At 66.0% G+C, this 110,398-nt stretch carries 102 protein-coding genes, 4 tRNA genes and 1 pseudogene (1 of these 107 cut by a window edge); 65 read left to right on the top strand and 42 right to left on the bottom strand.

Annotation, left to right across the window (positions count from 1 at the left end):
- From AC07VS_RS12340 to AC07VS_RS12310, 7 genes are all read left to right on the top strand, one after another.
- Positions 1-312: the final stretch of an amino acid ABC transporter permease gene (locus tag AC07VS_RS12340; protein WP_492348773.1), read on the top strand. Its footprint begins 360 nt before the window's first position; the window shows 312 of its 672 coding nt (coding positions 361-672); its start codon lies beyond the left edge, outside the window; the stop codon is at positions 310-312.
- 63 nt (positions 313-375) lie between these two features.
- Positions 376-1,029 carry an amino acid ABC transporter permease gene (locus AC07VS_RS12335; protein ID WP_492348774.1) on the top strand — a complete coding sequence of 218 codons (654 nt, stop codon included), beginning with the start codon at positions 376-378 and terminating at the stop codon, positions 1,027-1,029.
- A gap of 63 nt (positions 1,030-1,092) precedes the next feature.
- On the top strand, positions 1,093-1,911 hold the full coding sequence (locus AC07VS_RS12330; RefSeq protein WP_492348775.1) for a transporter substrate-binding domain-containing protein: 819 nt from the start codon (positions 1,093-1,095) through the stop codon (positions 1,909-1,911).
- Positions 1,912-1,943: 32 nt separating this feature from the next.
- Complete coding sequence (locus tag AC07VS_RS12325; RefSeq protein ID WP_494655449.1) at positions 1,944-2,726, top strand: amino acid ABC transporter ATP-binding protein; 783 nt, start codon at positions 1,944-1,946, stop codon at positions 2,724-2,726.
- Positions 2,726-3,571 (top strand): sugar phosphate isomerase/epimerase family protein, encoded by an 846-nt coding sequence (locus AC07VS_RS12320; protein WP_494751065.1) that lies wholly within the window; start codon positions 2,726-2,728, stop codon positions 3,569-3,571. Before AC07VS_RS12325 ends, AC07VS_RS12320 begins: the two co-directional genes overlap by 1 nt.
- A gap of 32 nt (positions 3,572-3,603) precedes the next feature.
- Positions 3,604-4,584 (top strand): sugar kinase, encoded by a 981-nt coding sequence (locus tag AC07VS_RS12315; RefSeq protein ID WP_492348778.1) that lies wholly within the window; start codon positions 3,604-3,606, stop codon positions 4,582-4,584.
- On the top strand, positions 4,581-5,600 hold the full coding sequence (locus AC07VS_RS12310) for a 2-hydroxyacid dehydrogenase (RefSeq protein WP_492348779.1): 1,020 nt from the start codon (positions 4,581-4,583) through the stop codon (positions 5,598-5,600). The genes AC07VS_RS12315 and AC07VS_RS12310 overlap by 4 nt, the downstream gene beginning before the upstream one ends.
- Before the next feature lie 8 nt (positions 5,601-5,608).
- Here the strand turns inward: AC07VS_RS12310 and AC07VS_RS12305 are convergent, their stop codons facing one another.
- Complete coding sequence (locus AC07VS_RS12305) at positions 5,609-6,781, bottom strand: GGDEF domain-containing protein (RefSeq protein WP_492348780.1); 1,173 nt, start codon at positions 6,779-6,781, stop codon at positions 5,609-5,611.
- 222 nt (positions 6,782-7,003) lie between these two features.
- Positions 7,004-7,276 carry a hypothetical protein gene (locus tag AC07VS_RS12300; protein WP_492348781.1) on the bottom strand — a complete coding sequence of 91 codons (273 nt, stop codon included), beginning with the start codon at positions 7,274-7,276 and terminating at the stop codon, positions 7,004-7,006.
- A 153-nt stretch (positions 7,277-7,429) separates the two neighbouring features.
- On the opposite strand from AC07VS_RS12300, the gene AC07VS_RS12295 reads away from it, so the two are divergent.
- Complete coding sequence (locus AC07VS_RS12295) at positions 7,430-8,341, top strand: SDR family NAD(P)-dependent oxidoreductase (protein WP_494655453.1); 912 nt, start codon at positions 7,430-7,432, stop codon at positions 8,339-8,341.
- A 279-nt stretch (positions 8,342-8,620) separates the two neighbouring features.
- On the opposite strand, the gene AC07VS_RS12290 is transcribed toward AC07VS_RS12295, so the two are convergent.
- Positions 8,621-9,436 carry a TIGR00266 family protein gene (locus AC07VS_RS12290; protein WP_494751064.1) on the bottom strand — a complete coding sequence of 272 codons (816 nt, stop codon included), beginning with the start codon at positions 9,434-9,436 and terminating at the stop codon, positions 8,621-8,623.
- A 250-nt stretch (positions 9,437-9,686) separates the two neighbouring features.
- On the opposite strand from AC07VS_RS12290, the gene gshA reads away from it, so the two are divergent.
- Both gshA and ylqF read left to right on the top strand, forming a co-directional pair.
- Positions 9,687-11,237, top strand: coding sequence for a glutamate--cysteine ligase (gene gshA, locus AC07VS_RS12285; protein WP_494751063.1), 1,551 nt, complete (start codon positions 9,687-9,689; stop codon positions 11,235-11,237).
- A 70-nt stretch (positions 11,238-11,307) separates the two neighbouring features.
- Positions 11,308-12,270: a ribosome biogenesis GTPase YlqF gene (gene ylqF / locus AC07VS_RS12280; protein ID WP_492348785.1), complete on the top strand. Its 963-nt coding sequence runs from the start codon at positions 11,308-11,310 to the stop codon at positions 12,268-12,270.
- A 12-nt stretch (positions 12,271-12,282) separates the two neighbouring features.
- Here ylqF and AC07VS_RS12275 read toward each other — a convergent pair whose 3' ends face one another.
- From AC07VS_RS12275 to AC07VS_RS12265, 3 genes are all read right to left on the bottom strand, one after another.
- A complete protein-coding gene (locus AC07VS_RS12275; protein WP_494751062.1) occupies positions 12,283-13,476 on the bottom strand; it encodes an MFS transporter in 1,194 nt (397 codons plus the stop codon).
- A 67-nt stretch (positions 13,477-13,543) separates the two neighbouring features.
- A complete protein-coding gene (trhA, locus tag AC07VS_RS12270; RefSeq protein WP_494751061.1) occupies positions 13,544-14,161 on the bottom strand; it encodes a PAQR family membrane homeostasis protein TrhA in 618 nt (205 codons plus the stop codon).
- Positions 14,162-14,178: 17 nt separating this feature from the next.
- A complete protein-coding gene (locus tag AC07VS_RS12265; RefSeq protein ID WP_492348788.1) occupies positions 14,179-14,322 on the bottom strand; it encodes a hypothetical protein in 144 nt (47 codons plus the stop codon).
- A 194-nt stretch (positions 14,323-14,516) separates the two neighbouring features.
- On the opposite strand from AC07VS_RS12265, the gene AC07VS_RS12260 reads away from it, so the two are divergent.
- Positions 14,517-15,215 carry a DUF1345 domain-containing protein gene (locus AC07VS_RS12260; RefSeq protein WP_492348789.1) on the top strand — a complete coding sequence of 233 codons (699 nt, stop codon included), beginning with the start codon at positions 14,517-14,519 and terminating at the stop codon, positions 15,213-15,215.
- Positions 15,216-15,245: 30 nt separating this feature from the next.
- On the opposite strand, the gene AC07VS_RS12255 is transcribed toward AC07VS_RS12260, so the two are convergent.
- Complete coding sequence (locus AC07VS_RS12255) at positions 15,246-15,620, bottom strand: hypothetical protein (protein WP_494751060.1); 375 nt, start codon at positions 15,618-15,620, stop codon at positions 15,246-15,248.
- 109 nt (positions 15,621-15,729) lie between these two features.
- Positions 15,730-17,535 (bottom strand): glutamine--tRNA ligase/YqeY domain fusion protein, encoded by a 1,806-nt coding sequence (locus AC07VS_RS12250; protein WP_492348791.1) that lies wholly within the window; start codon positions 17,533-17,535, stop codon positions 15,730-15,732.
- A gap of 159 nt (positions 17,536-17,694) precedes the next feature.
- Here AC07VS_RS12250 and AC07VS_RS12245 point away from each other — a divergent pair, with 159 nt between their 5' ends.
- A complete protein-coding gene (locus AC07VS_RS12245; protein ID WP_492348792.1) occupies positions 17,695-18,123 on the top strand; it encodes a hypothetical protein in 429 nt (142 codons plus the stop codon).
- Positions 18,124-18,266: 143 nt separating this feature from the next.
- A complete protein-coding gene (locus tag AC07VS_RS12240) occupies positions 18,267-19,160 on the top strand; it encodes an alpha/beta fold hydrolase (protein WP_494751059.1) in 894 nt (297 codons plus the stop codon).
- Between the two features lie 18 nt (positions 19,161-19,178).
- Here the strand turns inward: AC07VS_RS12240 and AC07VS_RS12235 are convergent, their stop codons facing one another.
- Positions 19,179-20,078, bottom strand: a complete 900-nt coding sequence (locus tag AC07VS_RS12235; protein ID WP_492348794.1) for a LysR family transcriptional regulator — start codon at positions 20,076-20,078, stop codon at positions 19,179-19,181.
- A gap of 117 nt (positions 20,079-20,195) precedes the next feature.
- Between AC07VS_RS12235 and AC07VS_RS12230 the strand changes: the two genes are divergently transcribed.
- Complete coding sequence (locus AC07VS_RS12230; RefSeq protein ID WP_492348795.1) at positions 20,196-21,047, top strand: DODA-type extradiol aromatic ring-opening family dioxygenase; 852 nt, start codon at positions 20,196-20,198, stop codon at positions 21,045-21,047.
- Positions 21,040-21,732 carry an alpha/beta hydrolase gene (locus AC07VS_RS12225; protein WP_492348796.1) on the top strand — a complete coding sequence of 231 codons (693 nt, stop codon included), beginning with the start codon at positions 21,040-21,042 and terminating at the stop codon, positions 21,730-21,732. Before AC07VS_RS12230 ends, AC07VS_RS12225 begins: the two co-directional genes overlap by 8 nt.
- Here AC07VS_RS12225 and AC07VS_RS12220 read toward each other — a convergent pair.
- From AC07VS_RS12220 to AC07VS_RS12195, 6 genes are all read right to left on the bottom strand, one after another.
- Entirely contained in the window at positions 21,716-22,579 is an 864-nt protein-coding gene (locus tag AC07VS_RS12220) for a M90 family metallopeptidase (RefSeq protein ID WP_492348797.1), read from the bottom strand. The genes AC07VS_RS12225 and AC07VS_RS12220 overlap by 17 nt on opposite strands.
- Positions 22,576-23,352, bottom strand: coding sequence for a UDP-2,3-diacylglucosamine diphosphatase (locus AC07VS_RS12215; RefSeq protein WP_492348798.1), 777 nt, complete (start codon positions 23,350-23,352; stop codon positions 22,576-22,578). Before AC07VS_RS12215 ends, AC07VS_RS12220 begins: the two co-directional genes overlap by 4 nt.
- A gap of 23 nt (positions 23,353-23,375) precedes the next feature.
- The gene (locus AC07VS_RS12210) at positions 23,376-23,882 is read right to left on the bottom strand and encodes a peptidylprolyl isomerase (RefSeq protein ID WP_492348799.1); all 507 of its coding nucleotides are present in this window, start codon (positions 23,880-23,882) and stop codon (positions 23,376-23,378) included.
- A gap of 34 nt (positions 23,883-23,916) precedes the next feature.
- Positions 23,917-24,444 (bottom strand): peptidylprolyl isomerase, encoded by a 528-nt coding sequence (locus tag AC07VS_RS12205; protein WP_492348841.1) that lies wholly within the window; start codon positions 24,442-24,444, stop codon positions 23,917-23,919.
- Between the two features lie 62 nt (positions 24,445-24,506).
- Entirely contained in the window at positions 24,507-25,772 is a 1,266-nt protein-coding gene (locus AC07VS_RS12200; protein WP_494655461.1) for a L,D-transpeptidase family protein, read from the bottom strand.
- An 85-nt stretch (positions 25,773-25,857) separates the two neighbouring features.
- On the bottom strand, positions 25,858-26,952 hold the full coding sequence (locus AC07VS_RS12195; RefSeq protein WP_494751058.1) for a tetratricopeptide repeat protein: 1,095 nt from the start codon (positions 26,950-26,952) through the stop codon (positions 25,858-25,860).
- Between the two features lie 186 nt (positions 26,953-27,138).
- Between AC07VS_RS12195 and cysS the strand changes: the two genes are divergently transcribed.
- The 7 genes from cysS (at position 27,139) to AC07VS_RS12160 (ending at position 34,632) form a co-directional block, all read left to right on the top strand.
- On the top strand, positions 27,139-28,521 hold the full coding sequence (gene cysS, locus AC07VS_RS12190) for a cysteine--tRNA ligase (protein ID WP_494751057.1): 1,383 nt from the start codon (positions 27,139-27,141) through the stop codon (positions 28,519-28,521).
- A gap of 61 nt (positions 28,522-28,582) precedes the next feature.
- A complete protein-coding gene (locus AC07VS_RS12185) occupies positions 28,583-29,296 on the top strand; it encodes a DNA-3-methyladenine glycosylase family protein (protein ID WP_494751056.1) in 714 nt (237 codons plus the stop codon).
- A gap of 96 nt (positions 29,297-29,392) precedes the next feature.
- The gene (locus tag AC07VS_RS12180) at positions 29,393-30,370 is read left to right on the top strand and encodes an acetyl-CoA carboxylase carboxyltransferase subunit alpha (protein ID WP_019574432.1); all 978 of its coding nucleotides are present in this window, start codon (positions 29,393-29,395) and stop codon (positions 30,368-30,370) included.
- Positions 30,371-30,442: 72 nt separating this feature from the next.
- The gene (tilS, locus tag AC07VS_RS12175) at positions 30,443-31,390 is read left to right on the top strand and encodes a tRNA lysidine(34) synthetase TilS (RefSeq protein ID WP_494655464.1); all 948 of its coding nucleotides are present in this window, start codon (positions 30,443-30,445) and stop codon (positions 31,388-31,390) included.
- A 100-nt stretch (positions 31,391-31,490) separates the two neighbouring features.
- Positions 31,491-32,759 (top strand): aspartate kinase, encoded by a 1,269-nt coding sequence (locus AC07VS_RS12170; protein ID WP_031254750.1) that lies wholly within the window; start codon positions 31,491-31,493, stop codon positions 32,757-32,759.
- 37 nt (positions 32,760-32,796) lie between these two features.
- Positions 32,797-32,889, top strand: a tRNA-Ser gene (locus AC07VS_RS12165).
- Positions 32,890-33,480: 591 nt separating this feature from the next.
- Positions 33,481-34,632: a porin gene (locus AC07VS_RS12160; protein ID WP_492348805.1), complete on the top strand. Its 1,152-nt coding sequence runs from the start codon at positions 33,481-33,483 to the stop codon at positions 34,630-34,632.
- A gap of 111 nt (positions 34,633-34,743) precedes the next feature.
- On the opposite strand, the gene AC07VS_RS12155 is transcribed toward AC07VS_RS12160, so the two are convergent.
- On the bottom strand, positions 34,744-35,688 hold the full coding sequence (locus AC07VS_RS12155) for a LysR family transcriptional regulator (protein WP_494751055.1): 945 nt from the start codon (positions 35,686-35,688) through the stop codon (positions 34,744-34,746).
- Positions 35,689-35,801: 113 nt separating this feature from the next.
- Between AC07VS_RS12155 and AC07VS_RS12150 the strand changes: the two genes are divergently transcribed.
- From AC07VS_RS12150 to AC07VS_RS12130, 5 genes are read left to right on the top strand one after another with little or no spacing between them, the layout of a single operon-like run.
- Positions 35,802-36,638 (top strand): intradiol ring-cleavage dioxygenase, encoded by an 837-nt coding sequence (locus AC07VS_RS12150; protein ID WP_492348807.1) that lies wholly within the window; start codon positions 35,802-35,804, stop codon positions 36,636-36,638.
- Between the two features lie 4 nt (positions 36,639-36,642).
- Complete coding sequence (locus tag AC07VS_RS12145; RefSeq protein WP_494751054.1) at positions 36,643-36,942, top strand: YciI family protein; 300 nt, start codon at positions 36,643-36,645, stop codon at positions 36,940-36,942.
- Positions 36,939-37,301: a Dabb family protein gene (locus AC07VS_RS12140; protein WP_494751053.1), complete on the top strand. Its 363-nt coding sequence runs from the start codon at positions 36,939-36,941 to the stop codon at positions 37,299-37,301. The genes AC07VS_RS12145 and AC07VS_RS12140 overlap by 4 nt, the downstream gene beginning before the upstream one ends.
- Positions 37,298-38,413 carry a maleylacetate reductase gene (locus tag AC07VS_RS12135; protein ID WP_494751052.1) on the top strand — a complete coding sequence of 372 codons (1,116 nt, stop codon included), beginning with the start codon at positions 37,298-37,300 and terminating at the stop codon, positions 38,411-38,413. The genes AC07VS_RS12140 and AC07VS_RS12135 overlap by 4 nt, the downstream gene beginning before the upstream one ends.
- Before the next feature lie 24 nt (positions 38,414-38,437).
- Complete coding sequence (locus AC07VS_RS12130) at positions 38,438-39,475, top strand: Bug family tripartite tricarboxylate transporter substrate binding protein (RefSeq protein ID WP_492348811.1); 1,038 nt, start codon at positions 38,438-38,440, stop codon at positions 39,473-39,475.
- 51 nt (positions 39,476-39,526) lie between these two features.
- Here the strand turns inward: AC07VS_RS12130 and AC07VS_RS12125 are convergent, their stop codons facing one another.
- A complete protein-coding gene (locus AC07VS_RS12125; protein WP_494751051.1) occupies positions 39,527-41,443 on the bottom strand; it encodes an AI-2E family transporter in 1,917 nt (638 codons plus the stop codon).
- 273 nt (positions 41,444-41,716) lie between these two features.
- Between AC07VS_RS12125 and AC07VS_RS12120 the strand changes: the two genes are divergently transcribed.
- Positions 41,717-42,412: a substrate-binding domain-containing protein gene (locus tag AC07VS_RS12120; protein WP_494751050.1), complete on the top strand. Its 696-nt coding sequence runs from the start codon at positions 41,717-41,719 to the stop codon at positions 42,410-42,412.
- A gap of 52 nt (positions 42,413-42,464) precedes the next feature.
- On the opposite strand, the gene AC07VS_RS12115 is transcribed toward AC07VS_RS12120, so the two are convergent.
- The 3 genes from AC07VS_RS12115 to pdxR form a co-directional block, all read right to left on the bottom strand.
- Positions 42,465-43,157, bottom strand: coding sequence for a carbonic anhydrase (locus AC07VS_RS12115; protein WP_492348814.1), 693 nt, complete (start codon positions 43,155-43,157; stop codon positions 42,465-42,467).
- A 170-nt stretch (positions 43,158-43,327) separates the two neighbouring features.
- On the bottom strand, positions 43,328-44,302 hold the full coding sequence (locus AC07VS_RS12110; protein WP_494751049.1) for a Bug family tripartite tricarboxylate transporter substrate binding protein: 975 nt from the start codon (positions 44,300-44,302) through the stop codon (positions 43,328-43,330).
- A 130-nt stretch (positions 44,303-44,432) separates the two neighbouring features.
- A complete protein-coding gene (pdxR, locus tag AC07VS_RS12105) occupies positions 44,433-45,992 on the bottom strand; it encodes a MocR-like pyridoxine biosynthesis transcription factor PdxR (protein WP_494751048.1) in 1,560 nt (519 codons plus the stop codon).
- A 180-nt stretch (positions 45,993-46,172) separates the two neighbouring features.
- Here pdxR and AC07VS_RS12100 point away from each other — a divergent pair, with 180 nt between their 5' ends.
- Positions 46,173-46,769, top strand: a complete 597-nt coding sequence (locus tag AC07VS_RS12100) for a GNAT family N-acetyltransferase (RefSeq protein ID WP_494751047.1) — start codon at positions 46,173-46,175, stop codon at positions 46,767-46,769.
- Positions 46,770-46,808: 39 nt separating this feature from the next.
- Here AC07VS_RS12100 and AC07VS_RS12095 read toward each other — a convergent pair whose 3' ends face one another.
- A complete protein-coding gene (locus AC07VS_RS12095) occupies positions 46,809-47,465 on the bottom strand; it encodes a YitT family protein (RefSeq protein WP_492348817.1) in 657 nt (218 codons plus the stop codon).
- 217 nt (positions 47,466-47,682) lie between these two features.
- On the opposite strand from AC07VS_RS12095, the gene AC07VS_RS12090 reads away from it, so the two are divergent.
- The 4 genes from AC07VS_RS12090 (at position 47,683) to AC07VS_RS12075 (ending at position 52,554) form a co-directional block, all read left to right on the top strand.
- A complete protein-coding gene (locus AC07VS_RS12090) occupies positions 47,683-48,267 on the top strand; it encodes a nucleotidyltransferase family protein (RefSeq protein WP_494751046.1) in 585 nt (194 codons plus the stop codon).
- A 123-nt stretch (positions 48,268-48,390) separates the two neighbouring features.
- Positions 48,391-50,349 (top strand): DUF47 domain-containing protein, encoded by a 1,959-nt coding sequence (locus tag AC07VS_RS12085; protein ID WP_494751045.1) that lies wholly within the window; start codon positions 48,391-48,393, stop codon positions 50,347-50,349.
- Positions 50,346-51,974, top strand: a complete 1,629-nt coding sequence (locus AC07VS_RS12080) for a PEP/pyruvate-binding domain-containing protein (protein ID WP_494751044.1) — start codon at positions 50,346-50,348, stop codon at positions 51,972-51,974. Before AC07VS_RS12085 ends, AC07VS_RS12080 begins: the two co-directional genes overlap by 4 nt.
- A 61-nt stretch (positions 51,975-52,035) precedes the next feature.
- Complete coding sequence (locus tag AC07VS_RS12075; protein WP_492348821.1) at positions 52,036-52,554, top strand: C40 family peptidase; 519 nt, start codon at positions 52,036-52,038, stop codon at positions 52,552-52,554.
- Between the two features lie 23 nt (positions 52,555-52,577).
- Here the strand turns inward: AC07VS_RS12075 and AC07VS_RS12070 are convergent, their stop codons facing one another.
- The 3 genes from AC07VS_RS12070 to AC07VS_RS12060 are packed head-to-tail and all read right to left on the bottom strand — an operon-like array spanning position 52,578 to position 55,152.
- Entirely contained in the window at positions 52,578-52,991 is a 414-nt protein-coding gene (locus tag AC07VS_RS12070) for an RNA-binding S4 domain-containing protein (RefSeq protein WP_492348822.1), read from the bottom strand.
- Positions 52,988-54,475 carry a sensor histidine kinase gene (locus AC07VS_RS12065; RefSeq protein ID WP_494751043.1) on the bottom strand — a complete coding sequence of 496 codons (1,488 nt, stop codon included), beginning with the start codon at positions 54,473-54,475 and terminating at the stop codon, positions 52,988-52,990. The genes AC07VS_RS12070 and AC07VS_RS12065 overlap by 4 nt, the downstream gene beginning before the upstream one ends.
- Complete coding sequence (locus tag AC07VS_RS12060) at positions 54,472-55,152, bottom strand: response regulator (protein ID WP_494655479.1); 681 nt, start codon at positions 55,150-55,152, stop codon at positions 54,472-54,474. The genes AC07VS_RS12065 and AC07VS_RS12060 overlap by 4 nt, the downstream gene beginning before the upstream one ends.
- Before the next feature lie 154 nt (positions 55,153-55,306).
- Between AC07VS_RS12060 and AC07VS_RS12055 the strand changes: the two genes are divergently transcribed.
- The 3 genes from AC07VS_RS12055 to AC07VS_RS12045 all read left to right on the top strand — a co-directional run bounded on the left by AC07VS_RS12055 (position 55,307) and on the right by AC07VS_RS12045 (position 59,117).
- Positions 55,307-56,368, top strand: coding sequence for a porin (locus AC07VS_RS12055; RefSeq protein ID WP_494655480.1), 1,062 nt, complete (start codon positions 55,307-55,309; stop codon positions 56,366-56,368).
- 115 nt (positions 56,369-56,483) lie between these two features.
- A complete protein-coding gene (locus AC07VS_RS12050; protein WP_494751095.1) occupies positions 56,484-57,446 on the top strand; it encodes a tripartite tricarboxylate transporter substrate binding protein in 963 nt (320 codons plus the stop codon).
- 108 nt (positions 57,447-57,554) lie between these two features.
- Positions 57,555-59,117: a sigma-54 interaction domain-containing protein gene (locus AC07VS_RS12045; RefSeq protein WP_494751094.1), complete on the top strand. Its 1,563-nt coding sequence runs from the start codon at positions 57,555-57,557 to the stop codon at positions 59,115-59,117.
- A 33-nt stretch (positions 59,118-59,150) separates the two neighbouring features.
- Here AC07VS_RS12045 and AC07VS_RS12040 read toward each other — a convergent pair whose 3' ends face one another.
- From AC07VS_RS12040 to AC07VS_RS12015, 6 genes are all read right to left on the bottom strand, one after another.
- Positions 59,151-59,429 (bottom strand): DUF2164 domain-containing protein, encoded by a 279-nt coding sequence (locus AC07VS_RS12040; protein ID WP_492348826.1) that lies wholly within the window; start codon positions 59,427-59,429, stop codon positions 59,151-59,153.
- Between the two features lie 94 nt (positions 59,430-59,523).
- Positions 59,524-60,666: an XRE family transcriptional regulator gene (locus AC07VS_RS12035; protein WP_494751042.1), complete on the bottom strand. Its 1,143-nt coding sequence runs from the start codon at positions 60,664-60,666 to the stop codon at positions 59,524-59,526.
- Positions 60,667-60,755: 89 nt separating this feature from the next.
- Positions 60,756-61,169, bottom strand: a complete 414-nt coding sequence (locus tag AC07VS_RS12030) for a VOC family protein (RefSeq protein ID WP_494751041.1) — start codon at positions 61,167-61,169, stop codon at positions 60,756-60,758.
- Between the two features lie 165 nt (positions 61,170-61,334).
- Positions 61,335-62,048, bottom strand: a complete 714-nt coding sequence (locus AC07VS_RS12025; RefSeq protein ID WP_494751040.1) for an ArsR/SmtB family transcription factor — start codon at positions 62,046-62,048, stop codon at positions 61,335-61,337.
- Between the two features lie 8 nt (positions 62,049-62,056).
- Positions 62,057-62,416 carry an antibiotic biosynthesis monooxygenase family protein gene (locus AC07VS_RS12020; RefSeq protein ID WP_494751039.1) on the bottom strand — a complete coding sequence of 120 codons (360 nt, stop codon included), beginning with the start codon at positions 62,414-62,416 and terminating at the stop codon, positions 62,057-62,059.
- On the bottom strand, positions 62,413-62,763 hold the full coding sequence (locus AC07VS_RS12015; RefSeq protein ID WP_494751038.1) for an NIPSNAP family protein: 351 nt from the start codon (positions 62,761-62,763) through the stop codon (positions 62,413-62,415). The genes AC07VS_RS12020 and AC07VS_RS12015 overlap by 4 nt, the downstream gene beginning before the upstream one ends.
- 631 nt (positions 62,764-63,394) lie before the next feature.
- Here AC07VS_RS12015 and AC07VS_RS12010 point away from each other — a divergent pair.
- The 3 genes and pseudogenes from AC07VS_RS12010 to AC07VS_RS12000 all read left to right on the top strand — a co-directional run bounded on the left by AC07VS_RS12010 (position 63,395) and on the right by AC07VS_RS12000 (position 66,560).
- On the top strand, positions 63,395-65,797 hold the full coding sequence (locus AC07VS_RS12010) for a hypothetical protein (RefSeq protein WP_494751037.1): 2,403 nt from the start codon (positions 63,395-63,397) through the stop codon (positions 65,795-65,797).
- Between the two features lie 58 nt (positions 65,798-65,855).
- Positions 65,856-66,128 (top strand): annotated as a pseudogene (locus AC07VS_RS12005) (integrase core domain-containing protein); the annotation flags it as partial.
- Positions 66,129-66,416: 288 nt separating this feature from the next.
- The gene (locus AC07VS_RS12000; RefSeq protein ID WP_494751036.1) at positions 66,417-66,560 is read left to right on the top strand and encodes a hypothetical protein; all 144 of its coding nucleotides are present in this window, start codon (positions 66,417-66,419) and stop codon (positions 66,558-66,560) included.
- Between the two features lie 42 nt (positions 66,561-66,602).
- Here AC07VS_RS12000 and argC read toward each other — a convergent pair whose 3' ends face one another.
- Entirely contained in the window at positions 66,603-67,544 is a 942-nt protein-coding gene (gene argC, locus AC07VS_RS11995; protein ID WP_494751035.1) for an N-acetyl-gamma-glutamyl-phosphate reductase, read from the bottom strand.
- 97 nt (positions 67,545-67,641) lie between these two features.
- Between argC and AC07VS_RS11990 the strand changes: the two genes are divergently transcribed.
- Positions 67,642-68,529 (top strand): LysR family transcriptional regulator, encoded by an 888-nt coding sequence (locus AC07VS_RS11990; RefSeq protein ID WP_494751034.1) that lies wholly within the window; start codon positions 67,642-67,644, stop codon positions 68,527-68,529.
- Between the two features lie 16 nt (positions 68,530-68,545).
- On the opposite strand, the gene AC07VS_RS11985 is transcribed toward AC07VS_RS11990, so the two are convergent.
- Positions 68,546-70,054 carry a sensor domain-containing diguanylate cyclase gene (locus tag AC07VS_RS11985; RefSeq protein ID WP_494751033.1) on the bottom strand — a complete coding sequence of 503 codons (1,509 nt, stop codon included), beginning with the start codon at positions 70,052-70,054 and terminating at the stop codon, positions 68,546-68,548.
- Between the two features lie 429 nt (positions 70,055-70,483).
- On the opposite strand from AC07VS_RS11985, the gene AC07VS_RS11980 reads away from it, so the two are divergent.
- The 7 genes from AC07VS_RS11980 to AC07VS_RS11950 all read left to right on the top strand — a co-directional run bounded on the left by AC07VS_RS11980 (position 70,484) and on the right by AC07VS_RS11950 (position 78,534).
- On the top strand, positions 70,484-71,683 hold the full coding sequence (locus AC07VS_RS11980) for a substrate-binding domain-containing protein (protein WP_494655493.1): 1,200 nt from the start codon (positions 70,484-70,486) through the stop codon (positions 71,681-71,683).
- Positions 71,684-71,775: 92 nt separating this feature from the next.
- Entirely contained in the window at positions 71,776-72,540 is a 765-nt protein-coding gene (locus tag AC07VS_RS11975; protein ID WP_492345034.1) for an ABC transporter ATP-binding protein, read from the top strand.
- The gene (locus AC07VS_RS11970) at positions 72,537-73,268 is read left to right on the top strand and encodes an ABC transporter ATP-binding protein (protein ID WP_494751032.1); all 732 of its coding nucleotides are present in this window, start codon (positions 72,537-72,539) and stop codon (positions 73,266-73,268) included. The genes AC07VS_RS11975 and AC07VS_RS11970 overlap by 4 nt, the downstream gene beginning before the upstream one ends.
- Positions 73,265-74,260, top strand: a complete 996-nt coding sequence (locus AC07VS_RS11965; RefSeq protein WP_494751031.1) for a branched-chain amino acid ABC transporter permease — start codon at positions 73,265-73,267, stop codon at positions 74,258-74,260. Before AC07VS_RS11970 ends, AC07VS_RS11965 begins: the two co-directional genes overlap by 4 nt.
- A gap of 16 nt (positions 74,261-74,276) precedes the next feature.
- On the top strand, positions 74,277-75,356 hold the full coding sequence (locus AC07VS_RS11960; protein ID WP_494751093.1) for a branched-chain amino acid ABC transporter permease: 1,080 nt from the start codon (positions 74,277-74,279) through the stop codon (positions 75,354-75,356).
- A 114-nt stretch (positions 75,357-75,470) separates the two neighbouring features.
- Positions 75,471-77,588, top strand: a complete 2,118-nt coding sequence (locus AC07VS_RS11955) for a D-(-)-3-hydroxybutyrate oligomer hydrolase (protein WP_494751030.1) — start codon at positions 75,471-75,473, stop codon at positions 77,586-77,588.
- Positions 77,589-77,661: 73 nt separating this feature from the next.
- Positions 77,662-78,534 (top strand): alpha/beta fold hydrolase, encoded by an 873-nt coding sequence (locus tag AC07VS_RS11950; RefSeq protein ID WP_492345038.1) that lies wholly within the window; start codon positions 77,662-77,664, stop codon positions 78,532-78,534.
- Positions 78,535-78,573: 39 nt separating this feature from the next.
- Here the strand turns inward: AC07VS_RS11950 and AC07VS_RS11945 are convergent, their stop codons facing one another.
- From AC07VS_RS11945 to hemH, 3 genes are all read right to left on the bottom strand, one after another.
- Complete coding sequence (locus tag AC07VS_RS11945; RefSeq protein ID WP_494751029.1) at positions 78,574-79,539, bottom strand: alpha/beta hydrolase; 966 nt, start codon at positions 79,537-79,539, stop codon at positions 78,574-78,576.
- 173 nt (positions 79,540-79,712) lie between these two features.
- Positions 79,713-82,154, bottom strand: coding sequence for a Lon protease family protein (locus AC07VS_RS11940; RefSeq protein ID WP_492345040.1), 2,442 nt, complete (start codon positions 82,152-82,154; stop codon positions 79,713-79,715).
- A 56-nt stretch (positions 82,155-82,210) separates the two neighbouring features.
- A complete protein-coding gene (gene hemH, locus AC07VS_RS11935) occupies positions 82,211-83,305 on the bottom strand; it encodes a ferrochelatase (RefSeq protein ID WP_494751028.1) in 1,095 nt (364 codons plus the stop codon).
- A gap of 55 nt (positions 83,306-83,360) precedes the next feature.
- Between hemH and AC07VS_RS11930 the strand changes: the two genes are divergently transcribed.
- Complete coding sequence (locus AC07VS_RS11930; RefSeq protein ID WP_492345042.1) at positions 83,361-84,056, top strand: HAD family hydrolase; 696 nt, start codon at positions 83,361-83,363, stop codon at positions 84,054-84,056.
- A 6-nt stretch (positions 84,057-84,062) separates the two neighbouring features.
- Here AC07VS_RS11930 and hpnE read toward each other — a convergent pair whose 3' ends face one another.
- The 3 genes from hpnE to hpnC form a co-directional block, all read right to left on the bottom strand.
- Entirely contained in the window at positions 84,063-85,412 is a 1,350-nt protein-coding gene (gene hpnE, locus AC07VS_RS11925) for a hydroxysqualene dehydroxylase HpnE (protein ID WP_494751027.1), read from the bottom strand.
- Positions 85,405-86,244, bottom strand: coding sequence for a presqualene diphosphate synthase HpnD (hpnD, locus tag AC07VS_RS11920; RefSeq protein WP_492345044.1), 840 nt, complete (start codon positions 86,242-86,244; stop codon positions 85,405-85,407). Before hpnD ends, hpnE begins: the two co-directional genes overlap by 8 nt.
- A gap of 74 nt (positions 86,245-86,318) precedes the next feature.
- A complete protein-coding gene (gene hpnC, locus AC07VS_RS11915; RefSeq protein ID WP_494751026.1) occupies positions 86,319-87,221 on the bottom strand; it encodes a squalene synthase HpnC in 903 nt (300 codons plus the stop codon).
- Between the two features lie 136 nt (positions 87,222-87,357).
- On the opposite strand from hpnC, the gene AC07VS_RS11910 reads away from it, so the two are divergent.
- From AC07VS_RS11910 to AC07VS_RS11870, 9 genes are all read left to right on the top strand, one after another.
- Positions 87,358-88,554, top strand: a complete 1,197-nt coding sequence (locus AC07VS_RS11910; RefSeq protein ID WP_494751025.1) for an efflux RND transporter periplasmic adaptor subunit — start codon at positions 87,358-87,360, stop codon at positions 88,552-88,554.
- Between the two features lie 8 nt (positions 88,555-88,562).
- Positions 88,563-91,730, top strand: a complete 3,168-nt coding sequence (locus tag AC07VS_RS11905; protein ID WP_492345047.1) for an efflux RND transporter permease subunit — start codon at positions 88,563-88,565, stop codon at positions 91,728-91,730.
- Between the two features lie 177 nt (positions 91,731-91,907).
- Positions 91,908-91,994 (top strand) — tRNA-Leu (locus tag AC07VS_RS11900).
- Positions 91,995-92,067: 73 nt separating this feature from the next.
- Positions 92,068-93,378 (top strand): trigger factor, encoded by a 1,311-nt coding sequence (gene tig / locus AC07VS_RS11895; protein WP_492345048.1) that lies wholly within the window; start codon positions 92,068-92,070, stop codon positions 93,376-93,378.
- Positions 93,379-93,482: 104 nt separating this feature from the next.
- Positions 93,483-94,091: an ATP-dependent Clp endopeptidase proteolytic subunit ClpP gene (clpP, locus tag AC07VS_RS11890; RefSeq protein ID WP_492345049.1), complete on the top strand. Its 609-nt coding sequence runs from the start codon at positions 93,483-93,485 to the stop codon at positions 94,089-94,091.
- A 99-nt stretch (positions 94,092-94,190) separates the two neighbouring features.
- Positions 94,191-95,456, top strand: coding sequence for an ATP-dependent Clp protease ATP-binding subunit ClpX (gene clpX, locus AC07VS_RS11885; protein ID WP_492345050.1), 1,266 nt, complete (start codon positions 94,191-94,193; stop codon positions 95,454-95,456).
- Positions 95,457-95,582: 126 nt separating this feature from the next.
- The gene (lon, locus tag AC07VS_RS11880) at positions 95,583-98,018 is read left to right on the top strand and encodes an endopeptidase La (protein WP_492345051.1); all 2,436 of its coding nucleotides are present in this window, start codon (positions 95,583-95,585) and stop codon (positions 98,016-98,018) included.
- 114 nt (positions 98,019-98,132) lie between these two features.
- A tRNA-Gly gene (locus AC07VS_RS11875) sits at positions 98,133-98,208 on the top strand.
- Between the two features lie 53 nt (positions 98,209-98,261).
- A tRNA-Cys gene (locus AC07VS_RS11870) sits at positions 98,262-98,335 on the top strand.
- Positions 98,336-98,402: 67 nt separating this feature from the next.
- On the opposite strand, the gene AC07VS_RS11865 is transcribed toward AC07VS_RS11870, so the two are convergent.
- Positions 98,403-98,804: a hypothetical protein gene (locus AC07VS_RS11865; RefSeq protein ID WP_494751024.1), complete on the bottom strand. Its 402-nt coding sequence runs from the start codon at positions 98,802-98,804 to the stop codon at positions 98,403-98,405.
- A gap of 47 nt (positions 98,805-98,851) precedes the next feature.
- Here AC07VS_RS11865 and AC07VS_RS11860 point away from each other — a divergent pair, with 47 nt between their 5' ends.
- From AC07VS_RS11860 to AC07VS_RS11850, 3 genes are read left to right on the top strand one after another with little or no spacing between them, the layout of a single operon-like run.
- Positions 98,852-99,940 (top strand): tetratricopeptide repeat protein, encoded by a 1,089-nt coding sequence (locus AC07VS_RS11860; RefSeq protein WP_494751023.1) that lies wholly within the window; start codon positions 98,852-98,854, stop codon positions 99,938-99,940.
- An 18-nt stretch (positions 99,941-99,958) separates the two neighbouring features.
- Positions 99,959-100,735, top strand: a complete 777-nt coding sequence (locus tag AC07VS_RS11855) for a WecB/TagA/CpsF family glycosyltransferase (RefSeq protein WP_492345054.1) — start codon at positions 99,959-99,961, stop codon at positions 100,733-100,735.
- 29 nt (positions 100,736-100,764) lie between these two features.
- Complete coding sequence (locus AC07VS_RS11850; RefSeq protein ID WP_492345055.1) at positions 100,765-101,841, top strand: GNAT family N-acetyltransferase; 1,077 nt, start codon at positions 100,765-100,767, stop codon at positions 101,839-101,841.
- Positions 101,842-101,892: 51 nt separating this feature from the next.
- Here the strand turns inward: AC07VS_RS11850 and AC07VS_RS11845 are convergent, their stop codons facing one another.
- Positions 101,893-102,291, bottom strand: coding sequence for a hypothetical protein (locus tag AC07VS_RS11845; protein WP_494751022.1), 399 nt, complete (start codon positions 102,289-102,291; stop codon positions 101,893-101,895).
- 46 nt (positions 102,292-102,337) lie between these two features.
- On the opposite strand from AC07VS_RS11845, the gene AC07VS_RS11840 reads away from it, so the two are divergent.
- From AC07VS_RS11840 to AC07VS_RS11820, 5 genes are read left to right on the top strand one after another with little or no spacing between them, the layout of a single operon-like run.
- Positions 102,338-103,009, top strand: coding sequence for an SLBB domain-containing protein (locus AC07VS_RS11840; protein ID WP_494751021.1), 672 nt, complete (start codon positions 102,338-102,340; stop codon positions 103,007-103,009).
- Positions 103,006-104,361, top strand: a complete 1,356-nt coding sequence (locus AC07VS_RS11835; protein ID WP_494751020.1) for a Wzz/FepE/Etk N-terminal domain-containing protein — start codon at positions 103,006-103,008, stop codon at positions 104,359-104,361. The genes AC07VS_RS11840 and AC07VS_RS11835 overlap by 4 nt, the downstream gene beginning before the upstream one ends.
- A 12-nt stretch (positions 104,362-104,373) precedes the next feature.
- Positions 104,374-105,354 (top strand): polysaccharide biosynthesis tyrosine autokinase, encoded by a 981-nt coding sequence (locus tag AC07VS_RS11830; RefSeq protein WP_494751019.1) that lies wholly within the window; start codon positions 104,374-104,376, stop codon positions 105,352-105,354.
- Positions 105,355-105,401: 47 nt separating this feature from the next.
- The gene (locus AC07VS_RS11825) at positions 105,402-106,640 is read left to right on the top strand and encodes an MATE family efflux transporter (RefSeq protein WP_494751018.1); all 1,239 of its coding nucleotides are present in this window, start codon (positions 105,402-105,404) and stop codon (positions 106,638-106,640) included.
- Positions 106,633-107,538, top strand: coding sequence for a glycosyltransferase family 2 protein (locus tag AC07VS_RS11820; protein ID WP_494751017.1), 906 nt, complete (start codon positions 106,633-106,635; stop codon positions 107,536-107,538). Before AC07VS_RS11825 ends, AC07VS_RS11820 begins: the two co-directional genes overlap by 8 nt.
- On the opposite strand, the gene AC07VS_RS11815 is transcribed toward AC07VS_RS11820, so the two are convergent.
- Together AC07VS_RS11815 and AC07VS_RS11810 are read right to left on the bottom strand one after the other, a co-directional pair.
- The gene (locus AC07VS_RS11815; protein ID WP_494655503.1) at positions 107,517-108,962 is read right to left on the bottom strand and encodes an O-antigen ligase family protein; all 1,446 of its coding nucleotides are present in this window, start codon (positions 108,960-108,962) and stop codon (positions 107,517-107,519) included. The genes AC07VS_RS11820 and AC07VS_RS11815 overlap by 22 nt on opposite strands.
- A 13-nt stretch (positions 108,963-108,975) precedes the next feature.
- Entirely contained in the window at positions 108,976-110,211 is a 1,236-nt protein-coding gene (locus AC07VS_RS11810) for a hypothetical protein (RefSeq protein WP_494751016.1), read from the bottom strand.
- Positions 110,212-110,398: the final 187 nt, after the last annotated feature.

Genomic DNA, 110,398 nt, shown 5'->3' with positions numbered 1-110,398 from the left:
ATCGAGGCCGGCCTGGCGCTGAACCTCAAACGCTGGGAGATCTTCCGCTTTGTGATCCTCAAGCCGGCGCTCAAGGCCATCTACCCGGCCCTGACCAGCCAGTTCATCCTGCTGATGCTGAGTTCGGCGGTGGTGTCGGTGATCTCGGCCGACGACCTGACCTCGGTGGCGGCCAACCTGCAGTCGCAGACCTTTCGCAGCTTCGAGATCTACATCGTGGTGGCGCTGATCTACCTGGCGCTGTCGATGGCCTTCTCGGCGCTGTTCAAGCTGATCTACCGCGCCGCGCTCAGTTACCCCGACCGCCGCTGAGTCCCCATGACCCCTTTTCACGCAACCCTGATCTGCCCGCCGCGGGCGACGGAGACCTGACCCATGCGCAGTTTCGGTTTCGCCGAGTTCATGTTCATCCTCGAGGCGGCCCGCTGGACGCTGGCCCTGTCACTGCTGGCCTTTGTCGGCGGTTCGGTGGTGGGCCTGGTGGTGGCCCTGGCCCGCACCAGTGAGTCGCGTTGGGCCCAGGCCGGCGCCGGGCTGTTCATCCAGGTGTTTCAAGGCACGCCACTGCTGTTGCAGTTGTTTCTGATCTTTTTCGGGGCCCCGGTGCTGGGCCTGGACATCAACCCCTGGGTGGCCGCCGGTGCCGCACTGATCCTCAACAGTGGCGCCTTTCTGGGCGAGATCTGGCGCGGTTGCATCCAGGCTGTGCCGCGGGGGCAGTGGGAAGCCGCCGAGGCGCTGAGCCTGTCGTATGTGGACCGCATGCGCGACGTGGTGCTGCCGCAGGCCTGGCGCATCGCCGTGCCGCCCACCGTGGGCTATGGCGTGCAGATCATCAAAGGCACCTCGCTGGCCGCCATCATCGGCTTCACCGAGATCACCCGGGCCGGCCAGATCATCAACAACGCCACCTTCCAGCCCCTGCTGGTGTTCAGCGCCGTGGCCGCCCTCTACTTTGTGCTGTGCTGGCCGCTGTCCCTGCTGGCCGCCCGCATGGAGCGGCGCCAGGCCGCGGCCACCGCCCGCTGAACCCGCGCTGGCCGTCCCCCTCCCTCATCCCTTCGTTCAACAACAGCCACCCAGGAGACTTTCATGCACGATCAGACCCTCACCCTGTCGCCCGCGGGCGCCCGCCGTCGCACCTTCACGGCCGCTCTCGTGGCTTCCAGCCTGGGCCTGCTGGCCTCGGGCGCCTCGGCCCAGACCCTGGACGAGCTGAAGAAGAAGGGCGAGCTCACCATCGGCATGCTGGTTGACTTTCCGCCCTATGGCACCACCAATGCGCAAAATCAGCCCGATGGCTACGACGCCGATGTGGCCCGCCTGTTGGGCAAGGACCTGGGCCTGAAGGTCAACCTGGTGCCCGTCACCGGCCCCAACCGCATTCCTTTCCTGCTGACCAACAAGGTGGATCTGCTGGTGGCCTCGCTGGCCATCACGCCCGAGCGCGCCAAGCAGGTGCAGTTCTCGCAGCCCTATGCGGCCGCGACCATCGTGCTGTTCGGTGCCACCAAGTCGGCCATCAAGAGCCCCGCCGACCTCAAGGGCCTGCGCGTGGGCGTGGCCCGGGCCAGCACGCAAGACGTGGCCGTCACCAAGGCGGCGCCCGAGGGCACCGAGATCCGCCGCTTCGACGACGATGCCTCGGCCATGCAGGCGCTGCTGTCGGGCCAGGTGGACGCGATCGGTTGCTCGGTCACAGTGGCCGCCCAGATCAACAAGCGCGCCCCGGCAGGCAGCTTTGAAGTCAAGTTCAACCTGCTGCAGCAGGCCATGGGCATCGCACTGCGCCCCAACCAGGCTGAACTGCTCAAAGCCGTGAACGATTTCGTGGCCCGCAACACCGCCAACGGCGAACTCAACAAGCTCTACCGCAAGTGGCTGGAAAGCGACCTGCCCAAGCTGTCCTGAACCCCTGACACCTTCTTTTGCCCGCCGATGCCATGACCGAACACGCCACCCACGCCCTTGCTGACGCCCCGCCCATCATCCGCCTGGAACAAGTCCAGAAGTGGTATGGCGAATTCAAGGTGCTCAGCGACATCAACCTGTCGGTGCAGCCCGGCGAGCGCATCGTGATCTGCGGGCCTTCGGGCTCGGGCAAGAGCACGCTGATCCGCTGCATCAATCGCCTGGAGACGGTGCAGCAGGGCCGCATCGTGGTCGATGGTCATGAACTGACGGCCGGCGGTCGTGAGGTCGATGCAGTGCGGCAAGAGGTGGGCATGGTGTTCCAGCAGTTCAACCTGTTCCCGCACCTGACGATTCTGCAGAACTGCACGCTGGCCCCCATGCGCTCGCGCGGCATGAGCCAGCAGCAGGCCGAGGACGTCGCCATGAAGTACCTGACCCGGGTGCGCATTCCGGATCAGGCGCATAAGTACCCCAGCCAGCTCTCGGGTGGTCAGCAACAGCGCGTGGCGATTGCCCGGGCCCTGTGCATGACGCCCAAGGTGATGCTGTTCGATGAGCCCACCTCGGCCCTGGACCCCGAGATGGTCAAGGAGGTGCTCGACACCATGATCGGCCTGGCCGAAGACGGCATGACCATGCTGTGCGTGACCCATGAAATGGGTTTTGCCCGCAGCGTGGCCGACCGCGTGATCTTCATGGCCGATGGTCGCATCCTGGAGCAAGCCCCGCCCGAGCGCTTCTTTGGCGAGCCGCAGCACGAGAAGACGCGCCAGTTCCTGGGGCAGATCCTGCCCTCGCACCAGGGCGCGTGATGAGCAACTCCCAGACCCAGGTGGTGCCCCACCCGACGCAGGGCTTTGCGGTGCTGATCTCGCTGGGCGCCTTTGGCGCCAGCGAGGTGCTGCGCCTGGGCCAGTTGCATTTCACCCATGTGGCCGCGGACGCCGGCGCCGACGGCGTGGAGGTGCGCGAGGAGCTGCTGCGGGATCCCGACACCGAACTGCCCCAACTGGCCGCCGAGTTGGCCGCCCGGGGCCTGCGGGCGGTGTACTCGTGCCCCAGCGGCCTTTGGCGTGAGGACGGCACACTGGACGAGGTCACGCTGGGCGCAGCCCTGGCGGCGACCCGGCGGCTGGGGGCCGATCGCCTCAAGATGGCCATCGGCGGCTTTGGCCCCGCATCGGCGGACGGTTGGGAGGTGCTCAAGTCCTGGTTTCAGAACGGCTCCGGGCCTGAGTTGCTGATCGAGAACGACCAGACCCCCGAGGCCGGCACGCTGCCCGCGCTGCAAGGCTTTTTTGCGGCCACCCAGGCCCAGGGTCTGCCGCTGGCCATGACCTTTGACATGGGCAACTGGCACTGGGTGGGTGAATGCCCGCAAGCCGCGGCCCAGGCCCTGGGCTGGCGCGTGGGCTATGTGCATTGCAAGGGCGTGCTGCGCGAGCCTGGGCGCTGGGTGGCCGTGCCCCTGGCCCAGTCGCAAGCCCCATGGCGGGCGGTGCTGGGCCACTTGCCGGCCGAGGTGCCCTGGGCCATTGAATACCCCCTTCAGGGCGCAGACCTGACGGCCGTGGTGCAGGCCGAGCTGGCCCTGCTGCGCCGCGAAGCCCGGCGCCTGCGTGAAGCCCGAGCCGATCGGGCGCACGAGCTGGCATGACCCGCCCCTTTTTGACCTGACTCCGCCACTCCATGACTGATTCCTTGAACCCTGCAGGCGCACCAGCGCTGGACGTGATCACCTTTGGCGAGGCCATGATGATGTTGGTGGCCGACAGCCCCGGCCCTTTGGAGGCCGTTAACGGCTTTCACAAGCGCACCGCGGGGGCTGAGACCAATGCCGCCATCGGGTTGGCCCGGCTGGGCCTGCGGGTGGGTTGGGCCAGCCGCCTGGGCACCGACTCGATGGGCCGCTACCTGCTGGCCGAAATGCAGCGCGAGGGCGTCGACTGCTCACACGTGGTCTGCGATGCCACCCAACGCACGGGCTTTCTGATCAAGGGCCGGGTCGATGATGGCAGCGACCCGCCGATCGAATACCACCGCAAAGGCTCGGCTGCCAGCCAGATGGGCCCGGCCGACCTGGACCTGCCCTGGCTGACCGCGGCCCGGCACTTGCACGCCACGGGCGTGTTTGCCGCCGTCTCGCCCAGCACCCTGGCGCTGACCCGCGAGACCCTGCAGCAGATGCGGACGGCCGGCCGCAGCATCTCTTTCGACACCAACCTGCGCCCCACGCTGTGGCCCTCGGCCGAGGTGATGCGACGCGAGGTCAATCAACTGGCCAGCCTGGCCGACTGGGTGCTGCCCGGCATCGAGGAAGGGCGGGTGCTCACCGGCCACGACACCCCCGAGGCCATTGCCCGTTTCTACCTGGCGCAGGGCGCTCAACTGGTGGTGGTCAAGCTGGGGGCCGAGGGCGCTTACTACGAGGGCCGCCATGCCGGCCAGTCGGTGCAGGGGCGGGTGGCGGGCTTTCCGGTGGCCGAGGTGGTGGACACGGTCGGCGCCGGCGACGGCTTTGCCGTGGGCGTGGTCAGTGCCTTGCTGGAGGGGCGCAGCGTGGCTGACTCCGTGCGCCGCGGCGCCTGGATCGGCGCCCGGGCGGTGCAGGTGCTGGGCGATACCGAAGGGCTGCCGACGCGGGCCCAGTTGAACGAGGCCGCGCTGTGAACGCGCTGACCAAGGCGGGGGCAGGGCGCCAGCGGGTGCTGGTGTTCCGGGCCTTGCCGCCGGACCAACTGGCCCGCCTGCAGGCCCTGCACGAGGTCACGGTGGCCGACCCCCGGCAGCCCGAGCAGATCGAGGCCTTCGAGGCCGCCCTGGCCCAGGCCGAGGGTCTGATCGGTTCCAGCTACCCCATCACGCCGGCCCTGCTGGCGCGGGCACCGCGATTGAAGGTGATTTCGAGCATCTCGGTGGGCGTGGACAACTACCCTCTGGCGGCGCTGCAGCAGCGCGGCATCCTGCTTTGCCATACCCCCGGCGTGCTGACCGAGACCACGGCCGACACGATTTTTGCGCTCATCCTGGCTACCAGTCGACGCCTAGTCGAACTGGCCAACCATGTGCGCGAGGGGCATTGGCAGCGCAACATCGGCGAAGACCTGTTCGGTCGCGACGTGCACGGCAAGACCCTGGGCATCCTCGGTTTTGGCCGCATCGGCCAGGCCCTGGCCCGCCGCGCGGCACTGGGCTTTGGGATGCCGGTGATCTTCCATGCCCGGCGCACGGTGGACCTGGCGGTGCAGGCCCCCGAGTTGCTGGGGCGGGTGCGTCAGGCGCCGATGGACGAGGTATTGGCCCAAGCCGATGTGGTGGCGCTGGTGCTGCCCCTCAGTGAAGAGACGCGGGGCCTGATGGGCGCGCGTGAATTCAATCGGATGAAACCGGGCGCCATCTTCATCAACGGCGCCCGGGGGGCCATCGTGCAAGAGGCCGCCTTGTTGCAGGCCCTGGCGTCCGGCCCCTTGTGGGCGGCGGGTCTGGATGTGTTCGCCACCGAACCCCTGCCATTGGACTCGCCCCTGCGCGGCCACCCGCGCATCACCGCCTTGCCCCACATCGGCTCGGCCACCCTGGAAACCCGGCATGCCATGGCCGAGTTGGCCACCACCAACCTGCTGCAGGCCTTGGCGGGTGAGCGACCGCAGGCGGTCTTTGAGGGATCGGGCGAAAGCCCGGGCTGAGCCCCGGCTCAGCCGGTGCGCAGGCCTTCGCTTTGCACGTAGGGCTTGAACATCGAGAACTTCTCGGCCTGCATGCGTTGGGTGGCGATGTTTTCCAGCGCTTCCAGCGTCTGACCATCGGTGGGCCACATGGCCATGCCCAGGCTGATGTCGAGCTGGACGGGCGTGTTGCGAACCTCCAGGGGTTGGGCCAGCAGGTTGCGCAAGCGGGCCACCGCGCCCCGCAGGTGCTCCTGGGTGGGGGTGTGGTGCAAGACCACTCCGAAAAGGTCTTCACCCAGCGGGCTGGCAAAGTCGGCATCACGGGCGTATTCGTCCAGGCGTTTGCTCAGCGCCACCAGCACTTCGTCTCGCAGGGCGCTGTCGTTGTGTCGGCCGGGGCGGTGGAACTCGTTCAGATCGACGAGCAGGTAGCTGAAACGAATTCCCGATCGCTCGCTTCGGGCGATCTCGCGTTGGATGAAATCGACCATGCGCTGGCGGCCGCTCAAGCCGGTGACGGGGTCCTTGTTCAGCATGAGCCGCAGCGAGGCCTGGGAGCGCACATAGCAGGCCATGTGCACGCTGTAGGTCCAGCCCATGATGCTCAGCACCACCACGGCCAGCGTCAGGGAGTGGATGGGGTGGTTCTGCAAGGCCTCGGGGCTGGCCACCTGGGCGGCCACCAGGCTGCGGGCTGCCATGGCGCCCGCAATGCCCATCAGGAAGAAGGCGACCAGGCTGTTGATCATCCGATCATCACCCTTCACCGGCCGCAGCATCGTGAAGGCCGCGACCAGCACCACCACCGAGTAGGCCGCATCGTGGAAGATGCGTTGCGCCAGCATCTCATCTTCGTACCACCAGTTCAGCAGCACGAACACGGGCACCAGCACCAGCCCAGCCTGCCAGCGCAGTTTGGACGGCCGTTGCATGAAGCGCAGCGATCCTTCCAGCACCATCAGCAGGGCGGCAAACACAAAGCCCCCGTTGATCAGCAGGGGCCAATCAGGGCCGTCCGTGCGGGGTGGGGGCAGGGTGGCCAGAAAGAAGCCGACTGCACCCGTGGCCCCTGCACCTGCAAACCACCGCACCCCGGCCATGTGCCGATTGGCCCGCCAGGTCGTGAACAGGAGCACGGCGGCGATGGACGCGGCCGTGACCATCAGAAAGGCGATGATCGATTGGTTCAGGAATCGCATGAGGTGAACGAGGCCATGACGGCAATGCCAGCGAAAAACGCGCCAGGGTCGGCGTGATTTTCATATCCATCAAGTTTACCGTCTTTCTCTGGATAAATGGTTAAATTGATAGGATTGCTCGTGAGCGGCGCGGGATGTGCGGCTGTCGATGCGTGGCCGATTTTTTGATGAATGCATCAATATGGTGCATTCTAGGGCCCCCGCAGGGCCCGTCAGGGCACTTCAGCGTTCGCGGTTTCGGCGCTGCCAGAGGTATTGGCCCACGAAGGCCAGGCCCAGCACCAGGCTGAACCAGCCCACCAACGATGAGCCACCCACCGCCTGCTGCAGGGCCGGTGACTGGATGAAATGCGGAGAGATCAGCACGGCCAGGCCAATCAGCGCGCACAACACGCCCTTGTGGAGCAGCAGCTTGTTGGCCGCAGGCTGGCGACGCGACGTGGCATTGGTGGGCGCCGGGGTGGCGCGGGCAGGGGTCTTGGATTTCTTGGACATGGCGGGCGACATTGTGCGCGTCAATTCACGGGCCAGCCAGCAAGGCGGGATCGCTTTGTCACCCACGTGCACGACGGGGCCTGGGTGGGCTCTTAAACTGGCCGGTTACAGATAGATTTTTGCCGATCCACTCCAAGACAAGGAAGACATCTCATGAGCAAGCTCGATTTCACCGGCCGCGTGGCCATCGTGACCGGCGCCGGTGGCGGCCTGGGCAAACAGCACGCCCTGGCCCTGGCCCGGCGGGGCGCCAAGGTGGTGGTCAACGACCTGGGGGGCGCTCTGGACGGTGCCGGTGGTTCGGTGACGGCCGCGCAAGCCGTGGTGGATGAGATCCGTGCCGCAGGCGGCGAGGCCATCGCCAACGGGGCCTCGGTGACTGACTTCGCCGCCGTTGAGGCCATGGTGCAGCAGGCCATCGACGCCTGGGGCCGGATCGACATCCTGGTCAACAACGCCGGCATCCTGCGTGACAAGAGCTTCTCCAAGATGGAGCTGGCCGACTTCCGCCTGGTGGTCGATGTGCACCTGATGGGCGCCGTCAACTGCACCAAGGCGGTCTGGCCGCACATGAACGCCCAGAAATATGGCCGCATCGTGATGACCACCTCCTCCAGTGGCCTGTATGGCAACTTCGGCCAGAGCAACTATGGCGCTGCCAAGCTGGCACTGGTGGGCCTGATGCAGACCCTGAGCCTCGAAGGTGCCAAGAACAACATCCACGTCAATTGCCTGGCCCCCACCGCGGCCACGCGCATGACCGAAGGCCTGATGCCCGCCGAGGTGCTGGCCGCCCTCCGACCCGAGGCCGTGGTCCCCGCCATGCTGGTGCTGGCTGCCGAGACCGCCCCCACCCGCACCATCCTGTGCGCCGGTGCCGGCACCTACGAGGCCGCCCACATCACCCTGACCGAGGGCGTGCACCTGGGCCTGACCGAAGACACCCCCGAACGCCTCGCCGCCCGCCTGGCCGAGGTGACCGACCGCCACGGCGAGCAAGTGCCCCAAAGCGGCGCTGCCCAGGGCACCAACGAAGTCGGCAAGGCCATGGCCGCCCAACGCTGAGCCCTGCGGCTCCAGGCCTGCTGGCGCAGGGCAGAGCCAGCCCAACTGCCTCCGGGTTCAGCGTCGAAGGGGACCGTCAGGTCCCCTTATTTGATTGAGCAAGGCCTAAAACGAAGCGGTCAGCCCGCCGCCGGGCCGCCCCAAGGCGGTCTGCGGCCCCCCTGGGGGGCTGAGCCCTGCGGCTCCAGGCCTGCCTGCGCAGGGCTGGACAGGGCGAAGAGCGTCCGCGTCTCGCGGCCGCACGTGGGAGTGACACGAAGGGCACGACCGTGGGGGCCATCAGTCTTCGTCGTTACCACCCAGCAACCCACCCAGCAGGCTGCCGCCGGCCAGGCCACCCAGCAGCGAGCCTTCCTCCTTGGAGCCCCCGCGCTGCGGCGCAGCGGCAAAGATCCGCGAGGCCAGGCGCGAGAAGGGCAGGCTTTGCAGCCACACGGTGCCCGGCCCGGTCATCTTGGCCAGGAACAGCCCTTCGCCGCCGAACAGCGCCGTCTTGATCTTGCCCACGTACTGGATCTCAAACGCCACGCTGGGCGTGTAGGCCACCACACAGCCGGTGTCCACCAGCAGGGTCTGGCCGGCCTGCAGTTCGCGCCGAACCACGGTACCGCCCGCGTGCACGAAGGCCAGGCCGTCGCCGTCCAGCCTTTGCATGATGAAACCCTCGCCGCCAAAAAAGCCCGTGCTCAGCTTCTGCTGCACCGCGATGCCCAGCGACACGCCGCGCGCCGCGCACAGAAAGGCATCTTTCTGGCAGATCAGGGTGCCACCCAGCTGGCGCAGGTCCATCGGCAGGATCTTGCCGGGGTAGGGCGCGGCAAAGGCCACGCGCAGCTTTTGCGTGGCCTGGTTGGTGTAGATGGTGGTAAACAGCGATTCACCGGTGACCAGGCGCTTGCCGGCCCCCAGCAGCTTGCCAAAAAAGCCGCCTTGCTGGGCACTGCCGTCGCCGAACACGGTGTCCATGGAGATGCCGGCGTCCATGAACATCATGCTGCCGGCTTCGCCGATGGCGGCTTCGCCAGGGTCGAGCTCGACCTCGACAAACTGCATTTCAGAGCCGCGAATTTCGTAATCGATGACGTCCATGGCCATGGCCAGATCTCCAGGTGGGTGGGGCATTGGGGCCCGGATGGGCCGACGCACGGGGTGTTCGGCCCTGTGCGCGTGGCGATGGTACCCAAGTTGTGTGCCGCTTCCCGGGCTCAGTCACCATCCCAGAATCGACTTTCCTGCAGGCCGGGCCATTTTTGCCCCGCGGCGCGGGCTGGCTTGAGGCAGGTGGCTGCAACTGTCAGCAGACCGTGATAAGTTCCGCCGCAACACAAAGACAAGGTCCCCCGACATGAGCTCATTGCAGGCCCGCCTCAACGCCCTGACCCCCGCACGACTGGGCGGCATCCGCCGTGGCATTGAAAAAGAAAGCCTGCGGGCCCTGCCCGAAGGCGGTCTGGCCCTGACGCCGCACCCCCAGGCTCTGGGCTCGGCGCTCACCCACCCGTCCATCACCACCGATTACAGCGAGTCGCAGGTCGAACTGATCACCAGCGCCCACGCCCGGGTGGAGGACTGCCTGGATGAACTCACCCAGGTGCACCAGTTTGTGTACCGCGTGCTGCGCGAGCAGGGCGACGAGATGCTGTGGGTTTCCAGCATGCCCTGCGGCCTGCCCACCGATGAAACCATCCCGCTGGCGCGTTACGGCTCTTCCAACGTGGGCCGCGCCAAGAGCGTGTACCGAATGGGCCTGGGCCACCGCTACGGGCGGCGCATGCAGACCATCTCGGGCATCCATTACAACTGGTCGCTGCCCGGGGTGAGCAGCGAGCAGTATTTCGGCCTGATCCGCAATTTCCGCCGTCAGGCCTTTTTGCTGCTGTACCTGTTCGGGGCTTCACCGGCGCTGTGTCCCACCTTTGTGAGCGGGCGCGAGCACGAACTGCAGACCCTCAGCGACAGCGCGTTGTACATGCCGCATGGCACCTCGTTGCGCATGGGCCGACTGGGCTACCAAAGCGATGCCCAGGCCACGCTGGCCGTCAGTTACAACAGCCTGGAGGGCTATGCCGCCTCGCTGCACGAGGCCCTGACCCGCCCCTACCCGGCCTACGAGACGGTGGGCATCCGCAACCCGGGGGGTGACTACAACCAGCTCTCGACCACCTTGCTGCAGATCGAGAACGAGTTCTACGGCACCATCCGCCCCAAGCGCACCATCTTCCCGGGTGAGCGCCCGCTGCATGCGCTGCGCGAGCGCGGTGTCGAGTATGTGGAAGTGCGCCTGATGGATCTCGACCCCTTTGTGCCGGTGGGCATCACGGCGCAGACCATGCGCTTCCTGGATGTGTTCCTGCTGCAGTGCTTGCTGGCCGACAGCCCGCCGGACACCCCGGCCGAGATCGCCGAACTCAAGCACAACCAGCACCACACCGCTGCCCGCGGCCGCGAGCCCGGCCTGACCCTGCGCCGGGCCGGTGGTGAGCAGTCGTTGGTCGACTGGGGGCGCGAGATCCTGGCCCAGTGCGAGCCCATGGCCGCGGCCCTGGATGCGGCGCACCGCAGCACGGATTACGGCCAGGCCGTGGCGGCTGCGCACGCCTTGCTGGCCGATCCCACGCAAACCCCGTCGGCCCGTGTGCTGCAAAGCATGGCCGCCTGCGACAACAGCTTTGTGCGCTTTGTGCGTGAACGATCGCTGGCCACCCGCGACACCTTGCTGGCCCAGCCCTGGTCGTTCGAGCAGCAGGCCCGCTTCCTGGCCTTGAGCCAGAAGTCGGTGGCCGACCAGCGCGCCATCGAGGCGGCCGATGTGCTGAGCTTCGAGGCCTACCGTGAGCAATACGTGTCGCCAGACCGGCTGGGCCTGCAGCTGCCGGCTGCGGCGGTGCTTGGGTAGGTTCTTGGGGCGGTGCCTGGTTAGAATTGCGCCCCCGTTCGTCCCGTTCGCACAGCAAGAAAGCCCTCTCATGGCCATCCAGTGGTTTCCCGGTCACATGCACCTCACGCGCAAGGCGATCGGGGAGCGCATCAAGGAAATCGATGTGGTGATCGAGATGCTGGATGCCCGCCTGCCGGGCTCCAGTGCCAACCCCATGCTGGTGGGGCTGACGGCGGTCAAGCCCGCTCTCAAGGTGCTCAACAAGAGCGACCTGGCCGACCCGGTGCACACCGAGGCTTGGCTGGCCCATTACAACGCCCAGCCGGGCACCCGGGCCATCGCCCTGGACAAGCAGAACGCGGCCCCGGCGCGTGCGCTGGTTGAGGCCTGTCGCGTGCTGGCGCCCACCCGGGGCATCAGTCTCGCCAAGCCGATGCGGGTGCTGATCTGCGGCATCCCCAACGTGGGCAAATCGACCCTGATCAACACCCTGGTGGGCAAGAAGTCGGCCAAGGCGGCCGACGAGGCCGGCGTCACCAAGACCGAGCAGCGCTATGTGCTTGAAGACGGCTTCTACCTGTATGACACGCCAGGCGTGCTGTGGCCGCGCATCATCGTGGCCCAGAGTGGCTACAACCTGGCCGCCAGTGGCGCGGTGGGGCGCAATGCCTTTGATGATGCCGAGGTGGCGCTGGAGCTGCTGAGCTACCTGAAACAGCACTATGCGCCCGCACTCGAGGCCCGCTACCAATTGGGCCTGCCCCCCGGCAGCGTGGCCGGGATGTCGGACGAAGACCTGCTGGTGGCCATCGGGCGCAAGCGGGGTGCCTTGCTGGCGGGCGGTCGCATCAACGAGCAGAAAGCTGCCGAGATCGTGATCACCGACTTCCGCACCGGCATCCTGGGCCGGATCAGCCTGGAAAATCCTGAGGAATTTGCGCGTTGGCTGGCCGAGGGCAAGCAACTTGACGCCGAACGCACGGCCCGCAAAGAGGCCTTTGACGTGGCCCGCAAGGCGCCCGGGCGCAAGACCCGCCAGCAGCGCTGGTGAGTCGTCCTGGGCTCAGCGACGCTGCGCCAGCCGCTGGTCCAGTCCCAGCGCGGCCCAGGTGCTGAGGACCAACCCGGCGCCCAGGGTGCAGGTGCTGTGCCAGCCGCCGTGCTGCCAGGCCAGCGAGCCCAGGGCCGAGCCCGAGGCGGCTCCGATGAAATAGCTGGTCATGTAGACCGCGTTCAGGCGGGAGCGTGACGGGGGCTCCAGGCCATACACCACGTTCTGGTTGCTGATGTGCATGCCCTGCAAGGCCAGGTCGACCAGCAGCAGACCGGCCAGGAACCAGGGCAGGCTGGCTTCACCCAGCCACAGACAGCCCCAACCCAGCAGCAACAGCGCGGCTGCCACCGCCGTGGTGGCCTGCGCCCAGCCCCGGTCCGACAGCTTGCCCACCACGCTGGCCATCAGGGCGCCGGCCACAGCCACCAGGCCGCACAGCCCGATGGCGCTGTCACTCAGGCCGTGGGCGGGGCCCGACAGCAGCAGCGCCATGGTCGAGAACAGCACGCTGACCGACGCAAAGGCCAGGCCGCCGATCAGCGAGCGGCTGCGCAGGCGCGGGTGGCGGGCCAGCAAGGTGCCCAGCGAGCGCAGCACCTGGGTGTAGCTCACCTGCCCCTCGTTGCGCGACGTGGGCAACTGGCGCCACAGGGCCAGCGCCACGACCAGCATCAACCCCCCTGCCACCTTGTAGACCGTGCTCCAGCCGCCCAGCGCAGACAGCAGGCCCGCCGCACTGCGGGCGCCGAGGATGCCCGTGAGCAGGCCGCTCATGACCACGCCCACCGCCCAGCCGCTGCGCCCGGGGGCGGCCAGTGTGGCCGCCATGGGCACCAGCACCTGGGCCGCCACTGAAAACAGGCCGGCCATCACCGTGCCCGCCGCCAGCCAGGGCAGGCTGGGGGCCCAGCCACTGATGAACTGGCCGGCGGCCGCCAGCAGCATCAGCGTGACGGCCAGGCGCCGCCGCTCCAGCATGTCGCCCAGAGGCACCAGCAGCAACAGGCCCAGGGCATACGACACCTGGGCCAGGGTGACGGTCAGGGCCGCCTGCGCCTCGCTCACCTGCAGGCCCAGAGCGATCGAATGCAGCAGGGGTTGGTTGAAGTAATTGCCGCCCGCGCACAGCCCTGCGGCCACTGACATCAGCAGCAGCACGGGCAGGCTCAGGGGAGAGGGCGTTTTCGGGATCAAGGCAGGCATCCAGGGCAGGCATTCAGGGTTGAACCCACTGCCAGGCCGCAGGGGGGATGCCCGGGTCTTTCAAGAATCAGGCCACATAGGCCGCCACGCTGATGAACTGGCAGGCGCTGCCGGCCAGCACGAACAGGTGCCAGATGCCGTGACCGTGGCGGATCTTCTCGTCATGGATGAACCAGTAGACGCCCACGCTGTAGCAGACACCGCCCAGGGCGAGCCAGATCAGCCCACCCAGCGGCAGTGCCGCCACCAGGGGCAGGGCCGCGACCAGCACCAGCCAGCCCATCACCACGTACAGCAGCATGGACAGCACGCGGGTGCGCCGGCCCAGGGTCAGTTCCTGCACGATGCCGAACAGGGCCAGGCCCCAGCTGACGCCGAACAGGCTCCAGCCCCAGGGCCCGCGCAGGGTGACCAATGAAAATGGCGTGTAGCTGCCGGCAATCAGCAGGTAGATGGCCGAGTGGTCACATTTCTGCAGCCAGGCTTTGGCCCGCCCGCGCACGCTGTGGTACAGGGTGGACACGCCGTACAGCAGCACAAGGGTGGCGCCGTACAGGCTGAAGCTCACGATCTTCCAGGGGTCGGCCTGCAGGCTGGCCATGACCACCAGCGCCACCAGGCCGGCGATGGCCAGCACGGTGCCGATCAGGTGGGTGCTGCTGTTGAGGCGCTCTCCGGGGTACATCGTCTGTCGGGCAGGGCTTATTTGTCCTTGACCTTGCCGCGCGGAATCACGGTGGTGACCGGAGGCATGGGCCGGTCAGAAACCGAGGGTTTGCTGGTGGTCGAAGTGTCCTTCTTGGGCTTCTTCGCCATCTTGTTGCTGCGTTGCTCGCCTTTGGCCATGGTGCCTCCGTGGCAGGCATCGGAGTGACGCCTGAGGCTGCATGGTAAGGCATGGCGAAAGGGCATCCGCGCCGTGGGGCTGCCTTTCGGCCTTTGTTTGCGCAGGATCAGGCGCGGGATCCGGGCAGGGTTGCGGCGCGGATTGGGGCATGATCGGGCCTGCTTCGCCTGTTCTCAGTGCTTCCGGTCCCGCCATGAACCTGTCCTCACCCTCCCCATCGCGTCGTCGTCTGTTGACCCGCCTGTCACTCATGGTGCGGGTGCGGCCCAGGCTGTTCAGCTCGATCGGGCTGGGGCTGGTGGTAGCCGCTGCGCTGGCGTTGTTCATGCCCATGCGCACCTTGACGGCCTGTGTGATGGGCTGGAACGCGGGGGCCATTCTGTACCTGCTGCTGGCCCTGCACATGATGAGTGGGGCACAGCCGGAGCAGATCCGCCATCGGGCGTTGCGCCAGGACGAGGGCGAGATGACCATCCTGGCCCTGGTGGTGCTGTCGGCGGTGGTGTGCCTGCTGTCCATCGTGGCCGAGCTGTCGGTGGCCAAGGGCTTGGAGGGGGCCACCCGAGCCTGGCACATCGGCCTGTCGGTGCTGACGATTCTGAGCAGTTGGCTGTTCACCCAGACGATGTTTGCGCTGCATTACGCGCACCAGTTCCATGCGGCCCAGTGGCGGGGCGATCCGCCCGGGCTGCTGTTTCCGGGCGACGAAGCTCCGGCGTACAGCGATTTCTTCTATTTCGCGGCGGTCATCGGCACTTCGGGGCAGACGGCCGATGTGAGCTTCAGCTCACGGGCCATGCGCCGCATTGGTACCGTGCACTGCATTTTGTCGTTTCTGTTCAACACCACCGTGCTGGCGATGATGATCAACATCGCGGCGGGGCTGTTCTAGCCCCGCCTGCAAGCGGCGGTGGGAGCCGACTTATTCGGTCTCGGCCGAGACCACGCGGGTCTTGCGGTTGTAGCGCAGGGTGATCTTGTGCACTTCGCACAGGTCGATGTCTTCCCACACCACTTCAGAGCCATCGTCTTCGAACACCACCTTGATGTCCTGCACGCAGTTGGCGGCATCCGAGAAACGGAACAGCTTGGCCTTGCTGTTGTCCAGCGTGCCGTCGCCCATGCGGTCCTTGCCCCAGGCGTCTTTGTTGGCAGCCGAGATGTAGACCTCAGAGATCGAGTAGCCGGTGCGGTTGACCAGCGTGAAATCGGCGGCCCCGGCGTGGGCGCCCATCGAGGCGGTGGCCCCGGCAAACAGCAGGGCAGACAGAGCGAGGGTTTTGAAAGTGGAGATCATGATCGAATTGGTAACAAAAATTTACAAACCCGATCATCCGGGCCAAACCCGGGCCTGTCCATTGACCTGACTCAAGAGTGTCGGGAAAAACGGACAAGCCGGTGTGCGTTTACTTGCCCCAGCTGTCTTTCAGGCCGACGGCGCGGTTGAACACGGGCTTGCCGGCCTGGTGGTCCACCCGGTCGGCCACAAAGTAGCCATGGCGCTCAAACTGGAACTGGGTGCCTGCGGCGCAGGCCGCCAGGGCGGGCTCCACAAAGCCTTGCACCACGCTCAGGCTGTTGGGGTTGAGGCTGGCCAGGAAGTCTTTGCCGCCGGCGTCGGGCTGGGCTTCGCTGAACAGGCGGTCGTACAGCCGGATCTCGGCGGCCACGCCATCGGCGGCCCCCACCCAGGTGATCACGCCCTTGACCTTGATCGCGTCGGCGCCAGGGGTGCCGCTCTTGGTGTCGGGCACCAGCTCGGCCTGCACCTCGGTGATGCGGCCTTCGGCGTCACGCAGGGCACCCTTGCATTCGATCACATGGCCGTACTTCAGGCGCACCTTGTTGCCGGGGTACAGGCGGTGGTAGCCCTTGGGCGGGGTGTCTTCGTAGTCGCCGCGCTCGATCCAGAGTTCGCGGCCGAACTGGAATTCGCGGCGGCCCAACTCGGGGTGATGCGGGTGGACCGGCGCGCTGCAGGCGTCCAGCGTGCCGGCGCCCATCAGGGCATCCCAGTTGGTGATGACCAGCTTCACCGGGTCGAGCACAGCCATGGCGCGGGCCGCCTTGTGGTCCAGGTCGTCGCGCAGGGCGCCTTCAAGCGTGCTGTAGTCGATCCAGCTGTAGTCCTTGGTCACGCCGATGCGTTCGCAGAACAGCTGGATGGCCTCGGGCGTGTAGCCGCGGCGGCGCAGGCCCACGATGGTGGGCATGCGCGGGTCGTCCCAGCCGCTGACGTGGTGTTCGTTGACCAGTTGGGCCAGCTTGCGCTTGCTGGTGATCACATAGGTCAGGTTCAGGCGCGAGAACTCGTATTGGCGCGGCGGCGGCGAGACCAGCAGGCCGCTTTCAATCAGGCGCTCCATCAACCAGTCGTAGAACGGGCGCTGGTCTTCGAACTCGAGCGTGCAGATGCTGTGGGTGATGTTTTCCAGAGCGTCCTCGATCGGGTGCGCAAAGGTGTACATCGGGTAGATGCACCAGGTGTTGCCGGTGTTGTGGTGCTCGGCATGCTTGATGCGGTAGATGGCCGGGTCGCGCAGGTTGATGTTGGGCGAGGCCATGTTGATCTTGGCGCGCAGCACGGCAGCACCGTCAGGCAGTTGGCCATCGCGCATCTCGCGGAAGCGCGCCAGGTTTTCAGCGGGCGTGCGGCTGCGGAAGGGGCTGTCCACCCCTGGCTTGCTGAAGTCGCCCCGGTTGGCGCGCATGTCCTCGGCGCTTTGCTCGTCCACATAGGCGTGACCGGCCTCGATCAGGGCCTCGGCGGCCCGGTACATGAAGCCGAAGTAGTCGCTGGCCTGGTACAGGTGCGAGGTCGTCTTGCCGTCGATCGCGCTGTCCCAGCCGAAGCCCAGCCATTTCACGGCATCAAGGATGGAGTCAACGTACTCCTGGTCTTCCTTTTCCGGGTTGGTGTCGTCAAAGCGCATGTGGCACACGCCACCGTAGTCGCGGGCCAGACCGAAGTTCAGGCAGATGCTCTTGGCATGGCCCACGTGCAGGTAGCCATTGGGTTCGGGCGGAAAGCGCAGCCGCACCGGTGCCGGGTCCAGCGGGCCGGCGGCGTGGTGCGCCCCGTCACCCGGCGTACCGCCCCAATGACGCTGGGCATAGGTTTTTTGGGCCAGATCGTGTTCGATGATCTGGCGCAGGAAATGGCTGGGCTTGGCGGACTCTGGGGAATCGGAGGTGGGGGTGTTCGAACTCATCCGTCCATTTTAGGCGGGCGCGCCCACGGGGCTTGGTTAACGCCTGGAAACAAATAGAGGGCGATGACCTGACAACGAAGCCGGCACATGCCGCGTTGTGGGGTTCAGGGCCGCCTTTGGTCGCCCCGAATCGCTATTTGATCTGAAGGAGAGACTGCCATGCAAAACCTCAATGTCCGCCCGGATGTCCGCTCGGTGACGCGCAACTTCAGTCGCTGCGCGCGTGCCCTGGCCGGAGGCTGCAGCCTGGCCGCCCTGGCTTTCCTGGCCATGGCCACGCCTGCCCAGGCCCACGGCGTCAATTGGGCGGTGGGCGTGGGTGTTCCAGGTGTGAGCGTCGGGGTGTCCAACGGCGGGGCCCTGTATGTGGGGGCACAACCGGTCTATGCGGCGCCGGTGGCCTATGCCGCCCCCCCGGTGGTCTATGCTCCCCCGCCCGTGGCCTATGCGCCGCCGCCTGTAACCTACGCCCCGGCGCCGGTCTACTACGGCGGCGGCAGCTATTACCGCCCGGCCCCGGTCTACATGCCCCCAGTGGTGTATGGCGGCGGCTGGGGTCATTTCCACCACCACCACGGCTGGCGCTGAACCGGGCGCAGTGAGTCGGTCGAGGGGGCTGAGCGGCGGGGTGGGCCGGGTCCCCCGGCCCGGGGCAAAGCCCGGCAAAATAGGAGATGAGAGGGGCCTGCACTTTATTGGCCGGCCCCTGAACCTGTTTTTGCGAGCCCCTGATGATGGATCAACTGTTCCCCAACGCTGCCAGCCCCGATCAACCCCTGCACGAGCTGGTGCGTCGCCTGGGGGCCCAGGCGCCGCGTTGCGTCACCCCCTGCGGCCAGGGGGAGCTGGTCTGGCATGTCTGGGGTGAACCCCGTGCGGGCGTGGCGCCCCTGGTGCTGTTCCACGGCGGCAGCGGCAGTTGGACCCACTTTGTGCGCAACATCGAGCCCCTGTTGCAAGAAGGGCGCGAGTTGTGGGTGCCGGACCTGCCGGGTTTTGGGGATTCCGCGGTGTCGCCGCTCGGCGGCGATGCCGACAGCATGGTCGAGCCGCTGTACCAGGGTTTGCGCACCTTGCTCGGCGATCGCGTCTGCGAACTGATCGGCTTCTCGTTTGGGGGCATGACGGCTGGCTTGCTGCTGGCCGCCCACCCGGACGCCGCCTCGCGTCTGGTGCTGGTGGGGGCGCCTGCGATGGGGGTGGTGCCGCAGCGCCAGTTCGAGCTCAAGGCCTGGCGGCACCTGCCCGACGTGGCGGCGCAGGCCGATATCCACCGCTACAACCTGGCCGCCTTGATGTTGCATGACACGGCCTTGATTGATGGCCTCGAGGGCCTCGCGCTGCAACTTCATGTGGCCAACGTGATGCGCGACCGCCTGCCACGCCGGCGCCTGGCGCACACCGACATCCTGGCGCGTTCACTGCCGGCCTTGAATTGCCCGGTGCACGCCATCTACGGCGCCCACGATGCGCTTTACAAAAGCTGGATCCACCAACTGGAGGCTGCTTTTGCAGCCTCTGCCCGTGATTTCAGGGGCATGACCCTGATCCCGGACGCGGGCCACTGGGTGCAGTTCGAGCGCCCCGAGGCCTTCCATGCGGCCTTGATGAACGCGCTGGCCTGACGGTGAGCCGGTTCAGGCTCAGGCCCAGCCGGGCTGCATGAAGGCCTGGGCCAGGAAATCAACCATGGCCCGCACCTTGCCTGACAGGTGCTTGCGGCTGGGGTACACGGCGTGAATGTCGAGCAGCGGGCGGTGGTAGTTCGGCAGCAGTTCGATCAGCTGGCCCTGGCGCACGTCCTCTCCGACCAGGAACGCGGGCTGCATGATCACGCCCTGATCCGCCAGCGCGGCTGCACGGCAGGTGTCACCGCTGTTGGCCCACAGGCGCGGGTGCACGGTCACTGACTCGGACTTGCCGTCGGCATTGTCAAAGGTCCAGGTGGCGCCCAGTGAGGAGTACGAGTAGGCAATCACACTGTGTTCGCTGAGGTCCTGCAGGTTCTGGATGGGGCTGTGGCGGGCCAGGTAGCCTGGCGAGGCACACAGCACCATGCGGTCGCTGGCCAGGCGCCTGGCCACCAGCGAGGTGGCCTGCAGGCGGCCGATGCGCACACCCAGGTCAAAGCCTTCCTCCACCAGGTCGACCACGCGGTCGCTCAGGGTGATGTCCAGCTCGATCTCGGGGTACAGCTTGAGGAACTCGCCCCACAGCGGCGCCAGGTGCAGGTTGCCGAAGCTCAGCGGTGCATTGATGCGCAGCTTGCCTGTGGGGCGTGCCGCGGTGGCGCTGGCTTCGGCATTGGCCTCGGCCAGGTCGTCCAGGATCTGCTTGCAGCGCTCGTGGTAGGCCGCCCCCGAGTCGGTGAGCGACAGCCTGCGGGTGGTGCGATTGAGCAGGCGTGTGCCCAGGCGGGCCTCCAGTTCCAGTACCAGGCGCGAGACCACAGCCTTGGACAGGTCCAGCCGGTCGGCGGCCTTGACGAAACTGCCGTGCTGCACGACGGCGTTGAAGGCTTCGATCTGACGGAGTTGATCCATGGTGGCTCTCTGGCGTGTGGGGAGGGATTGTCAATGGGGCCGCAACAATCAATTGTTGCGCTGCCGATTGGTCTGTGAATGGCCGACGCCTAAAGTAGTTCCCGGAGCGTTAACACCATGATCACTCAATTTGACAACACCGAAAAGCCAGTGGAAACATCCGATAGGCAGAGGCTGCCCGCCCTGTTTGTGTCCCACGGGGCCCCTTTGTTTGCCCTGGAGCCCGGTGACACCGGCCCGGCGCTGACCCGCCTGGGCGCTGAGTTGCGCCGCCGCCAGCCGGTGCGCGGGGTGGTGGTGTTGTCGCCGCACTGGATGTCCCAGGGGCTGCGGGTGATGACCGGCGGCCAGCCGGCCACCTGGCATGACTTTGGCGGTTTCCCGCGCCCGCTGTACGCGTTGCAGTACCCGGCGCCCGGCGACCCGGCCCTGGCTGAAGCGGTGCTGCAGCGGCTGCAGGCAGCCGGTCTGCCCGCCCAGGCCGATGCGCAGCGCCCCTTTGACCATGGGGCATGGGTGCCCTTGATGCATCTGTTTCCGCAGGCCGATGTGCCGGTGGTGCAACTGTCGTTGCCCGCCACGGCGGGGCCTGCGGAGGTGCTGGCCCTCGGGCAGGCCCTGGCCCCCTTGCGCGATGAAGGTGTGCTGCTGCTGGGCTCAGGCAGCATGACGCACAACCTGGCAGAGTTCTTTGGTGGCGAGCGCGAACCGGCCCCCTACGTCGGCGCGTTCTCGCGCTGGGTGGAGGCGGCCCTGGAGCGAGGCGACCTGCCGGCCTTGCTCGACTACCGGTGCCAGGCGCCCCATGCCCAGCGGGCCCATCCGACCGAAGACCACTTTCTGCCGTTGTTCTTTGCCCTGGGCGCCGGTGGCGCCGCGGCCAGCCGGCCCCACTATGTGAGCCGCGAGGTCATGCACAGCATGCTCGCCATGGACACCCTGACCCTGGAAGAATCCCCCCATGTCTGATACCTCTCCTTTGAACCCTTTGGCTTCCCTTCCTGATGACCTGGGCCTGCAGGCTGATTTTCGCCCCGCCGCGCCGGGCACCGAGCCGCCCTGGCTGCTGGTGCTGATGCATGGCGTGGGCAGCAACGAGCAGGACCTGATGGGCATTGCGCCCTGGGTGCCTGCGCGCTACCACCTGCTGAGCCTGCGTGCACCGCACCCCATGGGCCCGAATGCCTGGGCCTGGTTTCAGTTCGGGGTGGCCGCCGATGGCTCGCGCGTGATCAACACCGCCCAGGAGAAGCACAGCCGGGCTTTGATCGAGCAGGCCGTCAGCCGGGCGGCGACCCAGCTGGGCGTGCCCGCCTCGCGGGTGGTGGTGGGCGGCTTCAGCCAGGGCGGCATCATGGGGCTGAGCCTGTTGCTGACCCGGCCCCAGAGCCTGCGTGCGGCCCTGTCGCTGCACAGCCGCCTGTTGCCCGAGGTGCTGCCCGAGCAGGCCCCCGCCGAGGCCCTGCAGGGCCGCAGTCTGTGGGTCAGCCATGGCACCGAGGATGCGGTGTTGCCCGCGGTTCACAGTGAGCGCATCGTGGCCCATGCGGCCACCTTGCCCTTGCAGGTGCACAGCGCAGGGTTCCCGGGTGGCCACACGCTCGGCCGGCCCGAGCTGGACGAGTTGTCGCGCTGGCTCAGCGCGCTGGCCTGAAGAAAGCGTCGAACAGCGTGAGCAGGCTCGGAAAGTGCTGCCCGAACTCGGTCCGGTTCACAAAGTAGGCCTCGCAGGCCACGGCCAGGAACTCGTCGAGCGACTGGGCGCCGTAGGCGTCCAGCCAGGGCTCGGGCTGGCCGAAGCGCTCGGCCCGGATCACCTGCTCGCAAAAGCCCTCCCAGGCCGGCGTCAGCACGGCCAGCCAAGCCTGGCGAGCGGCGCGCCCGCCTCGCTGGCCCAGAAAGCCCGGTGGCAGCGGCGGGCAGGCGTCGGCTGCGCCGTCGCGCAAGTCCATCTTGTGGATGAACTCGTGGATCACCACGTTGTAGCCCTGGGCGGCTGAGTCACCCGCGGCGGCCACATCGGGCCAGGACAGCATCACCGGACCACCGGGCATGGCCTCGCCGGCCAATTCCTCCTGCCATTGGTGGACGATGCCGTCGTCGTCGGTGAAGTCGCGTCGCGCCAGGGCCAGGCCCGGGTGCAGCACGATGCCCACAAAATCGTCGTACCAGGCCAGGGCCCTCGGGTCGCCGGGGGCCTCCGCACCGGGCCCCAGATGCAGCAGGGGCAGGCAGGCCTGGGCGGCCACCGTCAGGGCCATGGCGTCGCTCACCGCCAGCCCGTGTGCGCCGTGGAACTCTTTGCGCGCCAGAAAGTGCCCGCACAAGCGGCGCAGGCCGGCCTGTTCATCGGGCGCCAAGGCGGCCAGAAAAGGGTGGGCGGCGAGCGTGGCCTGCCACAGGGCTTCGGGTACAGGGCGGGCTTGGGGCAGGACCCGGGCGCCCAGCCAATGGCGCAGCCACTGCCAAAGGCCGGTTGTGCGGGGCAGGGCGGTGTTCACGGTCGGGCGGGCGGGACGCGATGCAGGCTGTGGGCCTCCAGGCGCAGCACCTCGGCACGCGCCACGGGCGCGTGCAGGTCCCAGTCGCTGAGCACTTCGCGGCTCAGGCCCTGGCCCAGCAGGTGGCGGGCCGGGCGGTGGGTGTGCCCATGGATCATTGTGAGGCTGTTGGCGGCCTGCAGCCAGGCCCGGGTGGCGGCCGGGTCCAGGTCGGCATAGGTGTCGCCGCTGCGTTTGCGCGCTTCGCTCTGGGCGCGCAGCTGGCGCGCCAGCGCCAGGCGTTCGGGCAGGGGGCGGGCCAGAAAGGCCTGCTGCCAGGCGGGGCTGCGCACTTCGGCGCGAAAGCGCATGTAGTCGTGGTCGTCCAGGCACAGGGCGTCGCCATGGCTGAGCAGCCAGCGCCGGCCTTCAAACACCAGCACACAAGGGTCGGCCAGCAGGGTCATGCCGCAGGCCTGCGCAAATTGCGGGCCCAGCAGAAAGTCGCGGTTGCCGGCCATGAAAAACAGCGCCAGGCGCTGGCTGGCCGCATGCAAGACCTGCTGGCAGGCGGCCTCGAAACTGCCGGGCTGCACCGCGTCATCACCGACCCAGACCTCGAAGATGTCACCCAGCAGAAACACCGCATCGGCCGGCGTATGGAGCAGGTGCTGGCGCCAGGCGTCGAAGGTGGCGGGCTCGGCCTCGTGCAGGTGCAGGTCAGAAATGAAATCGACCGTGCGCCAGGCCGCCGCAGCCTCAAGCTCGGCGATCCGGGGCACGGTCGGGGGCATGGTGGGGGGGGCGCTGGCGACGCTTACAGCGCCACAGCCTTCTCGATCACCACGTCTTCCTTCGGCACGTCGTCATGGAAGCCCTTGCGGCCGGTCTTGACGGCCTTGATCTTGTCGACCACGTCGTTGCCCGACACCACCTTGCCGAACACGGCGTAGCCCCAGCCCGAGGCGGTGGGGGCGGTGTGGTTCAGGAAGCTGTTGTCAGCCACGTTGATGAAGAACTGGGCGGTGGCCGAGTGGGGGGCGTTGGTGCGCGCCATGGCCACGGTGTAGTTGTTGTTCTTCAGGCCGTTATTGGCTTCGTTGTCGATGGGGCCGTCGGTGGGCTTTTGCTCCATGCCGGGGGCAAAGCCGCCACCCTGGACCATGAAGCCCGGGATCACACGGTGGAAGATGGTCTTGTCGTAGTGGCCCTTCTTCACGTAGTTGAGGAAGTTTTCCACCGACTTGGGGGCTTTTTCGGCATCCAGTTCCAGCGTGATGACGCCGTAGTCCAGGATGTGCAGTTCGACTTGGGGGTTGCTCATGGGGTGTTTCCTCAGGGCGGGTCTGTGGGAGGGGTTACTTGATCTGGGTGGCCGAGTTGATGGTCACCGGGGTGGCCGGCACGTTCTGGTGCGGGCCCTTGTTGGTGGTGGGCACAAGCTTGATCTTGTCGACGACGTCCATGCCGCTGACCACCTTGCCAAACACCGTGTAGCCGTAGCCATCGGGGTTGGGGGCATTCAGCATGCGGTTGTCGACCACGTTGATGAAGAACTGCGCGGTGGCCGAGTTGGGGTTGGCCGTGCGCGCCATGGCAATGGTGCCACGGTCATTGGTCAGGCCGCCCGAGGTTTCGAGGGCGACCGGCGCGCGGGTGGGCTTCTGGGTCATGTCGGCCGTGAAGCCGCCGCCCTGGATCATGAAGCCGTCCATCACACGGTGGAACACCGTGCCGTCATAGTGCTTGTCTTTGACGTATTGCAGAAAGTTTTCGACCGTCTTGGGGGCCTTGGCGGGGTACAGCTCCAGCACGATGTCGCCCTGGCTGGTGCTCAGCTTGACCTGAGGGGCCGTCTGGGCCGCAGCCATGTTGCCCAGGCCCATCAGGCCGGCGGCCGTGATGGCCAGCAGCGCGCGACGGCTGCTCAGGATTGAGCTCACATTCATCATCCGATGACTCCTTCAAAAAAGATTTTCCATTGCTGCCCCTGGCGCAGCCAGTACTGGCGCTTGGTGCTGCCGCGGTTGGTGCCGGCGACGAGTTCGCCGAAGGTTACCACCATGGTTTCGGTGTTGTCCGTCCAGCGCAGCATGGACAGGTCCTTGACCTCGAAGCCCCGGCCGCCTGCTTTGCTGATTTCCTGCTGCAAGGACGGGGTCCAGTCGTTCAGGCTCTTGCCGTAGCTGTTGAAGTCGCTGGTGTAGTAGCCCAGCAGGCGCGGCACATCGCCGGCGTTCTTGGCCGCACGCCAGGCGTTGAAGGCGTCTTCAAAGCTGCGCCCGGCCTGGCGCGCCTGGGCCTGGGGCACCCAGTTCAGCGAGGTGGCGATCACCACCGGGGTGCTGCGCACTTCGACCGTGGACAGCAGGCGCTCCAGATCGGGGTTGGCCATCACCACGCAGCCGTCGGTCGACTGCGGGGGGCGGGCGAACTGGGTCGACGGCGTGCCATGCAGCCAGATGCCGCTGCCCGTCTTGCCCCGGCGCGCATCGTAGGGGTTGGGGTAGTTGATGGGCAGGGCGCCGGCGCCGTAGAAGTCTTTCAGGGTGCGCGGGTCGAGGTTGCTGGTGATGAAGTACACGCCCAGGGGGGTGCGCTGATCGCCTTCGCTGCCCTTGTCGACGCCCAGCTTGCCCACCGAGATGTAGTAATCGGCCACCAGTCGCAGGCCGCTGCCGTTGTTCTCGAACAGATACAGGCGGGCCCGCGAGGTGTCCACTGCGATGGCATGGCGGTGCCGGCTGGTCAGGGCCACGAACTGGTCCGGCACGGTCTGGGCCGGGGGGCGCTCGCTGAGGGCCTTCAGCCGCAACAAGGCTTCATCGCGCAGGTCTTTGAGCTGGGGGGCGGCGGCTCGGGCCACAGTGTCGGGCACATCGCCTGCGGTGCGCAACGGGCGGGTCTGGGCCGAAAGCAAGTCGCCATACACCAGTTGCGCCAGCTGAAAGCCGGGGTGGTCGCGCACCAGGCCTTCGGCCAGGCGCAGCGCGTCGCGGGTGCGGGCCGCGCCGATCAGGCGGTAGATCTCGATCAGCCGAGCCTCGGCCTGGCCGTCACGCAGCACGGCACTGGCTGGGGTGGGGGCAGGGCTGTGGTGGGGCTGGCGTTTGGCCGCGTGCGCAGCGGTGCCGCCCAACAAGCCGAAAGCCAGCAGCAGGCCAGCAGCGCCCGCGCGCTGCAGAAAACGGGAAGCAAAGGCGAATCGCATCATGGTCACAACCGTGGCGAGGCCGCCAAACCCGGTGCGCGCCACCCGCACAGGGCAGCGTTCGGGGTGGCGGTCCCGCCCGGGACGATCAGCCGCCGGTGGATTCGCGAACGATCAACCAGCGGTCGCCCGCCTTGACCAGGTCCAGCGTCTTGCGGCTGGAGACATTCAGCGTGTCAGCGCTGTAGTCCTGGCGGAAGCGTGCCGTGGCCTTGCTGCCGTTGACGTTGATGGCCAGGTCATGCAGTTTGACCGCGATGCGCGCCTTGCCCAGGATGCGCGAGCGGCGCTCGTCTTCCCAGGACTTGCGGTTCATCTTGCCGGGTGGGTCGAATTCCTTGCCGTAGGCGGCCAGGTAGGCCGACACGTCACGGGCCGACCACACGCTGGCCCAATGGCGCACGGCGGATTCCACATCCTTTTCAGGGCCGGCAACAGCCGCGGCGGCTGGTGCGGGTGCCGGAGCCGGAGCCGAGGCGGGGGCTGCGGCGGTGGCCGGTGCCGCCACAGGAGCGGGCGCAGGTGCCGGTGCCGGGGCCGGGGCTGGGCTGGGGGCCGGTGCGGGCGCCGGAGCAGGGGCCGCCTTCGGGGCTGCTGCCACAGGAGCGGGCGCCGGTGCCGGGGTGGGCGCTGGCTTGGCCGCTGCGCCGGGCTTGCCATTGGTGGTGAAAAGATCGCGGATCAGGGCCAGCTTGGGCTGGATCGCCGGGTTGGTGTTGTCCAGTTGCAAGGCCTTGCTGTAGGCCTGGCTGGCCAGCTTGGCGTAGACGTCGCCGAGGTTCTCGTGGGCGGTGGCGTAGCTGGGGTTGGTCCGGATGGCCATCTCGAGCGCAGTGCGGGCCTTGTCGTACTGGTTCTGGCTCGCATACAGCACCGCCAGGTTGTTGTAGGGCTCGGGCAGCTCCGGGTATTCCTGGGTCAGGGCCACAAAGGTGGCGATGGCGTCGTTGGGCTTGCCGGCTTCGGACTGGATCACGCCCTTGATGAAGCGCATCTGGGGGTCTTTGGGCTTGCCTGCCAGGTATTGGTCGGCCTTGCTCAGGGCTTCGGTCGTCTTGCCCTGACGCAGCAGCTGGGTGACATCACCGTAGTCGTCGGCGTGGACTCCGAACGAGGCCCCCATCAGGGCGGCCAGGGCCAACATGCGAAGGCGGGCGGGAACGGTGCAGCGAGCTTGGGTCATGGAGCCTCGTGGGGTTTGCGCGATGGCAAGCGCCAACCGGGGCGCTTATACTGGGGCGGATTGTAGCCGAGGGGTGGAGGTGCTTTGTACCCTCCACCGTGGCGCTGCAACACTCCCATCCTCCTGATTTTTCGAAGATTTCCGGCCGTCATCCGGCTGCGGAATCGCTGTCTGCCCAATTTATCCATGAGCCTGCGCATCTACAACACGCTGACGCGTGATCTGCAAGCGTTTTCCCCCATCGAGCCTGGCCATGTGCGCATGTACGTCTGCGGCATGACGGTGTACGACCTGTGTCATCTGGGCCATGCGCGTTCGATGGTGGCCTTTGACGTCGTGCAGCGCTGGTTGCGGGTTTCGGGCTTTTCGGTGACTTATGTGCGAAATATCACAGACATCGACGACAAGATCATCCGGCGCGCCGTTGAAAACGGCGAGTCCATCCGTTCGCTGACCGATCGCATGGTCGACGCGCTGCACCAGGACGCCGATGCCCTGGGCGTGCAGCGCCCCACCCACGAGCCTCGCGCCACCGACTTCGTGCCCCAGATGCTGAGCATGATCAGCACCCTGGAGCAAAAAGGTTTGGCCTATCGCGCCGCCAGCGGCGACGTGAACTACGCGGTGCGCAAGTTTCCCCATTACGGTCAGTTGAGCGGCAAGTCGCTGGACGAGCTTCGCTCGGGTGAGCGCGTGGCCGTGAACGACGGCAAGGACGATCCGCTCGACCCGGTGCTTTGGAAGAGCGCTAAGCCCACCGAGCCGGCCGACGCCAAGTGGGACAGCGAGTTCGGCCCGGGCCGCCCGGGCTGGCACATCGAATGCTCGGCCATGGCCTGCTCGCTGCTCGGCGAGACCCTGGACATCCACGGGGGCGGGGCGGATCTGCAGTTTCCGCACCACGAAACCGAGATCGCCCAGAGCGAAGGGGCCACTGGCCAGACCTTCGCCCGCACCTGGATGCACAACGGCTTCATCAATGTGGACAACGAAAAGATGTCCAAGAGCCTGGGCAACTTCTTCACCATCCGTGAAGTGCTCAAGGTGTTTGATGCCGAGACCATCCGCTTCTTCGTGGTGCGTGCCCATTACCGCAGCCCGCTGAACTACAGCGACGCCCATCTGCAGGATGCCCGCAATGCACTGCGCCGCCTGTACACCGCACTGGACGCGGTGCCGCCCGGCGAAGGGCTGGCCGAGATCGACTGGGCCACGCCCCATGCCGCCCGCTTCAAGGCCGTGATGGACGAAGACTTCGGCACCCCCGAGGCGGTGGCCGTGCTGTTTGATCTGGCAACCGAGGTGAACAAAACCCGCTCGCCCGAGTTGGCGGCCCAGCTCAAGGCCCTGGGGGCCTGCCTGGGCCTGCTGCAGGGTGAGCCCAAGGCCTTTTTGCAGGCGGGCTCCAGCCTTGATGAGACCGCCATCCAGGTGCTGATCGAGCAACGCGCCGAGGCCAAGAAAGCCAAGAACTTTGCCGAGGCCGATCGCATCCGCCAAGAGCTGCTGGCGCAGGGCATCGTGCTCAAGGATTCCGCTGCCGGCACCACCTGGGAGGCGGCCCAGTGACCCGTGCTTGTTCAGCCTTTTCCCCGGTTGCGCCGTGCCGTTTTGTGGCGGGGCCTGACGCATGATGGTGGCCAGCAAGAAGCCCGCGGCATTCGAGGCCGTGACGCTCGGCACCCCGGCCCCCAGCAGCCCGGCCGACGACCGGGCGGAAGAACTGCTCACGCCAGGCTACTGGCAGGACGCCTGCAAGCACCTGGTCAAGAAAGACCGGGTCATGAAGCGCCTGATCCCGCAGTTCGGCAACGCCTGCCTGCGGATCCGCGGCGATGCCTTCACCACCCTGGCCCGCTCGGTGGTGGGGCAGCAGATCTCGGTCAAATCGGCCCAGTCGGTGTGGCGCAAGTTTTCGGCTTTGCCAGAAAGCATGACGCCGGCCAATGTGCTCAAGCTCAAGGTGGACGACATGCGCGCGGCCGGCCTGAGCGCCCGCAAGGTGGAGTACCTGGTGGATCTGGCGCTCAATTTCGACACCGGCTCGGTGCACGTCAAGTCGTGGGAGTCGATGGACGACGAATCCATCATTGCCGAACTGGTGGCCATCCGCGGCATCGGCCGCTGGACCGCCGAGATGTTCTTGATCTTTCACCTCATGCGGCCCAATGTGCTGCCGCTGGATGACGTGGGTTTGATCAAGGGCATCAGCGACAACTATTTTTCGGGCGATCCTGTGAGTCGCAGCGATGCCCGTGAGGTGGCCGCCGCCTGGGAGCCTTACCGCAGCGTGGCGACTTGGTATATTTGGCGGTCGCTGGATCCCTTGCCGGTCGTCGGTTGACGATGCCTCGCACGGGTCTTGCGTGCTGCCTGAGGGCGGTGCGCCATGCTGGCCAGACCGAAGGGGTCGGCCGGCGGAAACAACAGGAGAATGACGTTGGCGAAAAAAACCTTTCTTGATTTCGAGCAGCCGATTGCCGAACTCGAAACCAAAATCGAAGAACTGCGCTACGTGCAAAACGAGTCTGCAGTCGACATCTCCGAAGAGATCGACCAGCTCAGCAAGAAGAGCCAGCAGCTCACCAAAGACATCTACAGCGACCTGTCGCCCTGGCAGATCACCAAGATCGCGCGCCACCCCGAACGCCCCTACACGCTCGACTACGTGCGTGAGCTGTTCACCGATTTCATCGAACTGCATGGCGATCGCCACTTTTCGGACGACCTGAGCATCGTCGGTGGTCTGGCCCGTTTCAATGGCCACGCCTGCATGGTGCTCGGCCAGCAAAAGGGCCGTGACACCAAGGAGCGCGCGCTGCGCAACTTCGGCATGAGCAAGCCCGAGGGCTACCGCAAGGCCTTGCGCCTGATGAAGACCGCCGAGAAGTTCAAGCTGCCGGTGTTCACCTTTGTCGACACCCCGGGCGCCTACCCCGGCATCGACGCCGAGGAACGCGGCCAATCCGAGGCCATCGGCCGCAACATCTTCGAGATGGCCCAACTTGAGGTGCCCATCATCACCACCATCATTGGTGAAGGTGGCTCGGGCGGCGCCCTGGCCATCTCGGTGGCCGATCAGGTGCTGATGCTGCAATACTCGGTGTACTCGGTGATCAGCCCCGAGGGCTGTGCCTCCATCCTCTGGAAGACCAGCGACCGCGCCCAGGATGCCGCCGATGCCCTGGGCATCACGGCGCACCGCCTGAAGGCCCTGGGCCTGGTCGACAAGATCGTCAACGAGCCCGTGGGTGGTGCCCACCGCGACCCCAAGCAGATGGCCGCCTTCCTCAAGCGCGCCCTCAACGATGCCTGGCGTCAGGTGGCCGACCTCAAGACCAAGGAACTGGTCGACCGTCGTTACGACCGTCTGCAAAGCTACGGCCGTTACACCGACACCAAGGCCGACAGCCGCTGACAGCCCCGGGCCTGGCGGCCCGCCGGCAGGTGCGCCTGAAGACCGCAGCGTGATCAACACCACGCACCTTTCATGAGCACCTCGTTCGACGCCGCTCTGGCGTCCTTCCAACCCCTCTTGCCCCTGGGCGTGGCCTACAGCGGCGGCGCTGATTCCAGCGCCTTGCTGCTGGCCTGTGCGCGGCGCTGGCCGGGCCAGGTGCACGCCCTGCACATCCACCACGGCCTGCAGGCCGCCGGCGATGCCTTCGAGGCCCATTGCCGGGCCACCTGCGAGCGTTTGCAACTGCCCCTGGTGGTGCGCCGCATCGATGCCCGCCATGCCCCTGGCCAAAGCCCCGAAGACGCGGCCCGCCGCGGGCGATACCAGGTCTTTGACGAGGTGCTGCAGCAAGAGTGGCGCGAGGCCGGCGTACGCACCGTGGCCCTGGCCCAGCACGCCGATGACCAGGTCGAGACCCTGCTGCTCGCGCTGTCGCGCGGCGCGGGTCTGCCGGGCCTGGCCGCCATGCCTGCCCGCTGGCAGCGCGGCGGCATCGACTTTGCGCGGCCTCTTCTGGGCGTGCCCGGCCAGGCCCTGCGTGACTGGCTGCAGGCCCAGGGCGAGGCCTGGGTGGACGACCCCAGCAATGCCGATCTGCGTTACACCCGCAACCGAATCCGGCACCAACTGCTGCCCGCCCTGGAGGCCGTGTTTCCGGCCTTTCGCGACACCTTCGCTCGCAGCGCAGCGCACGCCGCCCAGGCCCAGACCCTGTTGCAAGATCTGGCTCGCGACGACCTGCAACAGGTGGGCAACCCACCAGTCATTGCCGCGTTGCGCGCCCTGGCCCCCGAGCGCCAGGCCAACGTGCTGCGCCACTGGCTGCTGTCGGTGCATGGCACCACGCCCAGTGCCGCACAGCTCAAGGAACTGCTGCGCCAGCTGCAAAGCTGCACCACCCGCGGGCATCAGATCCGGCTCAAAGTAGGACTTGGTTACGTGCAGCGCAAGGGGGCGGTGCTCGGTTGGTACAATTAGCGGGTTTTGGTCCCCACTTTTTGCACGAAAACGGGCGGCGCACCAAAACGACTTTGCAACCTGCGCCGCTGATTTCCGAGTTTCGTACCCCGACACACCAATGGCATTGATCGTTCACAAATACGGCGGCACGTCGATGGGCTCGCCCGAGCGCATCCGCAACGTGGCCAAGCGCGTCGCCAAATGGGCTCGCGCAGGTCACCAGATGGTGGTGGTTCCGAGCGCCATGAGCGGCGAAACCAACCGCCTGCTGGGTCTGGCCAAGGAGCTGGCTCCGTCCAAGTCTTCGGCCGCCTACAACCGCGAGCTCGACATGCTGGCCGCCACCGGCGAGCAGGCTTCGTCGGCTCTGCTGGCCATCGCCTTGCAGGCTGAGGGCATGGAGTCGGTCAGCTACGCTGGCTGGCAGGTGCCCATCAAGACCAACAGCGCCTTCACCAAGGCCCGCATCGAATCCATCGATGACGACCGTGTGCGTGCCGACCTGGCCGCTGGCAAAGTGGTGGTCATCACCGGCTTCCAGGGCGTGGACGAAGAGGCCAACATCACCACCCTGGGCCGTGGCGGCAGCGACACCTCGGCCGTGGCCGTGGCCGCCGCCATGAAGGCCGCCGAGTGCCTGATCTACACCGACGTGGACGGCGTCTACACCACCGACCCACGCGTGGTGGCCGAAGCCCGCCGCCTGCAGACCGTGAGCTTTGAAGAAATGCTCGAAATGGCCTCGCTGGGCTCCAAGGTGCTGCAGATCCGCTCGGTCGAATTTGCGGGCAAATACAAGGTGCCGCTGCGCGTGCTGTCCAGCTTCACCCCGTGGGACATTGACATCAACGAAGAAGCCAAATCCGGCACGTTGATCACTTTTGAGGAAGACGAAAAAATGGAACAAGCCGTCGTATCCGGCATCGCGTTCAACCGTGACGAAGCCAAGGTTTCCGTGCTGGGCGTGCCCGACAAGCCCGGTATCGCGTACCACATCCTGGGTGCCGTGGCCGATGCCAACATCGAAGTCGACGTGATCATCCAGAACCTCAGCAAAGACGGCAAGACCGACTTCAGCTTCACCGTGCACCGCGGCGAGTACGCCCGCACCGTCGAACTGCTGAACACCAAGGTTCTGCCCAGCCTGGGCGCCGCCGAAGTGGTGGGCGACACCAAGATCTGCAAGGTCAGCATCGTCGGCATCGGCATGCGCAGCCATGTGGGCGTGGCCAGCAAGATGTTCCGAAGCCTGTCGGAAGAAGGCATCAACATCCAGATGATCTCCACCTCCGAAATCAAGACCTCGGTCGTGATCGACGAAAAGTACATGGAACTGGCCGTGCGCGCCCTGCACAAGGCATTCGATCTGGACCAGCCAGTTTCCTGAAACAGGCCAAAAACTAGGCTAGAATAGCGGAATTGCTGGAAACGTGACCGAGTGGCCGAAGGTGCTCCCCTGCTAAGGGAGTATGGGGTGTAGAGCCTCATCGAGGGTTCGAATCCCTCCGTTTCCGCCAGCAACTTTCAAGAACGGACCTTCGGGTCCGTTTTTCGTTGGTGCTGCGTTTTCTTCATCAGGCGCGGGTGGCTTGGTGCTCAAATCGGATGGATGGATGGATGGATGGTTTTGAGCGCCATCGCTTGCTTGGCGTGCTGCGCGTCAGGCATGTCATCGTTCAGGTCCACGTTGTCGCGGCATCAGAGGCAGGGCAACAATTTTTCCGGCCATCGCCGCCATCGCCAACAACGCCAACAACGCCGCGAATGCCGGCCTGCTCGCGTGCAATCCCGTTTTGAGCGGGTGTCGCAACCCGTGAGGCTCAGCCTGCCCCCAGCGTCGCAGGGCTTCTTCTGGGTTTGATAGGCACCGGCGCAGCTGCCTGATCTATTTCTATTTCAGAAATATTAAAAACGCGAATTCCATTTATTGTTGCGGTGATTGGCTGGTTTGTCATATTCAATCCGTGAAAACCCTGCACAGTCTGGGCTGCTGGTTGTCACAGCCCTGCCTGTCACGGGCAACAGGGTGTGGCTGGCAATTTCTCCGATCCATTCACTCCATCAATCAAGTCGCCTGCTCAAGGCGGGCGACGCTAGTAGGACACATGATGAAAAAGACCCTGATCGCACTGGCCGCCCTGGGGGCGCTCACTTCGGTGGCACAAGCCCAATCGAGCGTGGCCCTGTATGGTCTGCTGGACAGTGGCGTGCGCCATGACAGCGCTGCCCCCAAAAACAGTGCGGGCGCCACCGGCACTCAAAACATGTTCACCTCGGGCATCCTGAACACCTCGCGCTTCGGCTTCCGTGGCACGGAAGACCTGGGTGGCGGCATGAAGGCCAACTTCAACCTGGAGTCGGGTCTCAACGCCGGCACGGGCGCTGGCTCCAGCACCAGCAACATCTTTGACCGCCGTGCCATCGTGGGCATGGAGGACAGCTGGGGCCGTGTCGACATCGGCCGCAACACCACTTTTGCCTACGACCTGCAAGCGGGCTACGTGAACGACCCGCTGGGCCAAGAGCTGACCACCAACCGCCAGAACGCCGCAGTGTCGGCCACCTCGGTGAACCCGCTGGGCACCTTGGTGGGCTCGGGTCTGGACACCTCGCGCCGCGACAACATGGTCAAGTACCTGAGCCCCAAGCTGTCGGGCACCAACCTGGGCCTGGCCTACTCGTTCGGCAACGTGTCGGGCTCTACCGCGGCCAATTCGTCGGTGCAGTTCATGGCCAAGTACGATGTTCGCCCGCTGCAACTGGGCCTGTCGTATGACCGCCTGCGCGACACCGCCGGCCGCAAGCAGACCGTGCTGACCACGGGTGGCAATTACATCTTCGAAGGCTACAAGGTCACTGGCGGTTACACGCAGATGCAGGCCGATGCCGGCTTTGTGAACAGCAACACCTCGATCCTGACCAACTCGGGTTCCAGCACCTCGCTGTACAAGTTCCTGGCGGGCGCCTCGTCCAGCACCACCGGCCTGAAGGCTGCGGTGTTCGACCTGGGTGTGGGCTTCAATGCCACGCCGCTGACCCAGGTGGTGGTGGCTTACTACAACACCAAGTACAGCGCCGATGGTCTGTCGTCCAACCGTTACGACACCTTTGCCGCCCGTGCCCGCTACACCCTGAGCAAGCGCACCGATCTGTACGCCGCCATCGACTACACCAAGGCCAAGGGCCTGACCGCAGCCCAGACCGCCAGCGGTACCACCAGCAACACCGGCCTGTCGGTCGGTATCCAGCACCGCTTCTGATGCGGTGAACCGGGCGGGCGCTGCCACGCCGGCCCGGCTTTTCAGGTGATTTTTCATTGCGTTTCACCCGCCACGCCTGCCAGCGTGGCGGGTTTTTTCATGGGCGGTGGCTCATCGGCCCACCGTGCGCTGCAGCCCCATGAAACTGGTCCATTTGCGCTCGGCCTCATCGCGCTCGAATTCGGCCACCATGAAGTCGATGAAGGAGCGGACCTTGGCAGACAGGTGTCGCCGGTTGGGGTAGGCGATGTTGATCTGGATGCGGGGCAGGTCCCAGTCGTTGAGCAGCGGCACCAGCCGCCCGGCCACGATGTCGTCGTACACGATGTAGCTGGGCTGCACCAGAATGCCCAGGCCGCTGAGCGCGGCGGCACGCAGCACCTGGCCGTCATTGGATTCGAGCAGGCCCTGGATGGGCACCGTCTGGGTGTGCTCGCCCCGGCTCAGGCGCAACTCGTGGGCGTTGTTGGCATGCACATAGATCAGAAAGTCGTGGCCTGCCAGCGCTTCGGGCGTCTGGGGCTGGCCGCGCTCGGCCAGGTAGGCGGCCGAGGCGCAGAGCACCCGACGGGTGGAGCCCAGGCGTCGGATCGTGATGCTGCTGTCGGGTTCGAACTCACGGTTGCGAATGGCCACGTCGATGCCGTTGTCGATCATGTCCAGGTATCGGTTGGCCGTCTCGATGTGGATGCGCACCTGGGGATAGAGCTGGTGATAGCGCACCAGCCGCGGCGCAATCTGCTGCATCGAGAACGACAGCGAGGCGCTGATGCGCAGCACGCCAGAGGGCTTCAAGGTGCTGGAGTGGACGGCCGCTTCGGCTTCTTGCAACTCAGCCAGCAGGCCCCGGGCGCGCTCGTAAAAATCCTGCCCCTCGCTGGTCAGGTACAGGCGCCGCGTGTTGCGCTCGACCAGGCGGGCGCTGAGTCGGGCCTCCAGTGAGGCCAGGTAGCGGCTGGCGGCTGGGTTCGACAGGCCCAAGGCCTCGGCCGCGCCGCCCAGGCTGCCCAGTTCGGCCACTTTGACAAACAGTTCCAGCTCGGTGAGGCGATCCATATTTCCATTTTATGGAAATATGATTTCCTTTGAATGCTGTTTTATTCTTTCCAATGAAATTCTAAAGTGTCGTCCAGGGCCCGAGCAGAGGCCTCAAACCCAGGAGACACGGCATGCGCAACCTCAATCAAGACAACATCACCCAGGCGGTCATCGCCAGCTTTGGCGACACCCGCGACCCCAGGCTCAAAGAGATCGTGATCAGCCTGGTGCAGCACCTGCATGCCTTTGCCCGCGAGGTGAAACTGACCGAGGCCGAGTGGTTTGCCGGCATCGAGTTCCTGACCCGCTGCGGCCACATCACCGACGAGCGCCGGCAAGAGTTCATCTTGCTGTCCGATGTGCTGGGCCTGTCGATGCTGACCGTGGCCATGAACCAGGACAAGCCCCATGGCTGCACCGAGGCCACGGTCTTCGGGCCCTTCCATGTCAAGAACGCCCCTCACTACGAGCTGGGGGCTGACATCTCCAACGGCGCCAAGGGCACGCCCTGCCTGGTGCGTGGTCGCGTGCTCGACACCCGGGGCCAAGCGATTGCCGGGGCGCATCTGGATGTCTGGCAATCGGACGAGGACGGCCTGTATGACGTGCAGCATGAGGGCCTGACCCAGGCGCAGGCGCGCGGCACCTTGAACGCCGACGCCCAGGGCCGCTACCACTTTCGCTCGATCGTGGCCGTGCCCTACGCCATTCCGCACGATGGGCCGGTGGGGGCCCTGCTGGAGGCCACCGGCCGCCATCCGTGGCGGCCTGCCCACCTGCACTTCAAGATCGACGCGCCGGGCTACCAGAGCCTGATCACCCATGTGTTCCGGGACCAGAGCGACTACCTCGATTCGGACGCGGTGTTCGGCGTGCGCCAGTCGCTGGTGTGTGACTGGGTGCCTCAGCCCGACGGTACTTACCTGCTGGAGTACGACTTCGTGCTCAACCCGGCTTCGGTGGCGTAACACCATGCTGTACGCCTTTCACCTCATCGACCGGCCCGGGTCGGCCGCGCTGCGCCTGCAAATGCGCCCCGAGCACAAAGCCTGTCTGGCCCTGCTTCAAGAGCGCATCGCCTTTGCCGGCCCCCTGCTGCAAGACGACGGCCAGACCATGATCGGCAGCCTGCTGGTCATCGACTTCCCGAGCCGCGCGGCGGCCGAGGCCTGGCTGGCTCATGAGCCGTTTCACCGCTCAGGCCTGTACGGCAGTGTGCAGATCCACGCCTTCAGCAACCTTTGGCCGCAGCGGATCGGATTCGCACCATGAACTCAGGCTCATCTGTTCGCCACATCGTGATGTGGAACATCGCCGGGGCCACACCGGCAGAAAAACGCGCCAACATCGACCGCCTGCGCCGGGGCTTCGAGCGGCTCAGGGGCCGCATCCCCGGCCTGTTGCACCTGGACATCGGGGTCGACTGCAGCGGGGTCGACTACGCCTGCGATGTGGTGCTCTACAGCGAGTTTGCATCGCAAGCGGCCCTGGACGCCTACGCCATTCACCCCGAACACCTGCAACTGAAGGCCGCGCTGGGCGGCATGCGCACGGCGCGCCATCAGGTGGACTACGCCTGGGCCCCTTTGCCCGGGCCCAGCCCGATCGAACGACAGGAGCCCGGCACATGAAACATTTCATCTACCAGGCCCAATCACCGCGCGTCGTGTTCGGTGCCGGTTCACTCCAGCACCTGGAGCGCGAAATCGACCAACTGGGGGCCCGCCGGGCCCTGGTCTTGAGCACCCCGCAGCAGGCCGCAGCGGCCCAGGCCGTGGTCGATCGCCTGGGCCACCGTGCGGTGGGCCTGTACGCCCAGGCCGTGATGCACGTACCCATCGAAACTGCCCGCGCGGCCCGCGCCGAGGCGGCCCGTTTGCAGGCCGATTGCGCCATTGCGCTGGGCGGTGGCTCGACCATCGGGCTGGGCAAGGCCGTCGCCCTGGAGTCGGGGCTGCCGATCGTGGCCATCCCCACCACCTATGCCGGCAGCGAGATGACCCCGATCTATGGCATCACCGAGGCCGGGCTCAAAAAAACGGGGCGCGACCCCCGTGTCTTGCCACGCACCGTGATCTACGACCCCGAACTGAGCAGCACCCTGCCCGTGGCCCTCAGCGCCACCAGCGGCATGAACGCGATGGCTCACGCGGTCGAGGGCCTGTACGCCAGCGACAGCAACCCCATCCTGGACCTGATGGCCGAGGAGGGCATCCGCGCCCTGGCCGCAGCCCTGCCGCAGATACGGCAGCAATCCGCCCCATCCGCCCAATCCGCCCAACAGATGGCCTCGACCCCGCTGGGCGAAGCCCGAGCCCAGGCCCTGTACGGCGCCTGGTTGTGTGGCAGCGTGCTGGGGCAGGTCAGCATGGCCTTGCACCACAAGTTGTGCCACACCCTGGGCGGCACCTACAACCTGCCCCATGCCGAAACCCACACCGTGGTGCTGCCCCATGCGCTGGCCTTCAACCTGCCGCAGGTGCCCCTGGCTGCCCAACGCATCGCCCGGGCCTTGGGCCTGCCCCATGCGGGGCTGGCTGCCGCGGGCCTGTATGACCTGGCCCGTTCGCTGGGCACGCCCCTGGGCCTGCGTGAGCTGGGTCTGCAGGAGCGCGACCTGGACCGGGTCTGCGAACTGGCTCTGACCCAGCAATACCCCAATCCGCGGCCCCTCGAAAAGAACGCCCTGCGCCAGCTTTTGCAGATGGCCTACGAAGGCATCCGGCCAGGCGCCGCGGACTGACCCCCACAACAACCAGGAGACAACATGAAACCCCAAGCCACCGCCCCCCGATCCAGCCCCAGGCTGGCCCAGCACCTTTCCCACCACCTTTCCTACCGCTTTCCCCGCCGGCTTTGCCACCTGGCGCTGCTCAGCCTGGCCGTGGCGGCCAGCGGCCAGGGCATCGCCCAGGACAAGTACCCCAGCAAGGTGATCAAGGTGATCGTGCCGTTCCCGGCCGGAACCGCCCCCGATGTGATGGCCCGGTTCTGGGGCGAGCGGCTGGGCAAGGCCCTGGGGCAGGGCGTGATCGTCGACAACAAGCCCGGTGCCAGCACCATTGTGGGCACCCAGCAGTTTGTGGCGTCACCCCCCGACGGCTACACCTTTCTGTACACCGCCAGCGGCACGGTGGCCATCAACCCCTACGTCTACAAAAAGCTGCCCTACCAGACCAGCGATCTGGTGCCCGTGATCCAGACCCTGTCGATCCCGCTGGTGATCAGCGTGGCGGCCAGTTCGCCCTACAAGACCCTGGGCGACCTGATCAAGGACGCCAAGGAGCACCCCAACCAGATCAGCTACGCCTCGTACGGCGTGGCCACGGCGCCCCATGTGTCGATGGCCTACTTTGCCAATAGCGCCAACATCACGCTGAACCATGTGCCCTACAAGGACGGTGGCCTCAACGACATCGTGGGCGGGCAGGTGGGCACGGCGTTCAGCCCGATCGCCGACGTGTTGCAGTTCATCCGCACCGGCCGTGTTCGCGCGTTGGCCGTGTCCAGCCAGCAGCGCCTGGAATCCCTGCCCCAGGTGCCCACCGTGGCCGAGACCTTCCCGGGCTTCCAGGGCGACTCCTGGCACGGCGTGTTTGCCTTGAAGGGCACGCCGCAGTCTGTCATCGATCAGGTGTCGTCGATCTCCCAGAAGATCGTGGCCTCGGACGAGTACCGCAAATACCTGGCCAGCATGGGCCTGGTGCCCATCGGTGGCAGCCCCGAGACCTTTGCCACCGTGTTGCAGGCCGACAGCAAACGCTGGATGGCCGTGGTCAAGAACAACAACATCAGCCTGGATTGAGTCCCGGGCCTGACCGGCAGGACCGGCTGCCCGAACACGCCCAGGGCCCCCTCAGCCCTTGGCCGCTGAGCCCCGCTGGGCCTGGTCTGCCTCCAGTGCGCAACTCACCGCGTCGCGGAACGAGTCCACCACCATCACGCCCGGGGGCGCCGGGCTGTGGGTGGGCTGGCCGGTCACCCAGGCGGGCAACTGCACCTGGATCAGGCTGGCATGCGGCAGGTCTTGCTGCATCTGCAGCACCAGGGTCTGGGTGGCGGCCTCGGATTCGCCGCCCTGGATGAAGACCCGGGCCACGCTGTCGATTCGGGCCTCGGGCGGGGCGGCGTCGGTGTCGGTCACCGACACATGGCGGGCATCGAGGCCGGCGTCGCGCAGCGCGCGGGTCAGCAGTTCGGTCATCAGCTCGTCGCCGATGCTGCCCTGGCCGATGCACAGGTTCAGCGAGCCGGTGGGCACGCTCAGCGGGCCTTGCCAGCGGCCCATCTCGGCCTCGCGCTGGCGGCGCAGGGCCACGCCGGGGCTGCTGAGGTCGAGCACGGTGTGGGCGTCGCCAAGCGGGCGTCGGCGCCGGGGTTTGCCGTCCAGCGCACCGATCACATCCACCACCACCTGTTGCATGCGCTGGGCCTGCTCGGGCGTGATCAGGCCCAGTTCGTGGTCGCGTGCGGCCAGTTGCAGGGCCGGCAGCAGGATGTTGTCGCAGTAGCTGGCAAAGCTCTTTTTCTTCAGGTAGGCGCGGGCCTGGGCGATCAGGTCGTGCGCGTCGCCCGACAGGGTGCGCTGGTAAAAGCGCTGCGGGCGGGTGAGCGACGGCCCGTCGCCCAGCAGGATGTCGAGAAACTTCAGCGACGGCACGTAGCGCCCGGCCACCAGCAGGCACAGGGTCAGCGGGGTGGCCAGCAGCAGGCCCACGGGGCCCCACAAGGCGCTCCAGAAGATGGCGGCAATCACCACCGACAGCGGCGACAGGCCGGTGCTGTGCCCATACAGCAGGGGCTCGACCACCTGCGCCGCCAACACCTCGATCACCAGAAAAAGGGCCAGCGTCAGCAGCATCAGCGTCCAGCCGGGCTCGACGGCTGCGCCCAGCAGCACCGCGGGCACGGCCGCGATCAACACCCCGATGTAGGGCACGAAGCGCATCAGTGCGGTCAGCACGCCCCACAGCATGGCATGCGGCAGATCGATGGCCCACAAGCCCAGCCACACCGCGGCCCCCACGCCGAAGTTGACCGCAAACTGCGACACGAAATAGCGCGACAGGCGCTCGCCCACATCGTTGAGCACCTCGGTGCTGGCGCGCAGGTCGTGCCCGCCGATCAGGCGCAGCAGGCGGTCGCGCAGCGATTCGTGCTCGAGCAGCGTGAACAGCATCACGATCAGCACGATGCCGGCGGTGGCCAGCGGCTCCCACAGCGAGCCGGCCAGGTGGGACAGCACGCTGAGCGAGGTGGGCGGCGGCGGGTAGACCTCCACCTGCACGCGTTCGCCGTTGGCATTGGCCTTGAGCCGGCTGGCGGCGCTGCGGGCGGGGGCCGGGCGCTCGGGCTCGCTGAAGTGCTTGAACAGGCGCCCGGCCGTGCCTTGCAGCGAGTCCATGCGGTCGACCGTCAGCTCTTTCACGGTGACCACCTTGGCGCGTATCGACGATTCGTACTGCGGCAGGCTGGCGGTCATGTCCACCAGTTGCAGGCCCAGCATCACGGTCAGGGCGGCCATGCCGGCACACAGGCTGCCCACAGCGGTCAGCACCGCCGGTGTGGCGGGCAGGCCGAGGCGCCGGAAGCGCCTCACCAAGGGGGCGATCAACAGGCTCAGCATGGCCGCCAGGGCCACCGGGACCAGCACCTCGCGCGCCAGGTACAACAGGCCCAGCACGATGGCGCAGGCCACCAGCGGGCTGGTGCTCAGCCCGTGGCGCAGGCGCTCGGCGGTCGGGTGAGGATGGGGGTCAACTGGGGGCGTCACGGTGTTCGATCAGATGGGCGATTTTGGTGGATGGGCGGTATCCGAGGGATGGCGGATCATAGCGAGCCACTGTGCGTCAGGTCGGGGGGCGAGGGGGCTCTCGCCCGCCTTGCTTGCCAGCCATGCCCGGCTGGAATACCAGCTAGTGCGCCACCCCACTGGGCTGCAGCACGGCCAAGCAAGGACAATGCCCTGCCTGGGTCAGGCTGCTTGCTCAGCCTTGCCCCCGGTTTCTTCGATGATTTTTTCGCAACACCACAAGAGCGCTGACGCATGAGCACACCCATCACCGGCATTTCCTCCATGGCCACCCGCCTGCTTCTGGCCGATCTGGCGGCCGCCTACCAGCAACAGTTCCAGGTGCCGGTGCAGTTCGAATCGCTGGGCGGTGTCGAGGCGGCCAAGAAGGTGCAGCAAGGCGAGGCGGTCGACCTGGTGGTGTTGGCCAGCGATGCCATCGACAAACTGATGGCCGGGGGCTTTCTGCTGCCGGCCAGCCGGCGTGACCTGGTGCGGTCTTCTGTGGCGATCGCCGTGCAGGCGAGGGCCGCTCTGCCCGATGTGAGCAGCGAAGCCGCCCTGCGCGCCAGCGTGCTGGCGGCCCGCAGCATCGGTTACTCCACCGGCCCCAGCGGCACGGCCTTGCTCAAGCTGTTCGAGCGCTGGGGCCTGGGCGACACCCTGAAAGACCGCCTGGTGCAGGCTCGCCCTGGCGTGCCGGTGGGCAGCCTGGTGGCCCAGGGCGAGGTGGCGCTGGGCTTTCAGCAGCTCAGCGAACTCAAAGACCTGCCCGGCATCACCTTGCTGGGCGGCATGCCCCCGGGGCTGGAGATCGTCACCACCTTCACCGGCGCGGTGCGCGCGGGGGCGGCGCAGGCCGCGGCGGCCCAGGCCGTGCTCGACTTCATGAGTGCACCGGCCCAGACCGCGCTCAAAGAGCGCCATGGCATGGAGGCTGCGCAGGCCTGATGCTGAACGAGCAGGTCAGGCCGTTCAGGTGGGGCGGGCGAGTCCGCGCGGCTCAGTCCAGCACCTGCCCGTCGTGCTCCACATAGGGCTGGTAAGGCCCGGTGCCGCTGTGTGAGGCCACCGCCGCCGGGATGAAGGCGCCTTGCTTCACGTCGAACACGTTCACCTGCCCTTGTTCGATCACGTAGTGCCAGCCGTTCAGCGTCAGGCGCCCGGCCTCGACCTCGCGGCGCACCATGGGGTAGTCCATCAGGCGCTCCAGTTGCAACACCACCGAGCGTTCCTCGGTGCGGCGCAGGGCCTCGGTGCAGGCCTGCACCGGCAACACGGCCTCGTGCAACAACTCCAGCCAGCTGCGCAAGGCCCTGGCCTCGTCCGGCACGCCCTCGTAGGCGGCGCGGATGGCGCCGCAGTGGCTGTGGCCGCAGACGATGATGCGCTCCACCCGCAGCGCCAGCACGGCGTATTCGACCGCCGCCATGGTGCCGTGCAGGCCCCGTGAGCCATCGTAGGGCGGCACCAGGGCCCCCACATTGCGCACGATGAACAACTCACCCGGGCCGGCCCCGGTCAGCAGGTAAGGCACCAGGCGTGAGTCCGAGCAGCCGATGAACAGGGTCTTGGGGTGTTGGCCCTGGGCCACCAGGTCCTGAAAGCGTTGCTGGTGCAGCGGAAAGTAATCGGATTGAAAGTGCCTCAGGCGCAGCAGCAACTCGTCGGCCGGCGGGGCGTCTGTAGCGGTCATGGCGGTGTCTTGGGGGCCAGATTGGGTGATGAGCGGCTTTGACAGGCAAGGCCAGGGTTTCAATTGGCACCGATTCTGGCGCCCATCGGCCCGGTTCCGACCGGGCCCGGGTGGCCGTTTCTTGCCCTGGATCAAGGCCAGGCCGCGTCAGCGGCTGGCCGGGCCGGGCCTCATTCGGGCTTGATGCCGGCCTCGCGGATCACCTGGGCCCATTTGGCAATTTCGGAGCGCTGGTGCGCCGCCAGTTGGGCCGGGCCCGCCACGATGGGTTCCATGCCCAGGGCACGCATGCGGGCCTGCACTTCAGGCAGGCTGAACACGCGCATCGCCTCGGTGGCCAGCCGCACCTGGATGTCGGCCGGCAGGCCGCCCGGGCCGAAGATGGCCAGCCACGAATCGGCCTCGAAGCCCTTCAGCCCTTGTTCGGCCAGCGTCGGGATGTCGGGGGCCGAGGCGCTGCGGCGCAGGCTGGTGATGCCCAGGGCGCGCAGCTTGCCCTCGCGGATCGAGGGCAGGGCCGAGGGCAGGTTGTCGAACATCAGCCCGATGTGCCCCGCCAGCAGGTCGGGCACGGCCATGGCGCGGCCACGGTAGGGCACGTGGTTCAGCTTCACGCCGGCCATGGCGTTGAACATTTCGCCTGCCACATGGGGCGAGGTGCCGATGCCGGGCGTGCCATAGCTCAGCTGGCCGGGCTGGGCCTTGGCCAGGGCCACCAGCTCGGCCACGTTCCGCGCGGGCACCGAAGGATGGGCCACCAGCACATTGGGGGTGGAGGCCACCAGCACGATGGGCGTGAAGTCCTTCACCATGTCAAACGGCAGGTGCGGGTAGAGGGAGCCGTTGATCGAGTGGGTGGCAATGCCGCCCATCATCACCGTGTAGCCATCGGGCTTGGCCTTGGCCACCGTCTCGCCGCCCAGGTTGCCCCCAGCCCCGGTCTTGTTGTCCACCACCAGGGGCTGGCCCAGCGAGAAATGCTCGGCCAGCAGGCGGGCCAGGGTGTCGGGCACGCCGCCGGGCGGAAAGCCCACCACGATGTGCACCGGCCGCTCGGGGTAGTGGGCGGTCTGGGCCAGGGCCGGGTTGAAAGAACTCCCCAGGGCTGCTGCCATGAGGGCCAGCCCAATTTTTTTGAATTTCATGTGTCGATGTCCGGATTGAAAACGCCTGCGGCCCACCGCGCGTCCATGCGCGGTGGCCGGGGCGCAACGATTATCCCGGGGTGATGGGCGGCCTTGACACGATCTCGCAGGCTTTTCTGCGGGGCTGCGTTCACAGCGCCCGCATCAGCCCGGACAAGCGCTGGATCAGCGGTGCAAACAGCTCGGACGAGGTGTTGCCATAGCCCAGCACCAGCCCGTTGTCGCTGGGCCCGGGCGGCAGGGCAAAGCCCGACAGCGCCGAAGGGGCCATGCCGTGTTGGCGCGCCTGCTCGGCCACCCCCTGATCGGGCCAGGCCGACCCGAAGCGCACGCACAGGTGCAGGCCGCATTGGCCACCCTCGATCTGGTGCGGCACGGCCAGGTGCTGCTGCAAGGCCTGGCGCAGTGCGCTCTGGCGGCTGCGGTACAGGCGGCGCATGCGCCCCAGGTGGCGGGCGAATTCGCCGCTTTCCATGAACTGCGCCAGCGCCAACTGGCTGTGGCGCTGGCCGCCGCGAAGCAGCTCGCCCAGCGGCCCCTGCAGGCTTGGCAGCAAGACCTCGGGCAGCACCAGAAAACCCAGGCGCAGCGAGGGGAACAGCGTCTTGCTGAAGGTGCCCACATACAGCACCGGGGCCTGGGGCACCAGGCCCTGCATGGCGCCGATCGACTCGCCGGCGTGGCGGAACTCGCTGTCGTAGTCGTCCTCGATCAGCCAGCAGCCGTGGCGGCGGGCGTCCTCCATCAGCTGCAGACGCCTGGACGCGCTCAGCACGGCGCCGGTCGGGTATTGGTGCGAGGGCGTCACGTAGATCAGGCGGGGCGGGTGCAAGGCCCAGTCTTGCGCCGTGGCGCACAGGCCCTCGCGGTCCACGGGCAGCGGGTGCAGCGTCAGGTCGGCGGCGCGCAAGGCGGCCTTGGCGCCCCGGTAACCCGGGTTCTCCACCCAGGCCCGGTCGCCGGGGTTGCTCAGCAGGCGTGCGCACAGCGACAGGGCCTCCTGGGCGCCTTCGGTGATCACCACCTGATCGGGGCTGCAGCGCACGCCCCGCGCCACGCTGAGGTGGCGCGCCACGGCAGCGCGCAGCGCGGGCTCGCCCAGGGGCTCGCCATAGGCCAGGGCACCGGGGCCGGCCTGGGTGATGGCCCGGTCCAGCGCGCGGCGCCAGGCCGCCAGCGGAAAGTGCGCCAAGGCCGGTACGCCGGGCCGCAGCGGCAGGCCGAACTGGGTGCCGGCCCCGGTGGGCAGGATCTGGGTCAGGCGTTGGGCCAGGCGTTGGGCCAGGTGTTGGTTCGGGTGGGGTGTCAGGGCAGGGCTTGCATCTCGCCGCTCCGGCACGTCCGGCAAGTTCGGCAAGTTCGGCAGCGTCGCCGCCTGCCTCGACCTGGTGCTGCCGGGCCGGGCCAGGGTGGCCACCCGGGTGCCCTGCCGGTCGGGCCGCAGGTAGCCCTCCGCGCTGAGCTGTTCGTAGGCCGCAATGACGGTGTTGCGCGACACGCCCAGGCCCTCGGCCAAGGCGCGTGAGCCCGGCAGGCGGCTGCCCGGGGCCAGGCGGCCTGCCAGGATGGCCTCTTGCAGGCGGCGGTGCAACTGGCGTTGCAGCGGCTCGGCATCGGCGCCGCGTTGCAGGGTGGCTTCCAGCAGCACCTGGGGCATCAGCAGGGCGGGGCAGGGCGACGATGAGGGCATGGATCTCCGCAGGGCTGAAACGCAGGCCCTGAATGGGCCAGTCGTGGCTCTGTCAAATCTGGTTGGCGTGGTACTTTTTAAGGTGCCACATCGGGGCTACTGTAACGTACCCGCTGGCGCTCTTCTGGTGCCGGTCGGGCTTTTCAACACGGCAATTTGCCCCTCACAAGGAACCCCGCCATGGCCCTCTGGCCCGCCCCGATCACGCTCCAAGGCAGCGCCTGCTCGCTGGAACCCTTGCACCCCGACCACCACGACGAACAGGTGGCTGCCACCCTGGACGGCGAGCTCTGGAAGCTCTGGTACACCGCGGTGCCCAGCCCCGAAGGCATGGCCGCCGAGATCCAGCGCCGGCTCGACCTGCAGGCCAGGGGCTCGATGCTGCCCTTCACCACCCGCGATGCCAGCGGCCGGGTCGCGGGCATGACCAGTTTCATGAACATCGATGCGGTGAATCGCCGCGTCGAGATCGGCTCGACCTGGACCCGGGCCTCGGCCCAGCGCGGGCCGTTCAACACCGAGTGCAAGCTGCTGTTGCTGGGCCATGCCTTCGAGGCACTGGACTGCATCGCGGTCGAGTTCCGCACGCACTTCTTCAACCAGCAAAGCCGGCGCGCCATTGAGCGCCTGGGCGCCAAGCTGGACGGCGTGTTGCGCAGCCACCAGCGCGCCGCCAACGGCACCTTGCGCGACACCTGCGTCTACAGCATCACCCAGGCCGAGTGGCCCACGGTCAAGGCCCATCTGCGCTGGCAACTCGACAAACCCCGGGCCTGAGCAACCCGGGCCTGAGAGAGCCCCGGCCTGCTGACGGCCTCAGCCCCCGGCGTAGCGGCCGGGGCGGTGGCTGATCCACAGAAACACGCCCATCACCACCGCGGCCAGCACCGAGTAGGCCACGCGCTCCAGCGGTACCACCCACAGGGCCGCCAGCAGCACGCTGCAATCGATCAGCAACTGCACCTTGCCGGCGCGCAGGCCATAGCGCTGCTGGGCATGCAGTGCCACGATGGTGGCCCCGCCCAGGCTGGATTTGTGGCGGGCCAGAAACAGGCAGCCCGTGCCCAGCAGCAGCCCGCCCAGCACCGCAGCGAACAGCGGGTGCAGGTAGTCCACCCGCATGACGTGCGGAAACAACTCGGTCAGCAGCGACAGCAGCGCCACCGAGCAGAAGGTCTTGAGCGTGAACTCGCGGCCCATGCGGGTCCAGGCAAACCAATAAAAGGGCAGGTTCACCACGAAGAACAGCTTGCCGAAGGACAGGCCCGTGGCGTAGTGCAGCAAGAAGCTGATGCCGGCCGTGCCCCCGATCAGCAAACCCGCCTGGTTGAACAGCATCAGGGCCATGGCCACGAACAGCGTGCCGGCAAACAAGGCCTGGGCATCTTCGAAAGTGCCGTGGCGCAGGGGCACAGGCAGGGGGGTGGACAGGGCGTCGGGCGCCAGGGTCGAGGTGGACGATGAGGGTGTCATGGCAGTGTCGGGTCGGCAGCTATCGGGTGGACAGTGCACGCAGGGGGGCGCCAGGCCCCTTATGGGGGTCACGGCATCAAGCCGCCTATTGTCGCCGGAATGCGTGAAATACTTAGTAGAAACCCTAGCATTTGCCGTGCCTGAACCGTTCCTCCGTCGGCGGCTTGTGAGGCCCCGGCTTGGTGCATGATGGCCCGCCGTCCTGACCGCCCTCACCATGTCTTCCGCCCACCATCCCACCCTGAACCCCGCCCGTCTGGTCGAGCTGGCTCTGGCCAACCCGGTCAATGCCGAGCTGATGCGGCGCCTGCCGGCGCTCGACCTGCCCCAGGGGCACCTCACGGCGGGTTGCCTGTTCCAGGCCGTGTGGAATGCGCAAACCGGCCGTGCACCGGGCTGGGGCGTGAAGGATTACGACCTGTTCTATTTCGACGACAGCGACCTGTCCTGGGCCGCCGAAGACGCCGTGATCCAGCGCGTGCAGGCCGCGGTGGCCGATCTGGGCGTGGTGGTGGAGGTGCGCAACCAGGCCCGGGTGCACCTTTGGTACCCGCAGCGCTTCGGTCTGGACTATCCGCCCCTGCGCGATTGCCGTGAGGGCATCGGCCGTTACCTGATCGCCTGCACCTGTGTCGGGCTGGACCTGGGCTCGGGCGAGCTGCATGCCCCCGATGGCTTGCAAGACCTGGCCGCCGGGCACCTGCGCATCAACCCGCGCTGGGCGCAGCCCGCGCTGTTCGCCGCCAAGGCCGCCAGCTACCAGGCCCGCTGGCCCTGGCTGACGGTACTGCCCCCGACCTGAGCCGGGGCGGGCGCTTGATCTGGCGCAAATCCGGCGCCGCCTGCTTTCATGGATCCGTCATGCGCGCTGCCCAGACTGGGCTGCATCGGCATGGATCGGTCTGAGCCGGCATCAAGGAACCCCATGGACAAGACATTGGCAGTGGCATCGTTGGGGCAGCAGCGTCTGTTGCTGCCGGTGTGGGTCAAGGCAGCGCTGGCGGCCAACGACCGTTTGAAGTTCTACCTTTCCACTCTGCAGGCCGCCAGCCAGTATGCCGATCACCCGCGTGAGCCCGCGCTGGACCTGAGCCGTGAGCTGGCGGCCGCCGGCCTGGGTGGCGAGACCTGGCTGCTGGACCTGCCCGGCGGCGCCAGCCGGGTGGATGGGCAACTGATGCTGCCCGAACTGGAGCGCCTGCGCGACGCCCTGCACGAAGACCTGGGCCTGATGGCCCGCCCGGTGCTGGCCCAGGCCGAACCGGCTGCGGCCGTGTCGCCGGCCCGGGTGCAGCATTGGCTGGACACCCTGGCCGACTTGCAGGGCGTGCGCCTGGAGGCCCTGCAATTGCGCCGCCTCACCCATGGCCAGCGCCAGGGCGGGCCCGAGGACGACAGCCTGCACCTGCTGGTGATGGACCTGCACAAGGCCATCAATCAGCTGGTGCCCCAGATGGCCAGCGAGCTGATGGCTGGCGCCCATGTCTGGCAGCTGGACGAGGCCGATCGCCCCCTGGTGCAGGCCTTCATGCGCGGCCTGCGCCGCACGGCCCCGCTCAAGTTCGATCACCCCGGTCTGGAGACGGCCGCCACCCGCGATGGCGCCCGCCTGCTGCTGCAAAACGACATCGGCACCAACGATGCCCATGTGCTGGTGATCCAGGTGCAGGAGCTGACCATCACGCTCACCTACTCTGACCTGCATCTGCGCCGCTTTGGCTTCTTTCAGGCCTTGCTGGCGCCGTTGGGCGCCAACTGGTCGGTGGTGGAAAGCCGCACCGAGGCCCAGCTCAACCAGGGGCAGGCCTACACCGTGGGCACCGCCACCTTCGCCTGTGCCGACCTGGCCCATCTGCAGGCCACCCTGGAGGGCCTGGGCGCCCGCATCGTGTTTTTGATCGACTGGAACCGGGCGCGCAAGCGACTGCTGAATTTCGTCAGCAAGCCGGCGGCAGAACAGCTGCTGCGCGCCGCGGCCGAGCAGGAGCTGGGCCACATGGCCTGGCTGCACGCCGGGGGCGAGCGCCTGATTTTTGGTGCCATGCAGACCGTGGGCGAGGGCGTCTTTCGCCTGGGCGACCGGCTTGACGAGGTGCTGGGCCCCGACCAGGCCAGTGCCTTTCTGCTGGACGTGATGCGCCTGGCCACCGAGGCCTTGCTGCATGGCCAGAGCCCCTCGCTGGTGGCCGACGAGGCCCGAATGCTGCTGGCCCGGCAGATGCAGCGCCGCAGCGCCGGCTTTGATCTGCTTGACGAGCACGCCGCCTATTGCCAGGCCCTGGCCCAGGCCGTCAGTGGTGCCCTGGACCACGGCCGCGACGGCCTGCAGGCCCAGGCGACCGAACTGGCCGCCCGGGCCAAGACCTGGGAGCGCCAGGCCGACCAACTGGTGATGCAGGCCCGTGAGCAGGCCGAACGCCAGCCCCGCTGGCAGGCGGTGTCGCGTCTGCTGGTGCTCAGCGACGACGTGGCCGATGCGCTCGAAGAGGCCGCCTTCCTCATCAGCCTGATGGCCGACCACCACCAGAAGGGCTGGAACCACGGGGTGCGCCAGGCCTTGTCGGCCCTGGCCCAGGTGGTGCAGCAGGCCACCCAGGACCACGTCAAGGCCTTGGCCATCGCCCGCAACCTGGGCAGTGACAGCGATCGCCAGGACCAGGATGAGTTTCTGACCGCCTCCTGGGCCGTGCTGCATGCCGAGCGCCGGTGCGACGACTTGTTGCGGCAGGCGCGGCGTGTGCTGCTGGCCGAGCTGCAGGATGCCGCCTCGCTGATGCTGGCCAACGACCTGGCCCAGACCCTGGAGCTGGCCTCGGACCGGCTGCTGGCCGCCGGCTACGGCCTGCGTGAACTGGCGTTCAACCAATCCGGGGTTCAGGCATGAGTGCGGGGGACGAGCTGTTCCTCATCGGCTGCCGTGCAGACGATGCAGCTGATTCAGCCGCGCTGGCTGGCGCTGAACGCATCGGTTTCAAGGCCTGGAACCTGGCCCGCATGGCCGCGCTCGGCCTGCCCGTGCCACCGGCCTTTGTGTTGGGCACGGCCTGGTGCGCCGATCCAGAGCGGCGCCGCCGCGCCAGTCAGGCGGCCACCTGGGGGCCGGGTCTGCAGGCCTTGCAGAGCGGGCTGGCCAGCCCGCTGCGCTTTGGCGATGCGCGCCGCCCACTGCTGCTGTCGGTGCGCTCCGGCGCGCCGGTGTCCATGCCCGGCATGATGGAGACCCTGCTCAACATCGGTCTGTGCGATGCCACCGTGCCCGGCCTGCTGCGCCAGACCGGGCAGCCCCGCCTGGTGTGGGACGCCTACCGCCGGCTGGTGGCCAGCTATGGCGAGGTGGTGGCCGGCCTGGAGGCGGCCCTGTTCGAGCCCGCCGCCGCCGGCCTGGGCGGTCAGCGCGATGAACGCGAGCTGGATTTTGCCGAGCTGCGTGAGCTGACCCGGCATCACCTGCAGGCCTTTGCCCGCGCGGCTGGCCGCCCTTTTCCGCAAGACCCCCGGCAGCAATTGGCCGAGGCCATTGGCGCCGTGCTGGCCTCGTGGCAGGCCCCCAAGGCGTTTGAGTACCGGCGCCTGCACCAGTTGCCCGACAGCTTGGGCACGGCGGTCACGGTGCAGGCCATGGTGTTCGGCAATGCAGGAGGGCGTTCGGGGGCGGGCGTGGGCTTCACCCGCGACCCCTCGAGTGGTGAGCCCCAGCCGTGGGTGGATTTTCTGTTTGACGCGCAGGGCGAAGACGTGGTCTCGGGCCGGCGCAGCGCCCCCGGCCACGAGGCCCTGGCCCGAGTGCTGCCCGAGTGCTGGGCCCAGTTGGTGCAGGCCACCCACACCCTGGAGCAGCACCTGGGTGACATGCAGGATTTCGAGTTCACCGTGCAGGAAGGCCGCCTCTACCTGCTGCAGACCCGCAGCGGCAAGCGCTCGGCCTACGCCACGGCCCGCATCGCGCTCGACATGCTCGATGAGGGCTTGATCACGGCCGATGAGGCGCTGCGGCGCACCACCGGGCTGGGCCCCGAGCAGTTGAGCCAGCGCCGGGTGCTGGCCGCCGATGGCCAGGCCCTGACGCCCGCGGCGGTGGCCGCCAGCGCCAGCCCGGGGGTGGTCAGCGGTGCGCTGGCCCTGGACGACGCCGCAGCCCGCAGCCTGGTGGCGCAGGGCCGGCCCGTGGTGCTGGTGCGCCGCGATGCCGAAACCAGTGACATCGCCACCCTGGAGCTGGCGCTGGGCCTGCTGACCCAGCGCGGTGCCCGCACCTCGCACGCCGCGGTGGTGGCGCGGCAGATGGGCAAGGTGTGCCTGGTGGGCTGTGAGGCGCTGCAGATCGACCTGGGCGCGCGCCGCATCGAACTGGGCCCGGTCACCCTGCACGAAGGCGACACCGTGTCGCTGGATGGCCATCTGGGCCAGGTCTACGCGGGGGCGGTGCAGACCCGCGATGAACTGCCCCAAGCCCTGCTGCAGCGGCTGGACAGGTTGCGGGGGGCTGGCAATCCGGGCGCAGGCGGCTAGTATTCGGGCAGAGCCAGGACTCAGTCGCCTGCTGCCCGCCACCCGTTGCCCAACCTCCACCATGACCCTGAGCCCCCCTCGACTTCCGCGTGCCTGCTGGGCTTTCTTTCTTGCGCTGCCCTGGCTGCTGCTGGCAGGCTGCTCCAGTGCTCCGCCGCGCCAGCCTGCCGACCCACTGTCTACCGTGGCCGTGCCGGCCGCCTTGTCCGAAGAGCAGAGCCAGGCTGTCACCGTCTATGCGCTGGGCCTGGTCGGCACACCGTACCGCTATGGCGGCAACACGCCTGATTCGGGTTTTGACTGCAGCGGCCTGATCCGCCATGTCTACGGCCTGCAGGCGGGCCTGCCGGCACCGCGCACGGTGGCGCAGCTGCAGGGCTGGGGTCATGCGGTGCCCATCGAGGCCTTGCGCACCGGCGACCTGGTGCTGTTCTCGAAGGGCGGGGCGCCGTCGCATGCGGGCATCTATGTGGGCGAGGGGCGCTTTGTGCATGCCCCGTCCACTGGTGGCCAGGTGCGGCTGGACCGCCTCAAGTCGGGCTACTGGGCGCAGCAGCAGGTGGCGATCCGCCGGCCTTGAGCCGGGGCCGGCGCGTCAGGGCCTCAGATTGACGCCGACCAGCGGTCGTTCCAGTCGCGGTTGGCTTCGATCTGGCGGCGATCGCGTTTGGTGGGGCGGCCCTCCTGCAGGCTGGCGGCCGGCTCGGGGGCCAGGCGCCGCTGCTCCTGGGCCCGTTCACGCGTGGCGATGCTTTCGGGGGTTTCCTGGTACAGCTGCTGGGCCACCGGGGCGGGGCCGCGCTGGGCACTCAGGCCCATCACCACCACCGTGCGGTGGATGGGGCCCTGGCGCAGGTCCACCGTGTCGCCGCAGCGCAGCTCGCGCGAGGGTTTGGCGTTGGCGCCATTCACCGAGACTCGGCCTTTGCCGATCTCTTCCACCGCGAGGCTGCGGGTCTTGTAGAAGCGGGCGGACCAAAGCCATTTGTCCAGCCGCAGGGAGGCAAGTTCGCTCATGGCGTGATTTTGCCTTGATCCGGCCCCCCCTTGGGTGCACCGGGCTGGGCCAGCGGCAGCCGCACGCAGGCGTCCAGCCCGGCCACGCGCTCGCCGGGCCCTCCCACCTCGCCGTCCTGGCGATTGAGCAGGGCAATGCGACCGCCCAGGGCACGCACGATTTCATGGCAGATGGTCAGGCCCAGGCCCGAGCCCCCGGGCACATCGCCGGTCCAGAAGGGCTGGAACAGGCGCTCGCGCTGGGCGCTGCTGATGCCCGGGCCCTGGTCGCTGACAGTCAGCGTCGCCTGGCCTTCGTCGACCCGCAGGGTGATCTGCAGGCGGGCGCCGTCCGGGCTGTGGCGGATGGCGTTGTGCAGCAGGTTGCGCACCAGCTCGCGCAGCATCCAGTCGTGGGCCAGCACGCACAGCGGCTCGTCCTGCAGCTCAAAGTCGAGGTTGCGCTCGGCCACCAGGGGGGACAGGTCCAGCGCCACCTCGCGCACCACGTGTGACAGGTCCAGGGCCTGGGTGTCGGTCTGCTGGCGCAACTGCTCCACCTTGGCCAGGGCCAGCATCTGGTTGGCCAACTGGGTGGCCCGTTCCACGGTGGCGTTGATTTCGACCAGGGCGGTCTGGGCATCGACATCGCCGCGCAGGGCCGATTGCACCTGGACCTTGAGCACCGCCAGCGGCGTGCGCAACTGGTGCGAGGTGTCGCGCACAAAGCGCTTCTGGTGGTCCAGCAGGTTCTGCAGCCGCGCCATGAGCTGGTTGGTGGCGTCGATCAGCGGCAGCAGCTCGCGCGGGGCGTCGGGGGCCCGGATGCGCGTCAGCTCGCCTTCGGGGCGCTGCTGCAGCTCGGCACTGATGCGGCGCACCGGCCGGGTGGCGCGCTGCACCACGGCAATGACGATCACGATGACCCCGGCCACCAGCAGGCCCTGGCGCAGCAGCGAGGCGATCATGATGTCGCCCACCAGGGTCTGGCGCAGGCCCAGGGTCTCGGCCACCTGCACCATGGCCATGCCGCGCCCATGCTCGCTGACCACCGGTTGCAGCAGCACCGCCACGCGCACCGGGTCTCCTCGGTAAAAGTCGTCGTAGAAATCAACCAGCGCCGAGTAGGGGCTGGGCGGCAGGCCTTTGCCGGGCCAGGGGGGCAGGGCCTCAAAGCCACCCACCCAATCGCCGTTCATGTCTGACACCCGATAAAACATGCGGCTGCGCAGGTCGGTTTCGAAGGCCTCCAGTGCGGCGTGCGGCACGCTCACCTGCAGCTTGGCCTGGGCGTCGTAGCCTTCGACCGTGAGCAGCTCGCCGATCGATTTGGCCGAGGCCAGCAGGGTGCGGTCGTAGGCGGTCTGCACCGCCTGCCGGGTGTCGATGTAGAGGGTGAGGCTGTTGATCAGCACATACACCCCGATGGGCAGCAGCAGGCCCAACAGCAGGTAGCGGCGCAGCGACAGGCGGGTGGGGCGCGGGCCGGGGTGTGCCGGGCTCATGGTGCGGCCTTCAGCAGGTAGCCCAGGCCGCGCAGCGTCATCAGGTTGACCTGGGCCTGGCTGAGCTTTTTGCGCAGCCGGTACACCACCACCTCGATGGCTTCGATCTGCACCGAGTCGTCGCCCGGAAACACCAGGGCGAACAGGCGCTCTTTGCTGACGGCGTGGCCGGGCCGGCTCATCAAGGCCTGCAGCAGGGTCTGTTCACGCGGGGTCAGGTCCAGCACCTCGTCGCCGAGGTAGAAGGCGCCGTTTTCTTTGTCGAACTCCAGGTCGCCCAGGCGCTGGCGGCTGGGGGGCGCGCTTTGGTCGACCGGCTGCAGGCGGCGGTACAGGGCGCGCAGCCGGGCTTCCAGTTCGTCCAGGTCGAAGGGCTTGGCCAAGTAGTCGTCGGCCCCGCTGTTGAGGCCGATCACGCGGTCGCCCACGGTGCCGCGCGCGGTCAGGATCAGCACCGGGGTGCGCAGCCCGGCGCGGCGGGCGCGTTCCAGCACATGCAGGCCGTCGAGCCCGGGCAGGCTCAGGTCCAGCACCACCACATCGGGCTGGCGTTGCAGCCACAGGTCCAGCGCGGCCGCCCCGTCGGCACAGATGCTGACCTCGATGCCATGCCTTGACAAGGCACGTTGCAGCGCGGTCTGCATGGAGCGGTCATCTTCGATCAGCAGGAGTTGCATGCGGGCACCGGTTGGCAGCAGGCCAGGTCTTTCTGGTCCGGGGCACGATCATAAACAGAGGGCGGCTTGCTCTTGGACAGCCGATTGACAGCTGCGATTTCTACGATCGCGCGGCAGTCCTCCAAGACGCATAGCCCCATAGGAGACATTTGAAATGAACAAAACAACCCTGGCCCTGGCGGCCGCAGCCCTGTTGGCCACCACGGGCGCCAGCGCCCAATCGGTCGAGATCTTCGGCCTGATCGATTCCGGTTACCTGCGCGTGAACAGCGACGGCAACGGCTCCCTCAGCAAAGCCAACAGCGACGGCAACCTGTCCAGCCGCCTGGGCTTTCGCGGCTCGGAAGACCTGGGCGCCGGCCTGAAGGCCAGCTTCTGGCTGGAAGCCGCCCTCAACCCCACCGATGGCAGTGCCGGCACCACCAGCACCACCAACCAGCCCGGTGGCTCGGCCGGCGGCGGCGGTCTGGCCTTTGGCCGTCGCTCCACCGTCAGCCTCAGCAACCAACTGGGCGAACTGCGCGTGGGCCGCGACTACACACCGGGCTTCTGGAACCTCTCCGCCTTCAGCCCCTTCGGCACCAACGGCATCGGCTCCACCGGCTTTCTGTTCTACCCGGTGCCCAGCGCGGCGCGCATCACCCATGTGCGGGCCTCCAACTCGGTGGGTTACTTCCTGCCCAAGCTGGGTGGCTTCTATGGCCAAGCCATGGTGGCCTCCGGCAATAACCCGTCCACCGCGGGCGTGAAGAGCGACGACGGCAACGTGACCGGCTTGCGCCTGGGCTACGAAGCCGGGCCTTTCAACATCGCCCTGGCCACCAACCGCACCCAGAACGTGTCGATTGGCAACTACAAGCAGAACAACCTGGGTGCCAGCTACGACTTCGGCCCGGTCAAGGCCATGGCGCTGTGGGGTGAGAACGTCACCGCCACCACCAAGACCAGCACCAAATTGATCGGTGCCCATGTGCCCGTGGGCGCGGGCCAGATCCGCGTGGCCTACTCGACCTTGAGCGCCAAGGGCGTGGCCAACGATGCCAACCACCTGGCCCTGGGCTATGTGCACAACCTGTCCAAGCGCACCGCGGTGTACGGCCACTACGCCCGCATCAGCAACAAGAACAATGGCACGGCCTTTGATCTGGGCCAGGGCGTGACGCGTGCCGGTGGCAGCAGCACCGGCTACGAGTTCGGTATCCGACACACCTTCTGATCGACTTCCCCCCGGCATGGGCCGGGGCACGGTTTCCCTTTTGGAGCGGGCACAATGGTCGCGGGCGAGTTGCCGGGATCGTCGGCCCGTCCATGACAGAGCGGGAAACCTCATGATGCGTCGAAGCCATTTCATCCGATCGTTGCCGGGCATGGCCCTGGGCGGCAGCATGGCTGCGGGCGCAGTCCCGGCGCTCGGAGGCCTGCGCATCATGGTGCCAGCCAACCCTGGCGGCGGCTGGGACACCACCGCCCGGGCCTTCGGCAAAGCGCTGCTCGACAGCGGCGGCGCCACCTCTGTCCACTACGACAACAAGGGCGGCGCGGCCGGTGCCATCGGGCTGGCCCAGTTCATCCACACCCGCAAAGCCGACCCGCGGGCACTGCTGATGATGGGCTCGGTCATGCTGGGCGGCCTCATCACGACCAAGCCCCCGGTGTCCTTGTCGCAGGCCACGCCGCTCGCCCGCCTGGCCACCGAGTACAACGTGTTCGTGCTGCCAGCGAACTCGCCATTCAAATCGATGGCAGAACTGCTGGCGCAGCTGCAGAAGGACCCGGCCAGCGTGAAGTGGGGCGGCGGCTCGCGCGGCTCGACCGAGCACATTGCCGCGGCCTTGATCGCCCGGGCGGTGGGCGTCGATCCGAACCGCCTTCAGTTTTTGCCTTTCCGCGGCGGGGGCGAGGCCACGGCCGCGGTGCTGGGCGGCAATGTCACGGTGGGGGGCAGCGGTTACAGCGAGTTTGCCGAGTCCATCCAGAGCGGGCGCATGCGCGCCATTGCTGTCACCTCACCTCAGCGCCTCAAGGGGCTGGAGGTACCCACCCTCAAGGAGCTGGGCCTGCCGATTGAGATCGGCAACTGGCGCGGTCTGTACGGCGCCCCCGACATCTCGCCGGCCCAGCGCCAGGGCCTGATCGAGCAGATCGTGGCCGCTGCACGCCATCGCAGCTGGCAGGAGATGCTGGACAGGCATGCCTGGACGCCGGCCTTGCTCACGGGGGATGCCTTCAGCCAGTTTGTGGACGACGAGTTCAGCAGCCTGAGGCTCACCCTGATCAAGTCCGGCCTGCTGTGAGCTGCGCCGGCATGGGTTGACCCGCCGCATCCCTGCGACTTGCCGCGCTACCATCGCGCCATGCCAGCGCCATCCCATTCCGAGCCCGCCGAGGCCGCCGAGGCCACCATGGACCCCGTGCCTGTTCCGCCATCCCCCGATGCCTTGCCGCTGGACGGTGACAGCATCCTGGCCCTGGCGGCGCAGTCGATGTTTCACCTGTTTTCGAGCATCAGCCAGGGCATGTTCCTGGTGGACCGCAGCGGGTGCATCGTGTGGGTCAACGAGGGGTATCGGCGCTTTTTGCCAGCCCTGGGTTTTTCGTCGATCGACCAGTTTCTGGGCCACCGTGTCGAGGATGTGATCCACAACACCCAGATGCGCCGCGTGCTGGAGACTGGCGAGCCGATCCTGATCGACCTGCTGACCAACAAGGCCGGCACCTTTGTGGTCAGCCGACTGCCGCTGCGCGACGACGTGGGTGGTGTGATCGGGGCCATCGGCATCGTGCTGTTCGACCACCCCGAGACCACGCTCAAGCCCCTGATCAGCAAGTTTGCCCGTCTGCAGCAAGACCTGGACGATGCCCGCCGCGAGCTGGCCGTGCAGCGCAAACGCCAGCTCAGCGCCCCCGATGGCGAACGCCGCGCCAAGTACACCTTTGCCAGCTTTGTCGGCACCAGTGCCGCGGCGGTGGAGGTCAAGCGCCAGGCACGCCGTGCCGCGCAGTCGGCCAGCCCGGTGCTGCTGCTGGGCGAGACCGGCACCGGCAAAGAGCTGCTGGCCCACGCCGTGCATGCGGCCTCGTCGCGGGCGAGCGGGCCTTTTGTCAGCGTCAACATCGCCGCCGTGCCCGACACGCTGTTGGAGGCCGAGTTCTTCGGCGTGGCCCCCGGCGCCTACACCGGCGCCGACCGCAAGGGGCGCGACGGCAAGTTTCGGCTGGCCGACGGCGGCACCTTGTTCCTCGACGAGATCGGCGACATGCCCCTGAACCTGCAGGCCAAGCTGCTGCGCGCCCTGCAGGAGGGCGAGATCGAGCCCCTGGGCTCGAACCGCCTGCTGCCCTTTGACGCCCGGGTGATCGCCGCCACCTCGCGCGACCTGCTGGCCCTGGTGCGCGAAGGGCGGTTTCGCGAAGACCTGTACTACCGCATCGGCGTATTGCCCATCCGTGTGCCCCCGCTGCGCGAGCGCGCCAGCGACATCGTGGCCCTGGTCGAGGTGCTGGGCGAAGACATGGCGCTGCGCAACGGCAGCCCCCCGCCCGAGCTCACCCCCCAGGCCCTGGCCCTGCTGCAGGCCCAGCCCTGGCGCGGCAACATCCGTGAGCTGCGCAATGTGCTGGAGCAGGCCGCCCTGCGCAGCGAGGGCGGCCCGCTGGACCTGGAACTGCTCAACCGCGTGTTGCAGGACTCGGGCCTGACCCCGGTGCACCCGGCGCTGGCCAGTTGCTCCCAGACCCCGGCACCGGCGGCTGGCATGCCGTCCCTGGGAGGCACCTCGTCGACGGCTGTGCATCAGAGTCAGCGGCCTGCCAGCCTGCGCCCCCTGGCCGAGCAGGTTGCCGAGTTGGAGCAGCAGGCCATCGCGCAAGCCATGCAACATACGGGTGGCAACAAGGTGGCTGCTGCCAGGCTGCTGGGCATCTCGCGCGCCAAGCTCTACGAACGCCTGGGCGAGTCGCGCTGAGTGCTGTGCGCGGAAAAAGACCTGAGCCAGGTCCTAACGACGTCCCTTGTGGCTGGCGCGGCCCTGCTGCTGCCAGTAGGTGAACTCGTCTTCGTGCACCTCCAGGTCCAGCTCCATCACCCGGGCTTGCAGGCGTTCCTGGGCATCGGCCACACCCTGGTTGTAGATCGTTGGCCCGATCTCGGTCAGAAAAAAGCCCAGCAGCGCCCCGGCGGCGATATTGCCGATGGGCTCGTCCATGTTCTCCCTGAAATAGCGCTCAATCGAGGCGATGGCGAGGGTGCGGGCTTCTTTGCTGATGTCGATGGGCATGGGGGTGTCTGTGTCGGGTGGGCTGTCGGGCAGACCGCCATTCGGTAGTAGCGGTTCTTCGCTTCAATCAGCGTGTTGGTGTCCAGCAGATAGGTCATGCGTCGAGTTGTTCAGCCAATTCACGGATCTTGGCGGGCTGAACCCCCAGCAACTTGCCCGCCTCACGAAGCAACAGTCGACCGCTGAGCGTCTCGGCGATCACCGCGCGGGCAAACAGGGGGCTGATCTTGGCCACGGCATTTCGGTAGAAATTGCCACCCCCCTTTTCTGCTGCGCGAAAGGCCTCCAGCTCGGCACGGTAGAAGGCCCCATAGCGCTCTGGCGCGATCAGACCCAGATCCATGGCACGCCGAAGGATGACCAGGCGGCTGACATGAAAACGACGTGCCAACTCAGCGACACGGGTGCTCAGGTCTTCTGAGGCCAAGGGCCAAAGCTTGGCAAACAGCTCGGAGGGAGCCAGAAACTCGCCGGCCACTGCGTTGCAGAACACTTCTTCGCGACGGGTGTTGCCGGGTGCGGTGTCAGAGACTCCGCTGCTGCCCAGCCAGACATGGGTCAATTCGTGCAGCAGGGTGAACAAGCGCGCCGAGGGAGCATCGCTGCTGTTGATGAAGACCACAGGGGCCAGCGGATGGCTGACGGCAAAGCCCCGAAACTCGGCGACATCCAGCTTGCGGCGGGTGTTGTTGCCAACGATGCCACTGCGCATGACCAAGATGCCGGCATCCTCTGCCGCTTTGATCAGAAGGCGGTGATAGGGCTCCCAGTGGCCGACCTGGGGTTCTGGTGCCAGTTTGAGGGTCGAGCGGATGTCTTGCGCAACCTGTATCACGTTCGACTGGGTGCTGAAACGCCCTACATACGGCAGCTGCGCAGCCCCTTGCTCTTGCAGGAACTCCACGTACCAGGCTTGCCGCTGCAAGGCTCGACGAACCGTCTCCATGAGGTTGACGCTGGGCTTGCCAACCAGCGTGCCACCCAGGGTGCGCAGGTCGGGCAGCAGCGGCTCATCGATCGGGGCCTGCCTCAGGAACAGGTAACCGAAGGGGGTATGCAAGCTGCTGGCAATCTGCTGCGCCTGTTTGAAGGTCGGTTGCCACTCCCCATCTTCCCAGCGCTGAAACTGTTCGGGCGCGACGCCAGCGGTCTGGGCCGCCGCGCTGACATCCAGGCCGACGCGATCACGCGCCCAGCGGAGCATCGCCGGGTTGTTCAGAGCGTGTGGATGGGCCATCCAAAGATTCTAAGCAGCCAGACATCACGCCGCAGCCCTTGCAAAGCCTTGCGGCCTGCTGGCCATCGGAGGCTGCCGCCTGCATGCCCTCATTCGGGCAGATGGCAAACCGCCTCGATGTTGTTGCCCTCGGGGTCGATCACAAAGGCGCCGTAGTAGTGGGGGTGGTAGTCGGGGCGCAGGCCCGGCGCGCCGTTGTCTCGCCCGCCCGCGGCCAGCGCGGCCTGGTAGAAGGCGTCGACCTGGGCGCGGTTGGCCGCGCGCCAGGCCAGGTGGCAGCCCGTGGTGGCCGGCGCGCCACCATAGGGCGAGGGGCCATCGATGAACCACACATCGGTCTTCTTGCCCTCAGGCTCGTGGGGGTCGGGGTAGGCAAAGCCCAGAATGTTCATGCCAAAGTTGCCCTCAAAACTCAGGCTGTAGCCCAAGGGGGCGAGGGCGGCGCTGTAAAACGCCTTGGCACGCGCGATATCGGTCACGCGGAAGGTCATGTGGTCGATCATGGTGGCTCCTTGAATGTTGTTTGTTCACATTGAACTGTATAAATGTACAGTTCAATGTGGGGAGTGTGCAAGGGCCAAGATCAGGAATTGGGGGGCAGCAGCAGAGCTGCAAGCCGCCGTTTGCTGACCGCCCTCAGAGGCCGCACCAAAGCCTCTCAAAGCCCCTCAAATCGCATTCACCAGCGGCAGCAGATCTGCCAAGTGCTGCCGCCCCAGCGGCGTGAGCTGCAAGGCCCGCTCGCCGGGGTGGCGGCGCAGCCAGCCCTTGTCGAGGCATTGCGCCAGCAAGGCCTTGGGCAGCAGGCCGGCCAGGTGGTCGCGCCGCTCTGACCAATCCAGGCAGCGGTAGGCCAGGCGCGGGCGGCTGGTGGCCTGGGCCCTGGCCAAGCCCCTCAACTCAAAGCCAAGTTCCCCCAGCCCCTCCTGCCCCGGGGCCGTGAGGTGGTAGGCATCGCCCACCGGCGCCAGCCATTGCCTGGCCAACAGCTCAGAAAACAGCGCCACCCCCAGCTGCCCCGCCAGGTGCCCGTAGCAGCAGCGGGCAAAGCGCAGGCGCTGGCGCGCGGGGTTGGCCCAGGTGGCCTGGTGGGTGTGGCGCTCGGCGATCAGGGCCATGGCCTCCAGGGCGTGGGCCACCTCGTCGTCTTTCAGGCGAAAGTACCGGTGCCGACCACGCTGCTCGCACACGATCAGATCGGCCTGCAGCAACTTGCCCAGGTGCCCGCTGGCGGTGGCGGGCGATACCGACGCCGCCCGAGCCAGCTCACCCGCACTGGCGTAGTCACCCGCCAGCAAATAGCACAGCATGCGCGCCCGGGTGGCGTCCGCAATGATGGCGGCCACACTGGCCAGGCGAGGCTCAAACGGCGTTGCGTTCATGGGGTGGATCAGGGGCTGGACGGAGGCAGCAGAAAAGCGTTGGCGTCTGCCGGGGCCTCGCTGCGCTGGCTCAAAGTGTAGTCTCGCAGCACCTGCGCCACCCGGATGCGGTAGTCGGCAAACACCGCCGCGCGTCCCTCGGCCTGTCCCGCCCGGTGCTCGGCGTGCTGGCGCCAGGCCTGCACGGCCGCCTCGTCGCGCCAGAAGCTCAGCGACAGATACTCGCCCGGGTCGGCAAGGCTTTGGTACCGCGCCACCGACACAAAGCCATCGATGCGCTCAAGCTGCTCGCGCAGCGCCGCCGCGATCTCGAAGTAACGTGGCGCCTGCCCCGCTAGCGGCCGCACCTCAAAGATCACGGCGATCATGCCGCCCCCTCCAACCACCCCGTGGGCGCCCGCAGGTAGCTGCTGTCGACCACCTCGGGAAAGGTGCGCTGCTCCTTCAAGATGAAGCGCTCGCGCTGCGCAAACGCAAAATTGGCCACGGCCTCAGCGTCTTCACGCAAGCGCTGCCGATAGGCCTCGTAGGCCGCCAGGCTGCTGAACGAGACCAGCCCCCAGGCCTCGACATTGCTGCCCTCATGCGGCAAAAAGTAGCCCAGCAAATGCCCGCCCAGGCGCGGAATGATGCGTGCCCAGTTATCGGCATAGGCCTTGAACAGGTCTTTTTTGAAAGGGTCGATCTCGTAACGGATGAAGCAGGTGAGGGTCATGTGAAAACGCCTGGGTGGGTTGGTGATGACCAGGAGTTTGGGTGGGGGAGGGGGCTGGATGGTTTGGTGGGTGGCGAAGTGTTGGAGGGGTGTGACTAGCGAGGAATCCTTGGCGGTTCGACCAGAAGGCGCGACGGGAGGTCAAGTGGCCCCGAATGCGCTGCAAACATCGGCGCGATGCTGGTGGTCGGCTATCGCACGGGAATACAGCGCGTTTAGGATTGGGTTGATGGGCTACGTTTTGGCGCGGCGGGCGCGGCGGGGCGGGGGGTGGTGGGGCATTGGTGCCCGCGGGAGGTGATTGCACAGGACTGGCGTGCGTCGGCGGTGGTGCGGGAGGGGGTGGCTGGTTTAGGCTGGTTGAAGTCTTTCGCGTGCTGATCGCGGACAGGGACTATCGAGCATGAGCGGTCATCTGCTTGAAGCGCATCAATATTTGGTGCAGGCTGAGGCTTACCAACTGCCGCTTCACGGCACGCCTGTGCTTGAGATCGAATTCAAAATGCTATGCACGACACCGCTGGTAGCGCAGTGGCATTTGGGTGTCACAATTTCCAACGGCTCAAGGGTGTCTAGGAAACTTGGGGCTACTCAGTCAGCGGTCCGCTACACACAAACATGAGGGAGAGGAATGACAAAAACGACTAAAGAACAGCGACGCAAGAAGAGAAAGGAAAAAGAGTTGCTGAGTCAGAAGCGACGGCAGGCTGCGCGAGGGAAACGTGTTGCTCCTTGGGAAGCACCCAAGATGAAAATGTTTCAGCTGCCACAGTTGCTCAAAGATGGCGTGCCCCTTGAGCAACGACTCGATCTCATGCGATCAATCGGGAAGGACGCGGGGGTCAAGTTCGCCGCCCTTTACCCACAAACCACAAAATGGGTCACCCAGTACGACCCAGTCTACGTACTTTCGATGTGTGCCTTCTACCTGATCGCGTCCCCGGAGGGAACTGATCGCGAGGCAACGGGAGAGCTTGAGTTTCATCATCACTATTTGGAATTGCTCCAAGCATTCGCTCTTTGCCAGCTTAGAAATCGTTCCGTGCAGCCACTGCGTGAGCAGTTCCTCGTGCTTAAAGACCACATGCAGGAGGTTGGCAAGCACATGTCGCTTCGGAGTCTCGAAATACCAGAGCGGCTGACATCAGATGAAGAAATCAGCGCCTATAGGCTTCGGACCAAGATGATGAGTCAGACAACAGCGGTTCGGAACTGGGCCTATATGCACCAGATGACCAAAGTTCTCCTTGACCTTGCACATTCGATAGAACCTGCATTTGAGGCTGCCTATGGAGTAGCGCCGCATCGGTTCTTCAGCATGCTGCTGCAGATCGCGGAGGAGGTGCAAGATCGGCTCGACGACTACATGGCAAAGATGCGGAAATGCGCGGCTCAGCGTGATTCCCTCGCAATCATCGCGGCATACAACGACGCCTTCCCTGAGAACATACCGATTACTGAAGAGCAGGCTGCATGGCTCTGGAAGGAGTCCGGGAAGAAACGGCTGAATCTGCTGTCGATGCTGATGATGCATGCTGAACTCAAGCTCGCAGACGTCTACTCGTTTTCCATTGACCGGGCGCTTGAAATTGCCGGGGAGGGGACAGACAAAGCGGCGCTGCAAGCTCTGTTGGAGAAAATCTCGTTTCGCTTCGGCGATCTGGCGAACGCGAACAAAGAGCATTTCGTGCTCTCAAATCCCGTACTTGATCGCCCATTCATCAGTCTTGAAGATGGAACCTACTTCTCTTCGGTATGGGGCGTCTTGCCTCACCTTTTGCTTGACATCCTAGAAGATCTCGTTTGGGAAGACAAAGGGCTGCGAGATCTGTACACGAAGTCAAAGGCACAATATCTTGAGGATGAGCTCGAACGAATCGTTCGAGCAGGCTTCCCAAACGGGCAGGTGTTTACCGGTAGCACATGGCAGACCAGCACTGGAGTAACCTACGAGAACGATCTGACCGTGGTCATTGACTCGTTCGCCATCGTCTTTGAAGCCAAATCTGCCTCCGTAAGCGATCCGGCAAGACGCGGGGCTCCATCGCGGTTATCAGAAACGTTGAGGGAGTTGATCGAGTCACCTTCAGAACAGGCACATCGTTTCATAGAGCGGCTGAAAAGCGAGCCCGGCATCCACAAGTTCAGAACCAAAAGAGGTGTGGTGAACGAGATTGATAGCGGAGCAATCAAGCACTACATACCGATCGGTGCAACGCTCTCACATCTCGGATCGATTGGTTCTAACCTGAAGAAGCTGATCGCCGCCGGGATCATCGACAAGAAGTTGGAGGATCTGGCACCGTCAATCAGCATCACTGATCTTGAGTCGGTCTTCGAGCTGCTTACACGCGAGGTAGAAAAGGTCCACTACCTAGCGCGTCGGCGTGAATTCGAAGCACACATGGACTACGAGGGAGATGAGCTCGATCTGCTTGGCTTCTACTTGGACAACGGTTTCAACATTGGGGACACGGAGTACAGCAAAGACGTCATTTTGAACATGCTACTGAAGTCCAAAGAGTTGGACCCGTATTTCATAGGATCTCGCGAAGGACGTCCCGTACCAAAGCCACGGCTTGCGATGACCGATTGGTGGGACGCGATCCTGAATCGGGTGAGCGAGGCAAGGTTCGAAGGTTGGCTTGAGACCGGTTTCATCTTACTCAACACGACAAAGGAGGACCAAGAGAAGTTCGAGGTTGAGTTCAAAAAATTGTCAAGGCGGGTTCAGGAGGGCACGGCAAGTCACTCCCACAACTGGGTGGTCTGGGAAACAGGGCCTACGCGACGACGTTACGTTATCGTGGGCTACCCCTATGTCGTGGCTAACAGGGAGCAGAGAAATTCCATACTTGCCGAGACAATTGAAATCGATGCTAATACGGACGCGCGTGGTGTTGCAGTCATCGGTGTGAACATAAAGCACCCGCATTACCCATATGACGTTCTAGCGCGGCGTGTTACAACCAACTTGTTTGACACACTGACCTTAGACGCAAGTGCTACTTCGTCTGAGGATGTGGGGGCTTGATAAGCCCGTCACCGTGGGGGCTCGTTGTGCTGCACGAGTACTTTCAAGTGCCTCAAACGATACCATGCGAATTGCTCGTTCCCTGGGTTTCAAGCCCGTCAACACGCCGGTATGGAGCCCACAAAGCAACGGCATGGCAGAGAGTTTCGTGAAGACCTTCCGACGCGATTACGTGAGCAGAATGGACCTCATCGATGCCACACTGGTTCTGGCCCAGTTGCCAGCGGCGTTCGAGCACTTCAATGAGGTGCATCCCCATTCGGGCCTGAAAATGCGCTCACCGCGTGAATTCAGGCAACATCGCCAGCGTATGGGCCAGTCAAACGGCTAGGCGCTCAATTGCGAATAGACCGTGTCCAGTCATACGGGGCAATTTCACGACGAGGTTTGACAGCCTCTTGAACCACTGCAGAAAAGCGTGTTGCCCACCGGCCTGACGAAGCTTCCACTGTCAGCACCGGTCTGGTGACATGGTGTGTTTGCACGTATTCAACGAACGAGGCTCTGCATGTCAAAACCGAAACGCCATCCAAACAAGCCAGCCCCAGCCAGGCAGCGCCGCGTCAGCCGGCATCCTCATTCGGCAGACCAGCCGCATGAGTCCCCACGGCGGGTGGCCATGCCCCACATCCTCGCCATCGCCGACGCCCTCTACCCCGTGCGCGAAGCCGCGCAGGCCTATGGCGCGCTGGCGCATTTGTTGATGAACCAGCCCCATGACCACAACGACACGCCCGAGGCGGCTCAGGGGGCCTTGGGCTGAGTGAGTGAGCCACTTTTGGGTGGTGGGTGGTCTCAGGCGGCCTCAGGCCGCACTTTGTCGAGCCAGCATCAGGTCCAGGTTCTGCACTGCGGCGCCTGAGGCGCCTTTGCCCAGGTTGTCGAACACGGCGGCCAGCAGCACCTGGTCGGGGGCATCTTGGCCCAGCACGGCCAGGCGCAGTTGGTTGCTGCCGTTGAGGGCTTCGGGGTCCAGGGTCTGCAGGGCTTGGGCTTGGTCTGGGCTCAGCAGCTCGATGTGGCGGTGGCCGGCGTAGTGGCGGGCGAGGGCCTGGTGCAGGGTGGCGGCGTTGGTGCCGGGGGCCAACTGGCGCAGGTGCAGGGCCACGGTCAGCACGATGCCTTGCCTGAAGGCGCCGTAGGCCGGCACAAAGGCGGGGCGGGTGCTCAGGCCGGCGTGCTGCTGGATCTCGGGGGTGTGCTTGTGCTGCAGGCCCAGGCCATACACCTGCAGGGCAGGGGGGCGCTGGCCTTCGGATGTAGCGTTTTCAAAGGCCTGCACCTGGGCGCGCCCGCCGCCCGAGTAGCCCGAGATGGCGTGGATGTTCAGTGGGGTGTCGGCCGGCAGCAGGCCGGCTTGCACCAGGGGGCGCAGCAGGCCGATGGCGCCGGTGGGGTAGCAGCCGGGGTTGCTCACGCGGCGGGCCTGGGCGATGCGCTGGGCCTGGCCCGGGGCCATCTCGGCAAAGCCGTAGACCCATTGCGGGTCGGTGCGGTGGGCCGAGCTGGCGTCGATCACGCGCACGGCGGGGTTGCGGATGGTGGCGGCGGCCTCGCGGGCCGCGGCGTCGGGCAGGCAAAGGATGGCGATGTCGCAGGCGTTGATGGCCTCTGCGCGGCGTGCCGGGTCTTTGCGCTCGGCCTCGGGCAGGGTCAGCAGGCGCAGGTCGGTGCGGCCGCGCAGCCGCTCATGGATCTGCAGGCCGGTGGTGCCTTGGTCGCCGTCGATGAAAACAAGGGGGTGCATGACGTTTCTCCTGGTGGGTTGGCCCGCATCTTCCAGCCCTGACTAGAATAAGAAAAGTTGAATTTCATGAAGAGTTTGTTTGTGATTTCTGAATGTCATGCGTGAACTGAGCCTGGACCGCCTGCGCACCCTGGTCGCCATCGTCGACCTGGGCTCGTTCGCCGCTGCGGCCCGTTCGCTGAACCTGGCGCCGCCCACGGTCAGCTTGCATGTGGCCGAACTCGAAGAGCGCATTGGTGCGCCACTGCTGCTGCGTCAGCGTGGCCAGGTGCAGCCCTCGGGCATTGGCGACACCTTGGTGGCGCGGGCCCGCTGCTTGTTGGCTGATGTCGATCAAACCCTGGACGAGCTGCGCGGGCAGGTTGAGGGGCGCACCGGGCGCGTGCGCCTGGGGGCCTCCACCGGGGCGATTGCCCACTTGCTGCCACAGGCCCTGGAGCAACTGGGCCGCGAGCACCCGGGCATCGACGTGCAGGTGGCGGTGCTGACCTCGCAAGAGACCCTGTCGAGCCTGGCCGCCGGCCGGCTGGACATCGGCCTGGTGGCCCTGCCGCAGCCCGTGACGGAAGGTCTGCAAGTGCAGCCCTGGCGGCGTGATCCGGTGATGGCCTTTGTGCCGGCGGCCTGGGGCAAGACCCCGGCCCGCATCACGCCGGCCTGGCTGGCCGAGCGCCCTTTGATCCTCAACGACGCCAGCACCCGCTTGTCACGCCTCACCTCGGAGTGGTTTGCCAGTGCCGGGCTGCGCCCCACGGCCCGCATTGAGCTGAATTACAACGACGCCATCAAAAGCCTGGTGGCGGCCGGCTATGGCGCCACGCTGTTGCCGCATGAATCGACGGCCCCGCCGCCCGACCCTCGCATTCGCATGCTGCCGGTGCGCCCGGCCTTGTGGCGCCCGCTGGGGCTGGCCTATCGCAGCGCGGCGCTGGAGCCGGCCACCGAGGTGGTGCTGACGGTGTTGCGCGGGTTCAGGCAGGGCTGAGAGCGCTGGCATCGGATCACGATGTGCCCCCGGCCGCCAGCACCGATCGGTTCCGCCCGCCTTGCTTGGCCTGGTACAGCTCTTTGTCGGCGCGTTGCAGCAAGGCATCGAACGAGCTGTCTTCGGGGCTCAGCGAGGCGATGCCGATGCTCACGGTGAAGCGCACCGCGCTGCCATCATCGGCGCGGACGGTGCCCGAGGCCTCGGCCCTGGCGCGCAGGCGCTCGGCGATGAGTTGGGCGCCCGAGGCGTCGGTTTCAGGCAGCATGAGTGCAAACTCGTCACCGCCCAGGCGCCCGCACAGGTCATGGCCCCGGATCACCGCGCTTGTCAGGTGGACCAGCTCCTGGATGACGCGGTCGCCGGTGGGGTGTCCCCAGCGGTCGTTGATGGTCTTGAATCGGTCGATGTCCAGCATCAACACCGACAGCGGATGGTGGTAACGCCGGGCCCGGTTGAATTCGCGATCGGCAATCGCCACAAAGTGGCGGCGGTTGGCGATGTCGGTCAGGGTGTCGGTGTTGGCGAGCTTGCGCATCTCTTCGCGCTGGCGCCGGGTAGCGCGTTGAACGCGCAGCGCCAACAGGGCCATGCCCGACAGCAGGAGGTAGCCCCCGGCAAACTGCAAGGCGCGGTGCAGCCAGCCCGACAGCACGCGCGATCGGTCAAACCCGACGATGACAATGAATGGAAACTGTTCCAGCCGGCTCATGCCGAAGATCCGCTCCCGCCCATCGATGGGCGACTGGGCCGTGAAGGTGGCACTGCCATGGACCTCGGAAAACGGCGGCTCGCTCGGTGGGGGCGCGGTGTGTTGCCCGATCGCTTCGGGCAGGGGCGGGTTGCGCGCCAGCAGCGTGCCATCAGAGTCGACCAGGGCCAGCACATCGCCTGGCTCGACTTCGATGGCGGCAATCCACTGTTGAGCGTGCTCCAGGTCCACCACCACCATGGCTCCACCCAGCAAAACGCCGTCTGGCGAGCCCAGTGTGCGTGACATGAGAACCACCGAACGGGCCGAGACCGAGCGGTCAGGCGGCATGTACTGGATGTGCAGGCTTTGGCCGGGCTCGACGTGGGCATCGGAGCAGAAGCGCTGGCGGCTTTTGGTGCCGCGCGTCGGAGAACGGGCGCTGGCGGCGAAGATGCAGTTGCCATTGAACAGCACCAGGTCGGTCAGGCCGGCCACGGTGTCCACCTTTTCTTTGAGCAGGGCCTCCAGGCGTGCAGAGACCTGGCCGTCGGGCTGCGGGTAGGCCAGGTCCTGGCCCACATCGACCCTGCCCAGGACATCCCTCAGCACGTAATCGGCGGCCAGAAAGGTGTCGCCGAACGATCGGTTCATCAACTGGCTTTTGTTGATGGCCAGCCACGATCGCTCGGCGGTGATGCGATCGCGCTCCTGCATGAAGTCGATCACGAGCCAGCCGCCAATGACCAGCAACAACAGCAACAGCACGCCGTAGCTGTCACTGCGGGCGAGGGACAGGCGTGCCCGGAGGGCCGACACGACATCAGCCCTCATGGTCATCGATGAAAAGGTGCACGCAGAAAGTCAGCACAAGGGCCTCGGGTGTGCCCGAATCCAGGTTGCAGTAGGACGCCGCGGCCCGCCAGTGCGACAGAGGGCAGGCGAGGTTTTGTCACGTTTAATTACAAATCCAGATCCTACCCGAAGGGCGGGGCGCAGCATTGCGGCGCCCGGTGCCGTCCGGCGGGTGCCACGAGGGTCAGATGCTTGACCGCGGAGAGGTGCCCTGACTTTGGGGCCTGGCGCAGGCTGGATTGGAGTGTTCTTAATTCAGACATGTGTCTGAAATTAAGACAATTGAGATGTCTAAAATTCAGTCATTTATTTGAAATTTGGAAGAAAATCGATAAAAATCAATTACTTACAAACAGGCACGGCTTGTGCAATGATGGTGCTCGACAGCCAACACAACAGGAGACATCCATGCACCGTCGTGCTCTCATCGGCCTGCCCGCGCTCGCCGCACTGGTTTGCAGCGCCTTCAGCGCCGCCCCGGCGTTCAGCCAATCGGGCGATATCCGCATTGCCCACGTCTACAGCAAGACCGGCCCCCTGGAGGCCTACGGCAAGCAGACCCAGACCGGCTTCATGATGGGCCTGGAGTACGCCACCGGTGGCACCATGGCGGTCAATGGCCGCAAGCTGGTGGTGCTCGAAAAAGACGATCAGGGCAAGCCTGATCTGGGCAAATCGCTGCTGGCGTCGGCGTATTCCGATGACAAGGCCGACCTGGCCGTGGGCCCTACCTCGTCGGGTGTGGCGCTGGCCCTGCTGCCGGTGGCCGAAGAGTACAAGAAGGTGCTGATCGTCGAGCCCGCCGTGGCCGACAGCATCACCGGCGACAAGTGGAACAAATACATCTTCCGCACCGGCCGCAACAGCTCGCAGGATGCGATCTCGAATGCGGTCGCGCTCGACAAGCCCGGCGTCACCATCGCCACCCTGGCCCAGGATTACGCTTTCGGCCGTGACGGCGTGAAGGCCTTCAAGGACGCCCTCAAGACCGCCAAGCTGGTGCACGAGGAATACCTGCCCACCAGCACCACCGACTTCACCGCCGGGGCCCAGCGCCTGATCGACAAGCTCAAGGACCAGCCGGGCCGCAAGGTGATCTTCATCATCTGGGCCGGGGCCGGCAACCCGTTCAAGATCGCCGATCTCGACCTGAAGCGCTACAACATCGAGATCGCCACCGGCGGCAACATCCTGCCCGCCATGGCCTCGTACAAGAACTTCCCCGGCATGGAAGGCGCCACGTACTACTACTTTGGCATCCCGAAGAACCCGGTCAACGAAGCCCTGGTGTCGCAGCACTACAAGCAGTTCAAGGCCCCGCCGGACTTCTTCACGGCTGGTGGTTTCAGCGCGGCCATGGCCGTGGTGACGGCGCTCAAGAGCACGAATGGCGACACGGCCACCAACAAGCTGATCAAGGCCATGGAAGGCATGAGCTTTGACACCCCCAAGGGCAAGATGACCTTCCGCAAGGAAGACCACCAGGCCCTGCAGAGCATGTACCACTTCAAGATCAAGGTGGACCCGGCCTTTGCCTGGGGCGTGCCCGAGCTGGTGCGCGAGATCAAGCCCGAAGAGATGAACGTCCCGATCCGCAACAAGCGCTGATCGTCCACGGTGCCGCCGCTGCGCGGCACCTGCCTTTCCATCACGCTCCCGCAACGCTGCCTCGGCCCCCGGGGCGGGTTCAGGAACCCACCATGCTGCAAACCCAAGATCTCACGGTCCGCTTTGGCGGGCACGTGGCGGTGAATGCTGTCTCGTGCAGTTTTGCACCCGGCACGCTGACCGCCATCGTTGGCCCCAATGGTGCCGGCAAGACCACTTTCTTCAACCTCGTGTCGGGGCAGATCGCCGCCAGCAGCGGCTCGGTGCACCTCAACGGGGTGGACCTGAGCCATGCGCCGGTGTCGGTGCGCACCCGGGCCGGCCTGGGGCGTGCCTTTCAGCTGACCAATCTGTTCCCCAACCTCACGGTGCTGGAGAACGTTCGTCTGGCCGTGCAGGCCACGCGCAGCGGGGCCCACCGGCATGGCCTGAACCTGTGGAGCATCTGGAGCGATCACCGCGCCCTGACCGAGCGCGCTCACCAGATCCTGCAGGACGTGGCCATGGTGCACCAGCAGGAGGTGCTGGTGTCCAGCCTGCCGCACGGCGATCAGCGCAAGCTCGAAGTGGCCCTGCTGATGGCGCTGGAGCCGCAGGTGTTCATGTTTGACGAGCCCACCGCCGGCATGAGCCATGACGAGGCCCCGGTGATCCTGAACCTGATCCGGGCCCTCAAAAAAGACAAGAGCAAGACCATTTTGCTGGTCGAGCACAAGATGGATGTGGTGCGCGAGCTGGCCGACCGCATCATCGTGCTGCACAACGGCACCCTGGTGGCCGATGGCGACCCGGCCACAGTGATCGCCCTGCCGGTGGTGCAAGAGGCCTACCTGGGCGTGGCCAAGGAGGCAGCATGAGTCAGAACACCCATCTGCTCGAACTCAAAGGCGTGCACACCCACATCGGGGCCTATCACATCCTGCACGGGGTGGACCTGGCCGTGCCCCGGGGGCAACTGACCATGTTGCTGGGGCGCAATGGCGCGGGCAAGACCACCACGCTGCGCACCATCATGGGCCTGTGGCAGGCCTCGCAAGGCAGCCTGCATTTCGATGGGCGCGACATCAGCAAGCTGCACACGCCGCACATTGCCGGCCTGGACATCGCCTACGTGCCTGAGAACATGGGCATCTTCTCCGACCTCAGCGTGAAAGAGAACATGCTGCTGGCCGCCCGCAAGGCCAGCCGCGTGGCGCAGATCGACGAGCAGCGCCTGCAGTGGATCTTCGGCCTGTTTCCGGCGGTGCAGAAGTTCTGGAACCACCCGGCCGGCAAGCTGTCGGGCGGGCAAAAACAGATGCTGGCGGTGTCGCGTGCCATCGTCGAGCCGCGCAAGCTGCTGATCATCGACGAGCCCAGCAAGGGCCTGGCGCCCGTGATGATCAACAACATGATCGACGCCTTTGCCCAGCTCAAGGCCAGCGGCGTCACGATCTTGCTGGTCGAACAGAACATCAACTTCGCCAAACGCCTGGGTGACACCGTGGCCGTGATGGACGACGGCCGCGTGGTGCACGCCGGCAGCATGGCCGAGCTGGCCGAAGACGAAGCATTGCAGCGCTCGCTGCTGGGGTTGGCGCTATGAACTTCGATATCAACTTCAAAGACCTGGACTGGAAGCCCCTGGCCCTGGTGCCGCTGCTGGCCTTGCTGGCCCTGCCCCTGGTGGGCTCAGGCTCGACCTGGCTGACGCTGACCGTGGCCGGCCTGGCCATGGGCATGATCGTGTTCATCATTGCCTCGGGCCTGACCCTGGTGTTCGGCTTGATGGATGTGCTGAACTTCGGCCACGGTGTGTTCATTGCCCTGGGGGCCTTTGTGGCCACCAGTGTGCTGGGCAGCATGACCGACTGGACCCAGTCGGCCGAGTTGTGGCGCAACCTGGTGGCGGTGTTCCCGGCCATGCTGGTGGCCATGGCGGTGGCGGGCGCCCTGGGCCTGGCGTTTGAGCGCTTCATCGTGCGCCCGGTGTACGGCCAGCACCTGAAGCAGATCCTGATCACCATGGGCGGCATGATCATCGGCGAAGAGATCATCAAGGTGATCTGGGGCCCGCAGCAGATCCCGCTGCCCCTGCCTGAGGGCATGCGCGGCGCCTGGCTGTGGGGCGATGCCGCCATCGAGCGCTACCGCGTGGTGGCGGTGGGGGTGGGCCTGCTGGTGTTCGGTGTGCTGGCCTACACCTTGAACCGCACCAAGATCGGCCTGCTGATCCGCGCAGGCGTGCAAGACCGCGAGATGGTCGAGTCGCTGGGCTATCGCATCCGGCGCCTGTTTGTGGGCGTGTTCGTGGTGGGCAGTGCCCTGGCTGGCCTGGGCGGCGTGATGTGGGGCCTGTACCAGCAAAACGTGGTGCCCCAGATGGGCGCCCAGGTGAATGTGCTGATTTTCATCGTGATCATCATCGGCGGCCTGGGCTCGACCGGGGGCGCGTTGATCGGGGCCCTGCTGGTGGGGCTGATGGCCAACTACACCGGCTTTTTGCTGCCCAAGCTGGCCCTGTTCTCCAACATCGCCCTGATGGTGGCGGTGCTGCTGTGGCGCCCGCAGGGCGTGTACCCAGTGACCAACCGCTGACGAGGCCCCCATGCACATGCTGAAACGATTGATTTCCAACGACCTGCCGCGCAGTCGCGTGCTGGCCGTGCTGCTGATCGGGCTGCTGTTGGCCCTGGCTTTCACGCCTTTTCTGTTCCCGGGTGTCAAGGCGCTCAACGTGGCCGCCAAGGTGCTGGTGTTCGTGGTGCTGGTGGCCAGCTTTGATTTGCTGCTGGGCTACACCGGCATCGTGAGCTTTGCCCACACCATGTTCTTCGGCATCGGGGCCTACGGCATCGCCGTCGCCACCACCCGCCAGGGCCCCACCTGGGAGGCCCTGGCCGTGGGGCTGGGGGCCTCGCTGCTGCTGTCTCTGCTGCTGGCGCTGGCGGTGGGCCTGTTCTCGCTGCGCGTGCGGGCGATCTTCTTTGCCATGATCACCCTGGCCGTGGCCTCGGCCTTCCAGACCCTGGCTTCGCAACTGTCCGAGCTGACCGGGGGCGAGGACGGCCTGACCTTCAAGGTGCCCGAGCTGCTGTCGCCCAGCTTCGAGTGGGCCGATGAGCCCTTCATGGGCGTGTCGCTCGACGGGCGCCTGATCTGCTACTACCTGCTGTTCGTGCTGGCCGTGGTGCTGCTGCTGGCCCTGCTGCGCATCGTCAATTCACCCTTCGGCCGGGTGCTGCAGGCCATCCGCGAGAACGAGTTCCGCGCTGAAGCCATCGGCTACCGGGTGGTGGTGTACCGCACCGTGTCGAGCATCCTGTCGGCCTTGTTCGCCTGTGTGGCCGGGGCCATGCTGGCGCTCTGGCTGCGCTACAACGGGCCCGACACCTCGCTGTCGTTCGAGCTGATGCTCGATGTGCTGCTGATCGTGGTGATCGGTGGCATGGGCACGGTCTATGGGGCGGCCATCGGCTCGGCCCTGTTCCTGGTGGCGCAAAGCTACCTGCAGGATCTGCTGCGCCTGGGCAGCGAGGCCACGGCCAGCCTGCCCTGGCTGTCTTCGCTGTTGTCGCCCGACCGCTGGCTGCTGTGGCTCGGGGTGTTGTTCGTGCTGTCGGTTTATTACTTCCCGACCGGGGTGGTGGGGCGGCTGCGCGCGCCCGCCCGAGGCCAGAAGGCGCCGCACTGAGCTTGCACTGAGGCCGCGCTTTGGGAGGTCAATGTGGGTTCGGGGTGCTGCCAGATCTGGGCAGGCCCGGGGCAAGTGTGTTCGTCAACCATTGAAAACAAGAGGAGACAAGGCATGCGATTCATCTGGACACCCGTGGGTGCGGCCGTGGCCGCCAGCATCGGGCTTGGCGGCTGCATGGGCGATGGCAGCGAGTTCAACATCCGACCCAGCTATGTGGGCACCGTCAGCAGCGCCGAATACGACGGCGTCAGCAATGACCTGCTGACCGCCGGTCTGGGCAAGAGCGGCCTGCAAAGTGCCGTGGCCCCGGCCTACGCCAACCCCTTGCAGCCCACAGCCACCGAGCTGCGCCGGGCGGCCATCTACAACAGCTACCGGGCCCTGCTCGATACCACCGCGGCCGGCGGCTACGGCAGCCTGTATGGCCCCAACGTGGATGCCAACGGCAATGTGACTGCCAGCGAGGGCCTGATTGCCGGTGGCGAATACACCACCTTCAGCGATGACGGCACAGGCCAGCAGAACGTGACCCTCGTGGTGCAGGTGCCCAACAGTTTTGACCGCAGCAAGCCCTGCATCATCACCGCCACTTCGTCGGGGTCGCGCGGCGTGTTCGGGGCCATCAGCACGGGGGAGTGGGGGTTGAAAAAAGGCTGTGCGGTGGCCTACACCGACAAGGGCACAGGGGGCGCAGCCCATGACCTGGCCACCGACACCGTGCCCCTGATCGACGGCACGCGCAGCAGCTCGACGGCGGCCGGGCTGGGCGCGCAGTTCCGTGCCCCCTTGTCGGCCACCGAACTGGCCGCCTTCAACACGGCCACCCCCAATCGCCTGGCTTTCAAGCACGCCCATTCGGGGCGCAACGTCGAAAAAGACTGGGGCAAATTCACGCTGCAGGCGGTCGAATTCGCCTTCTACGTGCTCAATGAGCGCCTGGGGGATGACGCCGGCAACGGACACAAGGCCCGTACCTTCCGGGCCAACAACACGCTGGTGATCGCCTCCAGTGCCTCCAATGGCGGCGGCTCGGCGATTGCCGCGGCCGAGCAGGACACGCAGGGCCTGATCGATGGCGTGGCCGTCAGCGAGCCGGCCATCGAGATGCCCAAGAGTGCCAACGTGGTGGTCACCCGTGGCGGACGGGTGCAGGCGACCACGGCCCGCACTCTGATGGACTTCACCAGCTACGCCCACCTGTACTCGGCCTGTGCCGCCCTGGCCCCCGAGCTGGCCGGCACGCCGTTCCAGAGCACCTATGCGCTGCCGGTGGTGTACGGCACCCTGGCGGCCAACCGCTGCAGCGCGCTGAAGACCAAGGGCCTGCTCACGGCCAGCACCACGGCCACCCAGGCCAGCGAGGCCTTGGCCAAGCTGCAGGCCTATGGCTGGGAGCCCGAGGCCGGTAGCCAGATTGCCACCCTGGCAGGCTTCGAAGTGGCCCCGGCCGTGGCCGTCACCTTTGCCAATGCGCTGGCCCGCGCCAGCGTGAAGGACAACCTGTGTGGCTACAGCTTCGCCGCCACCACCGCGGCGGGTGCCGTCACCACCGTGGACGCCACGGCCCTGGCCCAGATGTACGCCACGGGCAACGGTGTGCCGCCGTCGTCGGGGGTGCAACTGGTCAACAACAACGCCCAGGGCGGCCCGGTGCGTGATCTGCTGTCGGTGTCGCCCAGCACCGGCCTGGCCGACATGGGGCTGGACGGCGCCCTGTGCCTGCGCAACCTGGTCACCGGCACGGCTGGCGTGGCGGCGCAATTGAACACCGGCATCGACGAGACACGCCGCAATGGCAACCTGCGCGGCCGCCCCACGGTGATCGTGCATGGTCGCTCCGACCCCTTGCTGCCGGTCAACCACACCTCGCGGCCCTACCTGGCGCTGAACAACACGGTCGAGGGTGCCAACAGCCAGCTGAGCTACCTCGAAGTCACCAATGCACAGCACTTTGACTCGTTCATCGGGCTGCCCACGGTGCTGCCCGGTTACGACACGCGTTTTGTGCCTTTGTCGCTGTACTTGAACCGAGCCCTTGATGCGGTCTATGCCCGCCTGAAGGACGGCACGGCCCTGCCGCCGTCGCAGGTGGTGCGAACCGTGCCGCGTGGCGGTACGCCGGGCGCGGCGCCGGCCCTGACGGCCAACAATGTGCCGGCCCCGGTGACAACGCCTGCCGCGGCCGACCGCATCGTGCTCAGCGGCAACACGGTGAGCATCCCGGACTGAGGCTGCCCACTGATCGATGAAACCTGGCGGGGCCGCGCAGTGGCCCCGCCTGCAACCGGAACGGATATTTTTCATGGCCATGTCCTCCCACTACCTGCGCTGCGCAGGCCGCGAACTTCATTACACCGAGTGGGGCAACCCGCAGGCCCCGGCCGTGATTGCCTGGCACGGCCTGGCGCGCACCGGCCGTGACATGGACGAACTGGCCGAGCACCTCAGCGGGCGCTATCGCGTGATCTGCCCCGACACCCTGGGCCGCGGCCTGAGCCAATGGAGCCCTGACCCGGGCCGTGAGTACACCCTGGCTTTCTATGCCCAACTGGCCCAGGGCCTGCTCGACGGCCTGGGCCTGGATCGTGTGCATTGGGTGGGCACGTCCATGGGCGGCGCCATCGGTACGGTGTGTGCGGGTGGCCAGGTGGTGCCCGCGCTCCGGGGGCGCCTCAAGAGCCTGGTGCTGAACGACAACGCGCCGCAACTGGCGGACGCCGCCATCGCGCGCATCCGGGCCTATGCCGGTGAACCGCCGGCCTTTGATTCGGTGGTGGCCCTGGAGGCCTTTTTCCGCCAGGTCTACAAGCCCTATGGCTGGCTCAGCGACGCGCAATGGCGGCGCCTGACCGAAACCTCGACCCGGCGGCTGCCTGATGGCCGGGTCACGCCGCATTACGACCCGGCCATGGTGCAGCAGTTCACCCTGCACCCCAACGATTACCTGATCTGGGACGATTACGATGCCATCGACATCCCGGTGCTGTGTCTGCGGGGAGCCGAATCAGACCTGGTGCTGCCCGAGACCACCGCCGAGATGCTGCGCCGTGGCCCGGGCCTGCGCGGCCTGACCACGGTGGTCGAGGTGCCGGGCTGTGGCCATGCCCCCGCGCTCAATGTGCCCGATCAGCTGAACCTGGTGAGTGACTTCATCGATCGTGCCGAGGCCGGTTGATGCGGCCTGATGGCCGTTGATACCGGCTGAGCGGCGCGCTCAAAGCGATTTGGCGAAGAACTGGGCGATGCCTTGACGCAGGGCGTCCCCCCCATGCTCCCGGTAATCCAGGTGGTCGGCACCGGGGATGCGCCACAGGGCCTTGGGTTGGCCCGCGCGCTCGAACAAGGCCTGCTCCACGGCGATGGGGGTGTCGTGGTCACCTTCGGCCGCCACCAGGCGCAATGGCCGCGGGGCGATCTGGTGAATCACCTGGGCGGGCTGCACCCGGTCGGGGTCGATGCCGGCCCACCAGAAATCCAGCCTCAACAGCCAGGCGCTCAGTGCCGAGCCACTTTTGTAACTCAACTCGTCGTGCAGTGAGGACCACATGTTGTGCAGCACCACGGCCTTGATGCGCGGATCGCTGGCCGCCACCATGCACACCGTGCTGGCACCGATGGAAAAGCCCTCGGCCCCCAGGCGCCGGGGATCGGCATCGGGCCGGGCGCTGACCCAGTTCAGTGCGGCGTTCAGGTCTTCCTGTTCCAGATCGCCCCAGGACTGGGTGTCGCCTTCGCTGTTGCCGCTGGCGCGCGAGTCGTACAGCAGCGACCCGATGCCGCGTTCGGCCAGGGTCTGGGCCTGGGCCAGAAACCACAGGCGGTTGCCCTGGCCGCCATGCACAAAGATCACCACCGCCCCGGTGCGCGAGGGCTTGTACCAGCCCTGCAGCAGCAGGCCGTCGGCGGTGGCAAAGGTGACAGGCTGCACCCCCCCGTGCAGGGCCTGCTGGGCCAGGGCCAGGTCGGCCGCCAGAACCGGTGTGCGGGGTGGGTGGAGCAGGGCTCGGGCCACCTGGGCGTGGTGGATCAACTTGGCACCCAGGGCCAACGCCAGCAGCAGGGCCAGCAGCCAGGGCGCGAGGGCCCGTGCACGCCTGCGCCAACCGCCCGCCGTCGGGGCGTCGGGTGAGGGCTGGGTGTGGGGCGGAGGGGCCGCTTGGGGCCCGCGGGACTTGGACATGCGCGTTCTGGGTCAGGCAGGCCGGACGCAGCACCTGGGCGAGTGGGCCCTTGTTGCCGTGGCTCAGCCCGTGGTCTGAGCCTTGCGTCCTTCCTTCTGCGCCTGATTGTGGGCGGCCTGTGTAACGCGTCTGTGTGCAGCAGGTGTCTGCTGTGTGGGGGCGCCCCCCCGGATCAGCGCCCGGCGCGCCCCGGTCGCAAGGCCCGTCGGCAGGCCCGGCGGTAGGCCGCCAGGGTTTCGGCCGCCAGCGTGTGCAGGGCGCTGGCCGGTTGGCCGGCCAACAGGCTCAGGCCTTCGCTGGCCTGGCGCATGGTGTACACATGGAACTGCCCGGCCGCCACCGCAGCCACCAGCTCGGGTGACAGCATCAGCTGGCGCTGGTTCAGTGCGGGCAGCAGCACACCTTGCTGGCCGGTCAGCCCGGCGCGCCGGCAAACTTGGAACCAGCCTTCGATCTTCTCGTTCAGGCCGCCCACGGGCAGCACTTCGCCGTGCTGGTTGAGAGCGCCGGTGACCGCGATGTCCTGGCGCAGGCCCACGCCTGACAGCGAGGACAGCAGGGCGAACAGCTCGGCGCACGAGGCCGAGTCGCCCTCCACGCCGTCGTACTCCTGTTCGAAGCCCAGCGAGGCCTGCAGGGCCAGCGGCGCCTGTTCGCTGAACAGCGCGTGCAGGTAGCCTTGCAGAATCAGCACGCCCTTGTCGTGGATGGGGCCGGACAGGCGCACCTCGCGCTCGATGTTGAGCACGCCCTGGTGGCCAGCCTGGGTGCGGGCGCTGATGCGCATGGGCACGCCAAAGCGGTGGTCGCCGGTGTCGATCTGGCTCATGGCATTGAGCTGGCCCACGGCCAGGCCGGTGGTGGAGATCAGCCGCTCGCCTTCGCTGATGCTGTCGAGCACGCACTGCTCCAGGTAGTCGTGGCGCTGGCGCCGTGCCTGCAGGGCGGCCGCCACGTCGGCGGCGCTCACCCCTTCGCCCTGCCGGTCGCGGCACTGCTGGGCGCTCTCGATCAGCACCATTTCGATCTGACCCAGTTGCGCGCTGAGGTAGTGCTGGTCGTCGGCCTCGCGGTGGCTTTGCTCGAGCAGGGCTGCCACGCCTGCGGCCTCGAAGTGGGGCAGGCCGAGTTGCCGGCAACGGCAGGCCACCCAGGCCGCCATGGCGCGGCGGTTGTCGTCGCTGGCGGCAAAGCGGTCCGCAAAGTCGACCTTGACGCGGAAACGGCGCGCCATCTCGGGGTCGGCGTCTTGCAGTTTGTAGTATTCGTCGGGCGAGCCGACCAGCACCAGGCGCACGTCCACCGGCACGGCGTCGGGCTGCAGGCTGGCACCAGCCGGGGTGCCCGTGCCACCGGGCTCTTCGATCTGCAACTGGCGCGAGCGCAGAAAGCGGCGCAGCCGCTCCCACAGGGGCTCGTCGTCGATCAGGTCGGCCAGGTGCAGCATCAGGTAGCCGCCGTGGGCTTGCAGCAGGCCGCCCGCATGGATGGCGGTGTGGTCCGCGGGGCCGGCGTCGTCGCCGCCCGGGTGCTCGATGCTGCCGAACAGGCTGCGCATCTGGGGGTTGTTGTCCAGCACCACCGGCGCACCTTGCTGGCCAGCGTGGTCCACCACCAGGTTGAAGGCCAGGCAGGCCTGCCAATGGGCCAGGTCGGCCTTGCGGTCGGCTTCGTCTTCGTCTTCGGCTCGGGGCAGGAACAGGTCGATCTGGTTCAGCACCTCGCCGATGGCCGCCTGCACCCAGCTCTGCAGCCCATGGCGCTCGGCTTCGGGCAGGCCGGCCAAGGCGGTGTCAAAGGCCTTCTGCAACTGCGGCGTGAGGGTGCGGCGCTTCAGGGCCTCCAGGGTCTCGTCACGGGCAATCTCGCGCAGGCGCAACTGGGCCAGCACGCGGGCCATTTCAGCGCGCACCTCGTTTTCGGTGGCCGTGGCTAGGGCTTCGGCGGCCGATTTGTCGGCCTCGCTTTGAGGGCTCTTGTCCTTGCCGTGTGGTTTCTCGGGCAGCACCAGCTTGAGCCGGTCGGACTCGCGCTGCAACTGGTAGCCGTGGCGGGCGGCCAGGGCTTCCAGGTCTTTCAATGCCAGGTGCTCCTCGCGCTCAAAGGCTTTCTCGATGCCGTCGGCCTCCAGCGTGACCTCGGCGGCCTCCAATTGGGCCGGGATGTCGGTGGCCAGTTGGCGGGTGAGCTGCTGCAGGCCCTGGCGCAACACGCGGCCGCTGCCGGCCGGCAGGCGCAAGGCCAAGGGGCGCTGCGGGGCCTCGAAGCGGTGCAGATAGCCCAGGTCGGGCGGTACCGGGCGGGCTCGGGCTGCCTGGTGCAGAGCCTGGCGCAGCAGTGAACTGCGGCCACTGCCGACTTCGCCCAGCACGAACAGGTTGTAATCGGGCGCTTCGATGTGCAGGCCGAACTCGGTGGCTTGTCGGGCGCGTTGCTGCCCGATCCAGCCCGGGGCCTCGTCGGCCAGTTCGGCGGTGCTGGCAAAGCCCAGGCTGGCAGGGTCGATGTGGCGGCGCAGTTGCTGGGCCGTCAGGGCAGGCTGGGTGGGCAGGTCGGTGGAGGGGGCGGGCATTGACGAAAGAGGGATGTCGGGGGCCAGGAGGTCGGAAAGCATAACGCTAGCCGGGCTTGGCCCGGTTGCGTGGCTGAATTCGAAAGGCAATGGGCGGATCAGTTACGGGCGCCTGCTGCCAGGGCGCGCTGGCGATTGTCTTCCAGCGACTGCGGCGTTGGTCCCCGGGTGGGCCAGCCTTGCAGGTGTTGCTGGGCCAGCGCGCTGAGGGCGGTGATCCAGGCCGGGCTGTCATTCAGGCAGGGGATGTAGTGGAAGGCTTTGCCCCCAGCGTGCAAAAAGGCCTCACGGCCTTCCTGGTTGATTTCTTCCAGGGTCTCCAGGCAGTCGCTGGTGAAGCCGGGGCAGATCACGTCCACCCGGGCCGTGCCGGCCTGGGCCAGGGCCACCAGGGTGGGTTCGGTGTAGGGCTCCAGCCACTTGGCCTTGCCGAAGCGCGACTGGAAGGTGATTTTGTAGCGATCCGCGCGCAGCCCCAGGCGTTCGGCCAGCAGGCGGCCCGTCTTCAGGCATTCGCAGTGGTAGGGGTCGCCCAGCTGCAGGGTGCGCTCGGGCACGCCGTGGAAGCTCATCACCAACTGGTCGGGCTGACCGTGTTCGCGCCAATGGGCTTCGACCCGTTGTGCCAGGGCATCGATGTAGCCCGGGTCGTCGTGGTAGCGGTTGATGAAGCGCAGCTCGGGCAGGTGGCGCTGGCGCAGGCCCCAGTGCGCCACATCGTCGAACACGCTGGCGGTGGTGGTGCCGGAGTACTGCGGGTAGGCCGGCAGGATCAGCACGCGGGTCACGCCATCGGCCTTCAGGGCATCCAGCTGGTGGGCGATCGAGGGTTGGCCGTAGCGCATGGCGTAGCGCACCTGCACCTGATGGCCGGCTTCGCCCAGCCAGCCCTGCAGCAGCTTGGCCTGCTTCTCGGTCCAGGCCTTGAGGGGTGAGCCCTCGGGCGTCCAGACGCTGGCGTATTTGGCGGCCGACTTGGCCGGGCGCACGCGCAGGATGATGCCGTGCAGGATCGGCTTCCAGATCAGGGCCGGGATCTCGACCACCCGGTGGTCGCTGAGGAACTGGGCCAGGTAGCGTCGCAGGGCCGGGGCGGTCGGGGCCTCGGGGGTGCCCAGGTTGCACAGCAGGATGGCGGTGCGGGCGGCTTGGCCATGGCGGTAGGCGGGCTCGGGGGCGAACTTGGACGGCATGGGCAGGGTGAGGCTGAGGCTGAGGTTTTGAGGGATGCAGTATTCTCAGCCACCTATGCTCGATCACGCCCGAATCAAGGCCATTACCCTGGACCTGGACGACACTTTGTGGCCCATCTGGCCGACCATTGCCCGCGCGGAGACGGTGCTGGCCGATTGGCTGCAGCGCCATGCACCCGCCACGGCCACCCTGTTCTCGCGCCCCGGGGCCTTGCGCGAGATCCGCAACCAGATGACCACGCTGCGGCCCGACCTGGTCACCGACCTGAGCGCGCTGCGCCGCGAGTCGATCCGCCTGGCCCTGGGCCAGGCCGGCGACGATCCGGCCCTGGCCGAGCCGGCCTTCGAGGTGTTCTTTGCCGAGCGCCAGCGGGTGGACCTGTTTGACGATGTGCACGAATGCCTGGGCCGCCTGGCCGAGCGCTACCCTTTGGTGGCCTTGTCCAATGGCAATGCCGATGTGCAGCGGGTGGGGCTGGGGGCGTATTTCAGCGCCAGCCTGAGTGCGCAGCAGTTCGGCGTGGCCAAGCCCGACCCGCGAATCTTCGAGGCCGCCGCCGCCGCGGCCGCCGTGGCCCCGGCCGAGGTGTTGCACGTGGGCGACGACGTGGACACCGACGTCATGGGGGCCTTGAACTCGGGCCTGCAGGCGGTGTGGGTGAACCGCGACGCCAAGGCCTGGCCCCATGCCAGCCCCGCGCCCTGGACCATCAGCAGCCTGCACGAGCTGTGCCGGCATTTGGTGGGGTGAATCCGCTCAGGTCAGTGCCGCCACCACCGACTGCGCGCTCAGCACCGCCCCTTCGAGCGTGGCCGGGTAGGGGCCTTCCACATAGTCGCCGCAGGCCCACAGGCCCGGGATCAGTCGCTGGGCGGGCCGAGTCAGGCCCGGGGTGCAGGCGAAAGTGGCGCGCTTTTCGGTCACCGTGCCCAAGGCCTGTAGTTCGCTCACCCCGATCGGGGCCAGGGCCTGGCGGCCTTGGGTCAGCACTTGTTGGCTGAGGGCCTCGCGGCTCAGGTCGGGGCTGGCGCTGAGCACAAAGGCCAGTTGGCCTTGGGGGGCGCCGAGTTGACCGCGGTCGAACACGAACTGGGCCGGCGCCCCGGGCCCGCAGCGCAGGGCCAGCATGGGCTGGGGCAGCCGGAGGGCGCCGGCCGGGGTGCCGGCCTGTGCGTACACCGTGGTGATGGCTTCGAAGCGAAGGGCCTGGGCCTGGGCGGCCCAGGTGGCCAGGGCGGCGTGTTGGTCACCTCTCAGGCCCGAAGCCTGGGCCAGCAGGCGGGCCGCCTCGCCAGGAGGGCAGGCCAGAATGACCTGGTCGAAGGCGGGGGCCTCCAGCCCCGTCGCCACTTGAAGCTGCCATCGTCCCTTGGCGTCGCGCAGCAGGCCTTGCACCCTTTGGCCGGTTTGCACGCTGTGGCCCTGGGCACGCAACCAGCGTGCCGCCGGCTCGGGCCACAAGGCCCCCAGGTCGGTGCGGGGCAGCAGCAGGTGCGAGGCGCCCGGGCCGCCGGCCAGGGAGTCGCGCAGCACACGCAGAAACACTTCGCCGCTGGCCTGGTCCACCGGGGTGTTGAGGGCTGACACGCACAGGGGCTCGATCAGCTCGGCCATGACCCGGGGCCGTATGCCTTGGCACAGGGCCAGCACGCTGGCATCTGGGGCGCAGCGAAAGCCGCCGATCTGCCAGCGCAGGGTGGTGGCCAGCAGTGAGATCCGGTCGCGCCAGGACCAGCCCCGCGCGCCGAGGATGCCGGCGGCGGCATCGAAGGGGGCAGGCCAGCGCGGCAATTGCAGGCCGCCCCCATCGGGGAAGCGCAGCGTCAGTGGCAGGCGCAGCAAGGCTTGTTCGGGGTCCACCCCCACCCGGCGCATCAGGCGCAGGCTCTGGGTGTAGGCGCCGATCAGAATGTGCTGGCCATTGTCCAGCCCGGTCAGAGCCGCTGGGCCGGGCAGGGTGCGGGCCCGGCCGCCCAATTGGGGGGCCGCCTCGAACAGGTGCACGGCCCACCCCTGGTCGTGGGCGGCCATGGCGGCAGCCAGGCCGGCCCAGCCGCCACCGATCACGGCGAGGTGGCGTGAGTGGGGCTTTGGGGCCTCAGACACGGCCCAGGGCCTGCACCTTCCAGGCCAGCCACAGCTTGCGCAAGGGGGTCAGGCTGATGCGCTGGTGCAGCACCTGGAAGTTTTCGTCTTCGATCTCGCGCAGCAGGGTGCGGTAGATGCTGGCCATCATCAGGCCGGGCTTCTGGGCCCGCAGATCGGCGCCGGGCAGCAGAGCCAGGGCCTGGTCATACAGCTGGTGGGCGCGCTCGGCCTGGAACTTCATCAGCGCGGTGAAGCGATCCGAGTAGACGCGTTGCAGCACCTCATGGGCCTTGACGTCAAAGCGCTGCAGCTCGTTGACGGGCAGGTAGATGCGGCCCCGCATGGCGTCTTCGCCCACGTCGCGGATGATGTTGGTCAGCTGGAAGGCCAGGCCCAGGGTGTGGGCGTACTCGGTGGTGCGGTCGTCCGTCTGGCCGAAGATGCGCGCCGAGACTTCGCCCACCACGCCGGCCACCAGGTGGCAATAGCGTTGCAGGCCGGGGTAATCCAGGTAGCGGGTTTGCTCCAGGTCCATCTGGCAGCCCTGGATGACGGCTTGCAACTGCTCCTGGCGCAGGCCATACACCGGCACGTGGGGCATCAGTGCCTGCATCACGGGGTGGCTGGCCTGCCCGGCGAAGGCCTGGCGCACTTCGTTCTGCCACCAGGCCAGCTTGGTCATGGCCACGCCGGGGTCGCTGACTTCGTCGACCACGTCGTCCACTTCGCGGCAAAAGGCATAGAAGGCTGTGATCGCGGCGCGGCGCGGCTTGGGCAGAAACAGGAAGGCGTAATAAAAGCTGCTGCCCGAGGCGGCGGCTTTTTGCTGGACGTAGTCTTCTGGGGTCATGGATTGGGCTGAGCGTACGCGCAGCATTGTCCCATCTTGTGAAGGGGGGGCAGGCCGCAGCTTCTCAAGGCCATTCACATCCAGAGGGTGCGCCAGAGCAGGGGCAGGGCGTCGGCCCGGCCCAGCTTGATGCGGCGGGCCAGTGGGTTGCCGCCAGTGGCGCGGATGCGTTGCAACACGCGCAGGCCGCCTTGCACCACCAGGCGCAGCTCCCAGCCGGCGCGACCGGGCAGGCGGTGCACCAGCGGGGCGCCGCGGTGCATCAATTGTTCGGCCCAGGCCAGGTTGTCGGCGATCAGGGCCAGGGCCGCGGGACTGGCGGACCCGCTTAGAAGCTCGCTGCGGGGCACGCCATGGCGCAGGCAGTCGGCCACGGTGAGGTAGTGGCGCCCCCGCGGGATGTCCTGGCTCAGGTCTTGCCAGAAATTGATCAGTTGCAGGGCGCTGCAGATGTCGTCGCTTTGCGCCAGGGCCCGGGGCTCGGCCACGCCGTGCAGGTGCAGCAGCAGGCGTCCGATGGGGTTGGCCGAGCGGCGGCAGTAGTCAAGCAGGCTGTCGCGGTCCGGGTACAGGTGCTGATCGCGGGTGTAAGCGATGTCTTGCATGAAGGCGCTGATCAGGTCGTCCAGCAGTGCCACCGGCAGGCCCCAGGCCGCCTGCTGTCGGGTCAGTGGCGCCAGTACCGGCTGCCATCGCGCATTGGGCGCCGTGCCGGCCAATGTGGCGTGCAACTCGGCCTGGTAGGCCGCCAGGGTCGCCAGACGTTGCGCCGGGCTGTCGTCGCCCTCGTCGGCGATGTCATCGGCGGTGCGGGCAAAGTGGTACAGCGCGGCGATCGGGGGGCGCAACCGGGGCGGACACAGCCAGGAAGCCACCGGGAAATTCTCGTAGTGGGTCAGCGGCAACACTTCAGTTTGCACAGTATCGCGATGAGGGGGCGCCTTGGGGGTTGCGGCGGCGCTTGGCTTGACATGCATCAGAACAATCCCTTAGGCTACTAACCAATCAGTCATTAATGTTGAACCCCAGGCTTGGCCTTGGTGACTTGACACTTTTCTGGTGCCAAGGGCTCCCTTGGTGCCGCTTACCCGCACTTCGTTCAGCAGGTTGCCCATGCCCGTCACTGTGAATGTCCACCGTGCCCGTCCCCTTTTTGGTGGGATCGTTGGCGTTTCTCTCATTTTGTCCCTGGTCACCCTGTTGGCCGCTTGCTCACGCCCCGAACCGGCGGCCGAACCGGTTCGGTCGGTCAAGGTGCTGACGGTGGCAGAAAGCCGCATGGGGACAAAAAACGAGTACTCGGGCGAGGTCCGGGCCCGCATCGAGTCGCGTCTGGGCTTTCGGGTGGGCGGCAAGATTATCCGCCGCCAGGCCGAGCTGGGGCAGCGGGTGCAGGTGGGGCAGGTGCTGGCGCAACTGGATCCGCAGGACTACAAGCTGGGCGCCGACGCGGCACGGGCCCAGGTGGCCTCGGCCCAGACCAACCGTGATCTGGCGGCAGCCGATTACCGCCGCTACAAGGATCTGTACGACAAGAACTTCATCGGCGGCTCGGAGCTGCAGCGCCGTGAAACCACCCTGAAGGCGGCTCAGGCCACGCTGGAGCAGGCCCAAGCCCAACTGGCCAGCCAGGGCAACCAGATCGCCTACACCTCGCTGGCGGCCGACGTGTCGGGTGTGGTGACGGCCATCGAGGCGGAGCCGGGTCAGGTGGTGCAATCTGGCACGCCGGTGGTTCGCATCGCCCAGGACGGTCAGCGCGACGTGGTGTTTGCCGTGCCCGAAGACAAGGTGGGCTCGGTGCGCGTGGGGGCCAAGGTGGTGGTCAAGGTATGGTCTGAAGGGCGTGAGATTGAAGGCGAGGTGCGCGAAGTGGCCGCCAGCGCCGACGCCGTGACCCGCACCTACACAGTGAAAGTCGCCTTGCCGGTACAAGGCGCACCGGCCCTGGGGTCGACCGTGAACGTGTTGCCTCAAGGCCTGGACAAGGCCACACCGTCGGTCTTGAAGCTGCCCACCAGCGCGCTGCGCCAGGAGGGGAAATCCACCGCCGTCTGGGTGCTGGATCCCAAGGCCATGACCGTGCGCCTGCAGCCCGTGGAGATCGCCACGGCCGATGGCAATGAGGCGGTGGTGGCCGGTGGCATCAAGCCCGGCGACCTGGTGGTGGCCGCCGGTGTGCACGTGCTGTCACCTGGCCAGAAGGTCACGATCTACCAACCCAAGAAGGCGCTGCCCGGCGCGGAGGTTGCCCCCGCGGTATCGGCCGCTGCCCCGGCTGATGCCGCTCCTGCCGCTGCGGCCAAGTGAGGTCCGGCATGAGCAACGCGCAGCCCAAGGAAAGCTTCAACCTGTCGAAATGGGCGCTGGATCACCCGGCGCTGACCCGCTACCTGCTGGTGGTGCTGATGTTGTTGGGCTTTGCGGCCTACTTTCAGCTTGGCCAGGACGAAGACCCGCCGTTCACCTTCCGCGCCATGGTGGTGCGCACCTACTGGCCCGGGGCCACGGCCCAGCAGGTGGCCGAGCAGGTCACCGACAAGCTCGAAAAGACGCTTCAAGAGGTGCCTTATGCGGACCGCATCCGCAGCTACTCCAAGCCGGGCGAATCGCAGATCATCTTCCAGATCAAGGACTCGTCCAAGCCCGGTGATGTGGCCAACGTCTGGTACCAGGTGCGCAAGAAGATCGGCGACATCCGATACACCTTGCCTTCCGGTACCCAAGGGCCGTTCTTCAATGATGAGTTCGGCGATGTGTATGGCGTGATCTATGCGCTGGAGTCGGATGGCTTCAGCTATGCCGAGCTCAAGACCTTTGCCGACGATGTGCGCCAGTCGCTGCTGCGCGTGCCCGATGTGGCCAAGGTCGAGCTGTTCGGTGTGCAGGACGAGAAGATCTTCATCGAGATCTCGCAAAAGCGCCTGGCCCAGCTGGGCCTGGACCTGAATGCCGTGCTGGCCCAGCTCAATGCGCAGAACGCGGTGGAGAGCGCCGGTGCCGTGCAGACGCCGCAGGATGTGGTGCAGGTGCGGGTGCAGGGGCAGTTCGAGGCGGTGGAGCAGTTGCGCGCCATGCCGATCCGCGGCAGCTCGGGCAATCAGTTGCGCCTGGGCGACATCGGCGAGGTGCGCCGTGGCTATGTGGATCCACCGTCGGTGAAGGTCCGCCACAACGGTCGTGAAGTGATCGCCATGGGCGTGTCGATGGCCAAGGGCGGCGACATCATCCAACTGGGCAAGCAACTGCAGTTGGCCACTGAAAAGATCGAGAAAAGCCTGCCGGCCGGCCTGACCCTGGTGCAGGTGCAGGATCAGCCCAAGGCGGTGACCACCTCGGTGGGCGAGTTCGTGCACGTGCTGATCGAGGCCGTGGTGATCGTGCTGGCCGTGAGCTTTGTGAGCCTGGGGCTGCACAAGCGTCCGGGCAGCCAGCCGCTGTGGCGCCGCTATTACATCGACGTGCGACCTGGCCTGGTGGTGGGCATCACGATTCCGCTGGTGCTGGCCGTGACCTTTCTGGCCATGTGGTACTGGGGCATCGGGCTGCACAAGATCTCGCTGGGCTCGTTGATCATTGCGCTGGGCCTGCTGGTGGACGACGCCATCATTGCGGTCGAAATGATGGTGCGCAAGATGGAGGAGGGCTACGACAAGGTGCGTGCCGCCACCTTTGCCTACGAGATCACCGCCATGCCCATGCTGACGGGCACGTTGATCACCGCGGCCGGCTTTTTGCCGATCGGGCTGGCCAAGTCACAGACGGGTGAGTACACCTTCGCCATCTTTGCCGTGACCGTGATCGCCCTGGTGCTGAGCTGGGTGGTGTCGGTCTATTTCGTGCCTTACCTGGGGGCCTGGTTGCTCAAGCGCCCGCCCCATGTGCAGGAAATGGGTGCCGGGCATGAGGGGGGTGAACCGCACGAGATGTTTGACACCCCGTTCTACAACACCTTCCGTCGCGCCGTGACCTGGTGTGTGGCGCACCGCTGGGCCACCATCGCGGCCACGCTGGCGATCTTTGCGCTGGGCATCGTGGGCATGGGCAAGGTGCAGCAGCAGTTCTTCCCGGACTCCAGCCGGCCTGAGATTCTGGTGGACATCTGGTTCCCCGAAGGCACCTCGTTCGCCGCCAACGATGCGGTGACCCAGCGGGTCGAAGCCCGTCTGCGCGAAGAGGTGGGCGTGAAGAGCGTGAGCACCTGGGTGGGCTCGGGCGTGCCCCGTTTCTACCTACCACTCGATCAGGTGTTTCCACAGACCAACGTCTCGCAATTCATCATCCTGCCGGTGGACTTGAAGGTGCGCGAGAGCCTGCGCATCAAGCTGCCGGCCCTGTTGGCCGAAGAGTTCCCCGAGGTGCGGGGGCGCGTCAAGTTGCTGCCCAATGGACCGCCGGTGCCTTATCCGGTGCAGTTCCGGGTGATGGGTTCGAACCCGGCGGTGCTGCGTGAGCGGGCCGACGAGGTCAAGGAACTGATGCGCAAGAACAGCCACATGCGTGGTGTGAACGACAACTGGAACGAGTCGGTGAAGGTGATCCGCATGGAGGTCGATCAGGCTAAGGCGCGTGCCCTGGGCGTGACCAGCCAGGCGATTGCGCAGGCTTCGGCCGCCATTCTGTCGGGCACGGCGGTGGGGCAGTTCCGCGAGAACGACAAGCTGATCGACATCGTGGTGCGCCAGCCCCTGGAGGAACGCAATGCGATCACTGACCTGGGCAATGCCTACCTGCCCACCGCCAACGGGCGTTCGATCCCGCTGACCCAGATCGCCAAGCCGGTGTTCACCTGGGAGCCCGGGGTGATGTGGCGCGAGAACCGCGATTACGCGGTGACCGTGCAGGGCGACATCGTGGAGGGCCTGCAAGGGGCCACCGTGACGGCTGAGCTGTTGCCTGAGCTGCGGGCGCTGGAAGCGAAGTGGCAGGCCTCCGGCCAGGCCTTCCGCATCGAAGTGGCCGGCGCGGTGGAAGAAAGCAGCAAGGGCTCGGCCTCCATCGCCGCCGGATTGCCGGTGATGTTGTTCCTGACCTTCACGCTGCTGATGCTGCAGTTGCAGAGCTTCAGCCGCTCGGTGCTGGTGTTCCTCACCGGCCCCCTGGGCATTGCCGGTGTGGCGGGCGCCTTGCTGGTGTTGAACCGGCCGTTCGGCTTCGTGGCCTTGCTCGGGGTGATCGCGCTGATGGGCATGATCCAGCGCAACTCGGTGATCCTGATCGACCAGATCGAGCAGGACCGCGCCCGGGGCGTGCCCGCCTGGGATGCGATCGTGGAGTCGGCGGTGCGCCGCTTGCGCCCCATCGTGCTGACGGCGGCCGCGGCGGTGCTGGCGATGATCCCGCTGTCGCGCAGCGTGTTCTGGGGGCCGATGGCGGTGGCCATCATGGGGGGCCTGATCGTGGCCACCTTGCTCACGCTGCTGGCCTTGCCGGCCATGTACGCCGCCTGGTTCCGCGTCAAGCGTCCTCAAATCGAGGTGAATTGAGCGCTGGCGCGGCCTGCAGCGCGAAATTTGCAGGGTTTTGAGGCCTTTGGAGGCTCCAGAACCCTGCATCTGACCCGGATTCGGGCCGGAACCCGGATTTCATCCCGCTAAAATAGAAGGTTGACCGATTTCGTTGGGGTGGTCAGTGTGAACTGATCGCCCGTTTTGTTTTCAGGCGCGCGGGTGGCGAAATTGGTAGACGCACCAGGTTTAGGTCCTGACGCCAGCAATGGTGTGGGGGTTCGAGTCCCCCCCCGCGCACCACTTGTGAGATTTATTTACGCCAGGCCAGGACGTGCACATCACGCGGCCTGACACGCCATATCAGGAGAAAACAATGGCTGTTACCGTTGAGACCCTCGAGAAGCTCGAACGCAAGATCACGCTGACCCTGCCCGTCACGGCAATCCAGGCTGAAGTGGACACGCGCCTGAAGCGCCTGGCCCGCACTGTCAAGATGGACGGCTTCCGTCCGGGCAAGGTGCCGATGGCCGTGGTGGCCCAGCGCTATGGCTACTCCGTTCAGTACGAAGTGATGAACGACAAGGTGGGCGAGGCTTTTGCCGTGGCTGCCAACGAAGCCAAGCTGCGTGTGGCTGGCCAGCCCCGCATCACCGAAAAAGAAGGCGCGCCCGAAGGCGAGCTGACTTTTGACGCTGTGTTCGAAGTGTTCCCCGAAGTCAAGATCGGCGACCTGTCGACCGCTGAAGTCGAAAAGCTGTCGGCCGACGTGGACGACGCCGCCATCGACAAGACTCTGGAAATCCTGCGTAAGCAACGCCGCACCTTCGCTCAGCGCGCTCAGGATCAGGCTGCCCAGGACGGCGACCGCGTGACGGTTGACTTCGAAGGCAAGATCGACGGCGAACCCTTTGCCGGCGGCAAGGCCGAAGACTTCCAGTTCCTGATCGCTGACGGTCAGATGCTGAAGGAATTCGAAGACGCCGTGCGTGGCATGAAGGCCGGCGAAAGCAAGACCTTCCCCCTGGCCTTCCCGGCCGACTACCACGGCAAGGATGTGGCCGGCAAGCAAGCCGACTTCCTGGTCACCGTGAAGAAGATCGAAGCCGCCAACCTGCCCGAAGTGAATGATGCCCTGGCCAAGACCCTGGGTATCGCCGACGGCACCGTGGACGCTCTGCGCGCCGACATCAAGGCCAACCTGGAGCGCGAAGTCAAGTTCCGTCTGCTGGCCCGCAACAAGCAGGCTGTGATGGATGCCCTGGTGGGCAAGGCTGAACTCGACCTGCCCAATGCCAGCATCCAGGCTGAAATCGGCCGTCTGGTCGAAGGCGCCCGTGCTGACCTGAAGCAGCGCGGCATCAAGGACGCCGACAAGGCCCCGATCCCTGACGACGTGTTCCGTCCCCAAGCCGAGCGTCGCGTGCGCCTGGGTCTGGTGGTGGCCGAGCTGGTTCGTGCCAACGAACTGCAAGCCAAGCCCGAGCAACTCAAGGCCCACGTCGAAGAGCTGGCTGCCAGCTACGAGAAGCCGGCTGAAGTGGTGCGCTGGTACTTTGGTGACCAGAACCGCCTGGCCGAAGTCGAAGGTGTTGTGATCGAAAACAACGTCACCGAATTCGTGCTGTCCAAGGCCAAGGTCACTGAAAAGTCGGTTTCGTTCGACGAACTGATGGGCCAAGCCTGAAACCTGATCTGATCTCTCTTTTTTGAGATGCTGAGGGGCTTGTGCTTTGTTGCGCAGGCCCCACTTCATTTTTGGGTACAGTTAGGTTTCCCCTTGGAGAAAACATGAGCGCACTGGACATTCAAGGCCTGGGCATGGTCCCGATGGTCATCGAGCAATCGGGTCGTGGCGAACGGTCCTACGACATTTATTCACGTCTCCTGAAGGAGCGCGTGGTGTTTCTGGTGGGCCCGGTGAACGACCAGACCGCCAACCTGGTGGTGGCGCAGCTGCTGTTCCTGGAGAGCGAAAACCCCGACAAGGACATTTCGTTCTACATCAACTCGCCGGGTGGTTCGGTGAGCGCCGGCATGGCCATCTTCGACACCATGAACTTCATCAAGCCCCAGGTGTCGACCCTGTGCATCGGCATGGCTGCCAGCATGGGCGCCTTCTTGCTGGCCGCCGGCGAAAAGGGCAAGCGTTACTCGCTGCCCAATTCGAAGGTGATGATTCACCAGCCGCTGGGTGGCGCACAAGGCCAGGCCACCGAGATCGAGATCCACGCCCGCGAGATTCTCAAGACCCGCGAGCAGCTCAACAAGATCCTGGCTGAACGCACCGGGCAGCCGCTGGAAAAGATCGAGCGCGATACCGAGCGCGATTACTATCTGTCTGCCGACGAAGCCAAAGATTACGGCTTGGTGGATCAGGTGATTGCCAAGCGGCCTTGACCAGTATCCCGGCTGAATGAGCGGCGTTTCCCGGGAGAGGGAAGCGCCGTTTTTTATTTCGCTATCATCTAGAACAACGCGTTACAAGGCATTTCCGACATGGCCGACAAAAAAGGCTCCACCAGCGAGAAAACACTCTATTGCTCCTTTTGCGGCAAAAGCCAGCACGAGGTGAAGAAGCTGATCGCCGGTCCATCGGTTTTCATCTGCGATGAGTGCATTGATCTTTGCAACGAAATCATCCGCGATGAGCTGCCTTCGACCGAGGCGGGGCGAGAGGCCCGCGGCGATTTGCCGACGCCTTCCGAGATCAAGCTCAATCTCGACAACTATGTGATCGGCCAGGAAGTGGCCAAACGCACGCTGGCCGTGGCGGTGTACAACCACTACAAGCGCCTGCGCCACAAGGACAAGGGTGCCAAGGATGAGGTTGAACTCTCCAAGAGCAACATTCTGCTGATCGGACCCACCGGCTCGGGCAAGACCCTGTTGGCTCAGACCTTGGCGCGCATGCTCGATGTGCCTTTCGTGATGGCCGATGCCACCACCCTGACCGAAGCCGGCTATGTGGGTGAAGACGTCGAGAACATCGTGCAGAAGCTGCTGCAAAGCTGCAACTACGATGTCGAGCGGGCCCAGCGCGGCATCGTCTACATCGACGAGATCGACAAGATTTCGCGCAAATCGGACAACCCTTCGATCACCCGCGACGTGTCGGGCGAAGGGGTGCAGCAGGCCTTGCTGAAGTTGATCGAAGGCACCATGGCGAGCGTGCCTCCCCAGGGCGGGCGCAAACATCCGAACCAGGACTTCCTGCAGATCGATACCACCAATATCTTGTTCATCTGCGGTGGCGCGTTTGCCGGCATCGAGAAAGTGATCGAGAACCGCACCGAGGCCTCAGGCATCGGTTTTGGCGCCTCGGTCAAGAGCAAGAAGCAGCGTACCTTGACCGAAATGTTCGGCGAGGTGGAGCCTGAGGATTTGATCAAGTTCGGCCTGATTCCCGAGCTGGTCGGGCGCATGCCGGTGGTCACCACGCTGGCTGAGCTCAGTGAAGATGCGCTGGTGCAGATCCTGACCGAGCCCAAGAACGCTCTCGTGAAGCAGTACCACAAGCTGCTGGCCATGGAAGGCGTTGACCTGGAGATCCGCCCGGCGGCCCTGCAGGCCATCGCCAAGAAGGCCTTGGCCCGCAAGACGGGTGCACGTGGCTTGCGTTCCATCCTTGAGCATGCCCTGATCGACACGATGTTCGATCTGCCGAATGCCTCGAATGTCGAGAAAGTCGTGGTGGACGAGTCCACCATCGATGAGAACAAGCCGCCGCTGCTCGTGTACCGCGAGGCGGCCAAGAAGGCTTGAGCCCTTGGGCTGTCAACATGACCCAGCCTGGTGCTGGCACGGCGGCTGCTTGGCTGCCGTGTCGGCCCCGGCGGGTTGAAATCTCCCGTTTGCGGACCATATTCAACAGGTAACCAAAGGATATCCATGTCCGGACAACCCCCTCTGCCTGCCACGTCCATCGACCTGCCGCTGCTTCCGCTGCGCGATGTGGTCGTGTTCCCTCACATGGTGATCCCGCTGTTCGTCGGCCGCCCCAAGAGCATCAAGGCTCTGGAGTTGGCGATGGAAGCCGAGCGCCGCATCATGCTGGTGGCCCAACGTACCGCCGCCAAGGACGAGCCCTCGGTGGCTGATATGTTCTCGGTCGGTTGCGTCTCGACCATTCTGCAGATGCTCAAGCTGCCTGATGGCACCGTCAAGGTGCTGGTCGAAGGGCAGCAACGTGCCACGGTCGAGAAGATCGATGACGCCGAAAGCCACTTCTCGGCCACCGTGCTGCCGTTGCCCGTGCCCGAGGTGGAGCCCGAAGGTGCCAAGGCCAGCGAGATCGAGGCCCTGCGCCGCGCAGTCATGCAGCAGTTTGACCAGTACGTCAAACTCAACAAGAAGATTCCGCCCGAGATCCTGACGTCGATCGCCAGCATCGACGATCCAGGTCGCCTGGCCGACACGATTGCGGCCCACTTGCCGTTGAAGCTGGACAACAAGCAGGCGGTGCTCGATCTGGCGGGCATCAAGGAACGCCTGGAAAATCTGTACGAACAGCTTGAGCGCGAGGTCGACATCCTCAATGTCGACAAGAAGATCCGTGGCCGCGTGAAGCGGCAGATGGAAAAGAACCAGCGCGACTTCTACCTGAACGAGCAGGTCAAGGCCATTCAGAAGGAATTGGGTGAAGGTGAAGAGGGTGCGGACATCGAGGAGATCGAGAAGCGCATCAAGGCCGCCAAGATGCCCCGCGACGCCTTGAAGAAGGCCGAGAGCGAACTCAAGAAGCTCAAGCTGATGTCGCCCATGTCGGCCGAGGCCACCGTGGTGCGCAACTACATTGACGTGCTGGTGGGCTTGCCCTGGGCCAAGAAGACCAAGATCAAGCACGATCTGGGCAATGCTGAAAACGTGCTGAACGAAGACCACCATGGCCTTGAGAAGGTCAAGGACCGCATTCTTGAATATCTTGCGGTGCAACAGCGGGTCGACAAGGTGAAGGCACCCATCCTGTGTCTGGTCGGCCCTCCGGGGGTGGGCAAGACCTCACTGGGGCAGTCGATTGCCAAGGCCACCGGGCGCAAGTACGTGCGCATGGCGCTGGGTGGCATGCGTGACGAGGCCGAGATCCGGGGGCATCGCCGCACCTACATCGGCGCCCTGCCCGGCAAGGTGTTGCAAAGCCTGACCAAGGTCGGCACGCGCAACCCCTTGTTCCTGCTGGACGAGATCGACAAGCTGGGCACGGATTTCCGGGGCGATCCCTCGAGTGCTTTGCTGGAGGTGCTGGACCCGGAGCAGAACCACACTTTTGGCGACCACTACGTGGAGGTCGACTTCGACCTGTCTGACGTGATGTTCGTGGCCACCTCCAACTCCATGAACATCCCGCCCGCGCTGCTGGATCGCATGGAAGTGATTCGCCTCTCGGGCTACACCGAAGACGAAAAGACCAGCATTGCCGAAAAGTACCTGCTGCCCAAGCAGATGAAGAACAACGGCGTGAAGGACACCGAGCTGTTGGTCACCGAAGAGGCCATCCGTGACATGGTGCGCTACTACACCCGTGAGGCGGGTGTGCGCTCCCTTGAGCGTGAACTCTCCAAGATCTGCCGCAAGGTGGTCAAGGGCTTGCTGCTCAAGAAGATGACGCCCAAGGTGGTGGTGAACGGCGAAAACCTCGATCAGTTCCTGGGGGTGCGCAAGTACTCCTACGGTCGTGCCGAGCAACAGAACCAGGTCGGTCAGGTGGTCGGATTGGCCTGGACCGAGGTGGGGGGCGATCTGCTGACCATCGAAGCGGCGCTCATGCCTGGCAAGGGCAACATCACCCGCACCGGTTCGCTGGGGGACGTGATGAAAGAGTCCGTCGAGGCGGCGCGCACCGTGGTGCGCAGTCGCTCCAGGGCATTGGGCATCAAGAACGAGGTGTTCGAGAAGAACGACATCCACATCCACGTGCCCGATGGGGCCACGCCCAAGGACGGCCCGAGTGCCGGTGCCGCCATGACCACGGCTTTCGTCTCTGCCCTCACGGGCATTCCGGTGCGCAGCGATGTGGCCATGACGGGTGAGATCACGCTCCGAGGCGAGGTCACGGCCATCGGGGGCTTGAAGGAGAAGCTGTTGGCGGCCTTGCGCGGTGGCATCAAGACCGTGCTGATCCCGGAAGAGAACGTCAAAGACCTGCAGGAGATCCCCGAGAACGTGAAGAACGGTCTCGAGATCGTGCCGGTCAAGTGGATCGACAAGGTGCTGGAGGTGGCTTTGGAGCGCGTGCCTGTGCCGCTGACCGATGAGGAAGTGGCTGCGAGCACGGCTGCTGCGGCCACGCCTGCGCCTGCGGTTGCCCCTGACGGCTTGAAGCATTGAAGCGGTTGGGCTCAAATTTCGGTCTGCGAGTTCTGAAGAGAGCGAAATTTGGGCTATAATTTTTGGATCGCAACGAACTTGATCAAAGAGTTTGTTGAGAGGTTTAGTCAAAACGCGGGAATAGCTCAGTTGGTAGAGCGCAACCTTGCCAAGGTTGAGGTCGAGAGTTCGAGACTCTTTTCCCGCTCCAGATTTCCGAAAGGGGAAGCCGTTGCTTCCCTTTTTCGTCAGAGCAGTCAGCACGGCGCGATAGCAAAGCGGTTATGCCCCGGATTGCAAATCCGGTTAGTCCAGTTCGACTCTGGATCGCGCCTCCATCTTTTCATCCCTGTCGGATGTCCCAAAAAAAGCCCAGCCATGCTGGGCTTTTTGCATTTCATCATTTCATTTCTTCACACTGGCAGATTCTGCTGCAGGCCTTGGCAGGGGGTTGAGCGGGGTGATGTCGCCTCTCTCTTTGCGTGTGGCTTGCCAAGGTTTCCGATTGGCGTGTCGGTGTGACAAACGGCCATATTTGGTGATTTCGTTATCGAAAGCTTTATATTTTTCGGGCATCATTCCTTGGGTACATTTGAAAAAATGTGCAAAAATTGTTGCTATGTTGCCTGGGGTGTGATTGCTCAGACCATCCTGATCTGATTTATCAGATTGAAGCTGATTTTGGATGGGGTTTGTGGGCGATTGCACCCAAGGTTCAACACAGCTTCGTTGCCACACCATTCCTATTTTGCCGAGGGCCTGTGTTGATGAGAATGCCAGTGATGCTTGCCGTTGCGACTGCAGCATGTGCCCTTTGCATTCCGGTGACAGGCCTTCCCGACACCTTGGCGTTGGTGAATGCCAACCTCAAGTCCGATCTCGACGCCTTGATTGCCGACGGCAGCTACAACGATGCACTGGCGCTGATTGACAAGGTGGAGCGCCGCGGCAATTTGCCGCCGGAGATGCAGTTGAAGCGGGGCATCGTGCTGATGCAGCTTGGCGACACCGATGAGGCGCGCAAGGTGTTCGAACGACTGCGCGATGCCTACCCGACCCAGGCCGCGCCTTATGTGAACCTCGCGGCCATCGATGCCCGTGCCGATGACCTTGAGCGGGCCAGTCAGAACCTGACCAAGGCACGAGAGTTGGCGCCGAAGCAGGCTTCCACCCACGAGAGCCTGGGCCGCATCCACCTGGGGCTGGCCTGGAAGAGCTTCAAATTGGCCGCGGAACTGGACCCGGGGCGCCAGGCCTTGTTGCGCAAGAATGAAATGATTGAGAGCCTGATCCGCGACAGGGCCGTGCCGGCGGCACCTGCCACGGTCACGGCGCAGGCTGCGGTCCCCGTGCCTCCAGTGCCTCCTGCGTCGGCACCTTCGGCAGCGAGCCCCTCCGTGGTGCCGGAAGCGCCGGCGCCATCGCGTCGCTCAGAGGTGACGTTGTTGGGCACGCGCTCGATGGGGGGCGCGACGCCGGTCGCTGTGCCTGCGGTGCTGGACCCACGTCCGCTTGACATCCGACCCGAAGCGCTGCGCCCGGTGTCGGCAGGGCCGATGGAGTCGGGTGCTGCCTTGTGCCCACCGACAGACGACCGTGCCTGTTCTTCGGCATTGCAGGCTTTGGAAGCCTGGCGTCAGGACTGGTCTCAGCGCTCGCTTGAAAAATACCGCGCACATTACATGCCCGGGTATTTCCCGTCTCCTTTCAAATCGGTGAGCCAATGGATCGCTTTCAAGAAGCGGGTTTTTGACAGCGCCGGCAACATTCATGTCTCTTTGAATGTCACCGATGTGAAGTGGTTGGATGGAAAACGCCTGAGCGTCGCTGCGGTGCAGCGGTATCAATCAGCGACCTACCGCGATCAAACCAGAAAACGGTTTGTCATGATCAGGGATGGGGACCGTTGGCGGCTTGCTTCTGAACAAAAAGACGAAACCTGAGTCACTTCCCCGAATCCCATGCCCTCTGACCACTTGCCTGGCGCCGTGCGCCTGTTTGGCCTCGACATATTGCCTTTGAGCTTCGAGCAGTCCACGGATCTGTTGCTGCATGCTGCCGCCACCCAAGGCCCCAAGGTGGTGGTGACGACCAATGTCGACCATGTCGTGCGGCTGGAGCGTGACCCCGAGTTGAAGGCCTTGTACGCCAGCGCCGACTACACCTTTGCGGATGGCATGCCTGTGGTCTGGGCCAGCCGCATGCTTGGCACGCCGCTGCCTGAGCGGGTGACGGGCGCGGACCTGTTTGTGGCTCTGTGCCGCCACAGCATGACCAGTGGGCAACGGGTGTTTGTGTTGGGGGGGCGTCCTGGGCAGGAGCGCCTGCTGCGTGATCGCTATGCCAAGCGCTTTCCGGGCATGGATGTGGTGGTGTGTTGCCCGCCGATGAATTTCGATCCGGAGGGCAGTGAGGCGGATGCCATCGTTCGGACCATCCAGGCCTGCCAGCCGGATTTCATTTTTGTCTGCCTCGGGTTTGAGAAGCAGGAGCGCTGGGCCTTGCGCCATGTGCGCCGGCTGGACTCGGGGGTGATCGTGTGCGTGGGTGCAGCCCAGGAGTTTGCCCTGGGCCTCAAGCGCCGTGCTCCGCGGTGGATGCAGGACAGCGGTCTTGAGTGGTTGTGGCGTTTGACTTCAGACCCGGTGCATCTGTGGCGGCGGTACCTGTTGCAGGCGCCGGTGTTCCTCTGGCTTCTGCTGCAGGAGTGGCGTGAACACCGACGCTCTTATGCGTGAGTCTCTGTCTATCGGCCGGGTCTGATCATTTGACTGACAAAATTTCCATCATCGACGGCCGTGAACTCGATGACGACCTGGCCCGTGCGTGGCAGGCGCTGGCTCTGACGCGCCCGGACCTGGGCAGCCCTTTCTACCAGCCTGGCTTTGCCCGCATCGTGGCGCGCCAGAACCTGGGCTTGCGCCTGGCCCTGATCGAGCAGCAGGGCCAGTTGTGTGGTGTGTTTCCATTCCACCGCGATCGTTGGGGTCGCCTGCGCTCGGTCGGCTACCAGCTCAATGATTACCATGGCCTGGTGTTGCGCCAGGGCGTGGAGATCGACGCGACGCAGCTGCTGCGGGCCTGTGATGCCCGCTACTTCGCGTTTGACCACATGCCCCTGACACAGGCTACCTTTGCACCCCACATCGCCCTGGAGACCCATTCGCCGGTGATGGAGCTGGAGGGCGGGATCGAGGCCTATCGCCAGCGTCTGAGTGCGCGCAGCGCCAAGGGATCGTCCGGCATTTTCCAATCGGTGGGCAACGCGCGCCGGCGGCTGGAGCGTCAGGTCGGCCCGCTGCGCCTGGAGATGGCCAGCAAAGATCCCCGTGCCTATCAGCGCCTGCTGGCGTTGAAATCACGCCAATTCGTCAGCACCACGGGCGGCAATCCCCTGGAGTTGCCCTGGATGCGCGGTGCGCTGGACGGCGTGTTCCACTGTGATGAAGGCGTCTTCGGCGGCATGTTGTCCGTGCTCTACGCGGGCGACCAGATGGTGGCTTTGCATCTGGGGATGCGCCATCGCGATCAGTGCCATGTCTGGTTCATCACCTACGATCCCGAGTTCGCCGCCTATTCACCGGGTTTGGTGTTGCTCATGGGCATGGCAGAGGCAGCGCAGGCACATGGATTTTCTCTGTTGGACCTGGGGCGTGGCTCGCAGCCTTACAAAGCCCGGTTTCAGACGTCGTCGATTGCGTTGGGCGAAGGAGCTGTTTCCAGGCCTCAATGGGTGGCCCATGCCGCATTGGCAAAGGCCGCGCGCAAGCGTTGGTTGAAGACTACAATTTTGGGCCAGGTCTGGCGCACAGGCAAACACTGGCTTCATCGGGCTGGCCCTTGATTTTCGGAGGCCCTGAATGTCGATACTGGAGGATTTGATGCGTTTCGTGCGTCATCCATTGGCCTTGTCCTGCGAGGGTCCAGTCGAGAGTTTCATGGCCATCTTGAATGGATTGATCTGAATGAAGTTTCTGTTTCTTCGCCTGCTGCGGAAAATAGGCGGGCCCTTGTTGCTGACCTGCCTGCTTGGTCCGGCCTGGGTGTTTGCCACGCCTTTGGTTTCCAATCTGCCTTTTGATCTGGGGTGGAATGGGGGTTCCAGTGCACAGGCACCGACGACGCCTGCGGCTGCGGCGACCAGCAACCCCGCCGCCACCTCGTCCTCGACCTCGACCTCGAAAGTGCCAACCGAGCGGCCTGCGGGTCCCAGCACCGGTGTTGTCAAGCCCGCCACACCTGCACCCGCCGTGACCACCGCTGCGGCGACCTCACAGATAGCGTCGCTCAGCATTGGTGCGGGTGATGTGCTGCAGGTCACGGTCTTCGGCCAGCCAGACATGTCTGCAGAGGTCTCGGTCACTGACGAGGGCGAGGTCACCCTGCCATTGATCGGGCTCCTGCGCATTGCTGGCATGTCGCAGGCCGAGCTTGAAAAACTCATTGCCCTGCGTTTGCGGGAACGCGAATACCTGCTGCATCCCGAGGTGTCGGTCACGGTCCGGCAAAACCGCAGTCAGGCCGTCTCCGTGCTCGGTGAGGTGGTGCGCCCGGGCCGCTACCCGCTGCAGGGCCGATTCACAGTGCTCGATCTGCTGGCGGTGGCCGGTGGCCTCACCCCCAAAGCCGACACGGTGGCGGTGCTGCTGCGCAAGGAGGGTGGGGCCGCAGGGACACCGGTGCGCATCCCCATCCGCCTGGACCGGGTGGCCAATCCCGACCGCAGTCCGCTGGACCTGGTCCTCAGCCAGGGCGACATGGTCTATGTGGGCCAGCAGAAGTTCTTCTACATCCATGGTGAGGTGCGTCGCCCGGGCAGCTATCCGATGGAGCCGGATCTCGATGTCATGCGTGCCCTGTCGCTTGGAGGGGGCGTGACCGAGCGTGGTTCGATGAGCCGCATCCAGATCCACCGAAAATCCGAGGGCACGGAGGCCCGTGATTTTTCACCGCAGCTGACGGACGCTGTGAAGGACGGTGATGTGATTTATGTGAAGGAGAGGATTTTTTGAATCCCTATCCGGTTGGATTGACCCTGAATCAGTTGGGGGCCATGCTCAGGTACCGTGTGTGGACGGTGCTGATCGTGACCTTTGTGACGGTGATCGTCACCGGCGTTGCGGTGATGCTGATTCCCAAGAGTTACACCTCGTCGGCTGAATTGTTCATTGAGTTCCGGGTCAATGACCCGATTTCGGGGCGTCAGTTTCCGGCCATCCTCGATGAAACCTATTTGCAGACCCAGGTCGACATCATTCACAGCAATGAGGTATTGGATCGCGTGATTGATACCCTGCGCCTGATGGAAGCCCCCGGTGCCGAGAAAAATCGTCAATTGCTGCGTGAGCGGGTTTTGAAAAGCCTGGATATTCAATTGCGCCGCACCAGTCGCATCGTCGAGATTCAGTATTCCGATCGATCTGCCGAGGCGGCCCGCGCTTTTCTCGATGCATTGATCAAGGCTTATTCCGACATCAACAGCGAAATCAGCGTGGCACCCGCGCGAGCCCGTACCGAGCAATACAACGCGCAGTTGCAACTGCTGCGCAATGAAATCGACGGTATTCAGCAAAAGCTCACCGAATACCAGCAAAAAGCCCAGATCGTTGACACCGATGAGCGTCTGGACAACCGATCGCGCCAGTTGGGTGAAATCTCGAGCCGGCAGTTGGCCCTGCGGTCCCAGCGCCAGGAGTACGAGGCCCGCATGCGCGCCCTCGACACCATGATCCGTTCGGGCAGCGATGTGCCGGATGTGCCCGAGATTGCCCAGTTGCCGCGCGTGGCCGAACTCAAACTGCGCCTTTCCGATCTGGAGCGCCGCATCAGCGAACTGTCGGCCACCTACGGCAAGATGCACCCCCGTCTGCAAGCCCTGCAGGATGAACGCACCGTGCTGGTGGAGCGCGTCAGGCGTGAAGCGAAGGCCGCCCTGGAAGGCCTGCGCCTCGAGGGCAGCCGCCTGGCCGACCAGGAGCGCGCGTTGGGGCGCAATTTCGACGAGCAGCAGCGCTCGCTGCTGGAGACCAAACGCCACCGTGACGTCATCAGCTCTTACCAGCGTCAGCTCGAAAGCACCCAGCGCGTCTACAACACGGCGGTCGCCAAATACGACGAAATCCTCATGTCGGGCACCGTCAATGGCACCAACCTGTCGGTTCTGCGCAAGCCCGAAGCCCCGTTGCGGCACTCCAAGCCCCAGATCACCAAGAGCCTGATCATGTCGGTGCTGGTGGGGCTGGCACTGGGGCTGGGTCTGTCCTTTGTGCTGGAGGTCACGGTGCGCCGCCTGCGTTGCCGTGAAGACATGGAACGCGGCCTGGGTCTGCGTATTTTTGGTCAGATTGGTCAGTCCACGGTCTGACGACACCTCCTCATGAAACTAGAACCGATCCTCGATGCCCATGCCGCTCCGGTGCCCCCGGCCTTGAGCAGCGACCGCATGGGTGAGCTGTTCATCCAGGCCGGCAAGCTGTCGCGGGCCCAGGTGGAGCAAATCATCCAGTTGCAGGAGACTTCGCAACTGCGCTTTGGTGAGGCCGCACGCCAACTCAATCTGTTGTCCGAGCAGGACATCAAGGCCGTGCTGGCCCACCAGTTCAACTACGTCACGGCCACCAACCTGCGGGTGGGGCTGGATGCCACCTGTCCCCTGCCGATCGCCAATTCTCCTTACAGTCCCGAAGCGGAGGCCATCCGGCGCATCCGCTCCGAGCTGTTGCTGGAGGCGCGGGGCCTGACCCCCCTGCAACTGGCGGTGGTCAGCCCCAGCGGTGGCGAGGGGCGCACTTACATGGCTGCCAACCTGGCGTTCTCGTTTGCCCAGGTGGGCAAGCGCACCTTGCTGATCGATGCGGATTTCCGCTCCCCCAAGGTGCACGCCTACTTCAGCATGAACAACAAGAAGGGCCTGTCGGGCGTTCTGTCCGGGCGCAGCGATGTCACGCTGGACGTGATGACCATGGTGCTTCCCAACCTGTATGTGCTGCCTGCCGGCCCACTGCCACCCAATCCGCTGGAAATCCTGCAAGACCCCAACCTTTCTGCCCTGATCGACAAGCTGGCCCGTGACCTCGATGTGATCGTGGTCGACACGCCGGCCGCCACGGCGTCCTCTGACAGCAAGGTCATCGCGCGCCAGGTGGGGACGGCCCTGGTCGTGGGTCGTGAGCACCGCACCCGCATTGCCGATCTGCGTGTCACCGTGCAGGCCATGCAGGATGTCGGCGTGCGTGTTTTTGGCACGGTCTACAACCGCTTCGACGGGCGCTCTGGCGCGGGCTCATCGGAGGCCGCAGGCCCCCGTTCCTGGTGGACTGCGCTCTCGCGCCTGTTCCAGCGCGGGCGTGCGCGCTGACAGGGGGCCTGGTGGCGGTCGGTAAGCCTTTCTGGACCCATTCCCTGTTGTCCGTTGTCGATCAGGTGCTGCTCAGCGGCCTGAATTTTGCGGTCGGCATGTGCCTCATCCGCTTCGGCACCAAGAGCGACTACGGTCTCTACTCTCAGTTGTTTGCGGCCAGCCTGTTCGCCGTGGGCTTGCTGGAGGCCCTCATCGGCAGTCCTTTGACGACGCTGGCCCCTCACATGCCGCCCGCTCAGCAGGCCCTGGCCATCCGGCGGCTGCAGCGCTGGCAATGGCTGGCCGGCGCAGGTCTGGGCGTGCTGCTCGGCCTGGTGGCGGCCTGGGTCGTCTGGGATGGTGTGCCCGAGGTGGCGCCAGGGCCGGTCGGCCTGGGATTTGCCGTCTTCGTCGCCATCACCACGGTGCGGGAGTACCGTCGCACGGTCTGGTTCATCCAGGCCGACCTGCGCAGCCTGTTGCTCAGCGATGGCTTGTATGTGGTGCTGGCCCTGATCGGTGGCGCCGCGCTGGCACTGAGCCAGCAGGTGGGGGCGGCGTCCATCCTGGCGGTGCTCAGCGTGGCCCAGGGCCTGGCCCTGATGGCCGGTCAGCGGCCTGCCCCGGCACCGGTCGACACGCCCCTGCCGGTCTGGCGTGAGACCCTGGCTGCGGTCTGGGACAAAGGCCGCTGGGCCATGCCCGGCATGGTCGTCGGCTGGTTGGGCAACTACAGCTTTCTGTACCTGGCCTCGGCCATGTCGGGGGTGGAGGCCACGGCCGAGGTCAGTGCCTCCCGTCTGCTGCTGGTTCCGGTGGGCCTCATGGTGGTGGCCTGGTCCAGGGTGGCCCGGCCTTTGGCAGGCCGACTGATCCATTCGCGCGACTGGCGTTCGTTGAATCGCCTGTCGCTGTTTTCGCTGGGGGGCATCGAGGCCCTGTCCCTGGTTTACATGCTGATGCTGGTCCTGGCCCTTCCGTGGCTGCAGGCCCACGTGCTCGGGGCCAAGTACCAGGGCATCAACGCCCTGGTGATGGCGTGGGGGGCGTACTTCCTGGTCAGTGTGGCCCGAACCATCGCCACCACCTGGCTGGTCAGCATCGGGGCGTTCCGCCAGTTGTTCATCGAAGGCTGTGTGGTCGTTCTGTTCATGCTGGCGGTGGCCAGCCTGACCATCCCGCACTGGGGCGCCCTGGGCGCGGTGATGGCCCTGATCGCGATGGAGTCCTTTGATTTTCTGCTGCTGCTCGGCTTGATCGCCTACCAGCGGCGCCGCCTGAGCCGGGAGCTTCCACATGCCTGACGTCAGCGTCTGCGTTTGCACTTTCCGGCGGCCCGAGTTGCTGAATGCCTTGCTGGCCCTGCTGGCCCAGCAGCGTCTGCCCGCCTTCGACATCGTGGTGGTCGACAACGACCCCGCCCACAGTGCCTTGCCGGTCTTGCAAGCCTGGGCCGAGCGCCTGCCATTGCGTTTTGCCCACCTGCCGGAGCCCAACATCGCCAAGGCCCGCAACCTGGCCGTGGCCCAGGCACGCGGCGACTGGCTGGCGTTCATCGATGACGACGAGTGCCCGGGCCCGGATTGGCTGTGGCTGCTGGTTCAAGCCCAGGCGGCGACAGGGGCTGACGGCGTGATGGCCCCTGTGCTGCCCACCTACACCGAGGCCACGCCGGCGTGGATGCGCAATGCGGGCCTGTTCGATCGGCGTCGTTTCAGCACCGGTACCCGCATCTTCACGGAGGATTCGCGCACCGGCAACGTGCTGCTGAGGACGGCCATGGCGCGCAGCCTGCCGGGCCCTTTTGATCCGGAATTTGGGCGCTCCGGTGGTGAAGACACGCTGTTTTTCTCGCTGCTGCACCGGGCGGGCTTTGTGTTCGTGTGGTGCGATGAGGCGGTGGTCACCGAAGAGGTTCCGGCAGATCGTGCCCGGGTGAGCTGGGTGCTGCGGCGGGCTTACCGCGGCGCCCAGACCTTTGTGCGGGTCGAGCTGTACCCGCTGTCGGGCCCCCGCCGCGTGCTGCGCGCAGGTGTTCTGGGCCTGCGGGCCTTGCTGCAGCTCGGGGTGGCCAGCCTGCTGGCGCTGGCCCTGAGCCCGGTGGACCGCCTGCGGGCCTTCCGCTGGCTGCGCGTGGCCTGCGCTCAACTGGGCAAGTTGTCGGCGCTGACGGGCGCGCGTTATCTTGAGTACCGGGCCTGAGGCCCTGTCGTGCCAGGACTGGGGTCGACTATTGGAGTCGAGGGGGTCGAGGGGGTCGAAGGTGTTGATGGGGGCGTTGCCGCCGCAGCCAGCAGGCGGTGGCGGCGCAGCGACCAACTCACGGCGATCGAGGAGTAAACCACCAGCATGGCCAGAAAATTCACGCCGCGCAGCAATGAACTCTCGGTCAGGTTGTGCACCAGGATCACCACGATGACGGCGCCATGGAAGGCGGCTTCACTGGCGTCATAGCGTGACAGGCGGTACAGCGTCACCAGGTGGTGGATCAAGAAGGCGGCGAACAGAACCAGGCCGACCAGGCCCAGTTCATTGAAGATGTCCAGGTAGCCGTTGTGGGCCTGGAACGGCACCCAATACATCTTGTCGATGATGGCCTGCGACGCACTGCCCTTGCCCAGCCAGAAGGCGCCATAGCCCACCCCGAGCCACGGGTGGTTCTCGATCTCGTCGAGCACCATGTCCCAGATATCGAAGCGCCCGCTGATGTCCGTTCGCTTGCCCAGCAGGTCGGCCACGGGTTTGAAGAACTCGTCCCAGGTCGGAAGTCGGCCCTGCACCACGTAAAGCACATGCAGGTAGACCAGCAGCAGTGCCACCACCACGATCAGCACCCGGCTGACGACAAACTCGTCGGCCACGTATTTCCAGCGGAACAGGGCGAAGCAGCCCACCCCCAGGGCGGTCACCAGCAGGCTGGTGGTGCTCTTCGACATCACCAGATTCAGCCCGCAAAAAACCAGCAACACCAGCAGCAGCAAGGTCGGCATGCCGCGCTGGGGGTGCGTGGCATACAGGCTGACCAGGGTCATCACGGTGAAGGCCGTCATGATGCCGTAGCTGTTCTTCTGGTCGGTGATGCCGCGCCAGGCCCCGCCGACCCAGGCCTCGTTGCCGGCGGTGGCGTACTCGATGGCCGTATCGGGGATCAAGCCCACCGCCAGCACCGACGCCACCAGCAGGAGCAGCATGGTGCCGCTCATCAGACGCAGCCATCGCCCATGGTCCAGGCCCTGAAGTTGCAGTGCCACGCCGATCAGCACCATGCCTGCGAGTTGCACCCCCTTCTTCACCGTCACCCCGGGCTGGACTGACCACAAGGCATTCAGCAGGCAGTAAATCAGCAAGGCCAGCAGGAAGGGACTCACCTGGGCCATCACCTCCTGGAAGCGTTCGAATCGGCGCAAGGCCAGTACACCAGCCAGAAGAAACAGGCTGCCCCACTGCAACTGGATGATCGCGTTGCCGCTGCTCAGGTTCTCGGCCTGGTTGGTGAACTCCCAGCTCAGGCCGGCGGGCAGCAGCGACCACGCCAGGCTCAGCACCAGCAACAGGCTGGCCCAGGCCTGGCCTGTTGGGGCCTGGGGCGGCGGGGGCGTTGCGGCGGCTGGAGAAACCGTGTCCATGGTGCGGGCCGGATCAGGGCAGGGCGGCCGGGCGCGCCAGATAGGCCTTGGACAGGGCCTTGAACTGCCCGCCATCGTTGCGCAGCGTGGTCTGGTTGCGTTCGCCCTGGCTGAACACCACGCCCACGCCCCCGGCGGCCACCAGTTGTTCGGGGTGGGTCAGGAAGTAGTGCACCCGGTTGTCGCGCCACGGCGGGCCACTGCTGGGGGCCGGCGCGGGTACGCCCAGCGGGGTTTGCCACCACAGCAGGGGGCGTTGCAGGCCCTCGAAATAACGCCGGGCCTGGGCCAGGTGCTGGGCAAAGTTGGGGCTGCTGGTGTTGCTTTCGTCCCAGTACCAGGGCCCGCCGTTGCGCACGCAGGCGGCTGTCCGCGATTGGGCCTCCATGCAGCCGGCGTCGCGGTCCTGGGTTTGCATGACCACGAAGTCGGCCTTGTCCGCGCCCAGCTTGAGCATGTAGGCCAAGTCACCGGCCTGCAGGTCGTGGAACATGGATGGCGGAAAACCCACATAGGTGCGTGGTGCACGCAGCCGCGCGCTGCGCAGCAGGCAGGCGGCCAGTCCGGCCACGGTGTCCGGCAGTTCGGTGCAGTCGGGGTTCAGCCGCACCAGTGCAGGGTGGCGTTGGGGGTCGGGCTGGGCGCGCTGGGTGTAGCCCCAGAAGTCGGGCTCCAGGTTCACCAGCGCTGGTTTGCCATAGCGGCCCAGCCGGTCGAACAGCAGTTGCACCTGCTGCCAGTAGGGGCCCATGAAAGCGGGGTCGGTCAGGCCGCTGATGTTGCCGTCGCCGCGGGCGGCCATCTGGTAAAGCGTGAACATCGGAACGGCGCCCACCAGTTCGGCGTGTTCGGCCACCAGATCAGCGTAGGCCCCAGCAGGGCTGTTCCAACTGAGCCAGGAGTCCTTGCCCACGCCATTGAGGTAATGCTGGTAGATGTCGGGCATCAGGCCCTGGCCCAGCACGGTGCCTGTGTCGGTCGAACCCACACCGATCAGCAGACGGCGGGGACGGCCCAGGGCCTGGGCCAGGGCGCCGGGCCGCTGGGCCAGTGGCAGGGTGGCGAGTTCGACATGGGCTGGCGCACCCGATGCGGGCGCAGGCCCGGCCTTGCCCTTGGGGCCCGCGGCGCCGCTCAGGCCCGTCAGCAGGCTCAGGCCCAGACCCAATGCCCAGACCCAGGCTGGGCGGCAGCGTGGCAGGACCGGGCGTCGGCGCGGGGCTGGGGTCGCTGGGGCGGTGCGGTCCATGTGCGCCTCCTGGGCGGTCCTGGGGTGGGTGGAAGGTCGCTGCGGTGTGGTGTGGCCCCGTCACGCCGGGCACAGCAAGACATTGACCGCAGATCGGCTGAAATTATGCCAGTCGCTTGTCGTGCATCAGGGCTGCCCTGTCGCTCTATCACTCAACTTGAGGGGTGCCAGCCTGACATACGCCAAA

The organism is Curvibacter sp. GW821-FHT01G03, from assembly GCF_059422285.1.
Note: the sequence above shows the minus strand (reverse complement) of the source record. Positions and strands in the feature narration are given on the sequence as shown.

What these genes read in the sequence shown, in the direction of transcription:
- AC07VS_RS12035 (WP_494751042.1), bottom strand. Translation starts at nt 60,666, where the DNA reads ATGGCCCATCCACACGCTCTGAACAACCCGGCGATGCTCCGCTGGGCG.
- AC07VS_RS12015 (WP_494751038.1), bottom strand. Translation starts at nt 62,763, where the DNA reads ATGACCCTCACCTGCTTCATCCGTTACGAGATCGACCCTTTCAAAAAA.
- AC07VS_RS11905 (WP_492345047.1), top strand. Translation starts at nt 88,563, where the DNA reads ATGAGCAACGCGCAGCCCAAGGAAAGCTTCAACCTGTCGAAATGGGCG.
- AC07VS_RS12145 (WP_494751054.1), top strand. Translation starts at nt 36,643, where the DNA reads ATGCTGTACGCCTTTCACCTCATCGACCGGCCCGGGTCGGCCGCGCTG.
- AC07VS_RS12330 (WP_492348775.1), top strand. Translation starts at nt 1,093, where the DNA reads ATGCACGATCAGACCCTCACCCTGTCGCCCGCGGGCGCCCGCCGTCGC.
- AC07VS_RS11840 (WP_494751021.1), top strand. Translation starts at nt 102,338, where the DNA reads ATGTCTGCAGAGGTCTCGGTCACTGACGAGGGCGAGGTCACCCTGCCA.
- AC07VS_RS12240 (WP_494751059.1), top strand. Translation starts at nt 18,267, where the DNA reads ATGATGGATCAACTGTTCCCCAACGCTGCCAGCCCCGATCAACCCCTG.
- AC07VS_RS12085 (WP_494751045.1), top strand. Translation starts at nt 48,391, where the DNA reads ATGGACAAGACATTGGCAGTGGCATCGTTGGGGCAGCAGCGTCTGTTG.
- AC07VS_RS12030 (WP_494751041.1), bottom strand. Translation starts at nt 61,169, where the DNA reads ATGATCGACCACATGACCTTCCGCGTGACCGATATCGCGCGTGCCAAG.
- AC07VS_RS11985 (WP_494751033.1), bottom strand. Translation starts at nt 70,054, where the DNA reads ATGAGGGCTGATGTCGTGTCGGCCCTCCGGGCACGCCTGTCCCTCGCC.
- trhA (WP_494751061.1), bottom strand. Translation starts at nt 14,161, where the DNA reads ATGTACCCCGGAGAGCGCCTCAACAGCAGCACCCACCTGATCGGCACC.
- ylqF (WP_492348785.1), top strand. Translation starts at nt 11,308, where the DNA reads ATGGCCATCCAGTGGTTTCCCGGTCACATGCACCTCACGCGCAAGGCG.
- AC07VS_RS12090 (WP_494751046.1), top strand. Translation starts at nt 47,683, where the DNA reads ATGTCTTCCGCCCACCATCCCACCCTGAACCCCGCCCGTCTGGTCGAG.
- clpP (WP_492345049.1), top strand. Translation starts at nt 93,483, where the DNA reads ATGAGCGCACTGGACATTCAAGGCCTGGGCATGGTCCCGATGGTCATC.
- AC07VS_RS12325 (WP_494655449.1), top strand. Translation starts at nt 1,944, where the DNA reads ATGACCGAACACGCCACCCACGCCCTTGCTGACGCCCCGCCCATCATC.
- AC07VS_RS12235 (WP_492348794.1), bottom strand. Translation starts at nt 20,078, where the DNA reads ATGGATCAACTCCGTCAGATCGAAGCCTTCAACGCCGTCGTGCAGCAC.
- hpnC (WP_494751026.1), bottom strand. Translation starts at nt 87,221, where the DNA reads ATGCATGTCAAGCCAAGCGCCGCCGCAACCCCCAAGGCGCCCCCTCAT.
- AC07VS_RS12000 (WP_494751036.1), top strand. Translation starts at nt 66,417, where the DNA reads ATGCCCCACATCCTCGCCATCGCCGACGCCCTCTACCCCGTGCGCGAA.
- AC07VS_RS11830 (WP_494751019.1), top strand. Translation starts at nt 104,374, where the DNA reads ATGAAACTAGAACCGATCCTCGATGCCCATGCCGCTCCGGTGCCCCCG.
- AC07VS_RS12045 (WP_494751094.1), top strand. Translation starts at nt 57,555, where the DNA reads ATGGACCCCGTGCCTGTTCCGCCATCCCCCGATGCCTTGCCGCTGGAC.
- AC07VS_RS12245 (WP_492348792.1), top strand. Translation starts at nt 17,695, where the DNA reads ATGCAAAACCTCAATGTCCGCCCGGATGTCCGCTCGGTGACGCGCAAC.
- lon (WP_492345051.1), top strand. Translation starts at nt 95,583, where the DNA reads ATGTCCGGACAACCCCCTCTGCCTGCCACGTCCATCGACCTGCCGCTG.
- tig (WP_492345048.1), top strand. Translation starts at nt 92,068, where the DNA reads ATGGCTGTTACCGTTGAGACCCTCGAGAAGCTCGAACGCAAGATCACG.
- cysS (WP_494751057.1), top strand. Translation starts at nt 27,139, where the DNA reads ATGAGCCTGCGCATCTACAACACGCTGACGCGTGATCTGCAAGCGTTT.
- AC07VS_RS12315 (WP_492348778.1), top strand. Translation starts at nt 3,604, where the DNA reads ATGACTGATTCCTTGAACCCTGCAGGCGCACCAGCGCTGGACGTGATC.
- AC07VS_RS11940 (WP_492345040.1), bottom strand. Translation starts at nt 82,154, where the DNA reads ATGCTTTCCGACCTCCTGGCCCCCGACATCCCTCTTTCGTCAATGCCC.
- AC07VS_RS12225 (WP_492348796.1), top strand. Translation starts at nt 21,040, where the DNA reads ATGTCTGATACCTCTCCTTTGAACCCTTTGGCTTCCCTTCCTGATGAC.
- AC07VS_RS12295 (WP_494655453.1), top strand. Translation starts at nt 7,430, where the DNA reads ATGAGCAAGCTCGATTTCACCGGCCGCGTGGCCATCGTGACCGGCGCC.
- AC07VS_RS12195 (WP_494751058.1), bottom strand. Translation starts at nt 26,952, where the DNA reads ATGACCCAAGCTCGCTGCACCGTTCCCGCCCGCCTTCGCATGTTGGCC.
- AC07VS_RS12075 (WP_492348821.1), top strand. Translation starts at nt 52,036, where the DNA reads ATGACCCTGAGCCCCCCTCGACTTCCGCGTGCCTGCTGGGCTTTCTTT.
- AC07VS_RS12250 (WP_492348791.1), bottom strand. Translation starts at nt 17,535, where the DNA reads ATGAGTTCGAACACCCCCACCTCCGATTCCCCAGAGTCCGCCAAGCCC.
- AC07VS_RS12130 (WP_492348811.1), top strand. Translation starts at nt 38,438, where the DNA reads ATGAAACCCCAAGCCACCGCCCCCCGATCCAGCCCCAGGCTGGCCCAG.
- AC07VS_RS12265 (WP_492348788.1), bottom strand. Translation starts at nt 14,322, where the DNA reads ATGGCCAAAGGCGAGCAACGCAGCAACAAGATGGCGAAGAAGCCCAAG.
- AC07VS_RS12065 (WP_494751043.1), bottom strand. Translation starts at nt 54,475, where the DNA reads ATGAGCCCGGCACACCCCGGCCCGCGCCCCACCCGCCTGTCGCTGCGC.
- AC07VS_RS12320 (WP_494751065.1), top strand. Translation starts at nt 2,726, where the DNA reads ATGAGCAACTCCCAGACCCAGGTGGTGCCCCACCCGACGCAGGGCTTT.
- AC07VS_RS12155 (WP_494751055.1), bottom strand. Translation starts at nt 35,688, where the DNA reads ATGGATCGCCTCACCGAGCTGGAACTGTTTGTCAAAGTGGCCGAACTG.
- AC07VS_RS12160 (WP_492348805.1), top strand. Translation starts at nt 33,481, where the DNA reads ATGAAAAAGACCCTGATCGCACTGGCCGCCCTGGGGGCGCTCACTTCG.
- hpnD (WP_492345044.1), bottom strand. Translation starts at nt 86,244, where the DNA reads ATGACCCCAGAAGACTACGTCCAGCAAAAAGCCGCCGCCTCGGGCAGC.
- AC07VS_RS12080 (WP_494751044.1), top strand. Translation starts at nt 50,346, where the DNA reads ATGAGTGCGGGGGACGAGCTGTTCCTCATCGGCTGCCGTGCAGACGAT.
- AC07VS_RS11845 (WP_494751022.1), bottom strand. Translation starts at nt 102,291, where the DNA reads ATGCTGAGCGACGCTATCTGTGAGGTCGCCGCAGCGGTGGTCACGGCG.
- AC07VS_RS12255 (WP_494751060.1), bottom strand. Translation starts at nt 15,620, where the DNA reads ATGATCTCCACTTTCAAAACCCTCGCTCTGTCTGCCCTGCTGTTTGCC.
- AC07VS_RS12100 (WP_494751047.1), top strand. Translation starts at nt 46,173, where the DNA reads ATGGCCCTCTGGCCCGCCCCGATCACGCTCCAAGGCAGCGCCTGCTCG.
- AC07VS_RS12140 (WP_494751053.1), top strand. Translation starts at nt 36,939, where the DNA reads ATGAACTCAGGCTCATCTGTTCGCCACATCGTGATGTGGAACATCGCC.
- AC07VS_RS12290 (WP_494751064.1), bottom strand. Translation starts at nt 9,436, where the DNA reads ATGGCCATGGACGTCATCGATTACGAAATTCGCGGCTCTGAAATGCAG.
- AC07VS_RS11820 (WP_494751017.1), top strand. Translation starts at nt 106,633, where the DNA reads ATGCCTGACGTCAGCGTCTGCGTTTGCACTTTCCGGCGGCCCGAGTTG.
- AC07VS_RS12050 (WP_494751095.1), top strand. Translation starts at nt 56,484, where the DNA reads ATGCGTCGAAGCCATTTCATCCGATCGTTGCCGGGCATGGCCCTGGGC.
- AC07VS_RS12335 (WP_492348774.1), top strand. Translation starts at nt 376, where the DNA reads ATGCGCAGTTTCGGTTTCGCCGAGTTCATGTTCATCCTCGAGGCGGCC.
- AC07VS_RS12040 (WP_492348826.1), bottom strand. Translation starts at nt 59,429, where the DNA reads ATGCCCATCGACATCAGCAAAGAAGCCCGCACCCTCGCCATCGCCTCG.
- AC07VS_RS11965 (WP_494751031.1), top strand. Translation starts at nt 73,265, where the DNA reads ATGAACTTCGATATCAACTTCAAAGACCTGGACTGGAAGCCCCTGGCC.
- AC07VS_RS12215 (WP_492348798.1), bottom strand. Translation starts at nt 23,352, where the DNA reads ATGCCCCCGACCGTGCCCCGGATCGCCGAGCTTGAGGCTGCGGCGGCC.
- AC07VS_RS11950 (WP_492345038.1), top strand. Translation starts at nt 77,662, where the DNA reads ATGGCCATGTCCTCCCACTACCTGCGCTGCGCAGGCCGCGAACTTCAT.
- clpX (WP_492345050.1), top strand. Translation starts at nt 94,191, where the DNA reads ATGGCCGACAAAAAAGGCTCCACCAGCGAGAAAACACTCTATTGCTCC.
- AC07VS_RS12260 (WP_492348789.1), top strand. Translation starts at nt 14,517, where the DNA reads ATGAACCTGTCCTCACCCTCCCCATCGCGTCGTCGTCTGTTGACCCGC.
- AC07VS_RS12135 (WP_494751052.1), top strand. Translation starts at nt 37,298, where the DNA reads ATGAAACATTTCATCTACCAGGCCCAATCACCGCGCGTCGTGTTCGGT.
- AC07VS_RS12230 (WP_492348795.1), top strand. Translation starts at nt 20,196, where the DNA reads ATGATCACTCAATTTGACAACACCGAAAAGCCAGTGGAAACATCCGAT.
- AC07VS_RS12010 (WP_494751037.1), top strand. Translation starts at nt 63,395, where the DNA reads ATGACAAAAACGACTAAAGAACAGCGACGCAAGAAGAGAAAGGAAAAA.
- AC07VS_RS12070 (WP_492348822.1), bottom strand. Translation starts at nt 52,991, where the DNA reads ATGAGCGAACTTGCCTCCCTGCGGCTGGACAAATGGCTTTGGTCCGCC.
- AC07VS_RS11815 (WP_494655503.1), bottom strand. Translation starts at nt 108,962, where the DNA reads ATGGACACGGTTTCTCCAGCCGCCGCAACGCCCCCGCCGCCCCAGGCC.
- AC07VS_RS12110 (WP_494751049.1), bottom strand. Translation starts at nt 44,302, where the DNA reads ATGAAATTCAAAAAAATTGGGCTGGCCCTCATGGCAGCAGCCCTGGGG.
- AC07VS_RS11960 (WP_494751093.1), top strand. Translation starts at nt 74,277, where the DNA reads ATGCTGAAACGATTGATTTCCAACGACCTGCCGCGCAGTCGCGTGCTG.
- AC07VS_RS12200 (WP_494655461.1), bottom strand. Translation starts at nt 25,772, where the DNA reads ATGATGCGATTCGCCTTTGCTTCCCGTTTTCTGCAGCGCGCGGGCGCT.
- AC07VS_RS11990 (WP_494751034.1), top strand. Translation starts at nt 67,642, where the DNA reads ATGCGTGAACTGAGCCTGGACCGCCTGCGCACCCTGGTCGCCATCGTC.
- AC07VS_RS12305 (WP_492348780.1), bottom strand. Translation starts at nt 6,781, where the DNA reads ATGCGATTCCTGAACCAATCGATCATCGCCTTTCTGATGGTCACGGCC.
- AC07VS_RS11855 (WP_492345054.1), top strand. Translation starts at nt 99,959, where the DNA reads ATGCCCTCTGACCACTTGCCTGGCGCCGTGCGCCTGTTTGGCCTCGAC.
- AC07VS_RS11865 (WP_494751024.1), bottom strand. Translation starts at nt 98,804, where the DNA reads ATGCTGCAGTCGCAACGGCAAGCATCACTGGCATTCTCATCAACACAG.
- AC07VS_RS12185 (WP_494751056.1), top strand. Translation starts at nt 28,583, where the DNA reads ATGATGGTGGCCAGCAAGAAGCCCGCGGCATTCGAGGCCGTGACGCTC.
- argC (WP_494751035.1), bottom strand. Translation starts at nt 67,544, where the DNA reads ATGCACCCCCTTGTTTTCATCGACGGCGACCAAGGCACCACCGGCCTG.
- AC07VS_RS12170 (WP_031254750.1), top strand. Translation starts at nt 31,491, where the DNA reads ATGGCATTGATCGTTCACAAATACGGCGGCACGTCGATGGGCTCGCCC.
- AC07VS_RS11955 (WP_494751030.1), top strand. Translation starts at nt 75,471, where the DNA reads ATGCGATTCATCTGGACACCCGTGGGTGCGGCCGTGGCCGCCAGCATC.
- AC07VS_RS11970 (WP_494751032.1), top strand. Translation starts at nt 72,537, where the DNA reads ATGAGTCAGAACACCCATCTGCTCGAACTCAAAGGCGTGCACACCCAC.
- AC07VS_RS11975 (WP_492345034.1), top strand. Translation starts at nt 71,776, where the DNA reads ATGCTGCAAACCCAAGATCTCACGGTCCGCTTTGGCGGGCACGTGGCG.
- AC07VS_RS12150 (WP_492348807.1), top strand. Translation starts at nt 35,802, where the DNA reads ATGCGCAACCTCAATCAAGACAACATCACCCAGGCGGTCATCGCCAGC.
- AC07VS_RS12300 (WP_492348781.1), bottom strand. Translation starts at nt 7,276, where the DNA reads ATGTCCAAGAAATCCAAGACCCCTGCCCGCGCCACCCCGGCGCCCACC.
- AC07VS_RS11930 (WP_492345042.1), top strand. Translation starts at nt 83,361, where the DNA reads ATGCTCGATCACGCCCGAATCAAGGCCATTACCCTGGACCTGGACGAC.
- AC07VS_RS11945 (WP_494751029.1), bottom strand. Translation starts at nt 79,539, where the DNA reads ATGTCCAAGTCCCGCGGGCCCCAAGCGGCCCCTCCGCCCCACACCCAG.
- AC07VS_RS12210 (WP_492348799.1), bottom strand. Translation starts at nt 23,882, where the DNA reads ATGAGCAACCCCCAAGTCGAACTGCACATCCTGGACTACGGCGTCATC.
- AC07VS_RS12025 (WP_494751040.1), bottom strand. Translation starts at nt 62,048, where the DNA reads ATGAACGCAACGCCGTTTGAGCCTCGCCTGGCCAGTGTGGCCGCCATC.
- AC07VS_RS12095 (WP_492348817.1), bottom strand. Translation starts at nt 47,465, where the DNA reads ATGACACCCTCATCGTCCACCTCGACCCTGGCGCCCGACGCCCTGTCC.
- AC07VS_RS12120 (WP_494751050.1), top strand. Translation starts at nt 41,717, where the DNA reads ATGAGCACACCCATCACCGGCATTTCCTCCATGGCCACCCGCCTGCTT.
- AC07VS_RS11910 (WP_494751025.1), top strand. Translation starts at nt 87,358, where the DNA reads ATGCCCGTCACTGTGAATGTCCACCGTGCCCGTCCCCTTTTTGGTGGG.
- AC07VS_RS12020 (WP_494751039.1), bottom strand. Translation starts at nt 62,416, where the DNA reads ATGATCGCCGTGATCTTTGAGGTGCGGCCGCTAGCGGGGCAGGCGCCA.
- hemH (WP_494751028.1), bottom strand. Translation starts at nt 83,305, where the DNA reads ATGCCGTCCAAGTTCGCCCCCGAGCCCGCCTACCGCCATGGCCAAGCC.
- AC07VS_RS11810 (WP_494751016.1), bottom strand. Translation starts at nt 110,211, where the DNA reads ATGGACCGCACCGCCCCAGCGACCCCAGCCCCGCGCCGACGCCCGGTC.
- AC07VS_RS11980 (WP_494655493.1), top strand. Translation starts at nt 70,484, where the DNA reads ATGCACCGTCGTGCTCTCATCGGCCTGCCCGCGCTCGCCGCACTGGTT.
- pdxR (WP_494751048.1), bottom strand. Translation starts at nt 45,992, where the DNA reads ATGCCCTCATCGTCGCCCTGCCCCGCCCTGCTGATGCCCCAGGTGCTG.
- tilS (WP_494655464.1), top strand. Translation starts at nt 30,443, where the DNA reads ATGAGCACCTCGTTCGACGCCGCTCTGGCGTCCTTCCAACCCCTCTTG.
- gshA (WP_494751063.1), top strand. Translation starts at nt 9,687, where the DNA reads ATGAGCTCATTGCAGGCCCGCCTCAACGCCCTGACCCCCGCACGACTG.
- AC07VS_RS12205 (WP_492348841.1), bottom strand. Translation starts at nt 24,444, where the DNA reads ATGGGCCTGGGCAACATGGCTGCGGCCCAGACGGCCCCTCAGGTCAAG.
- AC07VS_RS12055 (WP_494655480.1), top strand. Translation starts at nt 55,307, where the DNA reads ATGAACAAAACAACCCTGGCCCTGGCGGCCGCAGCCCTGTTGGCCACC.
- AC07VS_RS12275 (WP_494751062.1), bottom strand. Translation starts at nt 13,476, where the DNA reads ATGCCTGCCTTGATCCCGAAAACGCCCTCTCCCCTGAGCCTGCCCGTG.
- AC07VS_RS12060 (WP_494655479.1), bottom strand. Translation starts at nt 55,152, where the DNA reads ATGCAACTCCTGCTGATCGAAGATGACCGCTCCATGCAGACCGCGCTG.
- AC07VS_RS12115 (WP_492348814.1), bottom strand. Translation starts at nt 43,157, where the DNA reads ATGACCGCTACAGACGCCCCGCCGGCCGACGAGTTGCTGCTGCGCCTG.